General features: G+C 59.5%; 115 protein-coding genes and 1 tRNA gene (2 of these 116 cut by a window edge). 51 read left to right on the plus strand and 65 right to left on the minus strand.

Annotated features, from left to right (window positions below; translation table 11 throughout):
• From B3527_RS09625 to B3527_RS09635, 3 genes are all read right to left on the minus strand, one after another.
• Positions 1-779, minus strand: the 5' portion of a protein-coding gene (locus B3527_RS09625; RefSeq protein WP_290479732.1) for an aspartyl protease family protein. 214 nt of this gene lie to the left of the window's left edge; only the first 779 of its 993 coding nucleotides appear in the window; it begins with the start codon at positions 777-779; the stop codon falls past the left edge of the window.
• 73 nt (positions 780-852) lie between these two features.
• The gene (locus B3527_RS09630) at positions 853-1,656 is read right to left on the minus strand and encodes a hypothetical protein (protein WP_206991052.1); all 804 of its coding nucleotides are present in this window, start codon (positions 1,654-1,656) and stop codon (positions 853-855) included.
• Positions 1,653-2,789 (minus strand): hypothetical protein, encoded by a 1,137-nt coding sequence (locus tag B3527_RS09635; RefSeq protein ID WP_290479733.1) that lies wholly within the window; start codon positions 2,787-2,789, stop codon positions 1,653-1,655. Before B3527_RS09635 ends, B3527_RS09630 begins: the two co-directional genes overlap by 4 nt.
• 167 nt (positions 2,790-2,956) lie before the next feature.
• On the opposite strand from B3527_RS09635, the gene B3527_RS09640 reads away from it, so the two are divergent.
• On the plus strand, positions 2,957-4,201 hold the full coding sequence (locus B3527_RS09640; protein WP_206991054.1) for an acetyl-CoA C-acetyltransferase: 1,245 nt from the start codon (positions 2,957-2,959) through the stop codon (positions 4,199-4,201).
• 160 nt (positions 4,202-4,361) lie between these two features.
• A complete protein-coding gene (locus tag B3527_RS09645; RefSeq protein ID WP_034811103.1) occupies positions 4,362-4,754 on the plus strand; it encodes an STAS/SEC14 domain-containing protein in 393 nt (130 codons plus the stop codon).
• 2 nt (positions 4,755-4,756) lie between these two features.
• On the opposite strand, the gene arsC is transcribed toward B3527_RS09645, so the two are convergent.
• The 4 genes from arsC to B3527_RS09665 form a co-directional block, all read right to left on the minus strand.
• A complete protein-coding gene (gene arsC, locus B3527_RS09650; protein ID WP_349677858.1) occupies positions 4,757-5,164 on the minus strand; it encodes an arsenate reductase (glutaredoxin) in 408 nt (135 codons plus the stop codon).
• A gap of 151 nt (positions 5,165-5,315) precedes the next feature.
• Positions 5,316-6,482, minus strand: a complete 1,167-nt coding sequence (locus tag B3527_RS09655; RefSeq protein ID WP_290479734.1) for a winged helix-turn-helix domain-containing protein — start codon at positions 6,480-6,482, stop codon at positions 5,316-5,318.
• Positions 6,483-6,494: 12 nt separating this feature from the next.
• A complete protein-coding gene (locus B3527_RS09660) occupies positions 6,495-7,574 on the minus strand; it encodes a PLP-dependent cysteine synthase family protein (protein ID WP_290479735.1) in 1,080 nt (359 codons plus the stop codon).
• 79 nt (positions 7,575-7,653) lie between these two features.
• On the minus strand, positions 7,654-8,649 hold the full coding sequence (locus B3527_RS09665) for a DNA topoisomerase IB (RefSeq protein ID WP_290479736.1): 996 nt from the start codon (positions 8,647-8,649) through the stop codon (positions 7,654-7,656).
• 115 nt (positions 8,650-8,764) lie between these two features.
• Between B3527_RS09665 and B3527_RS09670 the strand changes: the two genes are divergently transcribed.
• Entirely contained in the window at positions 8,765-9,643 is an 879-nt protein-coding gene (locus B3527_RS09670; RefSeq protein ID WP_290479737.1) for an alpha/beta hydrolase family protein, read from the plus strand.
• On the opposite strand, the gene dnaJ is transcribed toward B3527_RS09670, so the two are convergent.
• Together dnaJ and B3527_RS09680 are read right to left on the minus strand one after the other, a co-directional pair.
• Positions 9,640-10,797 carry a molecular chaperone DnaJ gene (gene dnaJ / locus B3527_RS09675; protein ID WP_206991058.1) on the minus strand — a complete coding sequence of 386 codons (1,158 nt, stop codon included), beginning with the start codon at positions 10,795-10,797 and terminating at the stop codon, positions 9,640-9,642. The genes B3527_RS09670 and dnaJ overlap by 4 nt on opposite strands.
• Before the next feature lie 107 nt (positions 10,798-10,904).
• The gene (locus B3527_RS09680; protein ID WP_290479738.1) at positions 10,905-12,233 is read right to left on the minus strand and encodes a penicillin-binding protein activator; all 1,329 of its coding nucleotides are present in this window, start codon (positions 12,231-12,233) and stop codon (positions 10,905-10,907) included.
• Between the two features lie 101 nt (positions 12,234-12,334).
• Between B3527_RS09680 and rsmI the strand changes: the two genes are divergently transcribed.
• Together rsmI and B3527_RS09690 are read left to right on the plus strand one after the other, a co-directional pair.
• Positions 12,335-13,147 carry a 16S rRNA (cytidine(1402)-2'-O)-methyltransferase gene (gene rsmI / locus B3527_RS09685; RefSeq protein WP_242517360.1) on the plus strand — a complete coding sequence of 271 codons (813 nt, stop codon included), beginning with the start codon at positions 12,335-12,337 and terminating at the stop codon, positions 13,145-13,147.
• A complete protein-coding gene (locus B3527_RS09690) occupies positions 13,140-13,526 on the plus strand; it encodes a YraN family protein (protein WP_290479739.1) in 387 nt (128 codons plus the stop codon). Before rsmI ends, B3527_RS09690 begins: the two co-directional genes overlap by 8 nt.
• On the opposite strand, the gene B3527_RS09695 is transcribed toward B3527_RS09690, so the two are convergent.
• Entirely contained in the window at positions 13,523-14,758 is a 1,236-nt protein-coding gene (locus B3527_RS09695; protein ID WP_206991062.1) for an MFS transporter, read from the minus strand. The genes B3527_RS09690 and B3527_RS09695 overlap by 4 nt on opposite strands.
• Positions 14,759-14,914: 156 nt before the next feature.
• A complete protein-coding gene (locus B3527_RS09700) occupies positions 14,915-17,008 on the minus strand; it encodes an amidohydrolase family protein (protein ID WP_290479740.1) in 2,094 nt (697 codons plus the stop codon).
• A 156-nt stretch (positions 17,009-17,164) separates the two neighbouring features.
• On the opposite strand from B3527_RS09700, the gene B3527_RS09705 reads away from it, so the two are divergent.
• Positions 17,165-18,283 (plus strand): acyl-CoA dehydrogenase family protein, encoded by a 1,119-nt coding sequence (locus B3527_RS09705; protein ID WP_290479741.1) that lies wholly within the window; start codon positions 17,165-17,167, stop codon positions 18,281-18,283.
• Here the strand turns inward: B3527_RS09705 and B3527_RS09710 are convergent.
• Positions 18,280-18,762, minus strand: coding sequence for a GlcG/HbpS family heme-binding protein (locus B3527_RS09710; protein WP_206991065.1), 483 nt, complete (start codon positions 18,760-18,762; stop codon positions 18,280-18,282). The genes B3527_RS09705 and B3527_RS09710 overlap by 4 nt on opposite strands.
• Positions 18,763-18,828: 66 nt before the next feature.
• A complete protein-coding gene (locus B3527_RS09715) occupies positions 18,829-20,358 on the minus strand; it encodes a flavin-containing monooxygenase (RefSeq protein ID WP_290479742.1) in 1,530 nt (509 codons plus the stop codon).
• Positions 20,359-20,567: 209 nt separating this feature from the next.
• Between B3527_RS09715 and B3527_RS09720 the strand changes: the two genes are divergently transcribed.
• Genes B3527_RS09720 through B3527_RS09730 form a run of 3 tightly spaced genes read left to right on the plus strand, consistent with a single transcriptional unit; the run spans position 20,568 to position 24,363 of the window.
• Entirely contained in the window at positions 20,568-22,595 is a 2,028-nt protein-coding gene (locus B3527_RS09720) for a transglycosylase domain-containing protein (protein WP_290479743.1), read from the plus strand.
• A gap of 56 nt (positions 22,596-22,651) precedes the next feature.
• The gene (locus B3527_RS09725) at positions 22,652-23,692 is read left to right on the plus strand and encodes a class I SAM-dependent methyltransferase (protein ID WP_290479744.1); all 1,041 of its coding nucleotides are present in this window, start codon (positions 22,652-22,654) and stop codon (positions 23,690-23,692) included.
• Positions 23,689-24,363, plus strand: coding sequence for a pseudouridine synthase (locus B3527_RS09730; RefSeq protein WP_290479745.1), 675 nt, complete (start codon positions 23,689-23,691; stop codon positions 24,361-24,363). The genes B3527_RS09725 and B3527_RS09730 overlap by 4 nt, the downstream gene beginning before the upstream one ends.
• A gap of 51 nt (positions 24,364-24,414) precedes the next feature.
• Here the strand turns inward: B3527_RS09730 and B3527_RS09735 are convergent, their stop codons facing one another.
• Positions 24,415-25,377, minus strand: coding sequence for a peptidoglycan-binding domain-containing protein (locus B3527_RS09735; RefSeq protein WP_206991070.1), 963 nt, complete (start codon positions 25,375-25,377; stop codon positions 24,415-24,417).
• A gap of 404 nt (positions 25,378-25,781) precedes the next feature.
• Between B3527_RS09735 and B3527_RS09740 the strand changes: the two genes are divergently transcribed.
• Together B3527_RS09740 and B3527_RS09745 are read left to right on the plus strand one after the other, a co-directional pair.
• The gene (locus B3527_RS09740) at positions 25,782-27,608 is read left to right on the plus strand and encodes an ABC-F family ATP-binding cassette domain-containing protein (RefSeq protein ID WP_349677861.1); all 1,827 of its coding nucleotides are present in this window, start codon (positions 25,782-25,784) and stop codon (positions 27,606-27,608) included.
• Positions 27,609-27,668: 60 nt separating this feature from the next.
• Entirely contained in the window at positions 27,669-28,109 is a 441-nt protein-coding gene (locus tag B3527_RS09745; protein ID WP_206991072.1) for a PAN domain-containing protein, read from the plus strand.
• 15 nt (positions 28,110-28,124) lie between these two features.
• On the opposite strand, the gene B3527_RS09750 is transcribed toward B3527_RS09745, so the two are convergent.
• The 5 genes from B3527_RS09750 to B3527_RS09770 all read right to left on the minus strand — a co-directional run bounded on the left by B3527_RS09750 (position 28,125) and on the right by B3527_RS09770 (position 33,292).
• On the minus strand, positions 28,125-28,955 hold the full coding sequence (locus B3527_RS09750) for an alpha/beta fold hydrolase (RefSeq protein WP_290479747.1): 831 nt from the start codon (positions 28,953-28,955) through the stop codon (positions 28,125-28,127).
• A 103-nt stretch (positions 28,956-29,058) separates the two neighbouring features.
• The gene (locus tag B3527_RS09755; protein ID WP_206991074.1) at positions 29,059-30,657 is read right to left on the minus strand and encodes a peptide chain release factor 3; all 1,599 of its coding nucleotides are present in this window, start codon (positions 30,655-30,657) and stop codon (positions 29,059-29,061) included.
• 68 nt (positions 30,658-30,725) lie between these two features.
• The gene (locus B3527_RS09760; protein WP_034811071.1) at positions 30,726-31,100 is read right to left on the minus strand and encodes a hypothetical protein; all 375 of its coding nucleotides are present in this window, start codon (positions 31,098-31,100) and stop codon (positions 30,726-30,728) included.
• A 107-nt stretch (positions 31,101-31,207) separates the two neighbouring features.
• Positions 31,208-31,558 (minus strand): DUF1491 family protein, encoded by a 351-nt coding sequence (locus B3527_RS09765; RefSeq protein WP_290479748.1) that lies wholly within the window; start codon positions 31,556-31,558, stop codon positions 31,208-31,210.
• A 90-nt stretch (positions 31,559-31,648) separates the two neighbouring features.
• Entirely contained in the window at positions 31,649-33,292 is a 1,644-nt protein-coding gene (locus B3527_RS09770; RefSeq protein ID WP_290481203.1) for a sensor histidine kinase, read from the minus strand.
• A gap of 119 nt (positions 33,293-33,411) precedes the next feature.
• On the opposite strand from B3527_RS09770, the gene B3527_RS09775 reads away from it, so the two are divergent.
• A complete protein-coding gene (locus B3527_RS09775) occupies positions 33,412-34,389 on the plus strand; it encodes a hypothetical protein (RefSeq protein WP_034811067.1) in 978 nt (325 codons plus the stop codon).
• An 89-nt stretch (positions 34,390-34,478) separates the two neighbouring features.
• Entirely contained in the window at positions 34,479-34,913 is a 435-nt protein-coding gene (locus tag B3527_RS09780; RefSeq protein WP_206991076.1) for a SufE family protein, read from the plus strand.
• Here the strand turns inward: B3527_RS09780 and B3527_RS09785 are convergent.
• The 19 genes from B3527_RS09785 to B3527_RS09875 all read right to left on the minus strand — a co-directional run bounded on the left by B3527_RS09785 (position 34,877) and on the right by B3527_RS09875 (position 49,644).
• Positions 34,877-35,536, minus strand: a complete 660-nt coding sequence (locus B3527_RS09785) for a hypothetical protein (RefSeq protein WP_290479750.1) — start codon at positions 35,534-35,536, stop codon at positions 34,877-34,879. The two genes, B3527_RS09780 and B3527_RS09785, sit on opposite strands and share 37 nt — an antisense overlap.
• A gap of 3 nt (positions 35,537-35,539) precedes the next feature.
• On the minus strand, positions 35,540-35,884 hold the full coding sequence (locus B3527_RS09790) for a helix-turn-helix domain-containing protein (RefSeq protein WP_051607459.1): 345 nt from the start codon (positions 35,882-35,884) through the stop codon (positions 35,540-35,542).
• Between the two features lie 136 nt (positions 35,885-36,020).
• On the minus strand, positions 36,021-36,749 hold the full coding sequence (locus B3527_RS09795) for a hypothetical protein (protein WP_290479751.1): 729 nt from the start codon (positions 36,747-36,749) through the stop codon (positions 36,021-36,023).
• 158 nt (positions 36,750-36,907) lie between these two features.
• Positions 36,908-37,174, minus strand: a complete 267-nt coding sequence (locus B3527_RS09800; protein ID WP_290479752.1) for a hypothetical protein — start codon at positions 37,172-37,174, stop codon at positions 36,908-36,910.
• A gap of 226 nt (positions 37,175-37,400) precedes the next feature.
• Positions 37,401-38,399: an IS1595 family transposase gene (locus tag B3527_RS09805; RefSeq protein WP_290479753.1), complete on the minus strand. Its 999-nt coding sequence runs from the start codon at positions 38,397-38,399 to the stop codon at positions 37,401-37,403.
• A gap of 221 nt (positions 38,400-38,620) precedes the next feature.
• The gene (locus tag B3527_RS09810) at positions 38,621-39,124 is read right to left on the minus strand and encodes a PAS domain-containing protein (RefSeq protein ID WP_206991078.1); all 504 of its coding nucleotides are present in this window, start codon (positions 39,122-39,124) and stop codon (positions 38,621-38,623) included.
• Between the two features lie 142 nt (positions 39,125-39,266).
• Positions 39,267-39,662, minus strand: coding sequence for a MucR family transcriptional regulator (locus tag B3527_RS09815; protein ID WP_290479754.1), 396 nt, complete (start codon positions 39,660-39,662; stop codon positions 39,267-39,269).
• A 161-nt stretch (positions 39,663-39,823) separates the two neighbouring features.
• Entirely contained in the window at positions 39,824-41,587 is a 1,764-nt protein-coding gene (locus B3527_RS09820; protein WP_206991080.1) for a Na(+)/H(+) antiporter subunit D, read from the minus strand.
• On the minus strand, positions 41,587-42,033 hold the full coding sequence (locus tag B3527_RS09825) for a hypothetical protein (protein ID WP_290479755.1): 447 nt from the start codon (positions 42,031-42,033) through the stop codon (positions 41,587-41,589). Before B3527_RS09825 ends, B3527_RS09820 begins: the two co-directional genes overlap by 1 nt.
• Positions 42,030-43,538, minus strand: coding sequence for a proton-conducting transporter membrane subunit (locus tag B3527_RS09830; protein WP_290479756.1), 1,509 nt, complete (start codon positions 43,536-43,538; stop codon positions 42,030-42,032). Before B3527_RS09830 ends, B3527_RS09825 begins: the two co-directional genes overlap by 4 nt.
• On the minus strand, positions 43,538-45,067 hold the full coding sequence (locus tag B3527_RS09835; RefSeq protein WP_051607456.1) for a monovalent cation/H+ antiporter subunit D family protein: 1,530 nt from the start codon (positions 45,065-45,067) through the stop codon (positions 43,538-43,540). The genes B3527_RS09830 and B3527_RS09835 overlap by 1 nt, the downstream gene beginning before the upstream one ends.
• Entirely contained in the window at positions 45,064-45,579 is a 516-nt protein-coding gene (locus B3527_RS09840) for a cation:proton antiporter subunit C (RefSeq protein ID WP_034811054.1), read from the minus strand. Before B3527_RS09840 ends, B3527_RS09835 begins: the two co-directional genes overlap by 4 nt.
• Before the next feature lie 4 nt (positions 45,580-45,583).
• Entirely contained in the window at positions 45,584-46,036 is a 453-nt protein-coding gene (locus tag B3527_RS09845; RefSeq protein WP_034811052.1) for a Na(+)/H(+) antiporter subunit B, read from the minus strand.
• Positions 46,033-46,665, minus strand: a complete 633-nt coding sequence (locus B3527_RS09850) for a DUF4040 domain-containing protein (RefSeq protein ID WP_290479757.1) — start codon at positions 46,663-46,665, stop codon at positions 46,033-46,035. The genes B3527_RS09845 and B3527_RS09850 overlap by 4 nt, the downstream gene beginning before the upstream one ends.
• A 5-nt stretch (positions 46,666-46,670) precedes the next feature.
• Entirely contained in the window at positions 46,671-47,042 is a 372-nt protein-coding gene (mnhG, locus tag B3527_RS09855; RefSeq protein ID WP_206991084.1) for a monovalent cation/H(+) antiporter subunit G, read from the minus strand.
• Positions 47,035-47,328, minus strand: coding sequence for a monovalent cation/H+ antiporter complex subunit F (locus B3527_RS09860; RefSeq protein ID WP_034811049.1), 294 nt, complete (start codon positions 47,326-47,328; stop codon positions 47,035-47,037). The genes mnhG and B3527_RS09860 overlap by 8 nt, the downstream gene beginning before the upstream one ends.
• Positions 47,325-47,813: a Na+/H+ antiporter subunit E gene (locus tag B3527_RS09865; protein ID WP_206991085.1), complete on the minus strand. Its 489-nt coding sequence runs from the start codon at positions 47,811-47,813 to the stop codon at positions 47,325-47,327. The genes B3527_RS09860 and B3527_RS09865 overlap by 4 nt, the downstream gene beginning before the upstream one ends.
• Positions 47,814-47,908: 95 nt before the next feature.
• Positions 47,909-49,096: a DUF2336 domain-containing protein gene (locus B3527_RS09870; protein ID WP_290481202.1), complete on the minus strand. Its 1,188-nt coding sequence runs from the start codon at positions 49,094-49,096 to the stop codon at positions 47,909-47,911.
• An 86-nt stretch (positions 49,097-49,182) separates the two neighbouring features.
• Positions 49,183-49,644 (minus strand): hypothetical protein, encoded by a 462-nt coding sequence (locus tag B3527_RS09875; RefSeq protein ID WP_290479758.1) that lies wholly within the window; start codon positions 49,642-49,644, stop codon positions 49,183-49,185.
• 298 nt (positions 49,645-49,942) lie between these two features.
• On the opposite strand from B3527_RS09875, the gene B3527_RS09880 reads away from it, so the two are divergent.
• The 5 genes from B3527_RS09880 (at position 49,943) to B3527_RS09900 (ending at position 54,728) form a co-directional block, all read left to right on the plus strand.
• The gene (locus tag B3527_RS09880) at positions 49,943-51,394 is read left to right on the plus strand and encodes an MFS transporter (RefSeq protein ID WP_034811041.1); all 1,452 of its coding nucleotides are present in this window, start codon (positions 49,943-49,945) and stop codon (positions 51,392-51,394) included.
• Between the two features lie 49 nt (positions 51,395-51,443).
• Positions 51,444-52,499, plus strand: a complete 1,056-nt coding sequence (alr, locus tag B3527_RS09885) for an alanine racemase (protein ID WP_290479759.1) — start codon at positions 51,444-51,446, stop codon at positions 52,497-52,499.
• Positions 52,477-53,289 (plus strand): MlaE family ABC transporter permease, encoded by an 813-nt coding sequence (locus tag B3527_RS09890; protein WP_290481201.1) that lies wholly within the window; start codon positions 52,477-52,479, stop codon positions 53,287-53,289. The genes alr and B3527_RS09890 overlap by 23 nt, the downstream gene beginning before the upstream one ends.
• Entirely contained in the window at positions 53,286-54,050 is a 765-nt protein-coding gene (locus B3527_RS09895) for an ABC transporter ATP-binding protein (protein ID WP_290479761.1), read from the plus strand. The genes B3527_RS09890 and B3527_RS09895 overlap by 4 nt, the downstream gene beginning before the upstream one ends.
• Positions 54,051-54,122: 72 nt before the next feature.
• Positions 54,123-54,728 carry a hypothetical protein gene (locus B3527_RS09900; RefSeq protein WP_290479762.1) on the plus strand — a complete coding sequence of 202 codons (606 nt, stop codon included), beginning with the start codon at positions 54,123-54,125 and terminating at the stop codon, positions 54,726-54,728.
• A 10-nt stretch (positions 54,729-54,738) separates the two neighbouring features.
• Here B3527_RS09900 and B3527_RS09905 read toward each other — a convergent pair whose 3' ends face one another.
• Positions 54,739-56,352, minus strand: a complete 1,614-nt coding sequence (locus B3527_RS09905; protein WP_290479763.1) for a tetratricopeptide repeat-containing sulfotransferase family protein — start codon at positions 56,350-56,352, stop codon at positions 54,739-54,741.
• A gap of 155 nt (positions 56,353-56,507) precedes the next feature.
• Here B3527_RS09905 and radA point away from each other — a divergent pair, with 155 nt between their 5' ends.
• From radA to B3527_RS09935, 6 genes are read left to right on the plus strand one after another with little or no spacing between them, the layout of a single operon-like run.
• Positions 56,508-57,890 carry a DNA repair protein RadA gene (gene radA / locus B3527_RS09910; protein ID WP_034811031.1) on the plus strand — a complete coding sequence of 461 codons (1,383 nt, stop codon included), beginning with the start codon at positions 56,508-56,510 and terminating at the stop codon, positions 57,888-57,890.
• Positions 57,883-58,428 carry a CvpA family protein gene (locus B3527_RS09915; protein ID WP_034811029.1) on the plus strand — a complete coding sequence of 182 codons (546 nt, stop codon included), beginning with the start codon at positions 57,883-57,885 and terminating at the stop codon, positions 58,426-58,428. The genes radA and B3527_RS09915 overlap by 8 nt, the downstream gene beginning before the upstream one ends.
• A 40-nt stretch (positions 58,429-58,468) precedes the next feature.
• The gene (gene purF / locus B3527_RS09920) at positions 58,469-59,920 is read left to right on the plus strand and encodes an amidophosphoribosyltransferase (RefSeq protein ID WP_290479765.1); all 1,452 of its coding nucleotides are present in this window, start codon (positions 58,469-58,471) and stop codon (positions 59,918-59,920) included.
• A gap of 21 nt (positions 59,921-59,941) precedes the next feature.
• Positions 59,942-60,676 carry an SDR family NAD(P)-dependent oxidoreductase gene (locus tag B3527_RS09925; protein WP_206991092.1) on the plus strand — a complete coding sequence of 245 codons (735 nt, stop codon included), beginning with the start codon at positions 59,942-59,944 and terminating at the stop codon, positions 60,674-60,676.
• A gap of 6 nt (positions 60,677-60,682) precedes the next feature.
• Positions 60,683-61,030 (plus strand): DUF3088 domain-containing protein, encoded by a 348-nt coding sequence (locus B3527_RS09930; RefSeq protein WP_206991093.1) that lies wholly within the window; start codon positions 60,683-60,685, stop codon positions 61,028-61,030.
• Positions 61,031-61,062: 32 nt separating this feature from the next.
• Positions 61,063-61,548: a GNAT family N-acetyltransferase gene (locus B3527_RS09935; RefSeq protein WP_206991094.1), complete on the plus strand. Its 486-nt coding sequence runs from the start codon at positions 61,063-61,065 to the stop codon at positions 61,546-61,548.
• Positions 61,549-61,550: 2 nt separating this feature from the next.
• On the opposite strand, the gene B3527_RS09940 is transcribed toward B3527_RS09935, so the two are convergent.
• Together B3527_RS09940 and B3527_RS09945 are read right to left on the minus strand one after the other, a co-directional pair.
• Positions 61,551-62,153, minus strand: a complete 603-nt coding sequence (locus B3527_RS09940; protein WP_290479766.1) for a glutathione S-transferase N-terminal domain-containing protein — start codon at positions 62,151-62,153, stop codon at positions 61,551-61,553.
• Between the two features lie 11 nt (positions 62,154-62,164).
• Positions 62,165-63,181 carry a 2'-deoxycytidine 5'-triphosphate deaminase gene (locus tag B3527_RS09945; protein ID WP_206991096.1) on the minus strand — a complete coding sequence of 339 codons (1,017 nt, stop codon included), beginning with the start codon at positions 63,179-63,181 and terminating at the stop codon, positions 62,165-62,167.
• Between the two features lie 65 nt (positions 63,182-63,246).
• On the opposite strand from B3527_RS09945, the gene metZ reads away from it, so the two are divergent.
• The gene (gene metZ, locus B3527_RS09950; protein WP_290479767.1) at positions 63,247-64,449 is read left to right on the plus strand and encodes an O-succinylhomoserine sulfhydrylase; all 1,203 of its coding nucleotides are present in this window, start codon (positions 63,247-63,249) and stop codon (positions 64,447-64,449) included.
• Positions 64,450-64,470: 21 nt separating this feature from the next.
• The gene (gene apaG, locus B3527_RS09955) at positions 64,471-64,890 is read left to right on the plus strand and encodes a Co2+/Mg2+ efflux protein ApaG (RefSeq protein WP_233347478.1); all 420 of its coding nucleotides are present in this window, start codon (positions 64,471-64,473) and stop codon (positions 64,888-64,890) included.
• A gap of 17 nt (positions 64,891-64,907) precedes the next feature.
• On the opposite strand, the gene B3527_RS09960 is transcribed toward apaG, so the two are convergent.
• The 5 genes from B3527_RS09960 to B3527_RS09980 form a co-directional block, all read right to left on the minus strand.
• Entirely contained in the window at positions 64,908-65,654 is a 747-nt protein-coding gene (locus tag B3527_RS09960) for a DsbA family protein (RefSeq protein ID WP_290479768.1), read from the minus strand.
• Between the two features lie 98 nt (positions 65,655-65,752).
• The gene (locus tag B3527_RS09965; protein WP_290479769.1) at positions 65,753-67,135 is read right to left on the minus strand and encodes a M48 family metalloprotease; all 1,383 of its coding nucleotides are present in this window, start codon (positions 67,133-67,135) and stop codon (positions 65,753-65,755) included.
• Between the two features lie 92 nt (positions 67,136-67,227).
• Positions 67,228-68,238: an ABC transporter ATP-binding protein gene (locus B3527_RS09970; RefSeq protein ID WP_206991097.1), complete on the minus strand. Its 1,011-nt coding sequence runs from the start codon at positions 68,236-68,238 to the stop codon at positions 67,228-67,230.
• Positions 68,235-69,788 carry an ABC transporter permease gene (locus B3527_RS09975; protein ID WP_290481947.1) on the minus strand — a complete coding sequence of 518 codons (1,554 nt, stop codon included), beginning with the start codon at positions 69,786-69,788 and terminating at the stop codon, positions 68,235-68,237. The genes B3527_RS09970 and B3527_RS09975 overlap by 4 nt, the downstream gene beginning before the upstream one ends.
• 66 nt (positions 69,789-69,854) lie before the next feature.
• Positions 69,855-70,919 carry an extracellular solute-binding protein gene (locus tag B3527_RS09980; RefSeq protein WP_290480776.1) on the minus strand — a complete coding sequence of 355 codons (1,065 nt, stop codon included), beginning with the start codon at positions 70,917-70,919 and terminating at the stop codon, positions 69,855-69,857.
• 228 nt (positions 70,920-71,147) lie between these two features.
• Between B3527_RS09980 and B3527_RS09985 the strand changes: the two genes are divergently transcribed.
• From B3527_RS09985 to B3527_RS10005, 5 genes are all read left to right on the plus strand, one after another.
• A complete protein-coding gene (locus B3527_RS09985; RefSeq protein ID WP_156947783.1) occupies positions 71,148-71,396 on the plus strand; it encodes a hypothetical protein in 249 nt (82 codons plus the stop codon).
• Positions 71,397-71,434: 38 nt separating this feature from the next.
• Positions 71,435-72,595, plus strand: coding sequence for a glycine oxidase ThiO (gene thiO / locus B3527_RS09990; protein WP_206991099.1), 1,161 nt, complete (start codon positions 71,435-71,437; stop codon positions 72,593-72,595).
• Positions 72,596-72,727: 132 nt separating this feature from the next.
• Entirely contained in the window at positions 72,728-74,305 is a 1,578-nt protein-coding gene (locus B3527_RS09995; protein WP_290479771.1) for an ABC-F family ATP-binding cassette domain-containing protein, read from the plus strand.
• Between the two features lie 67 nt (positions 74,306-74,372).
• Positions 74,373-75,545: an acyl-CoA dehydrogenase family protein gene (locus B3527_RS10000; protein ID WP_156947782.1), complete on the plus strand. Its 1,173-nt coding sequence runs from the start codon at positions 74,373-74,375 to the stop codon at positions 75,543-75,545.
• A 128-nt stretch (positions 75,546-75,673) separates the two neighbouring features.
• Positions 75,674-76,039 (plus strand): hypothetical protein, encoded by a 366-nt coding sequence (locus B3527_RS10005; RefSeq protein WP_290480777.1) that lies wholly within the window; start codon positions 75,674-75,676, stop codon positions 76,037-76,039.
• Between the two features lie 75 nt (positions 76,040-76,114).
• On the opposite strand, the gene B3527_RS10010 is transcribed toward B3527_RS10005, so the two are convergent.
• The gene (locus B3527_RS10010; protein ID WP_290479773.1) at positions 76,115-76,741 is read right to left on the minus strand and encodes a sulfotransferase family protein; all 627 of its coding nucleotides are present in this window, start codon (positions 76,739-76,741) and stop codon (positions 76,115-76,117) included.
• 102 nt (positions 76,742-76,843) lie between these two features.
• Positions 76,844-78,856 (minus strand): putative bifunctional diguanylate cyclase/phosphodiesterase, encoded by a 2,013-nt coding sequence (locus B3527_RS10015; RefSeq protein ID WP_290481145.1) that lies wholly within the window; start codon positions 78,854-78,856, stop codon positions 76,844-76,846.
• Positions 78,857-79,025: 169 nt separating this feature from the next.
• Here B3527_RS10015 and B3527_RS10020 point away from each other — a divergent pair, with 169 nt between their 5' ends.
• The 8 genes from B3527_RS10020 (at position 79,026) to B3527_RS10055 (ending at position 86,137) form a co-directional block, all read left to right on the plus strand.
• Positions 79,026-79,274 (plus strand): DUF3297 family protein, encoded by a 249-nt coding sequence (locus tag B3527_RS10020; RefSeq protein ID WP_034810991.1) that lies wholly within the window; start codon positions 79,026-79,028, stop codon positions 79,272-79,274.
• Positions 79,275-79,345: 71 nt separating this feature from the next.
• On the plus strand, positions 79,346-79,930 hold the full coding sequence (locus B3527_RS10025) for an NnrU family protein (RefSeq protein WP_290479775.1): 585 nt from the start codon (positions 79,346-79,348) through the stop codon (positions 79,928-79,930).
• Between the two features lie 4 nt (positions 79,931-79,934).
• Positions 79,935-80,336, plus strand: coding sequence for a GFA family protein (locus B3527_RS10030; RefSeq protein WP_290479776.1), 402 nt, complete (start codon positions 79,935-79,937; stop codon positions 80,334-80,336).
• 69 nt (positions 80,337-80,405) lie between these two features.
• The gene (gene panB / locus B3527_RS10035; protein WP_206993252.1) at positions 80,406-81,242 is read left to right on the plus strand and encodes a 3-methyl-2-oxobutanoate hydroxymethyltransferase; all 837 of its coding nucleotides are present in this window, start codon (positions 80,406-80,408) and stop codon (positions 81,240-81,242) included.
• Between the two features lie 69 nt (positions 81,243-81,311).
• Positions 81,312-82,046: a hypothetical protein gene (locus tag B3527_RS10040; RefSeq protein ID WP_206991105.1), complete on the plus strand. Its 735-nt coding sequence runs from the start codon at positions 81,312-81,314 to the stop codon at positions 82,044-82,046.
• Complete coding sequence (locus B3527_RS10045; RefSeq protein ID WP_206991106.1) at positions 82,043-83,392, plus strand: PQQ-like beta-propeller repeat protein; 1,350 nt, start codon at positions 82,043-82,045, stop codon at positions 83,390-83,392. The genes B3527_RS10040 and B3527_RS10045 overlap by 4 nt, the downstream gene beginning before the upstream one ends.
• 54 nt (positions 83,393-83,446) lie before the next feature.
• Positions 83,447-84,994, plus strand: a complete 1,548-nt coding sequence (gene der / locus B3527_RS10050; protein ID WP_290479777.1) for a ribosome biogenesis GTPase Der — start codon at positions 83,447-83,449, stop codon at positions 84,992-84,994.
• 87 nt (positions 84,995-85,081) lie between these two features.
• Positions 85,082-86,137 carry a methyltransferase domain-containing protein gene (locus B3527_RS10055; protein ID WP_349677862.1) on the plus strand — a complete coding sequence of 352 codons (1,056 nt, stop codon included), beginning with the start codon at positions 85,082-85,084 and terminating at the stop codon, positions 86,135-86,137.
• A 6-nt stretch (positions 86,138-86,143) separates the two neighbouring features.
• Here B3527_RS10055 and arfB read toward each other — a convergent pair whose 3' ends face one another.
• On the minus strand, positions 86,144-86,578 hold the full coding sequence (gene arfB / locus B3527_RS10060; RefSeq protein WP_290479779.1) for an alternative ribosome rescue aminoacyl-tRNA hydrolase ArfB: 435 nt from the start codon (positions 86,576-86,578) through the stop codon (positions 86,144-86,146).
• A 137-nt stretch (positions 86,579-86,715) separates the two neighbouring features.
• Between arfB and B3527_RS10065 the strand changes: the two genes are divergently transcribed.
• From B3527_RS10065 to B3527_RS10085, 5 genes are all read left to right on the plus strand, one after another.
• Complete coding sequence (locus tag B3527_RS10065) at positions 86,716-87,318, plus strand: RcnB family protein (protein WP_290479780.1); 603 nt, start codon at positions 86,716-86,718, stop codon at positions 87,316-87,318.
• A gap of 445 nt (positions 87,319-87,763) precedes the next feature.
• The gene (gene kdsA, locus B3527_RS10070) at positions 87,764-88,612 is read left to right on the plus strand and encodes a 3-deoxy-8-phosphooctulonate synthase (protein ID WP_290481142.1); all 849 of its coding nucleotides are present in this window, start codon (positions 87,764-87,766) and stop codon (positions 88,610-88,612) included.
• Positions 88,609-89,079 carry a GNAT family N-acetyltransferase gene (locus B3527_RS10075; protein WP_290479782.1) on the plus strand — a complete coding sequence of 157 codons (471 nt, stop codon included), beginning with the start codon at positions 88,609-88,611 and terminating at the stop codon, positions 89,077-89,079. Before kdsA ends, B3527_RS10075 begins: the two co-directional genes overlap by 4 nt.
• The gene (locus B3527_RS10080) at positions 89,076-89,630 is read left to right on the plus strand and encodes a pseudouridine synthase (protein WP_290479783.1); all 555 of its coding nucleotides are present in this window, start codon (positions 89,076-89,078) and stop codon (positions 89,628-89,630) included. The genes B3527_RS10075 and B3527_RS10080 overlap by 4 nt, the downstream gene beginning before the upstream one ends.
• Positions 89,631-89,720: 90 nt before the next feature.
• Positions 89,721-90,968: a mechanosensitive ion channel family protein gene (locus B3527_RS10085; protein WP_290481461.1), complete on the plus strand. Its 1,248-nt coding sequence runs from the start codon at positions 89,721-89,723 to the stop codon at positions 90,966-90,968.
• Between the two features lie 12 nt (positions 90,969-90,980).
• Here the strand turns inward: B3527_RS10085 and B3527_RS10090 are convergent, their stop codons facing one another.
• The 6 genes from B3527_RS10090 to B3527_RS10115 all read right to left on the minus strand — a co-directional run bounded on the left by B3527_RS10090 (position 90,981) and on the right by B3527_RS10115 (position 97,460).
• A complete protein-coding gene (locus tag B3527_RS10090) occupies positions 90,981-92,183 on the minus strand; it encodes a serine hydrolase domain-containing protein (RefSeq protein WP_290479785.1) in 1,203 nt (400 codons plus the stop codon).
• 64 nt (positions 92,184-92,247) lie between these two features.
• Entirely contained in the window at positions 92,248-93,453 is a 1,206-nt protein-coding gene (opgC, locus tag B3527_RS10095) for an OpgC domain-containing protein (protein WP_290479786.1), read from the minus strand.
• 204 nt (positions 93,454-93,657) lie between these two features.
• Positions 93,658-95,976, minus strand: a complete 2,319-nt coding sequence (gene clpA, locus B3527_RS10100) for an ATP-dependent Clp protease ATP-binding subunit ClpA (RefSeq protein ID WP_034810967.1) — start codon at positions 95,974-95,976, stop codon at positions 93,658-93,660.
• Between the two features lie 27 nt (positions 95,977-96,003).
• Complete coding sequence (gene clpS / locus B3527_RS10105; RefSeq protein ID WP_206991115.1) at positions 96,004-96,402, minus strand: ATP-dependent Clp protease adapter ClpS; 399 nt, start codon at positions 96,400-96,402, stop codon at positions 96,004-96,006.
• A 71-nt stretch (positions 96,403-96,473) separates the two neighbouring features.
• Positions 96,474-96,866, minus strand: a complete 393-nt coding sequence (locus tag B3527_RS10110; RefSeq protein WP_290479788.1) for a DUF1499 domain-containing protein — start codon at positions 96,864-96,866, stop codon at positions 96,474-96,476.
• A gap of 165 nt (positions 96,867-97,031) precedes the next feature.
• Positions 97,032-97,460 carry a phasin family protein gene (locus B3527_RS10115; protein ID WP_206991117.1) on the minus strand — a complete coding sequence of 143 codons (429 nt, stop codon included), beginning with the start codon at positions 97,458-97,460 and terminating at the stop codon, positions 97,032-97,034.
• 225 nt (positions 97,461-97,685) lie between these two features.
• Here B3527_RS10115 and B3527_RS10120 point away from each other — a divergent pair, with 225 nt between their 5' ends.
• Both B3527_RS10120 and B3527_RS10125 read left to right on the plus strand, forming a co-directional pair.
• Entirely contained in the window at positions 97,686-98,801 is a 1,116-nt protein-coding gene (locus B3527_RS10120; RefSeq protein ID WP_290479789.1) for a D-alanyl-D-alanine carboxypeptidase family protein, read from the plus strand.
• A gap of 93 nt (positions 98,802-98,894) precedes the next feature.
• The gene (locus B3527_RS10125) at positions 98,895-99,857 is read left to right on the plus strand and encodes a KpsF/GutQ family sugar-phosphate isomerase (protein ID WP_290479790.1); all 963 of its coding nucleotides are present in this window, start codon (positions 98,895-98,897) and stop codon (positions 99,855-99,857) included.
• 5 nt (positions 99,858-99,862) lie between these two features.
• On the opposite strand, the gene B3527_RS10130 is transcribed toward B3527_RS10125, so the two are convergent.
• Both B3527_RS10130 and galE read right to left on the minus strand, forming a co-directional pair.
• Entirely contained in the window at positions 99,863-100,660 is a 798-nt protein-coding gene (locus B3527_RS10130) for an SIMPL domain-containing protein (protein WP_290479791.1), read from the minus strand.
• A 61-nt stretch (positions 100,661-100,721) separates the two neighbouring features.
• Positions 100,722-101,783, minus strand: a complete 1,062-nt coding sequence (gene galE / locus B3527_RS10135; protein ID WP_290479792.1) for a UDP-glucose 4-epimerase GalE — start codon at positions 101,781-101,783, stop codon at positions 100,722-100,724.
• A 141-nt stretch (positions 101,784-101,924) separates the two neighbouring features.
• Here galE and B3527_RS10140 point away from each other — a divergent pair.
• A tRNA-Ile gene (locus B3527_RS10140) sits at positions 101,925-102,001 on the plus strand.
• Positions 102,002-102,088: 87 nt separating this feature from the next.
• Here B3527_RS10140 and B3527_RS10145 read toward each other — a convergent pair.
• Positions 102,089-103,045 carry a UDP-glucuronic acid decarboxylase family protein gene (locus B3527_RS10145; protein WP_034810955.1) on the minus strand — a complete coding sequence of 319 codons (957 nt, stop codon included), beginning with the start codon at positions 103,043-103,045 and terminating at the stop codon, positions 102,089-102,091.
• 89 nt (positions 103,046-103,134) lie between these two features.
• Here B3527_RS10145 and B3527_RS10150 point away from each other — a divergent pair, with 89 nt between their 5' ends.
• A complete protein-coding gene (locus B3527_RS10150; protein WP_290479793.1) occupies positions 103,135-103,806 on the plus strand; it encodes a DNA-3-methyladenine glycosylase I in 672 nt (223 codons plus the stop codon).
• On the opposite strand, the gene phhA is transcribed toward B3527_RS10150, so the two are convergent.
• Complete coding sequence (phhA, locus tag B3527_RS10155) at positions 103,803-104,708, minus strand: phenylalanine 4-monooxygenase (RefSeq protein WP_290479794.1); 906 nt, start codon at positions 104,706-104,708, stop codon at positions 103,803-103,805. The genes B3527_RS10150 and phhA overlap by 4 nt on opposite strands.
• Positions 104,709-104,820: 112 nt before the next feature.
• Here phhA and B3527_RS10160 point away from each other — a divergent pair, with 112 nt between their 5' ends.
• Positions 104,821-105,900, plus strand: coding sequence for a glycosyltransferase family 2 protein (locus tag B3527_RS10160; RefSeq protein ID WP_290479795.1), 1,080 nt, complete (start codon positions 104,821-104,823; stop codon positions 105,898-105,900).
• 18 nt (positions 105,901-105,918) lie between these two features.
• Here the strand turns inward: B3527_RS10160 and B3527_RS10165 are convergent, their stop codons facing one another.
• The 3 genes from B3527_RS10165 to B3527_RS10175 are packed head-to-tail and all read right to left on the minus strand — an operon-like array spanning position 105,919 to position 108,403.
• Positions 105,919-106,605: a cytidylyltransferase domain-containing protein gene (locus B3527_RS10165; RefSeq protein WP_206991123.1), complete on the minus strand. Its 687-nt coding sequence runs from the start codon at positions 106,603-106,605 to the stop codon at positions 105,919-105,921.
• A 20-nt stretch (positions 106,606-106,625) separates the two neighbouring features.
• Positions 106,626-107,585 (minus strand): phosphoglycerate dehydrogenase, encoded by a 960-nt coding sequence (locus tag B3527_RS10170; protein WP_206991124.1) that lies wholly within the window; start codon positions 107,583-107,585, stop codon positions 106,626-106,628.
• 35 nt (positions 107,586-107,620) lie between these two features.
• A complete protein-coding gene (locus B3527_RS10175) occupies positions 107,621-108,403 on the minus strand; it encodes a 2-keto-4-pentenoate hydratase (RefSeq protein WP_290479796.1) in 783 nt (260 codons plus the stop codon).
• A 153-nt stretch (positions 108,404-108,556) separates the two neighbouring features.
• On the opposite strand from B3527_RS10175, the gene B3527_RS10180 reads away from it, so the two are divergent.
• Together B3527_RS10180 and B3527_RS10185 are read left to right on the plus strand one after the other, a co-directional pair.
• A complete protein-coding gene (locus B3527_RS10180; protein ID WP_290479797.1) occupies positions 108,557-109,285 on the plus strand; it encodes an inositol monophosphatase family protein in 729 nt (242 codons plus the stop codon).
• Positions 109,286-109,318: 33 nt separating this feature from the next.
• Positions 109,319-110,368 carry a Gfo/Idh/MocA family protein gene (locus B3527_RS10185; protein ID WP_198019709.1) on the plus strand — a complete coding sequence of 350 codons (1,050 nt, stop codon included), beginning with the start codon at positions 109,319-109,321 and terminating at the stop codon, positions 110,366-110,368.
• Here the strand turns inward: B3527_RS10185 and B3527_RS10190 are convergent.
• The 3 genes from B3527_RS10190 to B3527_RS10200 all read right to left on the minus strand — a co-directional run.
• Complete coding sequence (locus B3527_RS10190; protein ID WP_290479798.1) at positions 110,365-111,753, minus strand: DUF2793 domain-containing protein; 1,389 nt, start codon at positions 111,751-111,753, stop codon at positions 110,365-110,367. The two genes, B3527_RS10185 and B3527_RS10190, sit on opposite strands and share 4 nt — an antisense overlap.
• A 66-nt stretch (positions 111,754-111,819) precedes the next feature.
• Positions 111,820-112,794 carry a hypothetical protein gene (locus tag B3527_RS10195; protein WP_290479799.1) on the minus strand — a complete coding sequence of 325 codons (975 nt, stop codon included), beginning with the start codon at positions 112,792-112,794 and terminating at the stop codon, positions 111,820-111,822.
• A 12-nt stretch (positions 112,795-112,806) separates the two neighbouring features.
• A protein-coding gene (locus tag B3527_RS10200) for an MBOAT family O-acyltransferase (RefSeq protein ID WP_206991129.1) crosses the window boundary here: on the minus strand, positions 112,807-113,631 show its 3' portion. 684 nt of this gene lie beyond the right edge of the window; the window shows 825 of its 1,509 coding nt (coding positions 685-1,509); the start codon falls outside the window, past its right edge — the gene reads right to left on this strand; it ends in the stop codon at positions 112,807-112,809.

Here is a 113,631-nt window from a genome sequence, read left to right on the forward strand (position 1 = left end):
TCGACGTCATCCAGTTCAAAACGGGAAACGTGGGCAACGTGCATATTGTAGTCGTCGCCGGTTATCCCAAGCAGGCGCTTGGTTTCATCCTCATTGACTTTGGTACCGGCATGGCTTGCAAATTTCGAATTCATGTAAGTAATGGTCGAACCTGTATCTATGAGGGCGAGCCCCCGCCGGCCATTGATCGTAACCTGCACGAAATAGAGCCCGTTGCGAACAACGAGGGGCCGTTTGCAGAGGACTTCTCGCATTCGCCCGGCCGGGCGCCGATCATAGGCCGTCACATGTCCCTGGTCGAAATCGAAATCCACGACATTGCCCGTCAGCGCACTGATGGGCAGTACATTGCGCACGCCGCTGACGGCGATCTTGCTATCAAGGGCTGCAGGCACCTGGCTCAGGGCAATCGAGCCTGTCCTTAGACTTGGCAAATCGATCAAGGGGAACGTTTCCTTGCCGCCAAGGCCAAGTATCTCGACAAATTGCTCCTGTCCCTCGATCACCCCGACATTGGCCGAGCGCGCTGTGGCCCCGCCAATCATCGGCAAAGTGGCGGCCGTATCGATAAGCGCCGTAGCGGTTGACCCGTTTTCAAATGAGATCTCGGCCATTAACCGGTCTTGGGAATCCATCTCGAACGGGATGATTTGCTGATCATTGGTATTCGACCAGGCTGGCGGGCCAAGAAACAACAAGAGGCCGAGCAACACGCTGAGCAAAACAGCGTGCTGAACGAGACGAGGCTCGTCGGTCCGGGTTGTTGGCAATCCTCCCATGGATGCATCCTTTTCCCGCATTATGCCACAAGCGGGCGTGCGGACAAAATGCAGGGAAGAATGGCCGTGGGCGCTACAGGTCTCGCCAGTCGGCTTGCAGGCCCAATTCGGAAAAGACCTCGTTCCAGTACTCCTTCAACGCGCCGCGTTGCATGTCGGTATAGCGTCCGCGCGGAATCAAGCGAATCTCCAGGTCTACGCCGGATAGGGACCGCCCATAGCGGCGCTCGACCGCCTCAGCCACATCACGCGCGCGCGGCATGTTGGCGGGAAGCGTGCCTCCGCCGCCATAGGCTGAGAACAGATCGGAATTCTGGAGCATATCGGACACGATGACGATCCGGCGGGCGGGCGCGTCGGGTGAGAAGTTTTCCGTCTGGCCGAGCCGTGCCATTGCTTCGAGGATCGGGCTGGAGGGGGCTTCCTTTGGTACGACGAGATCATCGATCACCGCATCCATCGGTGTTTCGAAAAGGGTCGCGTAGCGCTCCTCGATCATCCGGGGATTACGGAAGAGCGGGTTCACCTGCCCGCCCCGGCCCGGATTGCACAGCGAGAATTCGCCGCGCGGATCGAACTGGCCTTCGGCGTCAAGTTCGAACATGGACAGGCGCTCGCCCACCTCGAGCCGGTCGCGCGAGCGGCGGATCAGGTCGGCAATGAGATCGGCCTGGCTTTCGTCATACTCATCCGTCTTGTCGAGAATAATGGCGGTGTGCGGCGGCAACTCGTCGCTCAGCAGACAGAGCGTTTGCTCGTCATAGGGGACGGGCTTGAGGAACTGGAACGCCGCCACGCCGCCGGCGATCAGCAGGGCGATTATCGCGAAATTGATATAGGCCATCCGGCGCTGGCGTTGTCTGCGCCTGCGGCTCATGCGTCATTCTCCGCGCGCGGCATGATTTTTGGTTTCTTGCCGGAAATATGCTCGACAACCTCTTCCGGCACGTCGAATTCATCACGCATGATGTCAGGGTCTGTCTCAAGCAGGCGACGGAAGGGCGACACCCGCGCATCCATCGCTCTTCGGAGCCCCACCTTCTGCTTCGGGCTGAGCTTGCCAAAATCCTTCTCGGCATCCTCGAGCGCGTCTTCATAGCTGTCATAGTAGTCGTCCAGCGCATCCTGAAGGTCTCTGCGAGAGCGCTCGATGCCACGGGCAGCGTCGCTGAAACCGGGGAAGGATGCATCCGCCTTGCGCCCCTCAAAGGCAGCGATGGCCGATATGGCAAGGCCAAGGGCAAACAGGACCATCGCATCCAGGGAATGCAAAGCAAACGGCCGACACATGGCATTCGTCGCGGCGCTGCCAATGGACTCGCCCATGGGCGATTGCAGGATGGATTGGCAAATATCTGAATCGATCAAGAATCGGGGAATTGTGGACGTATGCTCATTGAATGCCTCGAGAGCGCCAGGCGTATCTCCCAGCGTCGCCTTGAGATCGAGCAGATTGCGATAATGCGCTGCCGACAAATTCACCAACAGGACAATGATGATCCCCATGATCACGGCAACGATGCCAAATGCCTTGGTCACATTCCGACTGTCAAAGCCTAGCAAGGACTTGTTTGGATCCAGTCCGATCGAGGCATGGCGCAGGCCCCAGAAACCGATGATGAAATAGCTGGTGGCGACATTGGCGAGCGAGACCGCCGCAGCCTGGAAGATGCCACCGGAGATACCGAACTCGCTCTGCTGCGCAAAGAAGTACGCATTGGCCGCGCTTTCAAACAGGATGAGCAATGCGATAACCGACAAGTTCAAAATGCGGACCTGCGGATGGTCGGAGACATAATGAATGCCCCGCCCTGTCGATTTGCCGAATTTCATTTTGGATTCGGGCGTCGTGCCATTGCGACCGCCGCCAAGCTGGCGAAACCGATAGAAGCTGATTGCGGCGCGCGCGGCATAGTCGGCCTGCAATACCACTTCGTCGTATTCGGGTGACGGGCGGTTCGCGAAATAGGCGATGTCATCCTGTGACAGGTCGTTCGCGTCGTCGGCCATGCAGATCTCCCCGTTTGTTCCCGATTACCCGATAGTTAATGAAATACAAACTGGACCGTTCCGAACAGCCCCAAAAACAGTTGACCTGCATAACCCGACGTCACGGCTGGATTTACGCTTACGTGCGCGTAAACTTGGGAAAATAATAAACCCAAGGGAGAGACCAGATGGCTGAGGCCTATATTATTGACGCCGTGCGCACGCCGCGAGGCATTGGCAAGGTTGGAAAAGGGTCGCTCGCGCACCTGCATCCGCAGCATCTGGGCGCAACCGTGCTGAGCGCGATCCGCGACCGCAACAATCTTGATACGGCCACCGTAGATGATGTCATCTGGGGCACATCCAGCCAGCGCGGCGCGCAAGGCGCCGATATGGGTCGTATGGCGGCCCTCGATGCCGGCTTCGACGTGAAAGCCTCCGGCGTAACGCTGGACCGCTTCTGCGGCTCTGGCATTACCACCGTTTCCCTCGCTGCTGCGCAGATCATGTCCGGTATGGAAGACTGCGTTATCGCGGGCGGCTGTGAGATGATGAGCTACACCGCATCGACGGCAGATCCAAAAAATCCACCAATGATGGACGCCGGCAACCTTCACTTGCGCGAGATGCACCCGCAGTCACAGCAAGGCGTCTGCGCAGATGCGATCGCCACGTTGGAAGGCATCGACCGCGAAGCCGTTGACCAGCTGGCCGTGACCTCCCAGCAGCGCGCCAAACGCGCCATGGATGAAGGCCGTTTCGACAAGTCCCTGATCCCTGTCTACAATCGCGACGGCACACTGGCGCTCGACAAGGACGAGTTCCCGCGCCCCAGCACGACGATGGAAAGCCTCTCCGGCCTGAAAACCGTCTTCAACATGTTCATGGAAATCCCGGTCGATGACCAGGGAAACACCTATGGCGCGATGGTCACCAAGAAATACCCACAACTCGAAGGCAAGATGAACCATGTCCATCATGCCGGTAACTCTTCCGGTGTTGTGGACGGCGCAGCCGCAATCCTCGTCACTTCGAAAGAATATGCCGACAAGAACGGCCTGAAGCCACGTGCCCGCATCGTAGCCACGGCAAACATGGGCGACGATCCAACCCTGATGCTGAACGCGCCGGTTCCGGCAGCCAAGAAAGTGCTGGAAAAAGCCGGCCTGACCACAGACGATATCGACGTTTACGAAATCAACGAAGCCTTCTCGGTCGTGGCCGAAAAGTTCATCCGCGATCTCAAGCTGGACCGGGAAAAAGTGAACATCAATGGCGGCGCTATGGCGCTCGGCCACCCGATTGGTGCCACTGGCTCCATCCTGATCGGCACCGCGCTGGACGAGCTCGAACGTTCTGGCGGTCGCTATGGCCTGGTCACCATGTGCGCGGCTGGCGGCATGGCTCCGGCAATCATCATTGAACGGATTTAAACTTCCTCCCAGAAACTTACTCACAATCTGTTCAATCCTCTCCCGGTCCAGGCTTGCCTGGGCCGGGCTTTTTTTCGCGCTTCCACCGATATGCAATTGGTCGGGAACGCTCCCCTCCTCAAGGCGTTGCTTATGAAGAAGCAACCCCATCAGGAGACTCATGCCTTATACAATCCAAGCTGAAACCAATCACCTCACCACCATCGATGCGCAAGGCGAACTGAACCCCGACACCATGCCGGAAGCTGTTGATGAAATCATGGAGCAGACTGACGCGGAGGATCCCGGCAGCCTGCTGGTGCGATTGCAGCATATGGATCTGGGCACGCTCCACAATGTCGCCAGCGACTGGTCACGCAAGGCTGAGTTCTTTGCCCTACAGAAACGCTTTGGCAAGGTCGCTGTTCTCACCGACCAGGCATGGGTACGCCAGTCGGCGAAGATGCAGGCGGTGGCCCTGCCCGACACCGAGTTGAAAGTCTATGAGCTTGCCGATGAAGCCGACGCACGTGTCTGGCTGGAACAGGCAAAGGCCGAAACCGAAATGGCCTAGGTTCAAACCTGACCGGACTGGATCGTCTCGCCGTCTTCCTTTGTGAAGCTGGCAGGCGGGTTGTCCAACAGATCGAATACTTTCTCAGAGGGACGGCACAGCGCCGTCCCTTTTTTGGTAACAACAATTGGTCGGTTCACGAGAATGGGATGTTTCAGCATGGCTTCGAAAAGTATGGAATCATCCACCGTCGGATCCGTCAGACCAAGCTCCTCGGCCGGGCTCTTGGACGTGCGCAAAGCTTCACGCGGTGTCAGGCCCGCTGCGGCCAGCAAACCCGCCAGCAATTCCCGCGTCCAACCGCGCTGAAGGTATTGGACGACATCCGGCTCAACGCCGCTTTGGCGGATAATTTCAAGCACGTTGCGAGACGTGCCGCAGTCTGCATTGTGATAGATCGTAATGCTCATGATGAACTCGCTATTCGGGCGGTTGGTCGCTGCTTCTTTAGACTATGCTGACAAAGTGTGACAACATTTCAAAGAGAGCAGATCACGATCACAGGCCGTTTACCGTTCGGCCGGATGTGACCACTTGGCGGGATGTGGGATTCAGGTTTCTTCAGATGGCCCATCTGACGTCCCCGATCCCGGCGAGGCGGGCAAATCGGGTAAGCTCGGCGTTCAGTTTATCGTGGCGAGCCGGGGTCCATTTGACGTTCGGCTCGGGCCAAAAGCCGGTCACGCTCATCCACCCCTTCGCACGATCTGCCTTGATTTCGATACGCCCCGTGAAACGGTCCCCTTCGAGAAGCGGGTAGACATAGTACCCCCAGCGCCGCTTGGCGGCGGGAACAAACATTTCATTGCGATAATCAAATCCAAAGAGCCGTTCGAGGCGGTTTCGATCTCGCACCGCCGGATCAAATGGATTGAGGATACGCAGGCGGCTTGTCGGCGCCGGAGCCGTCGCCAAGCGGGTTTCGATGTCGGGAGTTGCATAGGCTAGAACCGTTCGCCGGTTCGAGCACTCGATCTCGACCGGAACCAGATGCTTGGCGCTCATCACCCATGACTTTGCCTCTGCCGAACTCATCGCTTCCCAGAAGCGCTGGATTTCGCCGGTTGTGCCAAAGCTGAGCCGATCGATCGCGTTCTGGCAGAGCCAGTCTATCTGCTCGTGATCCGGCGGCCCATCGCGAAGATGGGCAGGAAAAACACGATCTGGAAGATTGTAGTATTTGACGAAATTCTGTCGGTAACAGGTGGCGAGGTCTCCCGCATACCACATCTGGTCGAGTGCTCTCTTGTGCGGTGGCCGGGCCCACATTTCGCGACTGGTGGCCTTGGTGTCGAAGGCGTGCGTCGACAAAGCGCCTTCAGCTTCGATCCGGGCGCGGATCTGGGCAATCTGTTCTTGCGCAAGGCCGGACTGGAACCATTCATGCCGGGCCACTTTGGCACCGAGGCGACGAAATTGCCGCTGCCAGTATGGCAGATACGCCATGGGAATGAGCGAGGCATCATGGGTGAAATGTTCAAAGATCTGACGATCTCTACCCAAAAGCGGCCAAAGCATCTCTTCGCGATAGTTCTGGTTTCGGCTCCACAGAATGTGGTGATGGGCACGGGTCACATTGCGAATTGTATCAATCTGCACGAAGCCAAGGGCGTGGAGCATGCCCATCACATCGAGCTTTCCGGTCGGCGTTTCGGCGAGCCCATTGGTCCATAACCAAAGCCGGCGAGCCTCTCGGTTGGAAATGCGAAGCGGCGTCATGTTGCTCATGCGATGGAGCGATCAGTCTCGCGTGAATTCTTGCAGGCTGACGAGGTATGGCGTGAGGTCCAACCCCTGAGAGGCGATCCAGGCATCATCATAATAGGTGTCAAGATAGCGCTCGCCCCCATCGCAAATGAGGGTCGCGACGCTGCCCGCTTGTCCGGCGGCGCGCATTTCGCGCAACAAGGTTAGTGCTGCCCATACATTGGTGCCGGTCGATCCGCCACAGCGCCGGCCAAGAATATCCTGCAGCCAGTGGATCGTGGCGATGGATGCTGCATCCGGCACGCGCATCATCCGGTCTATCACGTCTGGCTGGAATGAAGCTTCCACGCGCGGGCGACCAATACCTTCAATACGAGACTTCGTCCCGATACGGATATCCGGGTCGCCCGTTTCATAATGATCATAAAAGACCGAGTTTTCCGGGTCCGCGACGCAGAGCGACGTCTTCGCGGCGATGTCACAGCGATAGCGGATAAACCGGCCGATCGTGGCCGATGTGCCGCCCGTACCAGCGCTCATCACCACCCAGTCCGGCAGGGCATGGGCCTCCATCGACAATTGCGAGAACAGGCTTTCGGCAATGTTGTTGTTGCCGCGCCAGTCAGTAACCCGCTCGGCATACGTGAACTGGTCCATATAGTGGCCGCCAAGTTCAGTCGTGATGCGCTGCGCCTCGGCATAGATGTCCGCAGGCGGCACGGCGCGGGTCTCGCCGCCATAGAAGGCGATCTGGTCGATCTTGCTGCGCGAGACGCCTTCTTGAACCACCGCGATGAAACGCAGGCCCAGCAAGCGCGCAAAATAGGCCTCCGAGACGGCGGTAGAGCCGGACGAGCTTTCCACGATAACCGTGTCTGGCCCGATCCATCCATTGCAGAGGGCGAACAGGTAGAGCGAGCGCGCAAGCCTGTGTTTCAGACTGCCGGTCGGATGCGTGGACTCATCCTTCAGATAGAGCGTCTGTTCCGGAAATCCGGGCAGATCCACCTTGATCAAATGAGTGTCAGCCGAGCGATTGAAATCCGCATTGATGCGCTGCACCGCCTCGCGTACCCAGCGCCGCCTGTCCCAATCAAGATGTGAAATATCCAAATCTGCCCCCTGCTCCAGCCGCCTTCGCCGTCACCATAGAGGCTTGTCCCATCAGGGCAATTGCAGCGCGCAGCCTTTGTCAGGCCAAGGGCTGCACGGCCTCCAGCACGGCGAGCAACAGGTCTTCCCCGGCAAGAGACTCTGCCTCGTCGCAAACCTGATGCGGGCGGCATTTATCGCGGGCCAGATCAAGCAGAACGGGATGGATATAGGACGATTTGGCGATTGCAGGTGTGTTGCCGAGTACGTTGGCCGCGGCCTGGGTGATCGCCTTGATGGTGATGTCCTCTGCCTTGGTCAGGGCATCGACCGCGGCAACGCTGCCCTTCCATGTCCTGAAATCCTTGGCGGTAAAGGACAGGCCCAGTGTTTCCTGGATGTACGCGTTTACATCTTGCGCCGCGGGCCGGACCTTGCGCGAGCGGAAGAGGAACGCGCCGCGCTCGGCCATCAGACCATCCAGGGTCTTCGCCAACAATTTATCTTTCACAATGACGCGGCGCGGCGTGCCGCCCTTGCCCTTGTAGGCGCAAACGATCTTGTGGCCATCGATCTGGACATGCGACTTGCGCAGGCTGACCGCGCCATAAGTCTTGCGGCCCGACCGGCCGATGCGCAGCGCGCCCCGGTCCAGCAGGCGTACAATGGCGGCGAGGCGCAACGCGCGCGGACAATCCGAGTAAGTGAGATCATGACGCACGCGGCGGCGCAGTTCAGGCAAGGCATGCCCAAAGGCGATCAGGTCGTCAAACTTGGCCGAGTTGCGCGCGGCCGACCATGTGGGGTGATAGCGATACTGCAGTCGCCCCGCTTCGTCGCGTCCGGTGGCCTGGATGTGACCGCGTGGATGGGGACAGATCCATATCTCGTCCCAGGCCGGCGGCAGGACCAGCGCGCGGCATCGTTCGGCCCGCGTACCCTTCAGGGTCTGGCCCCTGTCGTCCTTGTAGGTAAAGCCTGTGCCGCACCGCCGCCGCGTCCAGCCGGGCTTGGATGGGTCTGACCGGACAAGGCCAATGGCCTCTGCCGTCACGCCTTCGCGGGAGAGCGTCTCCGGGTCTGAACTGAAGGGCATGGCGTGTCTCTCAGGTGAATACCCGGATCAACGATCCATCTGTCGAGACGGTTCCCGCGCCAGCATGTTTGGGCTGAGGCAGATTTCAGATAGGGTAGTTGGAGGGGAGAACACTATGAGAAATTTGTTTCTGATCGCCGCAGCGCTCGCGCTCATGTCTGGCTGCACCAATCTGAAAGAGGCAACTGAAACTTCGCCGACATACGATACCGAGTTTCCGCCAGCACTGAACGAGCTGAATTTTCAGAGCCATGGGAAGCGGCTCAACGGGCTGATCTATCTCGCTGAAGGCCCCGGCCCCCATCCCACCGTTCTGTTGCTGCATGGGTTTCCCGGCAACGAGAAAAATCTCGACTTGGCGCAGGACCTGCGCGCGGACGGCTTCAACGTCTTGTTCTTTCACTATCGCGGCGCATGGGGCAGCGAGGGAACATTCTCATTCACGCATGTGATCGAAGATGTGGCCGCCGCGACGGCCTTCCTGCGAGCCAATGCGGAGACCTATCGCACCCATCCGGACAAGCTGATCCTGATCGGGCACTCCATGGGCGGCTTCGCAGCCCTCGCCGCGGGCGCGAAGGATGAAACCATTGCCTGCACCGCTGGGCTGGCTCCTGCGAATTTCGGTGTCGTGGCGAATGTTCTCGCGGCAGATCCGGACAGGAAAGCGGGCTTTATCGCCTATGGCGATTCCCTGCAGATGCTGGCGGGAACAGATGGCACGCGCATGGTCAGCGAACTGATCGACAATCGCGAGGCTTTTGATGCTCTCACTTATACGCCAAATTATGCCGGGCGGTCGGTGCTGATTGTTGGAGCAGACAAGGATGAAGCCGTGCCGTTGGACGCCATCATCAAGCCGCTGATCGCGGCCTACGAAGCAGAGCCGGGTGTCGATGCAACCAGTGCAATCCTGTCGGGCGATCATTCGTTCTCGTGGTCACGAGATGCGCTGATCGACACGGTGCTGAACTGGGCGGAAGGCTGCCGCTAATTCGGGCGGTGCTCGTCGGCGTCGCCGCTCCAGAAGCGTTTGATGCGGCCGAGGAAGCCTTCGCTTTCCGGGTGGCAATCGGCGCCGGTGCAGTCGCAGAATTCGCGCAGCAGTTCTTTCTGGCGGGCGGTCATGTTGCGCGGGGTTTCCACGAACATTTCCACGAACAGGTCGCCGGTATGGCCTGACTGGCGCACCGAGGGCATGCCCTTGCCACGCAGACGCAGTTTGCGGCCGGTCTGGGCGCCTTCCGGCACCACGACGCGGGCACGGCCGCCATCAATGGTCGGGATTTCGATTTCGCCGCCAAGTGCAGCCGTCGCCATGGGCACGGGCGCACGGCAATAGAGGTTCGGGCCGTCGCGTTCGAAGATGTCATGCTCGACGACATCGACGAAGATGTAGAGGTCGCCGCTCGGCCCGCCCTGATCGCCAGGCTCACCTTCGCCGGACAGGCGGATGCGCATACCGCTTTCGACGCCAGCCGGGATTTTCACCTGGAGCTTGCGCTCCTCGCGAACCTGCCCTGCGCCGCCACATTCCTTACAGGGCTTCTTGATGATCTTTCCCTTGCCGGAACACCGCACACAGGTGCGCTCCATCGTGAAGAAGCCTTGCTGGGCGCGCACGCGGCCATGGCCGTCACAGGTCTCGCAGGTTTCCGGCTTGGTGCCGGGCGCTGCGCCGGAGCCGTCACAGCCTGTACATGGCACGGCCTGGGGCACGTGAATGGTTTCTTCCTTGCCGGCCCACGCTTCAGCCAGAGTGATTTCCAGATCATAGCGCAAATCTGCACCGCGCTGTGGCCCGCCACGGCGACGTCCACCGCCAAAGCCACCTGCTCCGAAGACCTGGCTGAACAGGTCGGAGAAGATATCGTCCGGATTGCCGCCCTGGCCGAACGGGTTACCCCCGCCCCCGCCGCCATTTTCAAAGGCGGCATGGCCAAACCGGTCATAGGCACCACGCTTCTGAGCATCGCTCAGGACCGCATAGGCTTCGCCCACTTCCTTGAATTTCTCTTCGGCTTCAGGATTCCCGGCATTCTGGTCCGGATGATACTTCATCGCCAGCTTGCGGTAGGCGGACTTGAGTTGCTTCTCGTCCGCATCCTTGGATACGCCCAAAATCTCGTAATAGTCGCGCTTGCTCATGGAATGGCTATCGTCTTCCAGAATTGTCTCAGATCAGCCGCACATGTGGGGGACGTGACCGGCCGGTGCAAGGGAATGTCACAGGTCGCGCCACGTAATGATCAGGCTCAGCTTGGGCCGGTCTGGCCTGTGGGAAAGGACTGAACGCCCCCTTCGACGAGTTCAGGGCCACCGGGCTGGATCTGCATGACCGCCAAGCCGCGCTCGGACGTGCCGTCAATGCGGAAGCGGAACAGGCCATTTACTCCGAAAAAGCCGTCCGGATCGGTCACGCCGCCATAGGTCAGACTGTCATCTGCGGCGAGGCGAACGGTCAATGCGGCTGCATCATAGGCCAGTGCAGCCAGATCGGTTGGCGCGCGCCCATAGATCCGACGATAGGTTTCGGTGAAGGCACTCTTGTTGCCGGGGTCTGTGGCAGCATAATAGCCGCCGCGCAGGGTCGGTTCGCGCCAGATGCTGGAATCGTCCCAATAAGAGGTGCCGATCAGCTTCAATTGGCGCATATCGACGCCGTTGTAAGGCAGCAACGGTGCTACCGAGAGCAATTTGACGCCTCGTTCAGGGATCATCACAGCCACGCGGCCGGGACGGTCGGCCAGTTCAGATTTGAGAACGCTGGCGATCTGGCGCGCTTCGGCGCCTGCTCCACTATCCTCGCCATAGAAGGCTGAGGCGGCCATGACGGCGCCAAGCCGGGAGGCTTCAAACCGCATCGCGGCCTCGACCTGACGCCCGTAATCCGAACGTGGGCCAAGGAAAACAAACGTGTCCACGCCGCGCGCGGCCACATATTCCATGACGCGGCGGACTTCCTCGTCCGGCGAGATGGAGGCGAGATAGGCTCCGCCACCAGCCGCAGACCGGTCATTGGAGAAGGCAATGACGGGAATATCTTCCTCGCGCGCCATTTCACGCACGGTTTTCACGTTTGCGCCAAAGAGCGGGCCAAGGATTACATCCACTTTGTCTTCAAAGGCTTCGTCCGTGCGGGCCTCGGCCACGGAGGTCTTGCCGGCGGTATCCTTCGGGATAATCAGGAAATCCTTGTCGGCATATTCAAACAGGGCAAGTTCGATCCCTGCCAACATGCTTTCCGCCTCGGCGCGGACATTGGCGTTCGGATGAGAAAAGGGCAGCAGCACGGCGGCCCGCTTGATCTCACGTCCCTGCATGAAGGGTGGGGTCAAGCCACGGTCGCCTCGGCCGCGCGTTGCGTCGCCCAAATCTTCCATGTCGCCAATTTCGATTTCTTCGCCCGGTATGTCGCCCAAGTCGCGCGGCACGCCCGTAACAGGCTCCTCGCGGGGCTGTCCGGTGCCGATGGGCACTGGTTGGCGAGCAGGCGCTGTGGCACAGGCGGTCGCCAGAAGCAGCGATGCCAACAGAAGACTTGGCGCGGGAAGCTTCCTGAGCAATGGTTGAAGCAATGTCATCTCCTGATCCTTCTGACTCCGGGGCGATTCCCGCCGCTGGCGACTCTAGGCGCGGTCTCCCCAAGGGGCAACCGGCTGTATCTCTGGATCCGGGCCTGTATGTGGTTTCCACCCCGATCGGTAATCTGCGCGACATCACCCTGCGCGCGCTGGACGTGCTGACCGCTGCCGATGAAGTGCTGGCAGAGGACACACGCGTCGCTGGAAAGCTGATGTCTGCCTATGGCCTTAAGGCTCGCCTCAGCCCCTATCATGACCATAATGGGGCGGAACGGAGACCGGGCCTGATACGGGCACTTCAAGGCGGCGCGAAGATCGCGCTGATTTCCGACGCTGGCACGCCGCTTGTTTCCGATCCGGGCTGGAAACTGGCGCACGAGGCACTGGAGGCTGGCGTAAAGGTCATCCCCATTCCGGGCGCCTCGGCCATGCTGGCGGGATTGGTCGCCAGCGGCCTGCCAAGTGACAAATTCCTTTTCGCAGGCTTCCTGCCGCCAAAATCCGGTGCGCGCAAATCAGCCGCCGAAGCGCTGAAAGCCGTGCCGGGAACGCTGATCTTCTATGAGAGTGGGCCGCGCCTTGCCGATGCGCTTGCAGACCTTGCCTCTGTGCTGGGGGACCGTGACGCGGCGGTGACGCGGGAATTGACCAAGATGTTCGAGGAAACCCGCCGAGGCACGCTTGCTGATTTGGCCACGCATTATGCCGAGTCCGGCCCGCCACGTGGCGAAATTGTATTGCTGGTCGGCCCGCCGGGCGAACATGAAGTCACGCCCCAACGCCTCGATGCGGCCCTGCGCGACGCACTGGATGGCCAGCCGACCAAGGCCGCAGCCAATGCCGTGGCCGAAGCGCTGGGTCTGCCGAAGCGCGACGTTTACCAGCGGGCGCTGCAACTGAAAGCCGATGGCTAAAGGGCGCGCCCCCAGCGCCAAGCGCACGGCTGCCGAAAAACGTGGCCGCGCGGGCGAGACACTTGCCGCCTTGTACCTCCGCTTCAAGGGCTATCGCATCCTCGCGCAACGCGTGCGCACGCCGGTTGGCGAGATTGATCTGATTGCGGAGAAATCCGGCATAGTTGCTTTTGTCGAAGTAAAGGCACGTCGGCGAGCAAACGCAGCGCTCGGCGCCGTGACACTTCATGCCTGGAATCGAATTTCCCGCGCGGCCGACCATTGGATGGCCAAGCATCCCCGCTATTCAGACCATGGCTGGCGATACGACATCATTGCCATCGCGCCGAGTCGCCTGCCCGTTCATCTGCGCGATGCGTGGCGGCCGGGGCTGGCCTAGGCTTTGGGCTGGGGCTTCGCACGCTTACGATAGACGCGCGTTAGCGGGCTTTTTGCCATCGGAATGAAGCGAGTTTTCTTGCCGACGATGCTTGGGCGGTTGATGCCTATGCGCAGAAGACTGAACACGGCCAAAACGAGATAGACACCCGAGATATACCAGAACAGTGCGGCCGGATGAAATGCGCTCATCACGAGAGCGCCGACCAGAGCGCCGATCACCGATCCAACCCCATAGAGCAGGAGCAGGCCACCACTCGTGGCGACGGCCTTGCCGAGCGCGGAATGGTCATTGGCATGCGCAGCGCAAATGCCGAAGACGGGTATGATGAAAGCGCCAAACAGGAAGCTGAAGCCAAGCAAGGCGTTTTGGGACAGGCCAGCAAAGCTTGCCAACAATGCCGAAGCCCCTGCGCCGAGCAGCGAGCTGCCCACGATCACGAAACGCCGGTCTACCTTGTCAGAGAGCGAGCCCATGGGGAACTGGAACAAGCCTGCTCCGATGATCGCGGCACTCATGAAGGCTGCGATCATGGCCGAGCCATACCCAATTTCCTGCACATAGACCGGTGCCATGCCCCAGAAAGCGGCATTGGCGAGTCCGGCGGCAGCTGCACCGACGGCGCCGACGGGCGAGACGCGATAAAGCTGAACAATGTCGAGCTTCGCCGTCTCCAGCGGTGCAGGCGAATCCGAGCGCGTCAGCGCCACCGGGACGAGCGCGATGGAGATCAGGATGGAAACCAGAACGAACAGCTGGAAGCCCGAAGGCGGGGCAATCGCGAGCAGGCCGTTGCCGATGGTCACGGCGCCAAGATCGACAATGCGATAGACTGACAGCACCTTGCCGCGGTTCTCGTTCGTCGCGCGCTCATTGATCCAGCTTTCCAGCACCATGGTCAGCCCCGCAAAGCTGAAGCCTGTAATGAAGCGCAAAACGGCCCATGGCGTGGCATCGACGAACAGGATATGCGCCAGCGCACTGGACGACGCGATCGAGGCGAGTGCCACAAAGGCCCGGATATGCCCTACGCCCTTGATCATGCCAGGCACGAAGCGGCAACCGAGGATGAAGCCGGCATAATAGGCTGAGGCCAGAAGACCGATGATTGCGGTCGGGAAGCCTTCCAGGTCGCCGCGCACAGACAGGAGTGTGCTCTGCAAGCCATTGCCGGCATAGAGGATGGCAGCAGCAAACAGCAGGGCAGCGATGGCGGAGATAGACTTGAACATTCCAGCCTCCAGGGCGTGCTGGGATTTCAGGGAGGGCGAGCCGTCTTCAGGCTAACCCGATGCAGAAAAGTGTGTTCCGATCGCGCCTGTAGAAACCTCCACTGCTACTGTCAACCAAGCCTGAGCCGCGCATCTGCGCAAGGCGGAATCCCCCGCCTACTCGGTCAAAGTCGGCGCCGCTGCGAAGGGCTCGATTCCGAATGAAGGATATATTTCGCTCGGGAAATAGACCGTGCCATCCTTCACAACCATGGAGATGGTCTTGATCGCTTTCAGGTCCGCTGTTGGGTCACCTGGAACAAGAAAGAAATCGGCCAGCTTGCCGGGCGCGATGGACCCAAGCTCGTCCGACTGTCCCACATATTCGGCCATACCATGGCTGGCCCAGGCGAGGATTTCAGGCGCTGTCATGCCGACCTGCTGATAAAGCTCAAGTTCGCGGTGATAGACGAAGGATCCGCCCATATCCGTTCCCGGAACGAGCAGGATGCCCGCCTCATGCATCGCGGTGACCGTTTCGATGATCTTGTCGAAGGCCTGCCAGTAGGCCGCGTCATCCTCGGGAGAGGAAATATCGGCCCATGCTGTCTTGGCCGAACGCTGCACGCCAACCGGCATGTGATCGATATAGTCGACCACACCCGCCCGGAGCTGGCCATTGCGAGACCTGAGCAGAGCTTCATGGATGGCGAGGGTCGGATCAATCGCGGTTTCATGCTCCGCCATGGCATTGATCGTTGCCTGTACCTTTGGATCACTGATCTCCAGGGATGGGAGACGCTTCAACGCGGTCAGGCGCAGCAAGGTGCGCGTGTCTTCACCCTCGTCCAGCACCCAGCCCAGCATGACCTGATTGATATGGGTCATCTCGTCATAGCCTGCAGCAATCATCTGGTCGGCATTGGAGAAGGCCGGCACATGCCCGGCCACTTTCAAGCCGAGGCGGCGCGCTTCTGCGACCATGGCCGGCACCCATTCGCCTTTCATGGAATTGTAGATCTTGATCTGATGGAATTCTCCACCGCCATACTCGCGAACGGCTTCGAGCGCCTCCTCCTCACTCGATACGAGTGTGCCATTGTTGGAGCTGAACGGGCTCTTTCCTTCGATGAACCCGCTGCGGATGATACGCGGACCGGCGAGACGCCCGGACTGAATATTTTCATTCAGCTCACTGAGCACGTCGTTGTTGTTGCCCATGTCCCGGACGGACGTCACCCCCGCAGCGATGTTGAGCAGCGCGCTATTCTGACCGAGATGCCCGTGCATTTCATAAAGGCCCGCCACCAGCGTGCCGCCATCGCCATCAATTAGCACTTCGCCTTCTAAGCGCGTATCCGGGGCGTCGATCGACCGGATCCGATTGCCTTCGAATATGACCGAGACCGAATCCGTCACGGCCAGTGTCTCCGGGTCGAACACGCGGACATCCGCAATGCGGACGGGCGCGTCGTAATTGTGCGCCGTTTCAGCCTGGATATTCTCAAACCGCTTGGCGGAATACTCGACCGACCGGGCGCGCAGCATTTCATCATGCGTTTCCAGACCGTCCCGCAAGATGGCAAAGCGCGGCGAAATAACGCCCACAAACGCATCACTCGAATCCATCAGAATGTAAGTCGGGTTCAACTCGATCCCGGACAGTGCGTAAGCGCTGATCGCCACATCTCCTTCCGGCCCGGCGACGGTCAGGTCCTCCATCTTTTCAAGCTGAAGTGTACCGCCAGGCAAAACACCAACGGATTGATCGGCATCTGCCATCAGTATCCGGGCATAAAGCCACAGGGCGTAAGGGCTGGCATTCTGGGCCACGTAGAGCGTCGCCGAATCAAGCGTGCGGGAATCGCTGCCGGTCGCATCTGTCCACCTCGCCTCAAGGCCATCCTGTGAGAAGGACTCCTCTACCTTGTTCCCAAACGTCGTCGCGCCGGTGATATCCCAGTCCACCGGCAGTCCGGACGAGTCCAGCGTTACCGTCTCGAGAAGGGTCGGGCCGCGACCATTGTTGCGGTACTCAAAGTCCACCTTGGTCACACCGCCGGAATGGTCGACATTCAGGTGGCCGATCTCGGTTCCCGAAACGAACACTTTGAACGCTTCTGTCCCGGTCAAGGCTGGTAACGGCGCGGCGGTGGACACAACTTCTGGCGTGGCCGCGACGACGGGCGCCGTCTCAGCCACCGGCTTCGCACAGCCGACCGCCAGCAGGCCGAGAATTGATGATGCCAATAGTGTTGTCCTGATACCCATGTCGCGCTCCCTTTTGTCCAGTCCTAGCCGGGGAACACCGGGCCCCACAAGGTTCATTCAATGGCGGCGCATGTGCCGCACCCCGTATTTCCCCTGATTGCGGCCTGCGCCGCTGCCCCAGACACTGGCCATCCGCTCGAAACACAGGAGAGCGACATGGACGGAAATTTTCCAGCTCCCGACCTTGTGGAAGGTCAAGCCGACGCCGCCTTCCGCGCCGAGGTGGATGCATTTCTCGACGCTGAACTGACCGAGGAACTGCGTGCCGCCGGTCGGGAAACCACCGGGCTGAAATCGCCGCGCTGGGCCTGCGAGGCTTGGCGCAAGCGGCTAAACGCGCGGGGCTGGTTTGCTCCCTCATGGCCTGTTGAATATGGCGGCGCAGGCTGGAGCGCCGAACAACGGCTCTATTTCGAAAATGCCTCAGCGGCCCGCGATGCGCCCATTGTTATGAATTCCGGTGTACGCACGATTGGTCCGCTGATCATTGCCGAAGGCTCAGACGAACAGAAAGCGCACTACCTGCCCGCCATCCTGAATGGCGAGCACGAATGGTGCCAAGGCTTTTCTGAGCCCCAGGCCGGGTCAGACTTGAGCGCGCTTGCCCTGCGTGCGACCCGTGACGGTGACGAATTTGTGTTGAACGGCACCAAAGTCTGGACGAGCTTTGCCCAATACGCCACCCACATGTTCCTGCTGGCACGATCCAGGCCGGGCAGCACGGGTCGTGGCGGACTTGTCTTCCTGCTGGTGGAAATGAATCGACCCGGAATCCGTATACGTCCGATCGAGTTCATTAGCGGCGAACAAGAGACAAATGAAGTTTTCTTCGACGATGTCCGCACTCCAGTCGCTGATCGGGTGGGCGAGATCGATGAGGGCTGGCCGGCAGCAAAAGCCTTGATGGCGATTGCCCGCTCCAACAACACAACGACCGGCCTGCTGAGACGGGCCTTGCGAGCAGCAGCGCGTGGGGTGGCTGGAAACGCGTCATCACAGCAGTTGCTGGAACTGGCCATGAGAGTTGATGCCTTCGAAGCCCTTGAGGCGCGCGCCGCCGACGGCGAGATACCCATCAGCGCCGCGGCGACATCGTCGATCCTGAAACTGCTCGCGACGGAATTGCATCAGGCCATCACCAAAGTCGGGCTCGACCTGTCACCGAACAGCCAGTTCGCGCAGGCAAAATATCTCTCCACGCGCGCCGCGACGATCTATTCCGGCACGAGCGAAGTGCACCGAAACATTCTGGCCCATGCCATTGGCTGTCCCTAGTCCTCGGCGTCCACTTCCATGATGTCTGCCATTGGGAGGCCGGCCGCAGCTATGCCGACATTGCCACATTCTTCATCGAAAACGGACGGCGCACCGGAAACGCCGACGCCGCCGATCAACTCGCCGCCTTCCAGGTGGATCGGCAGTCCGCCACGCCAATTGGCCACGTCTCCCGGGCCAATGCCCCACTCTGCGGTCATGGCCGTGGCATAGCCGTATTTGCCAGCTGACTTACCTTTCCACATGGCAATGTCGGACACGCCTGCGGATGCATCATCCATGCGCGCAAAGGCCCGCAAATTGCCGTGTTGGTCATAGACCGCGATCGCCACCGCCTGCGCATTGGCTTCGGCATGATCGATACACGCCGTAACAATCGTGCCAGCGGTTTCGAGCCCCATTGTGGGCTTGGCGTCCTGAGCCTGCGCGACCAGTCCGGCGGCGGCAAACAGTGTGGCCGTAATCAGTGTTCGGCGCATGATGCGTCCCTCCCTTTGTGTGGAAGGCAACGCTAGACGGGGACGACCGGCTTGGCCAGATGGAATTCAAACGAGCGCGTCATCTTTCGACTTGGCGCGCGCCGCAATCCCATCATAGACAAACTCCTCGCCGTCCAGATCGATGAGCGGCATCTCGTCTTTCTCGCGCCAGTAATCCTGCGAGTGTTGCCAGATGTCATGCGCGCCACGTTTGGGCATCAAGTGAAGTGATCGCATCATGTAGCCAGGATTGAAATTGTCCGTATCCATCCAGGGCAGGATATCCGTCCCCTTGTCTTCCTCGCGCAATTCGACACGCACTTCCTTTGCACCGATATCATCCATATGCTTCAGCATACGGCTGATAAAATCCCCCATAAGATCCACACGCAACGTCCAGCTGGCGCGGAAATAGCCAAACACCCATGCCATGTTGGGCACGCCGGTGAACATCATACCGCGATAGGTAACCGTCTGGCTGAAGTCGATGGGCGCTCCATCTTTGGAAAACGGGATGTCTCCCAAGACCGACAGGTTGAAGCCCGTCGCCGTGATGATGATGTCAGCCTCATGCTCTTCGCCCGATTTCACCAGGATGCCCTTTTCAGTGAAGTGATCGATATGATCGGTGACGACGCTGGCCTTGCCACTTGCGATGCCCTGGAACAGGTCCCCATCGGGCACAAAGGCGATGCGCTGTTGCCACGGGCGATAGTGTGGCGTGAAGTGCGGATCGATCGGGTAGTGAGGCCCAAGGAATTCGCGCACACCCTTGAGCAACTCGGCTCGCACAAGATCCGGCTGTTCCTCTGCCAGGTTCATGAACTTCGTCTGATCAAACAGGACCCGGCGGCGGATGATCTGGTGGATCCATGCCGGATCAACATTTTGCTCGCGCAGGGCATCCGCCAGCTCATTCACATTGCGGCCGGGCGTGAAATAGGTCGGCGAGCGCTGCAATAGCGTGACATGTTCGCAATCCTCGGCGATGGCAGGCACGATTGTCGCTGCCGTGGCGCCGGAACCGATGCAGATAACTTTCTTGCCTTTGAGATCGACATCTTCTGGCCAGGTCTGGGGGTGGATGATCTGCCCCCGGAAGTCCTCCATGCCGTCCCATTCGGGCGTGTAGCCCTTCTGATGATTGTAGTAGCCTTGGCACATCCAGAGAAAGTTTGCGGTGAAAGTCTGCGTGTCGCCCGTATCTTCGCGCTTGGCGGTTACCGTCCAGAGCTTGTCACGGGATGACCAGTCGGCACCGATGATCCGGTGATTATACCGGATGTGGCGATCCAGACCGTTCTCCTCGATCACTTCGCCCATATACGTCATGATCTCTTGCGCCGCCGCGATGGGCGCACCGGTCCACGGCTTGAAACGGTAGCCGAACGTATAGAGGTCACTGTCTGAGCGGATACCGGGATAGGTATGCGTGCGCCATGTACCACCGAAGCCGCCCTGGGCTTCAAGCACGCAGAAACTCTTGTCCGGGCTCTGGTGTTGCATGTGCCATGCTGCGCCGACGCCCGAAATCCCTGCGCCAATGATCAGCACGTCAAAATGATCTGCGGGCATGGCGGCGGGCGATGTGGGCATGATTTCCTCCGGAGTGCCGGGCCTTTTTGTCTAGCCCTGATCTTGCTGACTTCATTGAACCAGCTTGTTGATCTCATATCACTCAGGAATAGCCCCTATTGTAAGGCGTGACCTCGCGGCAGGGCGCGTGCTGCAGGCGGTGCCTTCACCTCGCCCAATTCCTTCGGCATTTAGCTTGCTGGAAACCCGAATTCAGGTATCTGGAAAACATGGCGAAGACACCACGCAAAACGCCCAAAAAGGCGGCCAAGACGGGCGGATCGCAGGCGATTAATGTGCCGCGGTCACGCTTTGGCTTTCTCGGCACACGTGCTGGCCGTTACCTGATGCTGTTCATCCTTGTCGTGATGCTGATTGGCGCTGGGTGGGCCTTCTGGAAATGGCGTTCGCTTTATTTTGGCATGCCGAGCCTGCCGCCGGTCGCTGAGCTGTGGGACGCCAAGCGTGAAGCCGCGATCGAATTCGTTGACCGCGATGGCAACACACTGGACGTGCGTGGGCCGCGCTATGGCCGCGCGACTGATATTAACCGCCTGCCCCCGCACGTGCCGCAAGCCTTCATCGCCGCCGAAGACAAGCGCTTCTACGAGCATGATGGGGCAGACGACGCCGCCATCGCACGTGCAGCCTGGTCGAACATGCGCGCCGGGGAGACCGTGTCCGGTGCGTCCACGATCACCCAACAGCTCATCAAGAACCTTGTTCTGGACAGCCGTCAGACCATGTCCCGCAAGGCGCAGGAAATGAAACTGGCGCGCGAACTCGAAAAGAAGCTCGGCAAGGACGAAATTCTCACGCTCTATCTGAACCGGGTCTATTTCGGCGCCGGCCTTTATGGGATCGACGCGGCCTCACGCTATTATTTCGGCAAGCCACCGGAAGACTTGTCCATACCGGAAGCTGCCATTCTGGCTGCGCTGCCCAAGGCACCGTCGAAACTGAACTTGCGGGAGAACCTGGAAGGCGCCAAGTCACGCCAGCTCTATGTTCTGGAACAAATGGCCGATCTTGGCTTCATCACGGCCGATGAAGTGACCGACGCCATTGAGACCGACATCACCATCATCGACGCGCCCGCCTATGATCCCCAACTTGGCTATGTGATGGACACGGTTGCCGACCGGGTGAAGCTTATGCTGCCGCGGCCACCGGGTGATATGGTGGTGACCCTGTCGCTCGATATCGAGATGCAGGACAAGATACGCGCAAAGCTGGACGCGCGCATGGAGAAAGATGGCAAGGACGCAAAAGCGAGCCAGGCCTCTGCCCTCGTCATCGACCGCGATGGTCGCGTTGTGGCGCTGGTCGGCGGGCGCGATTTCACCGAGTCAGAATTCAACCGTGTGACGCAAGCCAAGCGTCAGCCGGGCTCCAGTTTCAAGCCCTTTGTCTATGCCGCGGCGCTGGAGAATGGTTATTCACCCTATGACGTATTCGAGGATGCCCCGCTCGCCATTGGCAAATGGCAACCCGAAAACTATGGCGGCGGCTTCCTGGGGCCCATGACATTGAGCGAGGCCATGGCGCGCTCAACCAATACGATTGCCGCTGAACTGACGCAGGAAGCCAGCGAAGAAAGCGTCATCAATATTGCACGTCGCTTTGGCATCACGACGCCGCTGCAGCCGTTCCCCTCCATTGCGCTGGGCAGCCAGGAAGTTTCATTGTGGGAAATCACCCGCGCATTTGGCACGTTCCAGTCGGGCGGGCTGCGCATGGATCCGTGGCTGATCGAGAAGATCGAAAATTCGCGCGGCGATGTGCTCTACACGCGTCCCGATTATAATCGGGACCGGGTCTATGATCATGAGCTTGCCAAGGAAATGAACGGCATGCTCGCCCGCGTCGTCAATGCCAGGTTCGGAACCGGCCGCCGTGCGCGGTTTGGCAACTGGATGGTCGCCGGCAAGACCGGCACCAGCCAGGACTGGCGCGATGCCTGGTTCATCGGATTCACCAACGCATATGTCGGGGGCGTTTGGGTCGGCAATGATGATGACAGTCCCATGGCAAAGGTTTCCGGGGGCGGCCTGCCAGCCGATCTCTGGTCGGACATCATGGAAATCGCCCATGCGGGAATGCCGCCAGAGCCCCTGCTTGGCGCAGAAGCGGGCATTGAAATGAGCGAAGCCGCCGAAGAACGCGTAACCTTCTATCGCGGGATGGCTCAGGCGTTTGGTACAGCGTCAAGCTCGCGCAGCGGAACCAGCAACGGCGTGCGGATCATCCGCCAATAGATGCGGTATGATGGCCGGGACTTTCCCGCGCCGGACAAACCCATTAAAGACCGCGCATGTTTGATACTGCTGTCTATGAAACCCTGATGCTGGCCCTTGATGACGGGGCCGTAACCTTGCCCGATGAGGGGCCGATCCTGTTCCTGCGCGCAGAGCTGTCTCCGCATCTCGCGCGCCTCCCGAAAGAGCGCCTTGTCTGCCAGAACAGTTTCAAGCCGGATCATGAGGCACTGGAGGCTGCCGGGTTTGATGTCCTGCCGCCCGAGACCGAGACCTTCCCGGCCACACAGCTGACCCTGCTCCTGCCACCTCGCCAGAAGGATGAGACACGCGCCCTATTCGCCCGCGCCCTGCGCGACGCGCCGGAGGGCGGCGTGATCCTCGCCTGCCTGCCCAACACGCTCGGCTCCAAGACGATCGAGAAACTGCTGCGCGAGATCGCTGGCGAGACAGAGGCGCTTTCAAAGAACAAGTGCCGCGCCTTCTGGACCGTCAAAAACAGCTCACAGATAAATACCGACCTGGTGGAAGAGTGGATCGCGCGCGATGCACCGCAGGAAATGGAAGCCGGTGTGTGGAGCCGCCCTGGCCTGTTCTCCTGGAACCGGATCGATGCAGGGTCTGAACTGCTTGCAGACAGCGTACCGGAAAACATTCGCGGGCGCGGCGCAGATTTTGGCGGAGGCCAGGGATTCCTGTCCCGCGAGATCCTCCAGCATTGCCGCCATGTCGAACACATGACCCTGCTGGAAGCTGAACATCGCGCCCTGCCCTGTATTGCGCAAACTCTATCCGGCTTTGAAAACTGGGACATGAAATGGGCAGATGCGACAAAAGAAGGTGGCAGCACACTGTACGATTTCATCGTAATGAACCCACCTTTCCATGTTGGTCGCGCCGATGCCGCATCGCTGGGTCAGGATTTCATACGTTCTGCCGCAAAGGCGCTCCGTGGCAGCGGGCAACTCTGGCTGGTTGCCAATCGTCACCTGCCCTATGAAGAAGTTCTTGGCGAATGTTTCAAGACGTTCGAAATGCTGGAAGACTCAGGCGGCTACAAGATTCTTCGTGCGGAAAAACCAAAGCGGAAGCGATGAAGCCTGATCGTCAGCTTGCAAAGTATTTGGCGAGCCTGGGCTATGGCAGCCGCAAGGAAATGGAGGCCGCGATCCGCGCAGGCCGCCTAACCGGCGCAGGCGATGATCTTCGCTTCGACGACGAACCGCTCGACCCGGCGCCCGGCATGGTGTTGATCATGAACAAGCCAGCGGGCTTTACCTGCTCGCGGGCCGACCAGGGCCGACTGGTCTATGAATTGCTTCCATCACGCTTCCTCCAACGCAGCCCGCCCCTCTCAACGATCGGGCGACTGGATGCAGACACGACAGGACTTTTGCTGTTCACGGATGATGGTAAACTGCTTCACAAACTGATCTCACCAAAATCAGCAACCGAGAAAACCTATGAGGCATCTCTGGCGCGCCCGCTGGAGGGTCATGAGGCAGAGCTGTTTGCCAGCGGCACGCTAATGTTGCGAGGTGAAGAGAAACCTCTATTGCCAGCGCGTCTCGAAGTCACCGGCGAGCGCTCGGCGCGCCTGACCATTACGGAAGGCCGATACCATCAGGTCCGCCGCATGTTTGCTGCCGCAGGCAATCACGTAGAGGCCCTACACCGCGCCAGCTTTGGCGCGCTGGAGCTTGGCGGTCTTCCGGAAGGCGAGTGGCGCGTGCTGGATGAAGACGGCCTTGCACGGCTTGGTGCATGAAAAACCCCGCACGTCCGAAGACGCGCGGGGCAAGTCGCCAGGGTCAGGGGCCTAGTTCTTGGTCAGACCCAGCGACTCGACCGTAGAGATGGTCAGGTAGCCAACCGGCAAATTGTTGGACCGCTGGTAGGATTCCATTGCGGTAAGCGTGGCCGGGCCGAATTCACCATCGACCGGGTTCGAATAGCCCGCATCGGAGAGCGCCTGCTGAACGCTGCGGATCTTGGACGAGGTCGCGTTGGTATCACAGAGGACTTCACGCCACTCCAGAGCGCCACCGCCGCTGACGACGCGCTTGTCGATCGTCTTGTATGTGGCTGGAACAACGAGGGTTTCCTCGCTGGCTGGCGTGACCAGTTTCTCGACAGTCACAGTATTGTAGACAGCCGGCACGATCTCTTCGACCACTTGTGCTTCTTCAACCACGACTTCCTTGGTCACGGTTTCGTAGGTGGCCGGAATGGTGCGGGTTTCCGTGCGCTCTGGCGAAAGGAGACGTGTGCGCGTCACGGTTTCGTACTCGGCTGGCACTTCGACACGGCACAGCAATTCGCCCGTGGAAACCCCATTGGATGACGCCGATGCGTCCGTCGCGCGACCGTACAAGCCATTGCCAGGCTTCCAGGTCGTGTAGGCTTCGCGGATGAGAACCTGCTCTGTATAGGTCTCATATTCTGCCGGAACGACGGTGGTTTCGATGCGCTCAGGTGCCACGAGCACCTGCTCGGTGACAGTCTCGTATGTCGCCGGGATAACGCGGATGTTCTTTGTTTCTTCCTTGACCAGAACCTGCTCGGTCACGGTCTCATAAGTTGCAGGAACCAGCTTGATTTCGGTGCTTTCCGGCCGGTCAACAACTTGTTCCGTCTGAACATTGATCTGCTCAGGAATCAAAACCCGCGCATAGCATGTACCCGGATCGGATGCCGGCGGATAATCGCTGGATTCAGCCGCAGATGCGGCGCCCACAAGCGTGGCAACAGCAACGGAGGCGATGAGAGTTTTCTTTGACATGATTTGTCCCCTATTCACACGCATAATTCGTTCTCGAATTAACGCGCACCAAGATAAGCCGGGGGAACGATTGTCTTGTCATGTGTCCCCCCAACACTTTGTCACCCGTCAGCCTGGCGATTAAGACGCCGGTGCTGAGGCAACGCGGACACAGATGAAAGTTTCGCAATGAACGCTACCTGAACGCCGACCGGATTTACTGCAATCGACTGCATTTCTTATTCCGCATCGCATACGGAAGGTAGAATTTTGCATGCGCAGAACGCGCATTCCGGAATGAACGGGGCCTTTGGTCAAACTTCACCAGTGAAGTTTTCGGGCGTCGGTTCTGGTCCAAAATCCTGCGGGCCCGTGCACCCAGACACCGCATGCGCCCCCTAGCGCGAACCTGTAGCACACGCTACATCGCGCCTATGGCACAGCCCCCATTGATCACCCTGAACGACCTTCGCCTCACCTTTGGCGGCAAGCCCCTGTTTACGGGGGTTAGCTTCTCCCTATCCAAGGGTGAACGAGTCGCGTTGGTCGGGCGAAATGGCGCCGGCAAGTCGACATTGATGAAAATCATCTCCGAAAGTGTCGAATCCGACAGCGGAGACGTCTGGCGTCAGCCTGGCATCACCTATGCCATCGTTTCCCAGGAACCGAGTCTGGCCGGATACGAGACGGTTCTGGACTATGTATCGGAAGGCCTAGAGGCCAGCTACATGGCCGAAGCGGAGCTGATGGAATTCGGCGTCGATGGCGCGGCAGACCCAACCACCCTGTCGGGAGGACAACAGCGCCGCGCGGCCCTTGCCAAAGCATTCGCGCGCGAGCCTGATGTCCTGTTGCTGGACGAACCGACCAACCATCTCGATGTGCCCATGATCGAAACACTGGAGCGTCGCCTCAAAGGTTTCAATGGCGTCGTCTTGTTGGTCAGCCACGACCGACGCTTCCTGGAGAATGTCTCGACCAACACACTCTGGCTGCGACAGGGCAAGGTACTGAAAAGCCCGGAAGGCTATTCCAAGTTCGATGAATGGGCCGAACAGGTCGAACAGGAAGAGGAACGCCAGCTTCGCCGCATGACGACACAGCTGAAAGATGAGCATCATTGGCTGGCGCGCGGCGTGACCGGGCGTCGCAAGCGCAACCAGGGCCGCCTCGCCCGGCTGAAACAGATGCGCGTGCAGCATGCCGAAATGCGTGGCGCGCTACAGGACCGCAAGAATACGGCCGACCTGTCAGTCTCCAGCGGTGATTCAATGAGCAAGAAGGTGATCGAGGCCAAGGGTCTGTCGAAGACCTTTGACACGCCAAACGGCCCGCTCATGATTGCCGAAGACCTTTCCCTGCGCATCCTGCGGGGCGACCGGATCGGCATCATCGGCCCGAACGGCGCAGGCAAGACAACACTGGTACGCCTGCTGTTGGGTGAAATCGAACCGGATGCGGGCAGTGTACGCCAGTCCAAGACGCTGGAAGTTACCTATCAGGACCAGACGCGCGACACGCTGAACCCGAAAGACACTGTCTGGGAAGCGCTCGCACCGGCGGGCGGTGACTCCATCATGGTGCAGGGCAACCAGCGCCATGTCGCCGCCTATGCCAAGGACTTCCTGTTCAAACCGGAACAGTTGCGTCAGCCCGTCGGCGCTCTCTCAGGCGGTGAGCGCAATCGGCTCGCGCTCGCCATTGGCCTCGCCAAATCATCCAACTTGATGGTGATGGACGAACCGACCAATGATCTCGACATGCAAACGCTGGAATTGCTGGAGGACATGCTGCTCTCCTATGACGGCACGCTGATCCTGGTCAGCCACGACAGGGCCTTTCTGGATGCCACGGTGACGAGTTGCCTCTGCCCCGTAGGCGACGGTAAATGGGTGGTCACCGCAGGCGGTTGGACCGATGCGCAGGATCAGCTGAAGCATTTCCGCCAGCAGGACGAGACCACCCAGAAATCCGAGAAGGCCAAAACTGAAACCGCGCGTCCGAAGCCGCAGAAGAAGCTCTCCTACAAGGACGAGCATCGCCAGAAAGAGATCAACGCGCTGATCCCGAAACTGCAGGCGGAGATCAAGACCCTCGAAGCCAAGATGGGCGACCCGGAGCTGTATACGCGCGACCCGGATGCGTTTGCGAAGGCATCGGCCCGGATAGGCGCTGCGCGGGATGAACTCGACATGATCGAAATGGAATGGCTGGAAATCGAGGAAAAACGCGAAAGCCTGTCCGGCGCCTGAACAACCTTTCCTTAAGACAGGCTGCCTAGGATTCGCCGACGATTGAGGGAGTCTTTCGAAATGCGCCTTTTTCCAGCCCTTTTGCTCGCCGCCTGCTTCAGCCTGCCTGTCATGGCCGACAGCCTGGAGGCTGAGCCGGCATCGGCTGAAGCGATACAAGCCACTCCGGGCCAGCAGCCTGGCATCTACCGCTTTGGCGCGACCTATGAATTTACAAACACCGCAAATGTCGATGACTGCCAACAGCTCTGCAATACGCGGTCTGCCTGTCTAGCCTGGAGCTACATAGCTGCACTCGATGAAGGCGCTTCGCGCTGTGAGCTTAAACGCGGCGTAGGTAAGGTAGAGCGCAATCCGCTCGCGACCTCCGGCCTGTCTTCCAGGCACGAAGATCGCCATCAGCCTGTGCTTGAAGTTCAGGAAGAATTACAGGGTGGATCGGACTTCGCCTCCCCGCCAAGCGACAAGCCGGAGCCGCTGACGGCACCAGACCCATCCTGAACGGGCAACCCTCCTCTAGGCGCGAATGAAATCTAGCAGGTCTGGATTGATGAGCTCAGAATGCGTTGTGCACATTCCGTGCGGCAAGCCCTCATAGATCTTCAGCACCGAACCCTCGACAAGGTCTGCGGCCTTGCGGGCAGTAAGGTCGAGCGGAACAATCTGGTCATCGTCCCCATGCATGATCAGTGTGGGCACCTTGAGAGCCTTCAGGTCTTCAGTGAAGTCCGTCTCGGAGAAGGCGGCGATACAGTCATAGTGCGCCTTTGCGCTACCCATCATGCCCTGACGCCACCAATTGTGGACCATTGCCTCCACCGTCTCGACATGATCCTGGTTGAATCCGAAAAACGGGCCGCTTGGGACATCGAGAAAAAAGCTGGCGCGATTGTCTGACAATTGCCTCCGGAAATCATCGAAGACGTCCATGGGTATGCCATCCGGATTGTCCGCCGTTTTCAGCATCAAGGGTGGGACCGCGCCAATCAACACGGCTTTGGCAGCCCGGTCCCCGCCATGTTGGGCCACATAACGCGCCACCACCCCGCCGCCTGTCGAATGTCCGACATGAACCACATTTGCCAGGTTCAGCGCTGTAACGAGGTCGTCCGTGTCCGCGGCATAGGTATCCATGTCGTTGCCAGTCCAGGTTTCCTGCGACCGGCCATGACCGCGGCGGTCCGCTGCGATCACCCGATAGCCCTCGGAGAGAAAGAACAGCATCTGATTGTCCCAGTCGTCAGCCGTCAAAGGCCAGCCATGATGGAACATGATGGGTGGCGCCTCGACCGGGGCCCAATCCCTGTAGAAGATCTCAGTCTCATCTCGCGTCTTGATATACGGCATGCTGATCTCCTTCCGTAATGACGGAAAGATACACCAGGATCGTGACATTCGATGCACTACGGAAACGAGATTTCAGAATATCTTTCGGCGTGCGCCAGCAGAACTAGACTAGACGTTCCTTGGTAGCCGTGAAGCGAATGTCCGGGTTCTTTTCCTGAGCATAGCCCACATCCCAGGCATTCTTCGCCAGATAGACCGGGGCGCCATCCAAATCTGTTCCGCTGGCGGACTTGTTCCTGTCCAGGAAGTCTTCCAGCTTCTTGTCGTCATCTGAACTCATCCAGCGCGCGACATTGTAGGGTGCAGGCTCGAAGACGACTTCGAGATTGTATTCCGCGGCTACCCGCTCCGTCATCACTTCAAACTGAAGCTGACCAACCGCGCCGACAATCATGTCGGAGCCGATCGCCGGCTTGAAGAGTTGGGTTACCCCTTCTTCGGCAAGGCTTTCGAGTGCCTTGCGCAAATGCTTGGCTTTCATCGGATCTTTCACCCGGGCGCGGCGCAGCAGTTCGGGGGCAAAGTTCGGAATGCCTCCAAACTGGATATCTCCGCTCTCAGAGAGGCTATCACCAACACGCAACTGGCCGTGGTTCGGCACGCCAATGACATCGCCCGCATAAGCCGTCTCCGCAATCTCGCGGTCTTGGGCCAGGAACATCATTGGATTGTGGATGTTCAGCTGTTTGCCGGCTGTCGTCTTCAAGCGCATGCCGCGCTTGAACTCGCCGGAGCACAGCCGCAAGAAAGCCACCCGGTCACGATGGTTCGGATCCATGTTTGCCTGGATCTTGAAGACGAAGCCGGAGACTGGCTTGTCGCCCGCATGGATCATCACGGGTTCACCTTTTTTTTCGGCCTTCTGATCGCGCGGCGCGGGCGCATAGGAATGCAGTGTACGCAGCAATTCCAGAACGCCAAAATGGCGCAGCGCCGAACCGAACACGACCGGCGTCATATGTCCGCCGAGAAAGGCTTCAATGTCGAATTCCGGCAACAGGGTCGTCGCCATTTCCGCGCCTTCGCTAAGCTCGTCAAAAACGCTTTCATCCAGCGCGCCTTTGAGGGTGGCGTCGTCGCCCTGGATGCGCTCGGCTGCGCCAATGCGGGGTGCTTCTCCGGGCTTGCGTTCAAAGACGCAGAATTCCTGCTTCTGGAGGTCCATCATGCCTGAGAAACGCTGGCCACTGGCCGCGGGCCAATAGAGGGGTGCGGTATCCAGCTGCAGCTTGTCCTGGATTTCGTCCAGCAAAGCGATCGGATCCTGTGCTTCGCGGTCCATCTTGTTGATGAAGGTCACGATGGGAATGTCGCGCAGGCGGCACACTTCGAACAGTTTCAGCGTCTGTGGCTCGATGCCCTTTGCGGCATCTAGCACCATCACGGCGCAGTCGGCCGCGGTGAGCGTGCGGTAAGTATCTTCCGAGAAGTCTTCGTGGCCTGGCGTATCGAGCAGATTGAATACCAGACCGTCGAACTCGAACGTCATGACCGAGGCAGAGACCGAGATGCCGCGATCCCGCTCGATCTTCATCCAGTCCGACGTCGTGCGGCGAGCCTGCCCACGCGCAGCAACTTCACCGGCTGCGCGGATGGCACCGCCAGCAAGCAGCAGATTCTCCGTCAGCGTCGTCTTACCGGCGTCCGGGTGGGAGATGATGGCAAAGGTGCGCCGGCGGGCGGCTTCCTGTTCATGGGACATGTGATCTGGGCTCTTTCGTGCTGGGCAGAGGCCCTAGCCCATTTGAACCGCCGAATGAAGCACCAGTATCAGGCTGCGTTCGGCCAGATCTCTCGCACATCCGGGGCTTTTCCCTCGCGATGGTGCCGGTCCCGCAGGGATTCCAGGATGGTTTCTGGCAAAATGGTCAGGCGAGGTTCGCCGACAACGTCCCCGAAAATCGGGAAAAGCACAGCATTGGCGCCGGTCTTGGCGATGATCAGGGACCCAAGATCCTGCAGGAGGGAGTCTTCCAGGGGAATGTGCTCTTTCAGATGCTCGCCAACGACCCGGCTGGCGAAATTCAGCGCTTCGCGTGCCCGCATGCCGTAAGGGTCTCCGCAGCCAAGCGACTGCCACCGTTTGGCAAGGTGCATCTCGGGTATTTCGATCTCGGTGATCTGATCATTTATCAGAAACAGCATGACTTGGCGCGCCCCAACTAGAATTCAGGCCGAAGCTGCCCTCTCACGGTTAATAAAGACCTACTGCCGGTTAAAGAGTTCTGTGAATCTGCGGCCTTGGTTGGCGCCTATTCGGGACTGTCCACATGCTCGGTCAGGAAGTGCCTGCCGTCCCGGTCCTCGATCTCGATAGCCCAAAGATCGGGGTCGCGATCCCGCGCCTTGCGCACATGGGCGTCCACAGTCGCTTCCTCAGGCCCGATCCCCTGCACACGCAGGTCAATAAAGATGCGTTCGCCCTCCATATTCATGCTGGGCACATAGACAGCCGCAGTGCCATCCAGACGCGCGACCTTGATCAGAACATCACCACGTTCGGCGTCGCCCTTTTGCAGTACAAATGCTGCTGCCCCCGCAACCTGCGCCCGCCGGACCAGTGCTTCGACCCAGAGCTTCGTGGGCAATCTTTCCATCATCATGGTCCGAAATCCTGTTGCGGGCCGCCTGCCCGGTTGTTGCGGATGGGAAGCTTCATAGACGCGTTCAGGCCAATCCGGAAAGCGGCTAGCTTACTGTGCGGCGTCTTCCATAGGCTGGATGTCGGCCGGGTTGGCGCGTGGCAGGCTCACTTCGACCTTGGTGCCCTTGCCGGGCGCGGAGTCGATCACGACCTGACCGCCATGCAACTGGGCGAAGGAATTCACCACGGCAAGACCCAGCCCGGTGCCCTGACGACCTTTGGAATTGCTGCCTTGAGAGAATGGCTCAAGCACACGGCGGACATCTTCCGATGACATACCTGCGCCCTTGTCGGTGACGCTCAGCACGGTCGCATTTCCTTCGTCGCGCGCATCCAGCGTGACCGTGCCGCCGGAAGAGGAGTACTTGATCGCATTGGAAACGAGGTTCTGCCAGATCTGGCGCACGGCGCGCGCATCAGCTTCCGCCCAGACTTCGCTGGTTGCCTTCAGTTTCAGTTTGACGCCAGCACGTTCAGCCTGGTTGTCGAGCTGTCTCAGGATGGATTGCGCAGACGCCGTCAGGTCTACCGGCTCCGGCTCCAGCCGCTGACGGTCGGCCTCGGCCTTCGCGAGGTCCAGAATATCATCGACCAGCAAGAGCAGGTCCTGTCCGCTCTCATGAATGATTTCCGGATAGTCCTTGTAGGGCTCAGGCATCGGCCCGCGAATGCCGGCCCGCATCATGTCGGCATAGCCAAGAATGGCATTGAGCGGGGTTTTCAGTTCATGGCCAAGGGACGCGAAAAAGGCCGTCCGACCTTTCAGGCGCGCTTCAGCCTCTTCCAGTCTGGCACGTGTATCCAGCGTCATCGCCCGCGCCTCAGTCAGGTCCCGCAGCACCAGCACCGCACCGGCCTCATGGGCTTCCGCGACGAATGCCACCTCGCGCCCATTGCTCAGGGTGACTTCGCCATGCGTGCGGCCATTGGCGGGCTTCAACAGGCTGACTTCCTTTTCGTCCTGCAGCAGGTTCGCGAGCAAGCCGCCTGCCCTCACATTGTCCAGGCCCAACAAGTCGCCGCTGAGCGTTCGGATACGACCAAACTCAGACACATCCAGCAGCAACAGGCCGGACTCTTCCGGCAGGCCCACATCCTGTCGGATTGTCACCATCTCCGTCGTCGTCTCTGCTGGCATTGCAGCTTCTTCCTCGCGAGCCTTCAGGAACGTCCAGGCCAGCAATCCGATCATGACCAGACCTGCAAAAGCCAGCAACATGGCCGGCACCTGATACGCGCTTTCCGGATTGGTGGGCGGCAACAGGCCGAGCCGCACCATGACGGCGGTGGCAAGGAAGGCGAACGCCCCGAAAATGGCAGCTTCGGCCGCCATGCCGGGCTTACCCAGATTCATCGCCGTCAGCGGTGCGATGGCAAACAATATGGTCAAAGGCGACAAGGCCGCACCGGTCGAGGCGATACCGAGCATGGCCAACAGTGTCCAACCGATCACCAGAAATGGCCCGATGAGATCCTCAGCGCGTATTTTGGAATGCAACAGCGCTGCCCCCACCACACCCGGAAGCGCAGCGAGGCCAAGTCCGGCCAGGAGCGCGTTATCGGCAAGCCCGCCTATTAACGCTGAGATCCCCAGTGCCACTGTCAGGACGAGCCAGACAAGATGGATGAACTGTAATCTCTTTCGCATCAGTTCGGGCAAGTCGTTAACACCCCGGTGAGATTCCTTAGGCATTCTGCCTGTGTCACGCATACTTTGCTGTATTTGTAATGTGTGCAGCAGGCAAGGTGAGGTTCCCCATGGGGGGAAGTTCATGCAACACTGTCGCGTGACGCGTGAGGGAGAAGTAGCACATGAAATCCATCAGAATGATCGGTACTGCAGTGGTTGCCCTTGGCTTGGCCATGGGGGCATCAGCGCAGTCAGGGGACCCGATTTCGGAATCGGCCGCCGTATATGGGACATACCAGTCCGATGTCACGGATGTGAAAGAGAAACCTTTCGCCTCCGCCAAAGACATCGACCACGCCCTGAACTCTCTGGGCGGGCACAATCCCGACCAATTGTCGAAGGGGTGGATCTCCTATTCCGCCTTGATCGCCTCACAGGACCCTGAATACCGGGCCGCTGTTCGCGACATTGCAAGTTTCTACGGCAACGACGCGCTGCTGACCGGCCTGAAGAATGATGTGCGCTATGCACGCCAGCTCAGTGGCGGCGACAATGCGGTCAGCTCATCGCTCGCCGCAACAGAAGCCGACAGCCAGCGCCTCAGCGCCACGGCGGCCTATGTGAAAGAACAAGCCTACAGCCTGCAAGGCTCCGGCTGGGCGAAAGCCAAGATCGGAAACTCCGGCGCAAAAGCGACACGACTGAACAGCATCCAGACGGTCGGCACGCCCGCCCGCGGCCAGCTGATCTCCGCCTTCTCGGCCTCTGACATAGACAGCATCCTGGCCGGTGCCGGACGTTCCGGCGCGCCATCGCTGTGGGACAATGTCTCCGGTGCAGCTGACGCGATTCGCTTCCCGGCCGCCGTCACCAGCGGCCTTGGCCTGTCCAAGAAAAAGCGTGTGCAGTACGGCAAGGAGCCTGTGGCCGACCAGATCGCCACGCTTGCGGCCTACCGCATCCTCGGCCAGACGGCCGCCTCGTCCAGCCAGGTAAACTCCGCCATGGCTGAGCGCGAAACCCGCGGTTGCCTGAACATGGCAAACCTGAACCTGCAGCAATGTGTTGCTGCAGCGAACCAGCAATATGAAGTTCCGTTCTGCATTGGGGAGCACGCGCTCGCCGACGTCGGACAATGCATTGGCGGCGTCTACCAATAAGCCCCAGCAAACAAGTCTCTCTCTCGCCCCCGGCACCACAATCGGTACCGGGGGTTTCTTTTTTAGAGAAGATGCCCCATCTGGCGGTCATGACCATTGCTGAAACTGCTGATGAAATCCGTGAAGAGTTTTCCTGGCTCGACGATTGGGAAGCGCGCTATGCGCACATCATCGATCTGGGTAAGGCGAACCCCGCGCTAGAGCCGGAAGAGCGCACCGAAGAGACGCGGGTGCGTGGCTGTGCGTCACAGGTCTGGATGGTGACCGATCTTGAGGACGGTCGCATGAAGGTGCGGGCAGAATCCGACGCGATGATCGTATCCGGTCTGATCGCCTTGCTGGTCCGGCTCTATTCCGGCGCGCAGCTGGAAGAAATCAACGGATTTGACGCCAAGGCGCTGCTGGACGAGATCGGCGTCAGCGGCGCGCTCACGGCTCAACGCTCGAACGGCCTCGCCTCCATGCTGGAACGCATTCGCCATGATGCTCAGGCCGGGCTGTCGACCACTCGCGAAAGCTCGTAGGCCACGGCCAATTGGGCAAGCGCCTCCTGCGCAACCTGTTTCACATCTTCGGCTTTCATGCGCCACCGCGCCGTCAGCGCTGTGACAGTTGCCCGGTCGATCAGCAAATCCTCCAGCTGTCGCATGGCCAGCACACCCATCTCCGTTTCCAGCTCGGCCAAACGATCTGACGCGCGCTGGTGTGTGGATTTGTCAAAGACCGGGCGTGCGCGAGCGGAAGCCGGTTGGCTGGCGCGAATGAACTCATCCCGGTAGCGCCCCGCCGCCGCACTTTGTCGGATCACTTCCGGCGCATGCGTGTCGGCAACCAACTCAACCATCAATCCATGTCGACAATCCGCGCGCACATTCAGCCAGTCTGACGGCCGGGAGGTTGCACGCGAATCCCACTCAACCATCAGTGTGGGTCCGGCGGCCAACCTGTCCGGAAACGCGACCTGCGCCCGAAGGCACGCGTCGGCCTTCAGCCGCGCGATAATGTGCGGCGACACCCAACCGGCGACTTGTCGCCGTGTGTCCGGGCCGCGATAGGCCAGATATGTCTGCCGCACCGGCGCAACCATGCCACCATGCGTCAGCACCGTCCGCAACCGATACTCGGTCAGGATCCTCCGCATAGTCATTGCCTAGACCGCCATCGCAGCGCCATCGAGCACGACCACGCTCGACAGGCCGACGGCCAATTGCTCGATCCAGACATCGAAATCCGGATCATCGCGGCAATCCTCGATGAGGTTGCAGCCATAGGCGACCGTGGTGCGATCACGGTTGAAGGCGCGGGCCACGCGGCTGAGGCTCATGCCCAGCGCCGTGCGCAACAGATACATGGCAATCTGGCGGCCACGCGCTTCTGCAGGGGAACGGCGTTGGCGACTGAGGATCGCTTCAGTCTTCAGGCCCAACGCGTACGCTGTCAGTGCAGCGGCGAGATACGCTCTGTCCTCGTCTTTCTGGGGATCGAAATCCTGCATGTCTATCTCCTGTGATGACAGGCATCAGACTACCCGCTTTCTCGAGGTGTAGGATAACTTTCCTAATTATATACCTGACAAAGCTTGCGCTGAGTCGGGAGACAGGATAACCCTCATGGCCGACAGGCCGGTGCTTTCAGGAAAAATTTTCGACGCATTCTCTGGCGGCGTGCAGGGTGTCTCGCATAGTTCGAACAAAAGACTTCCGGTCATCGTTCCCAATCTCCTTGAAGCCTACCGTGAAGGTCGTGTTGAACTCCACCTTAGATCCAGGCGAGACCCTCATGAGTACCGACTCGTTATTAAGGCGCGCCCAAGTCTGAGTTTCCACATGGAAGTCACCGACCCCGCGAATAATGCCGAGGGAGGCGATGACCGCACTAGCGGCGAGTGGCCGATTGTGCTTGTCGATAACTCCGAGGGAATTGAGCGAAAGCAAACGGTTGTCCCCAGTATTGTAAGGCTGGAGTTCTTCGATCCGTTCCTGATCCCGGACGGAGAGCTTTGTTACTTTTTTACGCCCGCTAACTTTTCCGACATTGAAGTATGCTTCTCTGGTCGAGCAGATGGGGAACGACGTACCTTTTGTGTTTGTGGCTCCATTCCTTACGGCCAAAACACTGGTGAGCTGGTCGAGTGCCGACCTTATCTGGTAGAGGACGTTTCCGTTGTCGATAGCGATGTCGTGCGGAAAGGGCTTGTCGTATCTCATCTTTGCGACACTCCATCCTGCATCGGCATCTTCTTCGGTCCACACGGTGTACGGTTTGGATTTGAGGAACAGTTCAAATTTAGCGAGGATGAATGGGAACTGGGATTCTGCCCAATCTAATTTTGCTCTGATATGAAAAAGGTCTGCAGACATGCACCGCTCCAAAGAAGACAAGAAATTCAACGACACCCTCAAGCGGATGATGGACGCAAAGCCAAAGCCGCATGAGGAGATGAAGAAGGGGCGAGCGGTTAGGTTGGAACCGAAGCCAATGCGAAAGCTCCCGCCGGCCCCAGATGGTTTGAGCGGCCCTAATTGAAGCGGTCGTTGAGCCAATTGTGGCCCGGCGTCTTCATTCTGGTGTATCTGGGTTTGGTTATGAATGCTGTGACAATGAGTATGTCATCGTCATCTACAAATCCACTCAGGTGATCTCGCACCTCCGATGTCGTATTGTCCAATTCAACAAACCATGAGGAAAGCGCCGCCTTAGCGGCACCAAGCCGCTCCAGCTCTGTGATAAGTTTCTGGTAGTCTTTGCTTTTTTCGAGATCGTAATTGATCATAAAATAAGCCATACAGGTCTCCATCTATGAAGATGATTGACCGCGAGTCCCGAATCCTTATTCTAAAGGGGTGATCACAGCCAATCGCTACTCTACGCGGTTGAACACTCGCCCCCGTCTCTCCTGAACCGAGATTCGGGGGCAACTTATGAGAACCGATTCTCAACCGAGAGTCGATCCTTAGCGTTCACTTTTGTTCTTGGAGTAGTACCAGCGCTTAAAGCGCCTAACGCGCTGCTTATGCGAGCGCGGCTTCACCAGTCCGCCGATAGGTCAGGCGCTTGCCTGCAACCATTTTGAGAAGCGCGTTGTGGCGATCCTCATCCGTAAAGCCCAGCTTGGTGCGGCGGTTATAACGGAAGTCAAACTCAGTCAGGTAGCGTTGCAGGTGGGCTTCCCCGCAATGCTGGTACACGCCAATCATGCCGCGCTTGAAGATGGAGAACACATTCTCGATTGAGTTTGAGTTCACGTCGCCACGGGCATACTCGCCAGCGGAGTGATTGGTGGTCTGGTGACGGGCAAACTCTTGGCCTGTCGTTGTGTAGAGGCGAGATTCATCGGTGTGCAGGCGCGACTTGCGGTCTGCATTCTTCACGAGGATCTCACGAACGGTTTTCTTGGTGGCTACGTTCACATGAAAGGTGCGGGTCTGGCCGCCGCGCTCGATAAGGCCAACGATAACGCGCTTCTGCGCGCCGCCTGATTTGCCGGACTTGGTGTAAGGCGTTCTGCGGTTAGGCGACTTGTAAGGCACGTCACGCTTGCCGTGGTACATTTCGTCGGCCTCGATCACCTTGCCTTTGCCACCCAGAGGGCCGGACGTGCCGTCCTCTTTCATGGCTTCGCGGATGCGGTGGAACATGAACCAAGCGGTCTTGTAGGTAACGCCAATCGTGCGGTGCAGTTGATGGGCTGACATGCCCTTCTTGGAGGAGGTCAGCAGGTAGGTTGCCAGAAGCCACTTGTTCAGCGGCACCTTGGAGCGCTCGAACACGGTGCCCACGGTGACAGTGAACTGCTTACGGCAGCCGTTGCACTGGTACAGGCCCTTGCGCTCAGCGCCTTCAGGATTGGAAGCCGATGGGCGAGCGCGGGCACCCTTGATGGCCGTGACATGATCTTCGCCAGTGCAGCCGCAATGTGGGCACACAGCGCCATCAGGCCAACGCTGAGCTTCAAGGTGCTCGCGGGCGGCGTCTTCGGATTGAAAAATTGGGGAATTTAGATTGGTCATGACTGGCTCCGTTGAATAATATGTATGATTTCAACGATGCTTTGTCAAGTATATAATTAGGATAACTTTCCTATTACGACAAGTTGAATGCCCGCAATGCCTGGGGATTGCGGCGCGGGCACCGACAGGTTTTTGGGGGATAGGCCCCCTGAACGCAAACGGCGCAGCCTTGTGGGCCGCGCCGTTTCTGCGTTTTATTGAACCTGGTTCGCTTCGCCTGCCTAGGCGGCGGCGCGATCATGGTTGCCGGTGATGCCCTTGCCGGCCGGGTCCGGACGGCCCTTTTTTGGGCGGGCGCGCACCAGTTCATCATGGCAAAGCACTTGAGTCAGCTGACCGTCAGGTCCGGCCAGTGGCAAACGTGTCCAAGCATGCATGCGACCATCTTCCTGTTCTATCATCCCGCCAACAGGCGCGCCGCGCTCAAGCGCTGCAGCGAGGCCGAGGCAATAGGCTTCGCCATGGTCGCCTAGGACATCCTCGATCTGGCGGCCACGGGCCTCCATACCGAAAATCTCACGCAGACGGGAACCAGCGATTCGAAACCGCCCGGTGCCGAAGCGATCGAACTCCACAATGGAGATACTGGCGAGCATGGCGCGGAACTGGCCCGGATCCATTGATTCGCGCCGCACGAGACCGTGCGAATCGCGCAAGCCACACCAGTATTCGATCAGCTTCTGCTGCGAATCGGTTACGCCTTTGAAGACATTCTGTTTGGTCATTTCAGTCACCCCCAGGTGATTCGATAGAATCACCTATCGCGCGAGTTGAGTCGCGGATCAAGAGTCCTGGTGATTTTTTCTTAACCATTCCTACCAAATGCTTTCATTTCGATGCCGAAACAAAAGTATTCGGTTTTGAATACTAGTCGCGCTCGGACTTACCGAGCCCCATTTGCTTGGCGAGCATTGAGCGTTGCTTCGAATAACCCGGCGCGACCATTGGATAATCGCCCGGAAGCCCCCACTTCTCGCGGTATTCTTCGGGCGTCATATCGTATTTGGTGCGCAGATGGCGTTTCAGGGATTTGAACTTCAATCCGTCTTCCAGACAGATCAGATACTCCTCGCCAATGGATTTCCGGATAGATACAGCAGGCTTGAGTGGCTCCGAAATTTCGTCGGTCCCCCGCACACCTTCCAGCGATGAGTGGACCAGCCGGATGAGTTGCGGCAGCTCTTCGGCTTGCAACGTATTGTTGCTCACATAGGCCGCAACAATTCTCGTTGTCATCTCCAGGAACTCAATCCTGTCGGTCATTGCATGCTCACTATCAGCCATCTCGCATCCCCGTCATTGCGATTAACCAATCGGGATTAGCTTAAGATTGATAATGACTCACGTATAAATCGCAGTAATTACTACACGATCCGGAATTAGCTCGCATACCACCGGTATGTTATATTTCGCCGTAAAGCTGATTATCCGGTCGTTATGAAGGACAGAAGCAGGACAAAACCAAGCAGGATTGCGGTCCAGATCGCCATGCCGCTGGCAAGACCTCCACGGGCCAATTCGCCCCTTGGACTGAATGTATCCTCGATCCGCTCATAGGCCCGGCCGGTCAGCTTGAAGAAGATGGCGGACATGGCCGGCCCCACCTTTTGCCAAACCGTACCGGTCCATGTCGCCATGCCATAGCCTGCCTTGCGGTAGAGCCAGTCGCTGTCGAGCACGACGCCCGGCTTTTCCGGTGGGTACCAGCCAAGGCGCTTCAGCATCACGAAGGCAAAGATGGCCAGCACGAGCAATTGCATCTGGGTCAATATATGATCCAGCGTGAACGGATGATATGCCATCGCCTCTTCGCGATACGGCAGCAGATTGTAGAGCCACTCATAGCCGAAGCCCGGAACAATCGCTGGCACACCCACAGCAATACAGATGAAGGAGGCGAGCCCCATGGCGAGCAGCATATTGAAGGGCGCTTCTTTCACGCGCTTGCCGCTGTCATGGCCGAAGAAGGCGAAATATGGAATCTTGATGCCCGAATGCTCCAGCACACCGGCCGACGCGAACAAAAGCATCAGCCACACGATTGTGTAGCCTTCCTTGCCCACCGCGCTCATGGTCAGCGACTTGGCCGCAAAGCCCGAGAAGAGCGGGAAAGCCGAGATCGACATTGCACCAATGATACAGAAGATCGTCGTCCACGGCATGGACTTGTAGAGCCCGCCCAGTTCAGACGCCTTGGTCGTGCCGGTGCGATAGAGCACCGCGCCCATGCTCATGAATAGCAGGCCCTTGTAGATGATGTGGCAGAAGGCATGCGCCGATGCGCCGTTGAGCGCGAGCGCATTGCCGACCCCTGCGGTGCCGAGGCCGATGGCACAGATCATGAAGCCGACCTGGTTGTTCAGCGAATAGGCCAACACCTTGCGCAGGTCGTTTTCGATAACGGCGAAGAAGACCGGGAACACGGTCATCACGGCGCCGATCCAGATCAACGCGTCATGGCCAGGGAACATCCGCGCGAAAGCGTAGACGGCCAGCTTTGTCGTAAAGGCCGACAGGACAACCGCGCCGACCACCGTGGCCTTCGGATAGGAATCCTGCAGCCAGTTGTGCAGGAAGGGAAAGGCTGCCTTGATGCCCAGCGCAATGAAGACGAGCAGTGCGCCCGGTTCATTCAGGCTGGTAAAGGCCGAGATCGAAAGGTCGCCGCGCGACTGGTACACATAGCCAATGCCAGCCAGCAGCAGGACGCCGGACAGAATCTGGACGCCCAGATACCGCATGGAGGCGAAATAAGCAGCGCGCGTCCCTGCCCTCAGAATCAGGAAGACCGATGTAATGGCCGTCAGTTCCCAGAACACGAACAGGGTCATCATGTCGCCCGAGAAGGTCGCCGCGACGGCGGCCCCTGCATAGGCAATCGACATACCGTCCTGCAGACGGTCGTCTGTGTGCCACGCATAGATCGCGTTCAACAGCGCCGCGAGCAGGAATGCGAGGCCGAAAATGTAGCTGAGATTGTCGACCCGATAGAGAATCATCTCGATACCCAGCGCGTGGCCGGTCAACAGATTCACGTTCCGATCCGCGACCGAAATCAACAGGATGGCAATGATGGGCGCGGCAATGGTCAGTCCCTGACGCACGCGGCGAACAGGCAGGAAAAGGGCGCCAAGGCCGACAGCAATCAGGAGCCAGCCGGGATTCAGCATGGAGAGCAAACCAGTCATCAGTGCTTGTCTCCTTCGTCAGGATAGGTCGGGGCAGCGTCAGGCACGGCCGGTATATCCGGGTCGATATCCGACGGCGGACCGCCCGGATCACCATAATAGGTTTCACTGCGACGCAGCAGCCGGCCCAGCGGCCAGCCCATCAGCACAACGAAAGCAAAAGCGGCAAAGCCCCACAGCGCATAGAATCCGGTCGCTTCGGCCATGTGGACATATTCGTGTCGATCAACGGCCAGATCGATGACAATCAGGAAGGCCGAGAGCAGGCCGATGCCCCAGAAGATCGCCGTTCCAGCGACTTTTGCCTCGGTCCATCCGAACAGGATCTTGGCCACAGGATGCACCCCGTCTTCTGACGGCGTGTGCAGACGGTGCGCCTTCTCTGCGGCGCGCTTCACGAAGCGTCCGCTGGTATCGCGGGTATCATTCGGCGTTTCGTCGCTCATGGCTGACCTCCAGCGAAGGCAGGGGATGACGGGGCTTCAAACGCAGGCGACAGGAAGTCCGCCAACGGCCCGACAAGGAAGAACAAGACCACACAAAGGCCCGCCGTCACGACCGGTGCTGCCACAGTGAAGAATGGTGCGCCATCCGGTCGCTTGAACGGTTTCGGCTCCGGCGTGCCCGGCGTTGGCATCAGCGCCAGGATCGGGATCGGCAGCAGATACGCAATGTTCAATAGCGACGAAATGATCAGGACATAGGGTACAAAGCCTGTGCCCCGGTCGATCGCGCCCTGCATCAGCTCATATTTCGCCCACGCCCCCGCCATCGGCGGGATGCCGATAATCGACAGGGTCGCAATGAAGAAAGCGATGAAGACAATCGGCATCTTCCGGCCAAGGCCCCTCATGTCGGATATGTTCGTCAGCCCGGTGGCGACATAGATGGCACCAGCGCACATGAACAATGTCATCTTGCCAACTGCATGCGCGGCGATCTGCAACGCTCCGCCCATGAATCCGGCCTGCGTGGCCAGCATTGCCCCCAGCGTGATGTAGGACAGCTGTGCAATCGTCGAATAGGCCAGTCGTGCCTTGAGATTGTCTTTCGTCATCGCGACGAGCGACGCGACGATGATGGTGAAGCACGCTACCCAGAGCACGAATTCGCGGCCCGGCGTCGCGTTCAGCAAATCCTCACCGAAAATGTAGATCGACACTTTCATCACGGTGAAGACGCCCGCCTTCACAACCGCGACGGCGTGCAACAGGGCGGAAACCGGCGTTGGTGCGACCATCGCATTGGGCAGCCAGAAATGGAACGGCATCAATGCCGCCTTGCCGATGCCGAAAGCAAACAGGATGAGCAAGGCGCTGGCCACGGCCGGATCGAGATTGCGTCCGGCAAGCAGGCCACCCTGAACAAAATCCAGGTTCTGGCCAGCCAGGGCCCAGGTCCACATGACCGCCATCAGGAACAGGCCGATGGATGTGCCTAACAGGGTCAGCAAATAGATGCGCCCGCCGCGCTTGGCCGCCGCATCGCCTTTGTGCGCCACCAGTGGATAGGTCGACAGGGTCAGCACTTCATAAAACACAAACAGCGTGAACAGGTTCGCCGACATGGCGACGCCCATCGCGCCGAATATGGCGATGGCGAAACAAATGTAGAAGCGCGTCTGATTGCGTTCGCGGTTTCCACGCATATAGCCGATGGAATAGAACGAGTTGACGATCCACAGGCCGCTGGCGACCAGTGCGAACAAAGCACCCAGCGGCTCCAGCTTGAACGCGAAATCGAGTCCCGGCGCAGCCTGCCCCACATAGAGTTCAGGCACCTCGCCGCCTGCCACCTTCATGGCAAGCGCGATGACCACACCGAACAGCGCGGTCGCGCCGACCAGTGTAACGCCTTCACGGACGTTCGAGAACGCTCCCGTCACGGCAATGCCGATCGCAATCAGCAATGGCAGGCACAGGGCGGCCCAGATCAACAGCTCAGAGTTCATCAGAAGGCCTCCAGTCCGAACGCGGCCGCAGCGGCGTCACGCGCCAGTCCGAGCGGCAGTTCGGTCGTGATACCGAAATAGATGTTTGCAAGGGCCAGTATCCAAAGCGGCACAAGCAACAGGATCGGCGCTTCCTTGCGCGATTTGCGCGGATTGATCGGCGGCCGGAAGAAGATCGCCTCCAGAATGCGGCCCATATAGATCACCGCCAGGAAACTGGAGAACACGACAAAAACGACGCCCCACCACATGCCTTGGTCGAACAGGGCGTAGCCGAGCTGGAGCTTTGACTGGAAGCCTGCGGTCAGCGGCACACCGATCAATGACAGCCCCGCGATCGCGAAGCCGGTCATTGTCCAGGGCGCTGTGCGTCCCAAGCCGGCGAAATCGCGAATGGTCGTGCCCTGGAATGTCAGGACTACGCCAGCGACTGCCATGAAGAGTGCACCCTTGATCATCGCATGGTTCAGCAGGTGGAACAGGCCCGCACTGACGCCTGCAACTGTGCCGATGGACACGCCGAGTATCATGTAGCCGACTTGCGCAACAGAGGAGTAAGCCAGCGTCCGGCGCACATCGGTCTGGAAGACCGCCTGGAAGCTGCAGGTTATCATCGCAGCGAGGCCCAGCGGCATCAGCAAGTAGGTGAAAGTCGCCTGCTCGAATGCGAATTCCGGACGGAACACGGTGAACAGGAACCGGATCAGCGCATAGAGCGCAACCTTCGTCGCCGTAGCCGACAGGAACATGGTCACGAAGCTTGGTGAGTAGGCATAGGCGTTTGGCAGCCATTGATGCAGCGGCCAGACCGCTGCTTTCAGGCCGAGCCCGACAATGATGAACGCAAAGCCCGCCTCAACACTGCGATTGCCCGCCAGCGAAGGCAGCATTTCGGCAATTTGAGCGATGTTCAGCGTACCCGTGGCGGAATAGAGGAAGCCCACACCAATAATGTAGAAGCTGGCGCCGAGCGTACCCATGATGAGGTAGTTGAACGCGGCCGGAAGAGCGCGGCGATCCCGGCCCGCCCCCAGCGCGACCAGCACATAGGTGGAAATCGACGAAATTTCGAGGAAGACGAAGAGGTTGAACGCATCTCCCGTGATCGCAACGCCGCTGAGGCCCGCAAAGCAGACGAGAAAGGCGGAGTAGAACAGCGGGTGCTTGCGCTCAGGGATCTCTGCCTTGACCGTCGGCCATGAAAAGATCGTGGACAGCACACCAATGGCAGCCACCAGCAACAGGATCATGGAATTGAGCGCATCAACCCGAAGCGTGATACCGATGGGCATGGGCCAGTTGCCAACGTCATAGCCGACGACGCCAACCGGAGAAGCCTGCACCTGTCCCACCAGGATCAGAGCGCAGAACAGCGAAAACACTGTGGCCGCAATACTGATCAGCCAGGACAGCCGACCACTTGGCAGGATTGCAAGCAGAGGCGCCAGGAACAACGGCACCATGATCAATAGTGCGGGTGCGTGAAGCAACGCCCAGCGGGGCGCGGTATCCAGAAGCAGGTCGATCATGCCAGTGCCTCTTTTTCAGCTGCTTCCTGTTCGGCTTCCTGAGCGATGGCGGTCTGCATGTCGATCTCGCGCACTTCATCTGCCTCGATTGTGCCATAGGCTTCGCGAATGCGGACGATCAGGGCGAGCCCGACCGACAGGGTCGCGACGCCCACCACAATTGCGGTCAGCATCAAGACGTGTGGCAAGGGGTTGGAATAGGTATGCACCAGATCGGCCACGCGGTCGCCACCAGCAGACGCCGTGAGTACGGCATCGACCGCTGCGTGAGGAACTTCTTCGCCATGACCGCCGCCATGACCCCCAGATGTGTCAGGATCCATCAGGATCGGGGCGGTGCCACCGGCCACAATGCCAAGGGTCACGTAAAACAGGCAGATAGATGTCTGGAACAGGGACAGACCCACCAGCCGCTTGATCAGATTTCCGGACGCAAACGTGATGTACAGGCCGATCATCATCAGCCCGATGACCGCCCAATAGTTTGCGCGCTCTAGAATGAATAGCAGCATCGGCCTACCAGTCCTCGTCGCGGATTTCGGCCACGCGGCCAGCGAAAGCGTAAAAGATGGTCAGCATCGCACCGGACACACCAAACAGAACGCCCAGTTCAATCAGGATAATCCCGACATGCTGGCCATGATGGCCACCCGGCTCCTCGCCGAAAAGCGCTTGATATTCAAGATATTGCCCACCCTGAAGCAGCGCCCAAAAACCAACGCCGGCATATAGCAGCACACCAACTGCCGCGACTGAGCGGGTGAAGGCGGGCGGCACGGCCCGCATGGCCGACGGCACCCCAAAGACAAGCGCGTAGAGAATGATCGCCACGGCCAGGATCACGCCGGCCTGAAAGCCGCCGCCGGGTCCGAAATCACCGTGGAACTGAACGTACAAACCGAACAGAACGATGACCGGAATCAACGTTTTGGTGATCACCCGCAAGATGACGTGATGGTCGCTCTTCATGAGTCCGTCTCCTCATCTTCTGCCTCAGGTGTCTTGCTGGCCTTGGGCAGGGTCTTGTCTTCATTGCGGATTGTCTCGGCCAGCGAGCGCTCGCCGAAGCCGAGCAGGAGCGCAACAGCAATACCAGCCACAAACACAACCGTCGTCTCGCCCAGCGTATCAAACCCGCGATAGCTGCCGAGGACCGGGGTCACGACATTCTCGATGCCGGTGTCATACCAGGCCACCCGCAGATAGGTGAGGCCGACGCCGGTATTGGCGGGTGAGTTCGGATCGCCCACGGCTGGCAAATCGACCGTCGCATAGATCAGCATGATGCCGGTGGCGACGCAGACGAGCAAAGGCCCGAGCTGGCGCAGGGATTTCTCCGGCTTCGCGGTGCGTGATGTGAGCAGCATGGCACCCAGCAGGACCGCGGTGGACATGCCCGCGCCGACGGCTGCCTCAGTGAAGCCGACATCCACCGCATCCACGGCGACATACCAAGCCGCCGAGACCAGCGAATAGATGCCCGACAGCATCACGATGGCGAACAGGCTGCGCAAGCGCGCAATGGCGATCGCCACGACAAACAGGAGGCCGAGCAGGACGATGTTGACCAGCGCCAAGCCGATATCTGGTTCACTCATGGCCATCAGGAATCCTGCCCTTCCTTGTCATGTGTATCGACCGGCCCGATCAGGGGCTGAAGGCCGGCTGTATGCGCCGCATTTGCGGCAGCATGCGACGATGCCGGGCTGGTCAGATAGATGAAGATGAAGATCGCACCCAGTTTGCTGACGACCATCCAGTCGGGCGCCATCATGGCCATGCCGAGCAAAAGTAGCGTCGCGCCAGACGTGTCGGTGATACTGGCCGCATGAAGGCGGGTGTAGAAATCCGGAAAACGCAGCACGCCCACGGTGCCGATCAGGCAAAGCAGCCCGCCTGCCAGGCATAGCGCGGCGCCAAGCGGAAACCGGATGACTTCCCACCCTGCTGCGAGCGTTGCGAGGAAATCAGCCATTGCCACCTCCCTGTCCGCGACGCACCAGTGGAACCTGGAATGACCGGTAGCGGAAGAATTTCAGGATCGCGATCGTCGAAACGAAATTGATCAGTGCGTAGAGAATGGCGATGTCGAGGAATTGTGGGCGCCCCATTACGAAGCCAAGCAGGCCGAGCGCCAGCACGGTCTTGGTGCCGAATGAGTTCACGGCCAGCACGCGATCATACAGCGTAGGACCGGCAATGGCGCGAATCAACAAGAGGAGCATGCCGAACAGAACGGCGATGAGGGCAGCAGCGGTCATGCGGGGCCTCCCTTGCCATCGGCAGCGCGGCGAGACCGGCGGTCCATCTCGGCGAACGCTTCGGGCTGGGCTTCCTGTTCGTAGAGGGCATGCACCAGCATCTTGTCACCTTCAATCTCAACGGTGACGGTGCCCGGGGTCAGCGTGATCGAATTTGCGAAGGTGACTTTTGCGAGATCAGATTCACAGGCGGTCTTAACCTTCACCAGGGCCGGAGCTATGTCCATTTCGGCTTTCAGACAGGCCTTGACCACGGTCCAGTTCGCTTTCGCGATTTCTTTCATCAGCCAGGGGAAGTAGAGCGCAAACCCGACAATGCGCACATACGGCGAGCCTTCACGATCAATGATGTCGAGTCGGTATGCCAGGATCAGGCAGACAGCCACTGACACAGCGCCCAGCGACAGCAATAAAGGTGTGTAATGGCCGGACATGCCCAGCCAGAAGCCGACCAGTGCAACCAGCAACCCCAGAAAGTACGCCACACGCGCCCCTTTCATAGATGACCCAATACAATGAACGCCCTGACCTAAAGGCCTGCGCGCGTCTTGGAAAGTGCTTTTCGGATGGTTTTGTGTCGCTACCTGCCAAAAACGAGTCGCGCGGTACGTTGCGGCGAGGAAAAGCTGGCTTCCTCATTGGCCGGCACATCGTCGATGGCGGACGATAGAGCGTTCGGAGAGAAAGCCGAAGACAGCGACCAGTTCCAGTAGCGCAGCGTGGTCTGCGCCTTGGCGACGGTCATGATTTCATAGATCTCGGCCACGCGGGCAAAATCGGGATCGATCTCTCCCGTTCCGGTTTCCAGGTCACGTTTCAAGCCCGCCCACAGGACGGGGAGAAAGTCGCGCTTGACCCCGGTGCCCTTGCACAGCACCGCGATCCCCTCTCCACCCTTGTCCGTCAGAATCTTTGCCGCCGTCACTGGCTTGAGGCCCGCGAGGTAACCGATTTCCTGCGCGAGTTCGGAATCCAGTCCCTCCAGCGCGGATGCGTTGATCGCGTCCTCGAGACTGTCATAGGGACTCTTGTCGATCGCCGCGCGATTGCGCTGGCGCCGTTCGATCAGCTGAATTGCCTTGCGCGTAACCGGATCGGCCCAATTCTCTTCTGCGGCAAGTTCAAACACGTCGCGGCAGGTGTCGATTACTTCCAGGCGATCGGCGGCATGGCGTTGAAGAATTTTCCTGCGGGTCGTGCTGTCGCTCCACCAGAACATGGCCATGGCTTGAGACGGTTTGGTTTCCAGTCGCTCAACCAGAAGCGCGCAGAGTGATTCGTCCCCGCGCGACCGGGCAACCAGCTTGTCGATCGCCTGTTCGGGCATGATCGCGCCATTATTGGCCAGCATCACCTTCACGACGGGAATTTCGGCGAACTCCGCCAGATATTCACAGACCGAATCGGGCACAAGCTTGCGCTCGGCAATGACTTTTCGGTGTTCCTGGGTCCCGGACATGCAGATTTCCCGCAAGTCGCAGGCATCGAAGCCCTCATTTTCCTCAAGCACATGCTGCGCAACGCGGAATGAGCACTGGCCGAGATAGCGCAAGACACGTTTCGGAGCTTCGCGGTGGTTCGACAGGCGACGGGCGCACATTTCCCGATCGGTTTCTTCGGCGTGAAACAACACTTCCAACAGGATATCGCCCACCATATGGCGGTCCTGATGGGCCAATCGGGACGCTGGCATGGCAACAAGGTCCAGCAATCGCCGGAACAATGCGTTCCGCGCGCGACCGATCGGTGGCATCTGCAGCGGTTCCAAGGGATCTTCCATACGTGTGGCCGTTTTCGCAATGACGAAAACTGTTGCAGCAAACGGTTAACGGTCTGTGGAGATGGTGCTGAGCGCTAGTTCCGCTCTTGAGAACCGGGGTGCACAACCATCAGCAACAGGCTGGATACCAACATGACGATCGCGAGCATGAACAACATGCCGCCATCGGTGGCTGTGTTCTGCGGATCCAGTGACACTGGCACTTCCCGGCCCAACCAAGGCGACAGATGCATCGCAACTGCCCCGCCGAGCACGCCCGCAGACATGAACGCCCCGAACCGGCGCGTCATCGGCAAGATCAGGAACAGCGCCGCCACCAGTTCCAGCAGGCCTACGACAACACGGCCGGCCGGTTCATAAAGGCTGATGCCTGATTTCGCCGCAATGGTCTGGAATACGATGTTCTCGCCCGGCGGGTCGAAGAACTTCACCATACCTTCTGGCGGATTGGGCAGCGGGTGAATGGTCGCCTGAACGAACATCGCGATCAGGAACAGGGCCAGGGCCCAACTCACAATATGCCGGAACAGACGCATTCTACATACCTTTTACCGGTGGGCCATTAGCGTGAAGCTAACCATACCGCAGCGCTGTGGCAACTGAACTATGCGCGAAGTTCCCGTGACACCAACTCCATCCAGCCTTGCCGCGCGCTGTTTGTGAAATCATGTCCTGCTCTCCTTGGTGCCAGCAAGGATCAGCACTTGTGCGTATGGCGTCCCACCCGTTTCTTGCGCATCGGTCATGGACATCAGTCTTCATGTGTCGCAAGGCCGGGGGCTTTCCTTCTCGGGGCCGTCTTCATACAGTCCCGCCAATTGCTCCGGAGCGCGCATGCCAGACAAGATGGACGACTTCATCGACGAGATGGCCGAAGACGCGGCCGAGGACATCACGTCCCCCGTCAGCGGCGTCAGCGAAGCGATTGGGGCTGGTGCCTCCCTGCTGGCAACGGCAAACCATTGGCGCGCCCGCCAGCTACGCCGTGGCGTGAAAATCGAACTGCCCGCCTATCTGATGGTCCAACTCAGCTGGTTCATGGCCTTTGGCCTCCAGATGGTCCTGTTCCCCTATCTGATCACGGGCAAGGAACACCTGCACATGGATGGCCTGGCCCTTGGCCTCGCCAATATGGCGCTGTCGGCGCCGTCAGTCATCTTCCTGCTGATCGGCGGCGTGGTGGCCGAGCGCGCAGATGGCAAACGTCTGCTCATTATTCTGCACCTGCTGGCCGCTACACCTGCCTTGTTCCTCGCATTGGCTGTTGCGCGTGGCGAACTCTCCTATCCCGCAATGATCATCTACGGCCTGACCATCGGCACCGTCGGCGCCTTCATGATGCCCGCGCGCGATTCCATCGTGAATGAGGTCGTGGAGCGGCGCATGCGGGTCGGCTCCGGGGTCACGCTCCAACTCGGCGTTACCCTGGCGACAATGGCGCAATTCCTCGCACAGATCGGCGGACTCATCGTGGGCGGCTATGCTGACAAGCGTACACTGATGCCCGACTGGCTCGGCGGGTTTGGCATCGGCCCGATTCCGGCAGAACAGCTGCTCGCCATTCAAGGCATCATCCTGGCGCTTGGCGCAGGCTTCGCCCTCTGGCTGGGCCGGGGCCGCCAGATCGCGACCAGCGGCAAGGGCATCAAATCCGCTCTGGGCGATATCGCCGAGGGCTTCCATGCCGTGCGCTCAGACGGAAAGCTGTGGGCGATGACTGCGCTGATGTTCGGCGTCGGGATCTTCGTGATCGGTGCCTTCCTGGTCGTGCTGCCGATCGTGAACCGCGACGTCTACGGCTTCGGCTCGGATGGCATCCGGGACATGTTCGTCACTTTCTGGATGGGCGCGTTTGTTTCGTCCGTCGTGCTATCGATCTTCAAGCGCATCAAGCGTCAGGGCCGCCTGTTGCTGATCGCGCAATTCCTCGCCTCAGTCAGCATCCTCGCCATGATGTGGCAGGTGCCGCACTATGTCTTCCTCGGCATCGTCTTCATCTGGGGACTCGCCGCCGGCATCTCCATCGCGATGAGCCGCTCGATCGTGCAAGACGCCGCGCCAAAGGAAAAGCTCGCCCGCGTCCTGTCTATCTATCAGCTCGGCTTCATGGCCGGTGCGCCGTTCGGTGCCGCCATCATGGGCGCACTGGTCGACCTGTTCGGCCCCCAGAAGATCGCTATCGTCCCGGCAGGCGGCATGATCGCGCTGATCATCTGGATGGTCTTTTTCACGCCCGTCTGGAACATGAAGGGCTCCGCCTGGCTGGAGCATCAGGAGCGAAGCTGACGGCTTTGTGTAGATGACACGGGGGCCAAACGCTTCTATCGAAACCTTCATGACTTCCCGCCCGCGCGCCACTATTCACCTGTCGAACATTGCCGCCAATTGGCAGGCCATTGACCGGTTGAATCCGACCGCCACCACGGCCGCCGTGGTCAAGGCAGATGGCTATGGGCTTGGCGCGGCTAAAGTGTCCCAGACGCTGGCCACGGCAGGCTGCAGCACATTCTTTGTCGCCCATCTCGAAGAAGGCACGGCCCTGCGCAAAGCGCTGGGCTTTGGTCCGCGCATCTTTGTCTTGAACGGACCGACCGGCAGCCATCTTCGAACCTATCGCGAGGCAGACCTGACGCCGGTCTTGTCCAGCGAGGAACAGGTCGAACTCTGGGCCCGCACGCCGCGCGGGGCCTGCGCGCTGCATTTTGATACCGGCATGAACCGGCTCGGCCTTGCCTCCAGTGTGCTGACGCATCGGCGCGACGAGCTACACAAGCTGCAACCTGTCCTGGTGATGAGCCATCTGGCCTGCGGCGACACGCCGGACCATGCTCTCAATCGGGTCCAGCTTGACCGGTTCACAGAGATCGTATCCGCCTTCCCCGACACGCCTGCCAGTCTGGCCAATTCCGCCGGGTGTTATCTGGGGCCGAACTACGCTTTTGACCTGACCCGTCCGGGCATCGCGCTCTATGGCGGCTCGACCCCGCCCGACACGGTAGGTCTGCAGCCTGTCGTGACGCTCGACGCGCGCATTCTCAGTGTCTTTCATGCCAAGGCGGGCGAAACCGTGGGCTATGGGGCAACCCATACGCTGGATGGCAACACAGCGCTCGCCACGGTTGCGCTGGGCTATGCCGACGGCATTCCGCGATCCGGTAGCGACACGCTGATTGCCTATCTTGATGGCACGCCTTGCCCCGTGCTCGGTCGCATTTCCATGGACCTCATCACAATTGATGTCTCAAAAGCACAGGGCATCGCTAAATCCGGGGCGCGCGTTGAATTCCTCGGCGCGCATGCCAAACTTGAAGATCAAGCGGCCCGCGCTGGCACGCTTGGGTATGAATTACTTACAGGACTCAGCAATCGTGTCGAACGTGTCTACCCGTAAGCGCGGGGTTCCCAATCCCCTTCAATGGATCGGCGCTGCCGTGCTTGGCTTCTTCACGGAGATTGGCCGACTGACGGTATTTTCCGCTCGCGTGAAATTCGCCGCGTTCACGCCGCGCTGGTATGTCGGCCAGATCTGGCGGCAGATCATCAATATTGGCTTCTACTCCCTGCCTGTAGTGGGGCTGTCAGCGGTCTTCATCGGGGCGGCACTGGCGCTCAACATCTATGAGGGCGGAAGCCGATACGGCGCGGAGCAATTCGTGCCAAACATTGTTGTGCTTGGTATCACGCGGGAACTGGGCGTCACGATCACCGGCCTGATGCTGGCCGGACGGGTTTCCGCTGGCATCTCCGCCGAAATCGGTGCCATGCGGGTGACCGAACAGATCGACGCGCTGGAGACGCTTTCTGCGTCACCCTATCGTTATCTATACGCGCCGCGCTTCCTTGCCGCGATCGTGTCATTGCCCCTTCTGGTATTGGTGGCTGACACGATTGGCGTGATGGGGGGCTGGCTGGTCAGCGTCTATGGCCTTGATTTCGACTCCACGACCTATCTGCGCAACACGCTGGATTTCATGACGACTGAAGACGTGCTTGTCGGCGTCATCAAGGCGGTCGTATTCGGCGCGGTAATTGCCATCATGGGCTGTTACCAGGGTGATCGCTCCGAAGCCGGCGCGACCGGCGTCGGCCGGGCGGCCACGCTCTCCATGGTTGGCGCGGCCGTTTTGGTCCTCGCCGCCAACTACCTCCTGTCCACCTTGTTCGTGGAGATTGGCCTGTGAGCACGCCCATCCTGAAACTTGAAAACGTCAAGAAGTCCTTCGGCTCCAAGGAAGTGCTCAAGGGCGTCGACCTGGAAGTGCAGAAGGGCGAGAGCCTCGTCGTGCTGGGCGGCTCGGGCTCGGGCAAGTCGGTGATGCTGAAAAATGCGCTCGGCCTGATGACGCCGACCGACGGCACGATCTGGTTTGATGGGCAGGACGTGACCAACGCAACCGGCAGGACGCGCGAGAAGATGCGCGCCCGCATCGGCATGCTGTTCCAATCTGGCGCGCTGTTCGACTCGCTGACAGTCTGGGAGAATGTCGGCTTCCGCCTGCTGCAGGTCGACAAGTTGCGGCGCAAGGACGCGCGCGAACTCGCCATCGAGACGCTGAAAAAGGTTCGTCTTGGCTCAGACGTTGCCGACCTCTACCCGGCTGAGATTTCCGGCGGCATGCAGAAGCGCGTCTCGCTCGCCCGCTCGATCATCTCCAAGCCGGACCTGATCTTCTTCGATGAGCCCACCACCGGCCTCGACCCGATCACCGCCGATGCGATCAACGACCTCATCCTCGAACAGGTGCGCGGCCTCGGCGCAGCCGCCGTCTCGATCACGCATGACATGGCCTCGGCGCGCAAGATCGCGGATAACATCGCCATGCTCTATGAGGGCAAGATCATATGGCACGGCCCGGCTGACATCATCGACAATAGCGGCAGCGAATATGTCGACCAGTTCGTCCACGGACGCGCCGAAGGCCCGATCCAGCCGGCGATTTAGATTCTTTTCTGCCACTTGACCCCAGACTGATCTTCAGGCGCAGTCTCCGCCGGGAACACGGGGAGACGCGCCATGATGGATTTCATCAAATATATTTCGGTGGCCTTCACGGCGCTATCGCTCGCCTTTACGGGCTGGCTGCAATACGAGAAATTTCGCCTCGACGGGGAATGGCACATCGACACCTGCACCGAAGAGGCCGACTTCACACGTTATGAGGGTTTGCACCTGGCTTGGCGGGTTTTCCTGTCAGATGATCCGCTATCGGCTCCGGTGGTGGGCGATGGCGAGAAGATCCAGGAAGCCTTCAAACCGATCCCTGCCACCGCGCGCTTTCCGGTCCGTCTGGTCGGCACGAAAGAGATCAACTCGGTCACTTTGACGGGTCGGTTTGAAGGCTCCCGCCGTGCGTCTACCGGGCGGTTCGAATTTGCGCCCAGCCTCTCCAAACGTCTCTTCTCGGGCTACATCCCATTCTACCAGCGCAATGTCGACGTGTTGGACGGACGCTTTGCCTTCACCGCGGGCAACGCCCGGGGACCGGCCCGCGCCGTGCGTCTGACAGACGGGAAAATGCCGGAAGGGCTTGCCGCTTTCACCTGTGGCGACAGCGCGGCGACCGAGACGTCTCCTCCCGAAACGGACACCCATGATGCGTCTCCCCCGGCACAGCTCTGAGACGCGACGCCTAGAGTCGTCCAGCCTTCCGAAGTATCTCAAGGGCTGGCTCAAGCTGGGGCTGATAGCGCTTCCAACGGTCCACAGATGATCGATACATGGGCTGGCGCACCTGGGCGACGCTGGCGGTGGCCACGGGCGCGCTATTCTCCTGAAAGTCCAGACATGCCTGCTCGAAGTCGAGACCGCAAAATTCCAGAAGCCGCCGGGTTTCCGCCTCGGGTTCCTCCACCAGGGTCTCATAGTCAACCAGAGTGAACCGCGAGGACGGGAGCGCGCCCGTGTAAGTCTCAACAAGACCATGAAAGCGCGCCACATAATCCGCCAGGTCTTCAAGACTGTGCGCGCAACGATAGTGCAATGCCGACAGGGCGAACAGCTGGCGATAGATGCTCAACACACTATCGGCAGGCTGTCGCCGCAAACAGATCACGCGCGCATTCGGCAAGGCGGCAAGTATGGCCGGAACAAGTAAGGCATTGATCGGCATCTTGTCGGTGAAGCGCTGCGCGCCGTTCAATATTCCCTGCACACTTTCGATATAGTTTTGTCCGACCGCCAACAGGTCGGTTCCGGCCGCCCCCTTGATCGTACGAGCGTCCAGCATGTCCGCGCTGTCATTGCCGACTGCGCGCTTCAGGAAAGCTCCGAACTCCGGGCGTTCTCCCGCAGACACGATGCCGGAGTGGCTGGAAATGATACGGTCGACAAGTGTGGTGCCGGTACGCGGCAGGCCGACAATGAAAATCGGGCCGCCAGTTTGAACCTCACTGTTCACGCCGAGCGTATGGCACAGCGCTTCGGCGGCTTCGAAACTGGCCTGATTCTGCATTCGCTGACTGGGAATATTCTGACGCACCAGGGCCTTGCCCTTGTCCAGCCAGTCCATGGCTGCTGCCGGGTCGGCCAGGTCCTCATGCACTTTTGCAATGGCATGGGCGAGTTGAAGCCCGCCTTCAATGTCTCGCGGGTGCCGCTGCTGCCAAGCGGCCTCAAGCTCCGCGACTGCGTTCTGCTCTGGGCTGTGTTTCGTGATCAGCGCGAGATAGGCGCGCGCCGGAATGTACTGAGGCGCAAATTGGAGGCAGGTTCGGTACGCTTTCCTTGCCCCCTCAAAATCACCAATGAATTGCAGGGACGAACCAAGATTGAAGAAGACGATCGGATCATTCGAAGAGGCGGTCGCGGCCTGCCTGTGAAAGGCGACCGCTTCCTCATGCCGATCCAGGGCGCTCAACGTGGCGCCGATAGATGCCAGCGTGAAACCGTCCGATGGCTGTAGTTTTATGGCGGCTTCAATATGTATGAGCGCCTGCTTCGGCAAAGTCAGCTTGGCGTAGCATCGCGCGGCCTGAACGTGCGCTCCCGGCTCGGGATGGCCTTTCTCAAGCGCGCGTTCGAACAGTTTCAGGGCGCGCTCGAACTGATTGTGTTCATAATTGATGATACCAAGCACAAAAAAAGCATCGGCGCAGTCCGGGTCCTGCTCCAGCGCGTTCCGGCAATAAGCATGGGCCTCCCGGTAACGCTTCTCTCCCAGCAATTGCCGCGCAGGCTGCAGCGGCGCGAACGGTCGGCCTGAACTGCGGCCGTCGTTTCCGGGATTTTGATTATCAGTCGACATGCGGCCGATGTTTGCCGCCCCCGGCGTGCGAACACAAGAGACTGCGAACCTGACCGTCTGCAGCAATGCAACCGGCATCCCGCGCCCTCACTTTTGCAGCCCGGACCGAAAGCGAACCCTTTCCCCTGCCCGCAAACCCTCATATCTCTCTGACCATGGCCAAGACCGCGACGACTGCCTTTGTGTGCCAATCCTGTGGCGAAGTTCATTCCAAGTGGAGTGGCAAATGCGCGGGCTGTGGCGAGTGGAATACGCTGGTCGAGGAGACGGTCGGCGGCACGCCGGGCGGTCTCGCTGCGCCCAAGGCCGGCACGAAGCGCTCCAGCAAGACAGAATTCGTCGCTCTGAACGCCGAGACCGAAACGCCGGCACGCATCGTCATGGGTGTGGAAGAACTGGATCGCGTCTTCGGCGGCGGCATCGTGCCATCATCCGCCACCTTGATTGGCGGCGATCCCGGTATCGGCAAATCGACCCTGCTGCTGCAAGTCGCCGCGCGACTCGCCCGCAATGGCGTGAAAACGGTCTATGTGTCTGGCGAGGAAGCTGCCGCGCAAATCCAGGAGCGCGCCAAGCGACTGAAGGTTGCCGAAAGCCCGGTCGACCTCGCCACCGAAACCGACCTTCGAAAGATCCTTTCGGCGCTGAAAGCGGCCAAACCTGATTTCGTGGTGATCGATTCCATCCAGACCATGTGGTCTGACAGTCTTGAGGCCGCGCCCGGCTCGGTCAGCCAGGTCCGGGCCTGCTCGCAGGAACTGACTCGCTGGGCCAAGAAGTCCGGCGCCGCGCTGGTGCTCGTCGGGCACGTCACCAAGGAGGGCAATATTGCCGGTCCGCGCGTGGTCGAGCACATGGTCGATGCCGTCTTCTATTTCGAGGGTGAGCGCGGACACCAGTTTCGCATCCTGCGCGCCGTGAAGAATCGCTTCGGCCCGACTGACGAGATCGGCATCTTCGAAATGCATCAATACGGCCTCGCCCCGGCCAAGGAACCATCTGCCCTGTTCCTGTCAGCCGATGGCGATGGCGAAGGCGGGGCAGCGGTCTATGCGGCGATGGAAGGCTCACGTCCTGTGCTCGCCGAAGTGCAGGCATTGGTGGCCAAAAGCGCCTATGGCACGCCCCGGCGCAGCGTCGTCGGCTGGGATGGCGGGCGTCTTGCCATGCTGCTCGCCGTGCTGGAAGCGCGCTGCGGGATCAGCCTGTCGGGCATGGATGTCTATCTCTCGGTCGCAGGCGGCTATCGCATTGGCGAACCAGCCGGAGACCTTGGCGCGGCGGCGGCGCTGCTGACCTCCCTTGCCGATACGCCTGTGCCCGAGCGGACCGTGTTCTTCGGCGAAGTGGCCCTGTCGGGCGCAGTGCGCCCGGTGGCCCGCATGGAGCAACGTCTCAAGGAAGCCGTCCGGCTTGGCTTCACCCATGCTTATGTGCCCGAAGGCAGTCCGACTTCAGTGGATGGCTTGACGATCACCCCAATTAAACGGCTTATCGATCTCGCCCACCTTCTCGCTCCGGACGCCCAAAATGCTTGAGTCCATTACAGCTTTCGACGCTATCGCGGTTGCAGTCATTGTGATCTCCGCGATCATGGCATTTGCCAGAGGGTTCCTGCGCGAGATCGCGACACTCGGATCATTCATCGCCGCCCTGGCCGCCGCCTTCTATGCCCGCCGCTTCTTTGCAGACGGCGTGCGCACGCTGGTGCCGGAAGGCGTGGACCCGTTGCTGGGCGATCTTGCCCTGGTCGTTGTCGCATTCATCATTGTTTATGTTCTGGTCGCATGGTTTGGCCAGCGCCTGTCCAAGAACATCCAGGGCGCCGACGGCATTGGCATGTTCGACCATTTCGCCGGTCTGTTCTTTGGCATTGCGCGCGGTGCCATCGCCCTCGTTTTCTTTGCCGTGCTCCTCAATCTGGCGCTTGATGAGAGCCGGATCCCGGACTTCATCCGGAATTCGATGACGTACCCACCACTCGCCGAGATGGCGAACTATGTGAACGACAATGCGTCGAAAGTCGGAAAAGATGTGCAAGCCGCCCTTCCCTCAGAGGGCAAAACAGGGCAATAGGCCCTTGTCGCAATACCGTCACTCAGGAGGTGCGTCTCAAATGGTCCTTTTCGATCATGATGACGACAAGCCCCGCGAGGAATGTGGCGTCTTCGGTGTCTTTGGAAATCATGAAGCCAGCCTGCTGACAGCGCTTGGCTTGCATGCGCTCCAGCATCGCGGGCAGGAAGCCTGCGGAATGATTACCTTTGACGGCAAGCGATTCCCCTCGGAACGTCATTTGGGCATGGTAGGAGAGCATTTCGGGGGAGACCTCCGAACGCGCCTGCCGGGTCATGCTGCCATCGGCCATAACCGATACTCTACACAGGGCCGCACCATATTGCGGAACGTGCAGCCAATCTTCGCCGACCTCGCCGGGGGCGGGTTCGCCGTGGCGCACAATGGTAACCTCACCAATTCCCGCAAGCTGCGCCATGACCTCGTCAAGGACGGCGCCATCTTCCAGTCTACCATGGACACGGAAGTCATCCTTCACCTCGTCGCGCGCAGCACGGGCAAGGATTTCCTCGCGCGCCTGGTGGACGCACTTCAGAGAATCGAAGGCGGCTACGCATTGGTCGGCCTGACCGGCAAGAAACTGGTCGGCGCGCGTGACCCGGTTGGACTGCGCCCATTGATCCTTGGAAAATTGGGCGACGCATATGTGCTGGCCTCTGAAACTTGCGCGCTGGACATTATCGGCGCCGAGTTCGTGCGTGAAGTCGAGAATGGCGAAATCGTCATCATCAGCGACAAGGGTGTCGAATCCTATCGCTTCGCTCCGCAGCGCCCGACCAGTCCCTGTGTATTCGAATACGTCTATTTCGCCCGTCCGGACAGCATCGTTCAGGGCCGTTCGATTTATGAAGTACGCCGCCGCATGGGACACCAGCTGGCCGCCGAAACACCCGCCGATGCGGATGTCATCGTGCCGGTGCCGGATTCGGGCGTGCCCGCTGCACTCGGATTTTCCGAAGCGTCCGGCATCCCGTTCCAGATGGGTATCATCCGGAACCACTATGTCGGCCGAACCTTCATCCAGCCGACCCAGACAGGACGTCAGAGCGCGGTCTCCAAGAAGCACAGCCCCAATCGCGCCGTCCTGGAAGGCAAACGTGTCATTCTCGTCGACGATTCCATCGTGCGCGGCAACACGTCGAAAAAGATCGTCCAGATGGTGCGTGATGCCGGCGCCAAGGAAATTCATTTCCGTTCGGCCAGCCCACCCATCCTGAACCCGGACTTCTACGGCATCGACATGGCGGCCAAATCCGAACTGTTCGCGGCGATCCATACGCACGAGGAAATGGTCAGTGAACTGAACGTCGACTCGCTCGGTTTCCTGTCGGTACCGGGCCTCTATACCGCCATTGGAGAGCCGCAGCGCAATCCGATGCAACCACAATTCTCCGACCATTGCTTCACGGGTGACTATCCAACGCCGCTGGTCGATAATGAACATGCAGAATCCGACAAGGAGCGTCAACTCTCCCTGCTGGACGACGCTTGATCGCCTTTCCTGAGCCGCGCCATGACAGATACCCCTTCCGCTTCCCCGAGGCTCGTCCTTGTTACCGGCGCCTCGCGTGGCATTGGCCGCGCCGCCGCGCTGGAGCTTGCCCGTCAAGGCAACATCGTCATTGCGGTTGCCCGCTCCAAGGCCGCGCTGCAGAAGCTTGACGACGAGATCCGCGCGTTTGGCAGCGAAGCTGTTCTTGTGCCGATGGATTTGAAAGACACCAAGGGCATCGAGACGCTCGGCAAGGTGATCGGCGAACGCTTTGGTCGTCTGGATGGTCTCGTTGCCAATGCCGGCATTCTTGGCACGCTTGGCCCGGTCGAGACGTGTGGTCCCCGCAGCTTTGAAGAGACGATTGCGGTGAACCTCACTTCCAACTTTCACCTGATCCGCACCCTTTCGCCCTGGATGCATCAGTCCGATACGCCCCGCGCCGTCTTTGTGACGTCCAGCGTTGCCCGAAAGCCGCGTGCATTTTGGGGCCCCTACCAGGCCGCCAAGGCAGGGATGGAAGCACTCGTCATCGGTTGGGCCGACGAGAATGAGAACATGAAACTGCGCGCCAATATTTTCGATCCGGGTGGCACACGCACCGGTATGCGCGCCGAAGCCATGCCCGGCGAAGATCCGATGACTCTTCCGACCCCGGAAGAGGTTGCCGCCGAACTGGTCAAGCTGGTCAGCCCGAGCGAGACACGCACCGGCCAATTGGTCACCTATCGCGAACTGGCCGGATCGAAGGGATAAGGCAGAATGGCGAAGGATGACCTCTTCCTCCTTCAGCCCCCCTTTGAAGACCCGGCCTATCCGGACGAGATTTTCTATTGCTGGCATTGCATGTTGATGGAAGGTCTGATTGCCGCCTTCCCATGCTTGGCCGAACAGATCGATATTCACCGCATCGCCTGGCCGCGCCCACGCGCGGACCTGGTCAGTCGTCTCGGGCCTGAGAACCAGTCCCTCCCCGTGCTGATCCTGTCGGATGCAGGCGAAGGATGCCAAGGCGTCAAGCAGCATGCTGGCGTGCATTTCATCGACGACAAGGATGCAATTCTGAACGCGCTGACCCTTCGCCACGGTATTCCCACGCCGCATCCTTGAAGCAGCAAACCAAGTCCGGCAGAAGGATGGCCATGTCCACGCATCTATCTCCCGCCTCTCTGCGCCCCCGATCCGCCACACTGGACGACTTGCCCGCCTTGAAAGAATGCGAACAGGGAATCATCGCCGCCGAGCGGCCCTACGACCATACGCTGAAGCCGGATCCGATCAGCTATTATGATCTTGGCGAACGCGTCCGGTCCGAGGATGCAGAAGTCGCCGTGATTGAGCTGGACGGTGCCATCATTGCGACGGGCTATGCAGAAAAGCGGGCGTCAAAACCCTACATTGCCTCTGACAATCACGCCTTTCTGGGATTCATGTTCGTGCACCCTGATCATCGCGGCAAGGGACTGAACCGTATCCTGACGGACTATTTGCTCGACTGGGCCCGCATGCGCGACCTCACCGAGATACGGCTGACCGTCTATAGCGGCAATGATCCCGCCATCCGTGCGTACGAGAAGGCAGGTTTCAATCCCTACATAACCGAGATGCGACTCAATCTGGACGAATGACTCTATTCCGGCGGCGTGGTGAGAGCAAAGCTCTCGCGCGCCGACATATCTTCAAACCAGGCCAGCAGGTTCGGATGCGGGCCACGCCAGTCGAGGTCGGGCAAGCGAAAGTCGAGATAGCCAAGCGCGCAGGCATAGGCGATCCGCCCAAGGTCGAATGCTTCCCGGTCTGACGCAACATCTTCGGCGATCTGATCCACGCCGCGATGAATTGCTGCCGTCCACCGATCCTGCCAGTAGGCGGAGCGCTCGGTTTCAGGACGTCGCGATTCCATGACGAGACTGAGCGCAGCATCCAGAATGCCATCACCAAGCGCCTGGGCCGTCAGCACCGCCCAGCGAGAGGCGCCTTCGCGCGCCAGCAAGGGCTCTCCCGCCGCCTGATGATCGAGATACTCGCAGATCACCGGACTATCGAACAGGTGAGCGCCGTCATCCATCTCAAGCGCGGGGACCTTGCTCAGGGGATTCCCAATTTTCGACGCAGCATTCTCCGCCATGGGATCAGCGCGCACCAATTCCACCGCCTCCTGCAACCCATGCTCAATGATCAGCACCCGCACCTTGCGGGCATAAGGAGACGTCGCGGAATAGTAGAGCTTCATCACATGCACCTTCAGGTCTTGAAATGCTTCGACAATTTCAGCCCCTGCCCCTGATAGTTGGAGCCCTTGCCGCCATAGAGACCCTTGGGCTTGGAGGCCATGCTTTCATAGACCAGCTTGGCGACGGGCTGGCCGTGTTCGAGGATAAAGGGCACGTCCCGCGACCGCACTTCCAGCACAGCGCGGCTACCGCCACTATTCGTACCGAAGCCCGGATCGAAGAAGCCCGCATAGTGCGCGCGGAATTCGCCCAACTCCGGCGCAATGGGCGCCATTTCGGCGGCCTCCATCGCGCCCACTTTCACCGTTTCGCGGCTGACCAGAATGTAGAACTCCTCCGGGTTCAGAACAATTCGACCATCGCGCGGCCAGATCGGCTCCCAGAACTGGCTCGCTTCATGCGCACCAATGCCGCGCAGGTCGACAATGCCCGAATGATGCTTGGCACGATAGCCAACTGGCTGGTCGCCCGTGGACTCGAGATCGATCGAGACCACTTTTTCCTTCAGCGTCTCAGGCTTCTTGCGCTTGAACCGTATCTGCGCGAGCCGGTCACCAGGGCGCACCATGATCGGGAAAGTGCGCGGGCTGACTTCCAGGTAGAGCGGGCCGGAATAGCCCGTTGGCACTTCATCAAAAGCGCGGGAGCGATTGGTGACGAGCCGCGTAAACACGTCAATCCGGCCGGTCGAGCTTTTCGGATTGGCCCGCGCCGCAATGCCGGCAGGCAAGCGCAGGGATTCCATCAGCGGCACAAGATAGACGCATCCCGTTTCCAGAACCGCGCCTTCCTTGGTCAAATCGATCCGGTGCATATGGATGCCCGGCTCCTGCAACATCTCGGCGACTGTACGATCCTTGCCGGGCAGGAAGCTCGCCCTCAGCCGATAAGCATCTTCGGCCAGGCGGAGATCAAGGCTTGCCGGCTGCACCTGCCCCTCATCCAGCGGCAGGTCCGTCCGGATCGCATCAGCGCCGAGAAGCGCTTCAATCTCATGATCAGACAATACACCAGAATCGACGGCCATCACTTGCACCCCTTACCCTCTCAGGCATAAGACCCGTTACAGGAAACACAAGGGACTATCGTGTCATGGCAGATGCACCGGGCGACGACGGAAAAAAGGGCTGGAAGCCTGCGACCAAAGCGGTGCGCGGCGGCCTTATGCGTTCCGAACATGGCGAGATTTCCGAAGCGATCTACCTGACATCCGGCTTTTCCTATGACAGCGCTGAACAGGCCATGCGCCGTATGGCGGGCGAAGAGGATGGCTTTGTCTATTCCCGCTATGGCAGCCCGACATGTGAGATGTTGCAACAGCGGCTCGCCCTGATCGAAAATGCCGAGGCCTGCCGCGTTGCTGCCTCCGGCATGGGCGCCATCTCAACCGCGATCCTGGCACCGCTGAAAGCGGGAGATCGCGTCGTGGCCGCGACGGCCCTGTTCGGATCCTGCCGCTGGATCATCGCCAATCAGATGCCCAAATTTGGCATCGAGACGGTTTTCGTGGATGGCGCTGACCTTGAGGCCTGGGAGCGGGAGATCGCCAAGGGCTGCCAGCTCGTCCTGATCGAGAGCCCGGCCAACCCGCTGCTGGACGGCGTCGACATCGAGGCGGTCGCCAGGCTCTGCAAGGCCGCTGGCGCGATTCTGGTGGTCGATAATGTCTTCGCGACGCCAATCCTTCAGAAGCCTCTGGAGCTTGGCGCGGATGTCGTCGTCTATTCCACCACCAAGCATATGGACGGCCAGGGCCGCGTCATGGGCGGGGCAATCCTGTGCGATTCGGCGCGGATGGAGGAAATCTACGATCCGTGGCTGCGCCATCTGGGCCCGGCTGCGTCGCCGTTCAACGCCTGGGTTGTGCTGAAGGGACTCGAAACACTTAAATTGCGCGTCGACCAGCAAACAAAAAATGCTGCCCGCCTGGCAGACATTATTGCGGATCATCCGGCGATAGCCGCCGTGCGCTACCCGCATCGCGAGGACCATCCACACTACGACATCCACAAGCGCCAGATGAGCGCAGGCGGCACCATGATCGCCTTTTCGGTGAAAGGTGGACAGGAAGAAGCCTTCAAGCTTCTGAATTCATTGGAGCTTGTCGATATCTGCAACAATCTCGGCGACACCAAGTCGCTCGCCTGTCATCCCTCCTCCACCACACACCGCGCGCTCAGCGATGAGGAGCAGGCCTCGATGGGACTCGATTGGAGCTGGATACGGATGTCGGTCGGTCTGGAAGATTCTGACGATCTTGTAATGGATTTGACGCGCGCCCTTAACAGTGTGTGAACGAATTGGATTGAATTTCACATGATGGGCAGACGGGTTCCTCCTCCGCAATACGAACAGATCACCGATGGTGTGCGCATTCGCGTGCGTCCGAAGTTCATGCATGACGAATCCGAACCGGCGCGCGCCCGGTTCATGTGGTCCTACACGGTCGACGTTGAGAATGAGAGCGAGCAGACTTGGACCATCGTGCGCCGTCACTGGCGCATCGTGGATGCCGAAGGCCGTCGTCAGGAAGTCGAAGGTGAAGGCGTGATCGGCCAGACCCCAACCCTCGGGCCGGGCGAACGCTTCAGCTATACGTCTGGCGCGCCACTGGCGGCCCCGTCCGGAATCATGGGTGGCACCTATGATCTCAAAGGGGATGATGGCCGCGTATTGATCGCGACCATTCCGATGTTCTCACTGGACAGCCCGTACGAGACGTCACTGCCCTGCTGAGATTCGTCTGGTTCTGATCAGCCCTTGATCTCGGCCTTGATCGCCTCATTCAGCCGTTCGCGATTTGCGCCTTCGATGAACTCATTGCCAATCAGGAAGCTCGGCGTGGCCTCGACACCTACGGCGCGGGCAAGTTGCTTGGACTCAGACAGTTTGCGCTGAATGTCGATCGAGCCCATATCGGCGCGCATTTTCTGGACGTTCATGCCCACATCCCTGGCCACTTCGTCGAGCTTGGCTTCAGTCAGGTCGTCATTGTTCTTGATGGCCATCAAAGCCAGATGGAATTCGCGATACTTGCCTTGCTTGCCGGCGGCGAGCGCCGCAAGCGAAGCGGTCTCACTGATGCCGCCAAAGATTGGCAGTTCCTTGAAGACGACCCGGACATTACCGTCATAGTCTTCCGGCAATGCCTGAATCCATTCGACCGACCGTTTGCACCAGCCGCAGCGATAGTCGAAGAATTCGACCACGGTGATCTCTGCATCGGCCGGGCCGATGAAATAGTCATTCTCATTATTGTAGATCGCGTCGAAATTGCTCGCGATGGCTTTCTGCGCCTCTTGAGAGGCTGCAGCCTGCTGCTTCGCGGACAGCTTGATCAGCGCTTCCTCGATGATTTCCGGGTTCTCGAGAATGTACTCCCGCACAACTTGTTCCATGGCTTCGCGATCAGCGACCGGCGCCGCCTTGCTCTCGGCGCAGGCGGGCGTCAGGGCGAGCGCAGCCATGGCGGCCGTCATCGTGGTCAGTCTGAAAGTCATGCGTGGTTTCCTGTCATATTCAGGTCAAAGTCGGTTCAGGCCAGATATACGGCCTGAATTCCGCACGTCTATCCGGCCTAACACAAAGTTGATCAGGACTATTCGACCGTGAGCGAGAAACGCCGATTGCGGCGATACATGTCGCGATTGTCCGGATTGTTGGCATCGGTCACCAACAGGATGTCGTCAGCGCGGCGATAATCCGGCGTGCCAGGCTCCAGGCTCTGGACAGCAAAATGGGCAAACCGGTTGGCTCGCACAATGTCGCCAACAGCATAGGCAGACTCGGCTGTGGCCAGCTGGGCATCGGCGCGGCGCCCCTGCTTTTCATATGTGATGGCCAGCTGAGCCCAGGCGAACGCATTGTTCGGCTCGGCAATCAACGCATCATGCAAAGCCTTTTCAGCGGCTTCGACATCGCCTGCTTCGTCACGCGCATTCAGTGACCGGGCAAGGTTGATCAGCAGCAGGGGCTGGCCCGGCTTCAGTTCGAGCGATTTCTCGTGCGGCGCAACAGATTCGGCCGCGCGGCCGCTCTCAAACAGGATCTGGCCTTTAAGCTCCCAGAAAAATGGATTTTCCGGATCGTCTTCAAGCAGTGAGTTCACCTCGATCAGCGCGCGATCAATATCGGAGACCTGCATGGCGGCGATGGAACGCGCATATCGCGCTGGCTGGCTCTGGTCACTGGCCGGGTATTCGCGTGCCACCTTGTTCGGTGTGTCGAGGAAGCCGATGAGCTTGGCACGCATCATCTGGTATTGATTCAATTCCCGATCGGTTTGCGGCGTGTCCATCATGCCGGAATCTTCGGCCAGCTGGCGCACGGTGCGGATCCGGTCCGATGCGAGCGGGTGGGCCCGAAAATAGGGATATCGGCGCGCGCTGGACAGGACTTCCTGATAGCGGAAATTCTCGAAGAATTCGACGATCCCGCGGGGCGACTGACCAAGCTGCGTGAGGTATTCGACTGCCGCGGCATCGGCCGTGGCCTCTTCCGAACGCGTGTGCGTGAAGAAGTTCAGCGCAGCAAATTGTTGTGATGAACCGATCAGGGCTGCACCTGCACCCCCTTCACCGGCGGCCATGGCCAGAATACCAAGACCGATAGAGAGCAGCGCCGGGCGCATGGCGACCCCGGCCGCGCGCGAACGGCTGACCGAGTGGCCACAGGCGATGTGACACGTCTCATGCCCGATCACGCCCTTGATCTGCAGCGAGGAATCCGCAGCGATAATAAGGCCGGTATGAAGGTGAATATTCTGACCGTTCGCCACGAACGCATTCAATGAAGGATCATTGATCAGGTACAGGCCGACATCGTTCGGCTTCAGCCCAGCCACTTCGAGAATGGGATTGGTCCATTCGCGCAGCGTCTCCTCGATCTCCGCATCGCGGATCAGGCTTTGGGCCGTGGCGCTTGCCGCCATCATTGCGGCGAGCGCTGCGGTCGCGGCCAGTTTCAGGAAATTTCGCGCCATGCAAAGCGCCTCCTGTTGATTGCATCTACATCCCTGATTTTATGGGATGCCTTACCGATTGGCGAGGGCTTCCTCGCACTATAACGGATTTGTCAGGAATCGGCTGACTGGAAGATGAATGTCAGGGTTGGATCGAGCCGAATACCAATCTCCGTTCCTGCTTTTGGTGCCGTCATGCGCGGCACAAGCGCGGTAAGGGATTGTCCCTGGCACTCCAGCAACAAACGACAAAGCGGGCCGGTCAGCTGGCTGGCTGTTACACTGGCCCTTACCGCCGAACTCTCATCCTGCAACACGCCTTCCGGGCGTACGATCAGTTCCGCTCCGACTGGTACATCCTGCCCGACGAGTCCGGTCGGCAGGTCTGCGGCCCGTATGCGGCTGACTGGACCGAGAGCGGCGGCAATCGCCGCGCTTTGCGGTCTCTGGTAGATTTCAGCCGCTTCACCCTGCTGCAACAAGTGCCCGCCCTGAAGAATGGCAATGCAATCGGCGCTTTCGAGCGCCTCGGTCGGGTCATGCGTCACCAGCAGTGCCGGAATGCCAGCCTCCCGGATCGCGGCAAGCGCCGTATCCCGCACACTGCCACGCAATGCCGGGTCGAGACCGGAAAATGGCTCATCCATCAGGATCGCGGCAGGCTCCGGCGCAAGTGCGCGGGCAATGGCCACGCGCTGTTGTTCGCCGCCCGAGAGTTCGTGCGGGTATGCGCCGGCCCGATCTGTCAGACCAAGCCGCTCCAGCCATTCGGCCGCCAGCAGGCGGGCCGCTTCCTTGCCGCGCGATTTGAGCCCGAAGGCCACATTCTGCGCGGCGGTCAAATGCGGGAACAAGGCGAAATCCTGAAAGATCAGCCCAATGCGGCGTTTCTCGGCCGGGACCGTCTTGCCCGGCGCAGAGAGCAATTCATCTCCCAGCCGGATCTCACCACCATCGAGCGGTTCAAGTCCGGCGAACAAGCGCAACAAAGTCGATTTTCCCGCGCCGGACCCACCGAGCAATGCTGTGATGTTGCCGGGTTCCAGAGTGAGGCTTACGCCCTCCACCACAGCGGTTGGCCCATAGCGGCGGGTTACGTTCGTGGCGGTCAAATGCACACTCATTCCGTGTCCCCCGGACGCGAATGGCTGAGCCGCCACGATAGCAGGATCACGGGCAGCAAGCCTGCCAGCGTGATGAGTAGGGACGGCAAGGCCGCTGCCGCCAACCGCTCGTCCGTGGCATAGGCATTCGCCCGAACAGACAGTGTGTCCCAATTGAAAGGTCGCAGCATCAAGGTAGCCGGCAGCTCTTTCAGGGATTCAACGAACAGGATCAGTGCACCAGCCATGGCGCCTGATAGCGCGACCGGCAGGTCAACGGAAACCGCGCGGCGCAGCGGCGAAGCCCCAAGGCTCTCGGCGGCATAGCCCATGGAGGCCGGGGCGCGACCGAGCGCTGCCACCATCGGCTCTGCGCCCGACGTGGTGAACCGGCTGGCATAGACCCATGCCAAGGCCACGATTGCCCCCGCCCCGGTCAGCGTGATGCCAAGATATCCCATCACCAACAGCGCGCCGAGCGCGAGAACGGCACCCGGAATGGCGTAGCCGGTCGAGGCCATCAGACGCGCAAAGCCGGCGATCAGTCCGCTCTGCCGGGCCGTCAGCGCGATGACCATCGCCAGCACGAACGCCAGCGCCGCACCTGACCCGGCAAGGATCAGCGTGTTCACCAACGCCCGCCCGATTGGCGCGATCTGGTCTTGCGATTCCATGACAAGCCAGACCAGGCGCGACATTGGCAAAACGAAAGTAGCAAGGAACAGGAGCGCACAGGCCGCCATTGCGCCCAGGCCGGCCCAGCGTGGCAGGCGCGCCCGTGACACGCTGCGCCACCGCGTCGAGCTTTGCTGGCTGCCCGCACGTCCCCGCGTATGACGCTCGGTCAGAATCAGCGCGATCACGATCACGACCAGAACCAGAGCGAGCCGCGCCGCTGCCGCGGGTTCGCCAAAGCTCTGCCAGGCGCGCACAATGCCGAAGGTCAGAGTGGGCACACCGAGAAACTCCGCTGCGCCATAATCGGCCGCCGCTTCCATCAGGGTCAGGGCAAGGCCGGCTGCGATGGCCGGTCGGGCGGCCGGCAGGGCGACCTGCCAGAACCGCCGGGCACTGCTGGCACCCAGACTGCGCGCCGCCTCCAGAGCGCAGACAGATTGCGAGACGAAGGCCGCTCGGGCCGTCAGATAGACATAAGGATAAAGCGCGCAGGTCAGCACGAAGGCGAGCCCCGGCAGGCTGCGCATGTCCGGAAACCAATAGTCCCGCGCGGTCCAGCCGGTAACATCCCGGATCGCTGTCTGGAACGGCCCCATCAGGCCCATCAAATCGGCATAGGCATAGGCAAGCACATAGCCGGGCGCCGCCAGAGGCAGGATCAGCAACCATTCGAACAGGCCCCGTCCCGGAAACTGGTACATCGTCACCAGCCAAGCCGCCGGAACCGCAACGGCGAGCGTCATGAGCGCGGTTAACAGCAGCGTGCCGAGCGTGCCGGTCGTGTAGCCGGTCAACAGCGTGTCGCGGATATGGGTCCACGCTTCACCGCCACCATTCATCAGGCCCGCAAACAGGGTCACGACAACAGGTACAGCAATGATCAAGCCCGCCAATAAGGCGGGCCCGTCAATGCTCCTGAATCGGAAGCGGCGTATGGCGGCCAGAGCGCTCAAACGAGATCAGTTCCATCCAGCCCGGTCGTAGATGGCCTGTGCCTCGGCCTGATTCTCTCCAAGCTTGTTGAGCGGGAATACGCTTTCCTTGAAATCAGGCGGCAGCCGGTCGAGCCCTTCCGGCATCTCGGCGCCAGCGACCAGCGGGATTTCCTTGGTCTCGGTGGTCAGCAGGAACTGGCCCTCCTCACCGGCCAGCCATTCAATGAACTGGATGGCAGCCTCCTTGTGCGGTGCATGGGCCGCAACCCCCGCGCCGGTGACATTCACATGCGCGCCCCAGCTATCCTGCTGCGGGAAGGACAGCATCGTCTTTTCGACCGATTTGCGCTGGGCGTCGGAGCCTTGCGTCATGCGCACCCAGTAATAATGGTTCACCAGCGCGACCGAGCATTGGCCAGCGGCAATTGCCTCAATCTGCCCGGTGTCGCCGCCCTGGGGCGGACGTGCGAAGTTCGCCACCACGCTGCGCGCCCAAGCCTCGGCCGTATCCTTGCCAAGTCGATCAATCAATTCCCCCATCAGGGAGAGATTGTAGATGTTCGTGCTGGACCGCATGCAGACATCGCCCTCGAGATTGGCGCTGGCGAGGTCAGCATATTCATCCACTTGCTCCGGCTCGACACGGGCAGGATCATACACGATCACGCGCAGCCGTTTGGCCAGACCGTACCATTGATTGTCCGGATCGCGGAAATGCTCGGGAATGCGCGTCGCTAGCAATTCGGACTCGACGGGCTGCATCAGGCCCGCATCCTTGAATCGGTAAAGTGTGCCAGCATCGGACGAGATAATGACATCCGCCGGACTATTGTCGCCTTCGGCCTTCATCGCCTCAAGCAGTTCGGCCGCGCCGGATTCGCGAAACCGAATGCGGATACCGGTCTCATCCTCGAAGCGTTTGTAAAGCTCCTTGTCGGAATCATAGTGCCGGGCCGAATATACATTCAGCAGGCCGGTGGGCTCAGCCACAGATTCTGCAGCAACTTCGGACTCCCCGGAATCTCCAGAGGGTGCCCCGCAAGCGGCAAGAAAAACGCAGGCGGTGGCCAGGGATGCATACCATTTCATGGAACAAACTCTCTTTGAGGGGCATTGATGATCTGTTCAATCACATTTGAGAATGGATCGCAACGAACGACATGCGCGACCTTTTTGCCCGAAATTTGCACAGACCCCCGGATTGGGACGGTCATGAGCAAGAATCTTATGCTGCATCGCACAAAATGCGATATTGATCTGAAGATACAAAATGAGTCCGGAAAACCGGACGTAACAATCAGGTGCTTGGGGATGACAATGAAAGATATCGTAGTGGATCTCGATTTAGGGTCACCGGAAGAGGACGCGCTTCTGTCAGCAACGCTCGACGCGTTCGTCATCGAACAGCTTGAGCGCGACGCCGATGAAGGCCCCGAAATGATGGTACGCACCGCATTCCGTCCGACCGGCGAGATGTGCAAGGAAATCGTGTTCCAGAGCCAGAAATGGGCCGAAGCTTTCCAATCCTATTGGGAAAGCCAGAAAATGCAGGTCTCCGCCGCCTGAGCGTTCAATTCGCTAGTAGAATGGCATAGATAGCGCAGATGACCTGCGCCGCCCGCCCCGAAACATCTTCCCCCCGCATTGCCATCGCTGGCGCGGGCATTATCGGCCTCAGCTGCGCGCTCGAACTCGCCCGGCGCGGCGCGGCCATCACGCTCTACGATCCCAACACACCCGGTCGCGGCGCCAGCTGGGCTGCTGCTGGCATGATTGCCCCCGCCTTCGAGGCCGCCTCAGAGCCGGGCGTTCACCCCCAACTTTTTGATCTCTGTCTTGAAAGCGCGCGGCTCTGGCCGGAATTTGCAGCGCACCTTGAAACCGAAAGCGGAGAAACTGTCGGATATGCGGCCGGACCATCCCTGGCGGTCGCCGCGAGTGAAGCAATGGCAGCCCACCTCGACGGAATCCTCGACACGCTGACCAAGCGCGGCCTGCCCGGCCAGCGGCTGGACATGGATGCCGCACGCCGGATCGAACCGGCGCTGTCGCCTGACCTGCGCGGCGTCCTGCAGCTCACCACGGATGGCCACGTGAACAATCGCGCCGTCGTCTCGGCGCTGCTCGCCCTGTGTGAACGCCACCCTCGCATCATGCTGGAACGCACGCCCGCACCGTTACAGTCACACGACGACGCGCTGGATGTGGAAGGCCATGATTTCATTCTGATCACAGCCGGCTGGCAGAGCGGCGAGTTGAAAGTGACCGAACATGGCAAGCAATTCAGCCTGGCAAACTGGGACTCGTCGCTGGATGAGATCGACACTTATGGCGGCCAGATGCTGTCGGTTGAGCGTCGGGCAGACCACCCCGCCACCACACTGCGCGCCGGTCCGATCTACATGGTGCCACGTGGCGACCAACTTGTCATCGGCGCCACGATGGAGCCCGGCCGTACGACAGGTATGCCGAACACGGATGATGTCGCCAACCTCCTCCAAGACGCTTCTCGCATCGTGCCCTCGCTGGCGGATGCCCGCATCACCTCCGCATGGTCCGGCATACGTCCCGGTACACCAGACTTCGCGCCCTTTCTCGGTCGCACGCGCCAGCCCAACATGTTCGTCGCCGCAGGCCATTATCGCAATGGCATCCTTTTGACGCCCATCACGGCAAGGATCGTGGCTGACCTGATACTGGGTGGCGACTCCAGCGACCTTGCCGCTGCCTTCGCGCCATCTCGCGCGCTTCCGGCGCAAGTCTGATTTTCCTTGAATTCAGCGCCGGAATGCGTATGTAGGCGCTTCGATCCGCAGAGAAACCACTGGAGGCCAAAGACATGGATTACGCAAAGCCCAATGCTTCGCTGACCCTTTCCATGATCGCACGGCCTGTCCATGTCTTCCTTTCTCACGCTCGATTCCCTTTCCCTCACCACGCCTGACGGCACGCCGCTCTTTGACGGCCTGACCCTGTCGCTCGGCCGCGAACGCATTGGCCTTGTCGGCCGCAATGGCTGCGGCAAGTCCACCCTGTTGCGCGCCATAGCCGGCGATGTGGAGCCTGCACGCGGCAGCCTGTCCGTGCACGGCCGCCTGGGCCGCCTCGCCCAGATCGCGGACGAAGCCCAGACCATCTCCGAAACGCTCGGTGCGGCAGACGGCCTTGCCCGACTTGCGCGCCTGGCAGCGGGTGAAGGTTCACTGGAAGATGCCGATTTGGCCGACTGGACGCTGGAGTCCCGGCTCGAATCCGTTCTGGCATCGACCGGTCTCCGCGACATGCCATGGGACACCCGCCTATACCGGCTCAGCGGCGGCGAACGCACACGAATCATGATCGCCCGGCTCCTGTTGGAAGAGCCCGACATATTGCTGCTGGACGAACCCACCAACAATCTTGATACGGATGGCCGTGCCGCCATCGCGAAGCTCCTGCGCGATTGGCGCGGTGGCGCACTCATCGCCAGCCATGACCGCGACCTGTTGGAACAGACGGACCGGATCGTGGAATTGTCCCCCATAGGCGTGACCGTGTTCGGCGGCGGGTGGAGCGACTTCCGCGAAGCCCGCGACGCTGCCCGCGCACAGGCCGAAGCTGATCTCGCCAGATCCCAGACCGCCCTGCGTCGCACACAGGCAGACGCCCAGCGCGCAAAGGAAAAACAGGACCGGCGCGACAAGGCGGGCCGCACCGCCCGCGCAAAGGGTGATGCCCCCAAGATGCTGCTCGACAAGCGGCAGGAACGCGCCGAGGCCACCGCCGCACGGGGCGGCGACCTTGCCAGCCGCCAGACCAATGAAAGCGCTGCCGTACTGGAAGCCGCCCGCGCCAGGGTCGAAGTTACCGCGCCCGTCACGATGGAATTGCCGCCGGTTCACCTGCCCCGGTCAAAGGACATCCTGCGCGTGACCGAGGCCGTCGCCGCCTTCGGCAACCGCCGCCTGTTCGGGCCGCTCAGCTTTGACATCAGAGGGCCGGAGCGGATCGCCATTGCCGGCCCGAATGGCGCCGGCAAGTCGACGCTGATGCGCATGGTCCTTGGCGAAATCGCCCCCGCCTCCGGCACGGTCGAGACGCTGACGCCCCGCATCGCCCGGTTGGACCAGCATGTCAGCCTGCTGCCCTCGGGCGGCTCGATTCTCGAGGCCATCCTCGCCGTCCAGCCGCACCTGACAAAGAATGAAACCCATGCCGCCCTCGCCCGCTTCGCCTTCCGAAATGAGGCTGCCCACCAGTCCGTGGCGACGCTCAGCGGCGGCGAACGCCTGCGCGCGGGCCTCGCCGCCATCTTTGCCGCGCCCGAGCCGCCCGAACTCCTCCTGCTGGACGAGCCGACCAATCATCTCGACATGGCCACGATCGAAACCCTAGAAGCCGCCCTCAACGCCTATTCCGGCGCCCTCCTCGTCATCAGCCACGACCCAGCCTTCCTCACAGCCATTGGCATCACGCGCACAATTGCGCTCCCCTGACGCAGGGCAATCGCTGGACGGGCCTGCATGGCCGCCTTAAGTCTGGCCCTCAGGAGGATTACGTCACATGCATCAGATCGCGCCGATGAGTGAAGATCAGGCCGCCATCAAGGCCGCCGTCGAAAAAACGCTCGAACCCTTTGGGGATGATTACTGGGCGAAGACGGACGAGACCGGCGACTGGCCGGAGGAATTCTGTGACGCCATGGCCGCGGGCGGCTGGCTCGGCATTGCCTTCCCGGAGGAATATGGCGGCGCGGGCCTTGGCCTGACCGAAGCGGCGCTGATGATGCAGACGGTCACGCGCACCGGCGCGGGCTATTCCGGCGCCTCTGCCATCCATCTCAACATTTTCGGGCCGAAGCCCCTGGAGCGCTTCGGCAATCCGGAACAGAAGCGCGAAAACCTGCCCAAGATCATCTCTGGCGAGGAGAAGATGTGCTTTGCCGTGACCGAGCCGAATTCCGGCCTCGACACGTCCAGCCTCGAAACCAAGGCCGAGCGCACCAATACCGGCTACACGATCAATGGACGCAAGATCTGGACGACCGGGGCCCAGCGCGCCGACAAGATCCTGATCATCGCGCGCACCACGCCCAAGGACCAGTGCGCCAAGCCCTATCTCGGCCTCTCCCTGTTCTACACAGACCTCGACCCGAACAAGATCGAGCGCCAGCCGATCCCGAAAATGGGCCGCAAGGCGGTCGAGTGCAACATGCTCTATATTGACGGGCTCGAAGTGCCGAAAGACCACCTGATCGGCGAAGAAGGCGAAGGCTTCAAATACCTGCTTCAGGGCCTGAACCCGGAGCGCGTCCTGTTCGCGGTGGAATCCATCGGGCTTGGCTTTTCCGCGCTGGAGCGGGCCGCAACTTATGCGAAAGAGCGCGTCGTCTTTGGCCGTCCGATTGGCCAGAATCAGGGCATCCAGCATCCGCTGGCAAAATCCTGGGCCGAACTCTCCGCCGCCGAACTGCTCGCCTACAAGGCGGCCGGGCTCTATGATGCCGGACAGGATTGCGGGGCCGAAGCCAATTCCGCGAAATATCTCGGCACCGAAGCCGGCTTCCGCGCCTGCGAGACCGCCGTGCTGACACATGGCGGCATGGGCTACGCGAAAGAATACCATGTCGAGCGCATGATGCGCGAAGCCATGCTCGCCCGCATCGCCCCGGTCAGCCGCGAGATGATCCTCAACTTCATCGCCGAACGCGTCCTCGGCCTGCCGAAGAGTTACTAATTGATCCGGGGAGACCACCCGGCCTGTCCCCGGCCCTTTAACGTCAAAACCCCTGACCTGCCGCGCAGGTCAGGGGTTTTTTCTACGCCCTATCCAACCGGACTTGGCGCCGTGGCAGGATTGGCTGCATGGACTCGCTGTTTGCCCCGCTCGGCCCGCTATCGCCGCATCTGGAACCCTACCGGTTCTGGATCTGGCTGCAGATGGTCGCCCTGCGCCTGTATGTGCGGGCGCTGAAGGGCCGGGGCGTTCCGTTCATGACGGTCATCGACCATCGCGGCACCGTGTATCTTCAATGGATCGGCGACGCGCCGCATGAGCGCGACCCGGACCCGCTGGCCTTCACATGGTCAAAGGCTTTCCGCCTGGCGATCGGCGATCTGGACTCCGCCCATCCCGGCGAACACCGGAACCGTGTGCGACTTGATGCGGGCGAACCAAGCTGCCAGATGCCGTTCAGCCAAAGCTACGCCCTGCCCGGTCCGGACCCCTGACCGCGCCACCTTTCACGAAAATTCAAACTCCCCCGAAGCGCCCTCACAGGCGTCGCACCTGCTGGCGCGGCCAGCCTACATGTTGTCGGCCTTGGTCATGTGCTGGAAGAATTCTTCCTTACTGTTGGTACGCGGATAAGGCTCGGCGGGCACCGGCTTACCCAGGAAGGCGCAGAGTGGTTCCCAGCCATCCTTGGCCGAATGGACCAGAAGGCGCTCGGCGGGAATGGTCGCCTTCACTTCGGCTTCGTGCGCGTTGAAGGCGGCGATCAGGCTGTCCTTGTCTTTCGCGCCGCCAAAGCTGCGCTCCAGCACTTTTGTCACCATCTTGAACCATTCGGTCGCTTGCGGCGGCCAGGTGTCCGGCGCCCAGACGGTGGCCAGAATGGTCTCGGATATGCTGCTGTACCAGCTCTCGGCGGAACGCGTCGAAAGGATGATCTTCGCGTCCGGATAGGCCTCGGCCGTCTCCTGCCAGAAGGCTGCGGTTGGCCAGTCCACGGCGGAATTGTACCCGTCATAAATGGCGCCGAAGTCTGGTGTGCCTGCCAGCGCAGAATTCCAGAGCGGAACCTGTGCCTCGCCATTCTCGATGACCTCGATCATGTGATGGCACGGCCCGAAGCCGAGTTGCTCGAGCGCCAGTTTGAGCGACATCGTGCCTGTGCGCCCGAAACCGGCGCTGATTACGGATAGTGTCATTGAATTTGTTCCCTTCACAGCCTTTCAGGCGTCCCTGCTGTTTCCATAGCATGACCATGAGGCGGGCGGTAACAAGAAATTTGCCTTGCAGGGCGAAGTCGATCAGGCGACCACCTGGGTCGGGACCGACAGCATGGATCCCATGCCGTCGAACTTCAGCTCGCCGGTCAGGTAAGGCAGCATCTTCTCGGCCATCAGGGGCTTGGTGAAGATATAGCCTTGGACCAGATGGCACCCGGCCGAGCGCACATGGTCCAGTTCCTCGCGGGTCTCCACGCCTTCCGCCACACAGGCAATCGACAGCGACCGGCAGAGGCGGCTGATCGTCCGGACAAGGCCAAAGCTTTTCTGATTGTGGTCGATTGACGAAATGAAGCTTCGATCGATCTTCACAATGTCGAATTCCAATTCCTGCAAGTACCGCAGGGACGAGAAGCCCGTGCCGAAATCATCCAGCGCGATCTTCACACCCAGTTCCCGGAATTTCAGCAGGTTGTTGTGAACCTCGGTGAAATCCGTCAGCAAAGAGGATTCGGTCACCTCAATCGAAATGCGCTGGCGCAGGCTCGGCGGCTGGCGGATCAGCATCGAGGCAAGCAGGTCCGTACACTGCCGGCTGTTCACATCCTGCGCAGACAGGTTCACCGCAATACGTGCCGTTTCCGGCCAAACCTTCAACTGGGCAATCACCTTGCGGAAGACTGCCAGAGTCATTTCCTGGGTCATGCCAGCTTTCTCGGCAATCGGCACGAACTCGCCCGGCGGCACCATACCAATTTCCGGACTGTCCCAGCGCGCCAGTGCCTCGCAACGCCGAATGGCCCCATCGCGTGTGTCGATGATCGGCTGGAAAACCAGATGAATTTCCTTGTCGAGATCCGCATTCTTGAAAGCTTGGTGCACAAGCACTTCGCGGCGTTTGCTGGCGGCATGATGAGACGAAAACTCGACCACGGGGCCGGACGTCGCTTCCTTGGCGCGGAACAGGGCAAAATCTGCCTGCTCAAGCAGGTCTTTTGCCGAGGCGACATCAAAGCTGCGCGAAGACATGCCGACCGAGGCCGATACGCGGCTGATATCTCCACTCGGCAGGACAACCGGGTGACTGATCGAAGCGACCAGTTCCAGCGAGAACTTCATGGCTTCCTCGCGCGATGTGTTCCACGGCAGGACGTACGCGAACTCATCTCCGCCAAGGCGCGCGACCGAACCACCATAGCGGGCCGCCGCTGCCTTCATGCGGTTTGCTGTTTCCACCAGCATGGCATCCCCTGCCGAATGTCCGAACACGTCATTCAAGGGCTTGAAGCCGTCCAGGTCGACCAGTCCGACAATCGGCAATTCCCCATTCGGGCTGCGCTCGAAGAAAAGGTTTATCTGCTCGAAGAAGCGGCGGCGGTTCGGCAGGCCGGTCAGGGTATCTGACAAGGCCAGGAAGCGATTGGATTCCGCCAGGCCCGATGCCCGCTCATTCTCAGAGACCAGCTCATTGTGCAGCATCACCGATTCCGCGATGCGCTGCTTGTAAGTCAGGGACACTTTCAGGAATGCCGCATACGACACCGCCATCGGCACGGCCATATAGCCATAGTAAAACGGATCATGGCGCACGAAGACAAAGCAGAATATCAGCAACGTCCCCGACAAGCCAGCTGCCACAATACGCGGGCGCGGCATTGAGCACATCATGCCAACCGGGCCGATCAGGCCGGTAAACAGAGCCAATTGCGCTTCCTGCCGACCGATCGCGTAGGGCCACAATAGAGCAATCCAGCCTCCGATGACCGCAAAGATGATCAGCGAGCCAATTTCTATCACCACGAAATCACGCTGGGCGCGCAGGGGATCTGTGAATTCAGCCTGTGAATCGCGCCAGTGATTGATCCGCAGGATACTCCCTACGATGAACAGGCATGGCAGGCCGAGTGTCAGGTATAACGGCGCATGGTTCAGGAAGCTCATCCCGAGCGACAGCGACGCGACACACAACATCGCGTAGAGCGCTGACAAATTTCTCGAAGTCGCGCGCATTTGCTCCATGACGACCGCTTCTTCGAGCGTTCGCGCGTTCTGGAGCATTGTACGGTAATGCTTGATGTCGGATATACTTCGCATATCAGCCTGTTCTGTTCTGCGGTAACCAATAGCGACAGTTCCATAAAGCCCGGTTTAGTGGGGAAATGATTCCACTACTTTCCATTAACCATGTCTTCATTCCCATTTCGGGCCATCAAGTTGCGTCTGGGCTCTTGCAATTCCCGCATTCGCTGGCAAACAGCATCACATGACCGACACGCTCCCAGACCGCCTCGCCCTTGATCCAGACAGCAAGTTTCACGATGCAGATTTGCTGCAACGCGAGATCGGCGTCCGCTTCAACGGAACCGAGAAAACCAATGTCGAGGAGTATTGTGTATCTGAAGGCTGGATCCGCGTTGCCGCTGGCAAGGCGCTTGATCGCAAGGGCAAGCCTCTCACGCTGAAGCTGAAAGGCAATGTCGAAGTCTGGCTCAAGGATCAGCCCGAGGGCTGAGGCCGCCTTCAGGCTTTCCACTTTCCCACATCCCGGACTCCGCATAGACTCCCGCTCGGGAGGAAATCGTCATGCCGTATCTGATTGCCGGGCTGGTCGTGTTCTTTGGGGTCCATCTGTTTTCCGCGTTTCGAAGCCGAAAACCGGGAGAGGATCTGAAACAACGTATAGGCTACGGCCCCTATATGGGGCTCTACAGCCTGATTTCGTTGATCGGATTGGTCCTGATCATCTATGGCTATGACGCAGCGCGCTGGATGGGATCGCTCTATTTCGCGCCCAGTTGGGGCTCACACGTCAACATGGCGCTGATGCTGCCAGCCTTGATCTTCCTCGTCGCTGCCAACCTGCCGACAGGCCGGATCAAAAAAGCCCTGAAGCACCCCATGTTGGTGGCGGTGAAGCTCTGGGCGCTTGGTCACCTTCTGGCCAATGGCGAGTGGAACTCGATCATCCTGTTTGGCAGCTTCCTCGCCTATGCCGTGATCGACCGGATCGCAGTGAAGAAGCGCGGCGACAATGGCCCGCCGGGTGATGTGGCGGTGTCCAATATGGGAGACATTGGCGCGCTGGTGATCGGGACCGGCGTGTATGTCGCGTTCGTCTTCCACCTGCATCGATGGCTGATCGGCGTGCCTGTCGTGCCGGGAGTGTAGTCACATGGATGCGCAATGCGCTTGCGGCGCCCTGAAAGTCACACTGCCTGACGATATCACGCCGGCCGTTGTCGCCTGTCACTGTACCGCGTGCCAGCGTCGCACCGGCTCCCCCTTCGGAGTGGGGGCATATTACCTGCTCACTGCTTTGACCATTACAGGCAAGGCTACCCCCTGGACACGCGAAGCTGACAGCGGGGGTACCTTCACGACCTATTTTTGTCCCACTTGCGGGTCTACCGTCTACTGGGTCACGGAAAAGCACCCGGAAGCAGCAGGTATCGCCGTAGGGGCGATCGCAGATCCGCGCTTTCCCGGGCCGATCCGCTCGGTCTGGGAAGAAACCCGGCATGAGTGGGTGGACATACCCACCGCCCTGCAGCACTTCCCCAAAGGCCGCAGCTGATCCGGCAGCGCCGGAGCGACCGTTCACATGCGCTTGCCCGCCGGTCTGAGGCAGGCTAAGTCGCTGGCCATGTCGAAACAAACTCGTATTTCCCGAAAAACCGTCAAGGATATCGCCGCCGCCAAAGGGGGTGAACCGCTCGTCTGCCTGACGGCCTATGACGCGCCAATGGCCGAGATCATGGACCCGCATGCCGACCTGATCCTCGTTGGCGACAGCGTCGGCATGGTGGTCCATGGCCTGCCCTCGACCGTTGGCGTGACGATGGAGATGATGATCCTGCACGGTCAGGCCGTGATGCGCGGCAGCCAGCAGGCCTTCGTCGTCGTCGATATGCCCTTTGGCAGCTACGAGACGAGCGAAGATCAGGCCTTTTTGAATGCCGCCCGCATCATGAAGGAAACCGGCTGTCAGGCGGTCAAGATCGAGAGCGGCGCCTATGCCGCTACCCAGATCGCCCATCTTGTGGAGCGTGGCATTCCGGTCATGGGCCATGTCGGCCTGCGCCCGCAGGCGGTGAATGTCGATGGTGGCTTCCGCGCCAAGGGCCGCACCGAATCCGAACGCGACATCGTGCTGAACGAGGCGCGCGCTGCAGACGAAGCGGGCGCATTTGCCATTGTCATCGAAGGCGTTGCGCGCGATCTCGCCGACGAGATTACCAAGGCCGTCAGCTGCCCCACAATCGGCATCGGCGCGTCCGCCAGCTGCGATGGCCAGGTACTGGTCACACAGGACATGTTGGGCCTGTTCGACTGGGCGCCAAAATTCGTGCGCCGTTACGCCGACCTCCGCAGCGAGATCGACACCGCCCTCGGCCAGTTTGCTGTCGACGTCCGGTCCCGCGAATTCCCCGGCGAAGCCGAGACCTATTCCCTGCGAAAACCTGAGGCGAAACAGCCCTGACACGTTGCAGCTGGGCGCAGGCGCGTCTAGGTTCCCCCCGAAGTCAGATTACCCGATCGGAGCGCCACGTTGAGCGACATTTTTGACGAAGTCGATGAAAGCCTGCGCCAGGACAAGATGGAAGGGCTGTGGACACGCTACAGGCCCTTTATCTATGGCGCGGCAGCGCTGCTCATCGGGGCGGTGGCCCTAAATGAATTCGTGTTGCGCCCACAGGCTGAACAGGCCCGGGCAGAACGCGCGCTCGCCTTCGAGAACGCCCTGACCCTGCTGGAAGAAGACAATTACGTCGAGGCCGAAGCCGCGTTCCGTGAATTGGCCGAAGGCAGTGGCAAGATCGCGCCTTTGGCAGCGCAATATCTGGCGCAGACCCAATATGAGGGCGGCGGCGACGCCAATGGCGCCACGCGCACCCTATCGGCCGTGGCTGCCGTGGAAGGCAGCCCGTATGAGCGCCTGTCCATCCTGAAGACCGCGTATTTCTCGGTCGACACCCAGTCCATGGCAGACCTTGAAGCGACGCTCGGCAGCCTGGTCGAGGATGAAGGCCCGCTCGGCGCGCTTGCCCGTGAACTGATCGCGGCGAAAGCTTTCGAGAGCGGCGACATTGCCCGCGCCCGGACCGAGTTCAACCGTCTCCGCTTTGATGCGGCTGCGCCCGAAGGCGTGAAGCGCCGCGCCGAGATCGCCCTTGCTGCGATCCCGCCCGCGCCAGCTGAAGAAGCGGCCGCAAGCGACACTGAGACACCAGTTGAGGGCGAAGCGCCCGCTGAAACTGCCGATATCGAGGAGACCGGCCAATGAGGCTTTCACGCCCACTCAAGCTGACCGCAACCGCAACGGCGTTCATCGCCCTGACGGCCTGCAGCAGCATTCCGTTCTTCGGCAATTCCGGCAATGACGACAAGGAACAGCTCGACAAGGCTGGCCGCGTCACGATGGTGCTCGCGGAGGAAGCGGTTGAGGCCAAGCCTGAGCTGGCCACGGAATCCATCGAACTGTTGCCTCCCACGGATATGGCATCCTGGCCGGAAGCAGGCGGAACCCCCGCCAAGGCACCAGGCCACGTCAATGCAGCGCCTGACCTGAAAATCGCCTGGCGCAATTCGGTCGGCAAAGGCTCCAGCAACAAGTCTGCCGTGACCACGCCACCGGTCGCCAGCGAGACTGCCATCTACACGCTGGATGCGGACCAGACGATCTATTCGACGGAAATCTCCAGCGGCCGCACGCTCTGGAAAAAGGAACTCAAAGGCCTGACCAAGCGCGACAAGACCGCGCTCGGCGGCGGCCTTGCCGTGACAGATGGTACGCTGATCGTCGCAAGTGGCTTTGGCTATGTCACACGCGTCAGCGCCGAAGACGGGACCGAATTGTGGAAGCGCGAGCTTGGCGTGCCCATGACGGGTGCCCCCACCGTCAAGGACGGCACGATCTTTGTCGCCTCCAACAATAATGAAGTGTTCGCGCTGGACCTTGAGACCGGCGAGACCGATTGGAGCGATCAGGCAATTGCGGAATCCGCCCGCGTCCTCGGCAGCCCAAGCCCGGCCGCCATCGAAGACTTCGTGATCGCGCCTTACTCCTCTGGTGAGATCATCGCCTATCTTGCCAATAATGGCCGTCGCCTCTGGACGGATGCCATTTCGCAGGCCGGCCGCTTCACACCGATTTCCGAGATCAACGATATCGGCTCACGCCCGGTTCTGGCCGGTGGCCTCGTCTTCGCGTCGAGCCAGTCCGGCATCACGGTCGCGATTGACGGGCGCAGCGGCAATCGCGTCTGGGCGCGCCCCATCGGCTCGACCCAAGCCCCAGCACTCAGCGGTAAATTCCTGTTTGTCATCGGCACCAATGCCACTCTGGCGGCGCTGGATGCTGGCTCAGGCGACGCCTATTGGGTCACCGAGCTGCCGCAGTACAAGAACGAGAAGAAAAAGAAGAAACGGATCAGCTATTCCGGTCCGCTTCTTGCGTCGGGACGCATCCTCATCGTTTCGTCCTATGGCGAGCTGCTCGCCTTTGATCCGCAGACGGGCGAACAGACCGCGTCTCTGGATATCAAGGACACGACTTACATCGAACCCATCGCCGTGCAGGGAAAAGTCTTCCTGCTGACCGATGAAGCAAAACTGGTTGCGATTCAGTAGCAGGCTGCGCCGGGCTGGCGCGCCTCGCCTGAACGCATAGGAGCGGGCCCCGCCATGCCTTTGAAACTCGCCATCGTCGGACGCCCCAATGTGGGCAAGTCGACCCTCTTCAACCGCCTCGTCGGCAAGAAGATCGCGCTGGTCGATGACCAGCCGGGTGTGACGCGTGACCGGAAGCAGGCGGAAGGGCGTCTTGCCTCCCTGCCATTGGTCCTGATCGACACAGCGGGCTATGAGACCTCCTATGACGACAGTCTCGAATCCCGCATGCGCCAACAGACCGAGGCCGCGATTGCCGAGGCTGAACTGGCCCTCTTCCTGATTGATGCCCGCGTTGGCGTCACCCCGGAAGACGATAACTTTGCCGCCCTGCTGCGCAAGGCCAATATCCCGATCGTTCTGGCGGCCAACAAGGCTGAAGGCAAACAGGGCACGGTCGGCGTGATGGATGCCTGGTCGCTGGGCCTGGGTGAACCGATTGGCTTGTCTGCCGAGCATGGCGAGGGCATGGCCGAACTTTACGAAGCCATTCGTCAGGCACTGGGCGAGGAAGCGTTCGAACTCGCCCTGCAGGAGGCCGAACTGGATTATGATCCCCGCGCCGCCGAGGACATTATCGAGAAGCTCGCCCATATCGATATCGACGATTTCTCCGTGTCCGATGATGATCTCGTCGCCGCCATTGAAGCGGCGGATGTCGACGTTGAACCCGAGCCGCAAAAAGACGACAAGCCGATCAAACTGGCCATTGTCGGCCGCCCGAATGCCGGCAAGTCCACGCTGATCAACCAGCTGCTACAATCGGACCGCCTGCTGACGGGTCCCGAAGCCGGCATCACGCGCGACTCCATCTCTATTGACTGGGAATGGGAAGGCCGCCGCATCCGCCTGGTTGATACCGCTGGCCTGCGCCGCAAGAACAAGGTGCAGGAGCGCCTTGAACGCATGTCGACTGGCGAGACGATCCGCTCGCTGAAATATGCAGATATCATTGCCCTCGTCATGGACGCACACGAGGCGATGGAAAAACAGGACCTGCTGATTGCCGACCTCGCCCTGCGCGAAGGCCGCGGCGTCGTGTTGGTCATTTCCAAATGGGACACGGTGAAAAAGCCGGATGAAGCCGCCAAACATATCCGGGATCTTGCCAACCGGCTGATGCCGAATGCTGGCGGTGCACCCGTCGTGTTCCTGTCCGGTCTGACTGGTCGGCATACGGACAGGCTGATGCCAGCCGTGGTCAAGGTCTATCAGGATTGGACCGCACGCGTGAAGACGGGAGATCTGAACCGCTGGCTGCGCCACACGGTTGAGCGCCATCCGCCGCCAAGCGTTCAGGGCAAGCGCATCAAGCCACGCTACATGGCCCAGATGAAGGCGCGTCCGCCGACCTTCGTGCTCATCGCCTCGCGCGGTGACCAGATGCCGGAAACCTACAAGCGCTATCTGATCAACAATCTGCGCGATGCCTTTGACATGCATGGCGTGCCGATCCGCCTGTTCGTCCGGCAGGGCAAGAACCCCTATGCTGACAAGGCCGACGGCGCGCGCAAGCCCCAAGGCAAGGGCCCTTATCGCGGCAAGCCGATCAAGAAGGGCTAGCGCGCTCGCACACATATCCGTGACTGGAAACGACTGGCGTACCTGCCTAGGGTCGCCCCGATCAATGCGGAGACTCAAATGAACCAGATGCAGGATGTGGTGAAAACCTATTACGGCGAGACGCTGACAAGCTCGTCGGACCTGAAGACCGATGCCTGCACGACGGAGTCTCGTCCAGCGGCGCATGTCTCGGCCGCCCTCGCCGCCGTCCATGATGACGTGGCCGCGAAGTATTATGGGTGTGGCCTCGCCATCCCGGCCGCGCTGGAAGGTTTGAAAGTGCTGGACCTTGGCAGCGGGGCCGGACGCGACGTGTTCGCCCTGGCCAAGCTGGTTGGCCCGACCGGCCACGTCACCGGGGTCGACATGACGGATGAGCAGCTGGACGTCGCCCGCGCACATGAGGCCTGGCACGCCGAGCAATTTGGCTACGACTCGCCCAATACGCGCTTTGTGAAAGGCGAACTGGAAAAGCTGGGCGAGCTTGATCTTGAGCCCAATTCCTTTGACCTCATCATCTCCAATTGCGTGATCAATCTCTGCACGGACAAGCCGGAAGTCTTCCGGCAGGCCCACCGCCTGCTGAAACCCGGCGGCGAGCTCTATTTCTCGGACGTCTATGCCGACCGGCGGATCCCGCAGGAGTTGATTGATGATCCGGTCCTGTATGGCGAATGCCTGTCGGGGGCGCTCTACTGGAACGATTATGAAGCCATCGCGATGGCGGCTGGCTTTGCCGATCCGCGCGTCGTCAACCATCGCCGCCTTGCCATCATAGATCCGAAATTGAAGGCAAAGGTCGAGCCGATCCGCTTTGCCTCGGTCACAGCACGCCTGATGAAGCTCGACGGTCTGGAGACGGCCTGTGAGGATTACGGCCAGGCTGTCATCTACAAGGGCGGCGTCGAAGGCATGGAGCGCGTCTTCATTCTGGATGCTGAGCACGAGATTGAAGCCGGTCGCGTCTTCCCGGTCTGCGGCAACACGCTCGCCATGCTGATGGAGACACGCTTTGCGCCCTTCTTCGAGGTGGTCGGCGACGGCAAGACCCATTTCGGCGTCTTCCCCGGCTGCGCCGCGCCGGACGTATTTGCAGAGACGCAAGACGCCAGCGGCCCCGCGCCGGTGGGCGGCTGCTGCTAGCGCGCCCTACTCTGTCGGGTCGACATTGCCGCGGAGGGATTTGATCTCGCCTCGGCGTTTCTTTGTGGCGATGCGGCGTTTGACGCTGCCATAGGTCGGCTTGGTCTTGATGCGCCGTTTCGGGCGACGGCTGGCACGAAGGATCATCTCGGCAAGCCGCTTGCGCGCAGATTCCCGGTTGCGCGCCTGGCTCCGATGCTCCGAAGCCTCCAGCATCAGTCGGCCATCCTTGGTTATCCGGTTGGCATACAGTTTGGCGAAGCGCGCCTTCACATCAGGTGGCAGAGATGACGCTTCGACGTGCCAGGTCAGCTGTACCGCAGTCGACACCTTGTTGACGTTCTGCCCGCCTGGCCCGGACGCGCGCACGAAAGCCTCCGACACTTCCCATGCAGGCAGTGTCAGTTCGTCATTGATACGGATGTCGCCGAATTCAGCCATGGAGTTTCCTTAACACGGTGTTCAGCCAGAGTTCAGCCCCGCAGGCCTAGCCTGACTGTCATAAGCCCGCAGGATGCGGGAAATGGCTGCCCCGGAAACGGTTTCCAAGGGGCCAATCTTCGGAGGCTTTGCCCGATATGAAGCTGTTCAAGACACTCACCACATTGGTGGCCACGACGGCCACGATCGGACTTCTTGCCGCTCCCGCTGCCTATGCAGAACGGGGACGCGGCGATCACAATCGCGGCGGCGGTTATCATGATGGCGGCCATCGCGGTGGAGACCGGGGACACCGGGACAATGGTCGACGCGACAATGGGCACCGCGGTGACCATAATCGTGGCAATCGAGGCTACAATAATGGCCACAATAATAGAGGCCATTACAATCGCGGCCACCATGCCCCGCGCCGCGACTACCGCCCCGCGCCGCGCCATGTCTATCGCGCGCCCGCGCGTTCGCATCGCCATTATGCACCGCCCCGTCACAATTATGTGCGCTACAGCCGGGCTTATGGACCCTATTATCGTCGTGGCTACCAACCGCGCTACCATGTCGGTGGCTGGTATCGCCCGCACCAGCATACGGTCTATATCCGCGACTATCACACTTACGGCCTCTACGCGCCGCCACCCGGACACTACTGGGCGCGGGACCATCATAGCGGAGACGCGATTCTCGCCTCCGTCGCGACGGGGGCCATCATCGGACTGGTTGTCGGCGCGCTGGCCTATGATTGACACATGATCAGCGTATGAAAACTGAACGCGCCCGGGCCCATGGTCCGGGCGTTTTTTGTGCGTCATGAAACAGTCATTCAAAAAAGCCGCGAAGTTAACTTTGTAATGGCGCAAATCATGCTTAACTTTGATTCGTCCGGAACGGTTCTGGACAAAGTTCGTGCCTGTTGCACGCTTGAAAGGAGGTGATTCATGTCGAGTGAGAAAACCAGAGGGATCAACAAGTTTATATCCTGTGGTGCCCGGCCGGAGCAGCCTCCTGTCGGCGCATAGAGATATTTGAAGGCACGCTGAAACGCTGCCAGACTTGTTGGGTCCCGAGGACTCACGGAAGCCGCCCCAGAGGGCGGCTTCTTTGTTTATGGAAACGGCATGAACGCTCCGACTTACCTTTTGCCTGAAACAACGCTATTTGCTGGAAAAACACCTGAGCGGAGAGACCCAGATGAACGTGCTGACCCACAAGACTTCCGGCTGGACCATCGGCACCGGCAAACCGCTTTCTGTCATCGCGGGCCTCAACGTCCTCGAAGACGAGGGCCTTTCCCTTGAAGTTGGCACCGAGCTGAAGCGCGTTTGCGAACAATTGGGCCTGCCCTATGTCTTCAAGGCCAGCTTCGACAAGGCGAACCGTTCCTCGATCAAGTCGTTTCGCGGCCCCGGGCTTGAGAATGGCCTGAAAATGCTTGCGACCGTAAAGGCCAAGCTCGGCGTGCCGATCTGCACCGATCTGCATGAAGCCGGTCAGGCCGAAGCCGTCGCAGACGTGGCCGACATCGTCCAGATCCCGGCTTTCCTGTGCCGCCAGACTGATCTGGTTGTCGCCACCGCCAAGGCCACTGCCGCAGCGGGAGGGATCATCCAGGTCAAGAAAGCCCAGTTCATCGCACCGTGGGATACAAAGAACATCGTCTCCAAGATCGGTGAAGCTGCAGATGTCGGCGTAATCCTGTGCGAGCGCGGCTCCAGCTTTGGCTACAACAATCTCGTCGTCGACATGCTCGGCATTCCCGAGATGCAGAAGCTCGGCTGCCCCGTCACCATCGACGCGACCCATGCTGTCCAGCTTCCAGGCGCCGACCCGCGCACGGGCGGCGCGTCCACCGGCGGGCGACGCGACGGCGTGGCCATCATCGCCAAGTCGGCCATTGCCGCCGGCGCTGATGGCGTCTTCCTCGAATTCCATACCGACCCGGACAAGGCCCTGTGCGATGGACCGAGCTGCCTGCCGATCTCGTCAGCCGAAGGCCTGCTCAGCACGTTGAAATCCCTGCATGAGGTCGTGAACGCGTGATCAGGGAGGCTGCAGCATCAGACCGGGAGGCTCTTGCTACCATCCTCTATCGGGCGAGCCGTGACGTATTCCCGCTGGCTGGCATCGAACGCGTTGATGCCGCCGAGTTTGACCGCCAAACGGCTGGCGAGAGCATTTTGGTTGCAGAAAAGGATGACCGGCCGGTCGGCTTTTCGAGCGTCTGGGACCCCGACCACTTCCTGCATCATTTCTTCATCGACCCAGCCTATCACCGCCACGGCATTGGTCGGTCGCTGATGGTTGCAACAATGATGCGCTATGGCAGTGCGCTCTCGCTGAAATGCAATACGTCCAACACCACTGCCCGCACGTTTTACCGTGCAATGGGCTGGATCGAGACGGACGAGCCTGGCGGCACCAGCGAAGGGATTGGTGACTGGATCTGGATCCGAACACCCGCCGCCGCATCCGCGCTCGGCCTGTTGCCTGAAGGCCCTGACGCATGACCCGCCTTATCGCCTTCAACAAACCGTTCAATGTGCTCTCCCAATTCACCGACAAGAGTACGCTGGCGAGCTCGCGTGAGACGCTGTCAGACTATATGGACGTCCCACGTGTCTATCCCGCTGGTCGGCTCGACCGGGATAGTGAGGGCCTGTTACTCCTGACCGATGACGGCAAGCTGCAGGCCCGCATTTCCGATCCGAAAGCCAAGATGGCCAAAGTCTACTGGGCCCAGATCGAGGGTATTCCGGATGACAAGGCATTGCAGGCCCTCCGCTCCGGCGTAGACCTGAATGATGGTCGCACCGCTCCTGCAAAGGTGAGACGGATGGACGAGCCAGGAAATCTCTGGCCGCGCGACCCGCCAATCCGGTTTCGAAAATCGGTACCAGATTGCTGGATCGAACTGACCATTATCGAAGGCCGCAACCGACAGGTCCGGCGCATGACCGCCGCAGTCGGGCATCCAACCTTGCGCCTTGTGCGCGCGCAAATCGGCGACTGGACCCTGAATGGCCTTGCCCCCGGCGAGTGGCGCGACATCAAGGGCTGACCCCCAACCCTTCACAGGCCGCATAACACAGATTAGCAAACGGCACTCCACAGGCCCGGTCGCGACCGGATGAAACAGATGGAGCGCCGCATGGCCCTGACACAATCTTCGAGCTGGTTTGAGCAGAATGCCCCCGACTGGGCGCGCGAGTCCGCAACCTTCATCGGAAACATCTGGAATGATGGCGCTTATGGTCTGACCTATGGCGAGATCACCATCGCTGTTGTGATCATCATGATCGCGCTGATGATCCGCGGCCTGTTCGCACGGCTGATCGTGAAGACCATCATGCGCCTGGCGTCCGGCACCAAGTCGGGCTTTGATGACGCGCTCGTTCAATCCATCGCGACGCCGCTCAAGATCGTCCCGGTCATCATCGGTATCTATATCGCGCTGCAGGTGACCAATATTTCCGGCGAGGCGGAAATCTACGCGACTCGCATTCTGCGCTCGATCATCACGCTTGCCGTATTCTGGACGCTGTCTCGCGCGGTGCATGCCTTCGAATATCTGTTCGCGGGTCTGAGAGACGCCCTGTCGCCCGCCGCCGTCGACTGGATGGTCAAGGCGTTGCAGATCATCTTGATCGTACTGGGTCTCGGCGCCGTGGCGGAGCAATGGGGAATCCAGATCGCGCCCCTGCTGGCCGGCCTTGGCGTGCTTGGCATCGCCGTCGGCCTCGGCGCGCAGGACTTGTTCAAGAACCTTATCTCCGGCTTGCTGATCATTTCAGAGAAGCGTTTCATTCCCGGCGAGTGGGTCAAGGCAGACGGTGTGGTCGAAGGAACGGTCGAGAAGATCAATTTCCGTTCGACATTGATCCGCCGGTTCGACAAGAGCCCGGTCTATGTTCCCAACAGCGCACTGTCAGATGCGGCCGTGACCAATTTCTCGCGCATGACGCACCGGCGCATCAAATGGGTGGTCGGCGTGGAATACCGCACGACCGTGGACCAGCTGAAATTTATCCGCGACGAAATCGAGGCCTGGCTCTGGAATGATGACCGGTTCGCCAAGCCGCCGGAAGCCGCACTGTTCGTCCGCGTGGACAGCTTCAATGCCAGCTCCATCGACTTCCTGATCTACACTTTCACCCACACAAAGAATTGGGGCGAGTGGCTGGAGATCAAGGAAGAGTTCGCCGTCGCCGTGATGGACATTATCGAAAAGGCGGGCACGGGCTTCGCCTTTCCGAGCCGCACCATCTACCTTCAGGAAACCGACCCGCCGGAAATCATGGCTCCGCCCGCGCGCAGCGAAGGCGTCGCACGGGCGCAAGCCGCCAAGGAAGGCATGCTCCAGGTCGGCGGGATTGGCGAAGCCAGCGACGATGGCTGATCAGGTCGCGGCTTACTTCACCCATACGCCAGGTGCATTGGTGCGATAGCCGAGCGCGCGATAGGCCGCATCGATCAGGCTTTGCGCGCGGTCATTCACGAGAATGCCGCTGCCCATCTGGTTCATCGTGTAGCTGAAGGCGAGGCCCGCTTCGGGATCGGCGAAACCGATGGAGCCGCCTGCGCCGACATGGCCGAAGGCCTGCTCGCCCATGATGACGCTGGTGCCGGGGCCGAGGTTCAGCGCGCGATTGTCCATGGACTTCATGAAGCCCGGGCCGAACCGGGTCGGGACCAGAAGCGTCGCATCGCTTTGCGTCGCTGTTGTCACCATGCTCATGGCCTTCAGGCGATCAGACGAGACGAGCGTGCCGTCATCGGTTGCCAATGGCGTATACATCGCCACCTGTCCGCGCGCGTTCGAGAGGCCGCCCCCGCCGCCGATTTCAGCGGCTTGCGACTTGCGGTTATTGAAGTCCCAGCCGCCATTGTTCATGAAGCTCTTGTGCTGGATGGATTCCGGCTCGGTCACCAGCTTGATGGCAAACTCGGTTGGAACATCGCCCGGCTTCGGCGCATACGGAATGATCGGCGCGATGTGAACGTCTTCGGTCTCGGGCAGGCCCAGCCAGAAGCGCGCGCCGGTCTTGTCGGCCACTTCCTCGCGGAAGAAGGTGCCGAGCGACTTGCCGGACACGCGGCGGACCAGTTCGCCCACCGTCCAGCCGAAATTGATCATGTGGTAGCCATTGCGTGTGCCCGGTTCCCAGAAGGCTTCCTCATCTTCCAGTCGCTGGATCATGTAGTCCCAGTCCTCGAACCCGCCTGGCCGGACCGGGTCGCGCAGGGTCGGCAGCGCGCTTTCATGGTTCAGCATCATGCGAACCGTGGTCTTCTCTTTGCCGTTCTTGGCAAACTTCGGCCAGTAGTCGGCGACCAGCGCCTCGGGATTCAGCTCACCCCGGTCGATCAGGATATGGGCGCACAGCGCGGTGGCGGCCTTGGAACAGGAAAAGACGATGGAGATCGTATCCTCACGCCAGGCATCACCAGTTTCCGGGTTCGCCATGCCGCCCCAGAGGTCCACCTGCGTTTCGCCATTCACTGACAGGCAGACGGAGGCGCCAACCTCTCCACGCTCTGCAAAGTTGCGTTCGAATTCTTCCTTCACGGCGGCGAATTTCGACTCGCACGCCCCGCCAATGGATCCTGACATGTGTTCCCTCCCGAGGATTTTATTGATGCCAGTGTGATGCGCCCTCCCCATGGGAAGGCAAGCCCTATGGCAGGGCCGGGAGGTAGCGTTTCTTCAGGCGCGCCGCGCCAAGCAAAGCTGCCAGAGCGCAGATCTGGACAACCATCACCACAATCCGATTGTCTTCAAACCCGTTGGAGAGAATGAAGTAGCTGGCCGTAAAGACCGCCACGACATGGCCGCTATACACGAACAGGGAATTCCGGCCGACCATTACCAGAGGCGGGAATCTCAACACAGAATCCACCACAGCCCGCGCCCACATAAGGGGCTTTGCCAAGTCTTCCCGGTTCAGCAGGAAGTAGAAGATATACGAGATCGCAGCGAGACTGATCAGGCCCATGCCAGACACGTTCCGGCGCTTTGGCTCAACCAGCCATTCAGGCGACCCAAGCATGCCTCGCCCGGCTTCCGCAACTGCAAAGGCCACTGTGATGGCAAGCGCCGCGTAGAAGACCGGATAGCTCGTGGGCAGAATGCTGGATTTGAAATGGTCCCAGCCTTCCGTCTTGTACCGGTAGCCGAGATAGAATCCGCCATAGAAAATGACCGCGTAGGACAAGGGATTGAAGATACCCGTCAGAGACAGGAAAGGCCGCGTGTCGAAAACATGCGCGAAGATCCAGCCCAATACCGCTTGATCGAAACCCGCCGCAGCAACCAGCCAGCAGGCCGCAAGAATTCCGAAGAACAGGCGCGTCCGCGTTGTCTCCAGCAACCAAAGCCCGACCGGAATGAACAGCATCAGCATCATGTAAAGGATCAGAATGCCGAGATAGAGCGGCTGCTTGGCGAAGGTGAAAACCTGAAGGCTCTGCACGAACAGCGGTGTTTCGAGGTCTGGTACATATTGGGAATCCAGCCGCATCGGCCAGGCCGACACAAACAGGTACAGCATCGAGAGTGCGACGATGATCTGATAGAGATAGACCCAGCGTAGCCGCTTCAAAACGGCCAGTTCGCAGGCGACCATACCGCCTTTGGAGAAGGGCCGAAGATAGCTCAGCGCGCAGACAAAACCGGACAAGAGAACAAAAAACTCGCCATCCCAGACAGGCGAGAAATTCCCGTGATGAAACCGGATCACAGGCGTCCAGTGCGTGAAATTGAAGTGTGCGATGAACATGGCAATGAGCAAATAGCCCCGCGCCCCATCGATATGCACTAACCGCGCCGCCTTCTGCGCTGGCGCCGTGGTGGCCGATCCCGTCGTCAAAATCGCATCGGTCATCTCGTCACCTCTAGACCATGCTTGCCGTAGCGTTACTCCTAGTGGACCATTGTGACAATCCGAACGCGGTCAGCGAATTTCCTTCGAAAACAGCATGTTCCTGCACAAGGTTGATGCGACTTCGGCCACCGTCTTCAGATCGCAGGCAAAGAAATGCCCGCAACAGGACGTTGCGGGCATTTCTGAAATCATACTGCCAGTATTCTATGCCGGCTCTTCAGCAGAGCCTTTCTTGGCGACAGGCTTCTTCTTCGGCTTCTCGGCAACATATTTGAAGGCGAGCTTTTCCTCGTCCTTCTTGTCGATGTCGATCTTGACCACGCCGCCCTTCTGGAGCGAGCCGAACAGGAGTTCTTCCGCCATCGGCTTCTTGACGTGTTCCTGGATCGTCCGCGCCAGCGGCCGGGCGCCCATGTCGGCGTCGAAGCCGCGCTTGGCGAGCCAGTCGCGTGCAGGCTTGGTGATCTCGATGGAGACGTTGCGATCTTCCAGCTGGACTTCGAGCTGAAGAATGAACTTCTCGACCACACGATCAATGATCTCTGGCGTCAGGCCGCCGAAAGTGATCGTCGCATCAAGACGGTTACGGAATTCCGGCGTGAACAGACGCTTGAGTGCCTCTTCCTGCTCGTCGTCCTTCTTGCCACGGCCAAAGCCGATGGAGTTCTTCGAGGCATCGGACGCCCCGGCATTCGTTGTCATGATCAGGATGACATTCCGGAAGTCTACCTTGCGGCCATTGGCGTCCGTCAGTGTGCCATTGTCCATGACCTGAAGCAGGATGTTGAACAGGTCCGGATGCGCCTTCTCGATTTCGTCGAGCAGCAGCACGCAGTGCGGATGCTGGTCGACGCCATCGGTCAGCAGGCCGCCCTCATCATAGCCGACATAGCCCGGAGGCGCGCCGATGAGACGAGAAACGGTGTGACGCTCCATATATTCCGACATGTCGAAGCGCAGCATCTCGACGCCCATGATGGAGGCGAGTTGTTTGGCAACTTCGGTCTTGCCGACGCCGGTTGGACCGGTGAACAGGTACGAGCCAATTGGCTTGTTCGGTTCACGCAGGCCGGCACGCGCGAGTTTGATGGCTGCCGAAAGCGCCGTGATGGCATCGTTCTGGCCAAACACGACCCGCTGCAAATCGGTCTCCAGTGATTTGAGCGCGGCTGCATCGTCGGTCGAAACCTGTTTGGGGGGGATGCGGGCGATCTTGGCCACGACAGCCTCGATATCCTTCTGCCCCACCGTCTTCTTGCGTTTCGACGTAGGCAACAACCACTGCGCGGCGCCAGCCTCGTCGATCACATCAATCGCCTTGTCCGGCAATTTGCGGTCGGTGATGTAGCGATCTGCGAGTTCAACTGCCGATTTGATGGCATCATTCGTGTAGCGCAGGCCGTGGAAATCCTCGAAGCGGGACTTAAGACCCGTGAGAATCTTGATCGTATCCGGAACAGTTGGCTCAACCACATCGATCTTGCGGAACCGGCGCGACAGGGCCCGGTCCTTTTCAAAATGCTGTTTGTATTCCTTGAAGGTGGTCGACCCCATGCAACGCAGGCCACCGGACTGAAGCGCAGGCTTCAGCAGATTTGACGCATCCATCGCGCCGCCGGAGGTCGCCCCAGCGCCGATAATGGTGTGGATCTCATCAATGAACAGGATAGCTTTTTCCTGCTGCTCCAATTCCTTCATCACGGATTTGAGTCGTTCCTCGAAATCACCGCGATAGCGCGTACCGGCCAACAGGGCGCCCATGTCGAGCGACCAGATGACAGCCTCATCCAGGATCTCAGGGGCTTCACCATCCACAATCTTCTTGGCCAGGCCTTCGGCGATCGCCGTCTTGCCCACACCGGGATCGCCGACGAGGATCGGATTGTTCTTGCTGCGACGGCAGAGCACTTCAATGCAGCGGTTCACTTCCATGTCCCGGCCGATCAACGGATCGATCTTGCCGGAGCGCGCCTTGTCATTCAGGTTCACACAGTAAGCGTCGAGCGCCTCATGACCCTGCTTGACCGGCTCTTCTTCCGAAGCCTCCGCACCGCGTGGACTGGATGGGCGCGACATGCCCGGCTGCTTGGCCACGCCATGCGAGATGAAATTCACCGCGTCATAACGGGTCATGTCCTGCTCTTGCAGGAAGTAGGCAGCGTGACTTTCACGTTCAGAGAAGATCGAGACCAGCACATTCGCGCCGGTAACTTCGTCGCGGCCCGAGCTCTCAACGTGAAGGATGGCGCGCTGGACAACACGCTGGAACGCAGCGGTCGGCTGAACGCGGCCTTCGCCTTCATCCACTGTCAGGCTGGAAAGCTCTTCATCAATGTATCGGCTGAGGTCGGCGCTGAGGGCGTCAATGTTGACCTTGCAGGCGCCCATCACTTCGCGGGCATGCTCATCTTCCGTCAGCGCCAGAAGCAAATGTTCCAGTGTGGCATATTCATGATCACGCTCTGACGCGAACGTCAGGGCCTTTTCGAGTGCGGTCTCTAGGGAGGGGGACAAACGTGGCAAGTGACTGGCCTTCCGGAGTGAGTGTTTCTAGTCGTCTTTCTCCATGACACATTGGAGAGGATGTTCATGGCGTTTGGCAAGGTCCAATACCTGCGCGACCTTTGTTTCGGCCACTTCGTAAGTATAGACACCGCACAACCCCACGCCCTTTTGGTGGACATGAAGCATGATGCGCGTGGCCTGTTCCCGGGAACGATTGAAGAAATGTTCCAGGACGTAGACGACAAACTCCATCGGCGTGTAATCGTCATTCAACAGAAGCACACGGTAGAGCGACGGCTTCTTGGTCCGTACGCGCGTTTGCGTGGACAGACCGAAATTCGTCCCATCATCATCGCCAGCCTGCCCGCCCCCTGGTGGGTCGCCGGGTCCGGGCCGATTTAGCCGTATTGGATCCGTGCTGGAATGGTTCAGGTCACCGCTCATAGTTACCAAGATATACGTTCTTGCCCGACTTTGAAGAGCGGATACGCGGCAAAAGCACAATCTGCCTGAATTCAGGTCACCTGGAGACTGGTGAGGAGGTCATTCACGCGCTTCGCATTCGCGCCCATATCGCTATAGCCCACGCGGGATGCAGAATAGACTGCGAGCGTGGATTTCCCGTCTGAAGGCAGGATGGCAATATCCACATCATCCTTGAATTTGAACAGTTTCGATACCGCGATGAAGCTGATGCGACCCGCCTGGGCGTCGAGCGCCTTCAGCCTCCAGTCCTTGCGCATGGCCACAAGGGCCTCGACCTGGCTGAACAGACTGTCTGTGCTGCAGAAGAAAATCGGGCCTTCTTCGTCCGGGCTAGCCTGGTCAGCAAAGCCCGCCGGTGCAACCAGATACGTGTTCGGCGACTTGGGCCGCTGAAGGGTTTGGAAATCGAGAAAATCGGTCATGCACAACTGTAGGAGCAAGCGCAACGGATTCGCCAGCGCATTCTGCATCTGACATTGAACAAAGTCCGGGCAAAAAAAGAACCGGGCCAAACAGGCCCGGCTCAAATTATCTACGCCACTCTACGCCCCAGAGCCCGCTAGCCTGGCCGGGAAACAAGAAAGCGCTTACTTGGGTGCAAAAGCCATGAACGGCTTCGTCGCGTCGCGCCAAGCAGACATGCAGAGTTCAGCCTGTGCGCTGACTTCGGACGTGTAAGCCGAGAGAAGGTTCTTGGCGAAGCCGGACTGTATTTCCATTGCTTCGCGTGGATCCTTTGCGCCGGTCAGCGACTGCGTGGCTTCGACACCCTGTTCGAGCGTGCGAGCAAAGAAGTCCATGTTGCGGGCGCCAATCGTGCGCATCATTTCCGAAGAAGATGCTGCTTGTTCTGCGAGGGCTTTCATGCCGCCTTCCGCATAACCACCGAACTTGCCTGCGAGACCTGTCATTTGTTCCATGCCTTCATCAATCATTTTTGTTGCCGAATCTGCCACACGCGCTTCCGCTTTGGCTTTCGGAGAAGACTTGGGAGTGGTCTTTTTTGTTGTCGCCATGGGGAGGATCCTTTTCACGCTGGATACCCTAACGTAGCGTAAAATCCGAGCAATTGCAACAATTATTGTGCGGCGCAGCATTTTTAAATTCGCATGAAAATTGCAAGGCTTGAAACCTGATTACAGATTTGTGAGGCTGGGGCCTGCGTTAAGATGTGGTCAACCGATTTGACGGACTCTAGTTTAATCCTCGGGTGCCGGGGTTAACTCATTTTTGGAGAGAACATGATGCGGCTCGCACTACCACCTGTCCTGAAAGCACTCACTATAGCGGTGGCGCTGATGGCGGCAGGCCTGTTTGCCCAATCTGCTCACGCCGAAAAGTACGCCTCCATCGTGATCGATGCGGATACTCATGAAGTACTTCATGCCCGCAATGCCGATGAAGCGCGTTATCCGGCCTCCCTCACCAAGGTCATGACCCTCTACATGCTGTTTGACGCGCTGAAGACCGGCGAGGTCACCCTGGATGAGCGGCTCGTTGTCTCGCGCCACGCGGCGAGCCAACCCCCTTCAAACCTCAAGCTTCGCACCGGCTCGACCATGACAGTTCGCGACGCAATTGGCGCGCTGGTCAGCAAATCAGCCAATGATGTCGCTGTGGTTGTGGCTGAGCGTCTCGGGCGCACCGAAAGCCGCTTTGCCCAATTGATGACTGTGAAGGCCAAATCGCTCGGAATGAACCATACCCGCTTCATGAACGCGTCGGGCCTGCCCAACACACAGCAGCTGACGACCGCGCGTGACCTGGCCATCCTGGCCGATGCGATGCTCACCGATCATGCTGACTATTATCATTACTTCTCGTCCAGCAGCTTCCAGTGGGCGGGACGTACCTACAAGAACCATAATGAGTTGCTCGGCAAAGTAGACGGCGTCGACGGCATCAAGACTGGCTATACCCGCGCCTCCGGATTCAACCTGATGACGTCTGCCAAGCGCGATGGCAGCCGCATTATTGCGATCATGCTGGGCGGGAACACGTCCCGGTCTCGCAACGCGCATGTCGAGGATCTTGTTGAAGCTGCATTTACGACGCTCACCGATCCTGCGCATGACACACAGCTCGCCTTTGCCGGCGTCCTGCAGCCTGTACACCCGAACGATGCTGCAGAACCAATGCTGAATGGAAAACGCATCAGCGTGATCATTGCGGAAGGTGGCGGTGACGCAGATGACGACAAACTGGTCGTGGCTGAAACGGCACCTGCTCCAGCGCCAACGCCAGAGATTGTCGAACACACAAAGATGGAAACTCCGGTTGAGCCGTTTGTGCAGCCCACGACCCACATCATGAGCGTATCGGAATACGAAGCGCGTCAGATGCAGATCGCGAAGTAACGCCTGAGTTCACGGTTCCAATCTGAAACGCAGCCCTTGCAAGCCCAGGCGGGCTGACCCAGAAGGCTTTCCAGCCATCAGGAGCGAACAGACGTGACCCGTGAAAGCGACATCGATATTGCGCGCAATGTAATTCGCATTGAACGCGAAGCCCTTGAGCAACTGGAAGCCGGTCTGGACACGGCCATCGAAAAGGCCGCTGACCTCATCATGGCCACGGATCGGCACATCATTGTCGCCGGCGTGGGCAAGTCGGGACATATCGGCCAGAAGATCGCGGCCAGTCTCGCATCGACGGGCACGCCCTCATTCTTCCTCCATCCGACCGAAGCCAGTCATGGTGACCTGGGAATGATCGTTCCAGGCTCAGTCGTGATCGCGATATCCTATTCGGGCGAGAGCCGCGAACTGGTCGATCTGATCCGCTATTGCCGCACCAATTCGGTACCCCTGATCGGCATGTCACGCGCGGCAGAGTCGACGCTTGGTCGGGGGTCGGATGTATTGCTGACGCTGCCAACCGTTGCGGAAGCCTGCCCCAACGGGCTCGCGCCAACATCCTCAACGACCATGGCGCTCGCACTTGGTGATGCGTTGACCATAGTCCTGATGGCGCGACGAGGCTTTTCACGGGAAGAGTTCGGATTCCGTCATCCGGGGGGGAAACTTGGCCGCTCCCTCCAGACTGCCGGCGACTATGTGGCGAGTCGCACAGACGATATACCATCGGTCGGCGAAACCGCGGCTGTCGAAGACGTCATTCTGGCCATCTCGGAAGGCCGCAAGGGATGCGTGGCCGTACTGGATGCGACTGGCGTGATTGCGGGAATGGTCACCGACGGAGACTTGCGACGTGCCATGCTGGCAGGAAAGCTGACCGGGAATGCCGCCGCGATCATGACGCCATCGCCCCGCACGATTTCACTCGACGAGCGCATGTCCGCAGTCATCAAGAGATTGACCGAGCATCGCATCTCCAACGCATTCGTTGTGCAAGATGGACGCCCGGTCGGGATTGTCGACATGAAAGACCTTCTCGCCGAAGGCTATGTCTGATTGGCCTAATTGATCAGTTCGAACCGGATATTTACTTGGGCCGAATAGCCAATTTCACCGCCTGAAATCGGCGTGGATGCCATATCGGCAGATTCGTGCATCGCCATCATCCTGCCCATCGGTGCAGGCGAAGGTTCATTCCCGCCACTTTCGGAGATGTTGACGATGCGCGACACGCGCATGCCGACAGCTTCAGCGTAGAGTTCAGCGCGCGCAGTTGCGTCCGCAACGGCCTTGCGCCGCGCTTCGTCACGCGCATCACTGGCATCTTCAAGCGCGAAATTCAGGCCCGAGAACGTGTTACCGCCTGCGACAACGAGGCTATCAAGCGTTTCACCCAAACCATCCAGATTGGTCACTTTGACGGTCAGCTGGTTTGACGCCGAATAACCACGCAGAACCTGTTTGCCGTTGCGACGCCCATTGGCATCGGTTTCCTCGACATAGTCGTAAACCGGATTGAGAGAGATGTTCGACGTCTGCATGTCCTTGTCGGCGACGCCTGCGGACTTCAGCGCGTTCATCATGCTGGTCATCGCCTCAGCCTGCGCCGCCATTGCAGCAACTGCGGTCTTGGCTTCCTCGTTTACACCGGCCGTGATGTAGGCAATGTCCGGCGCGCGCTTCACATTGGCGGTCGCGGAAATATCCAACGTGGTTTCGGGCTGGATCGAATTGGGGTGGTAGGTCATCTGGCTCGTCCCGGTTGGAACCGATTGGGACGGCATCTGCGCACAGGCAGACAGGGTTCCTGCCAGGGCGATGGCGCTGGATGCGATGAACAGATTCCGGAAAGTGCGCATGTTGTCTCCTCGGTTTATTGATCGAGACCGATGGCTACCAGCGCATTGTGTCAAACTCGCGTCAGGCGGCTCCGACTTCGCGTTGCGGATACCCTTCCGGATTGCCGCTTTGCCAGGCCCATTGATCTCGGCACATGTCTTCCAACGTCAAACGAGTCTTCCAGCCAAGAAGTTCCATCGCATAGGAGGGATCAGCCCAATAGGCAGGTAAATCGCCAGCACGGCGTTCGGCGAAATTGAGCGGGATCTCCCGACCGCTTGCCTGTTCAAACGCTTTCACCACATCCAGGACCGAATAGCCGTTCCCGGACCCGAGATTGACTGTGAAACTGTCCGGACTTTCCAGCAGTTTCTCAAGCGCAACGATGTGCGCTTCGGCGAGGTCGACGACGTGGATATAGTCGCGCACACCCGTGCCGTCCGGCGTATCGTAGTCATTGCCGAACACGTTGAGATGGGGGCGACGCCCCACCGCCACCTGGGCAACGAACGGCATCAGATTGTTCGGCACCCCGTTCGGATCCTCGCCGATCAGACCGGTAGGATGCGCACCAATAGGATTAAAGTAGCGCAGGATGCCCGCATTGATACCTGCGCCCGATGCGACGAGGTCATTCAGCATCAGCTCAACCGCATATTTGGTCATGCCATAGGGATTGGTGGGCGCCAGCGGATGGTCTTCAGTATAGGGCAGCGAAACCGGTGTGCCGTAGACAGTAGCAGACGACGAAAACACGATATGTCCGACACCCGTCTGTTTCATGGCGTCGAGCAGGCTGAGTGAGCCCTGAACATTATTGCTGTAATAATCGAGCGGGTTGGCAGTCGATTCCCCAACGGCCTTCAGGCCGGCGAAGTGAATCACGGCCTCGCATTCGTGCTCGCGCAGAGCATATATCATGGCGTCGGTGTCGCGAATGTCTGCTTCGATGACCGGCACATCATTTGCGCCCGTAATCTGACAAATCCGATCGATGGCGGCCATGCTGGAATTGACGAAATTGTCTACAATTACCGGCGTATATCCTCGGTTCAGCAACTCGACACATGTGTGCGAGCCGATATATCCAGCCCCCCCCGGCACGAGAATCCGCTTTGAGTTGCCTTGCATGAATTTTGACATCCCTGACTTGTCCCCAACTCCATCGTGTAGGTCGTGTCCAATGATCATGCAAACGATCTGCCACATTTACGCACGTAATTCGCAAGAGCGTGGCAGACAGCACATTGCCTTGCCAAAGAAGCACGCTAAAACGGGCCGCTGGGGCCTGTAGCTCAGTTGGTTAGAGCGGACCGCTCATAACGGTTTGGTCGCGGGTTCAAATCCTGCCGGGCCCACCATTTTCCTGTGAGAGCGCCTTTGCGCACAACCTGCTTCGGCGGAGCAGATTGAAGCTGGAAATTCTCAAAGCGCCCGCAAATGCGGGATCAGCCCAGCATCGCCCGGACTTCTTCGTCAAAATACGCAATCGTCGGCTTCAAGCCTTCCTCCAGCGCAATCGTCGGTTCCCAGTCGAGCGTATCGCGCGCACGGGTGATGTCCGGCTGGCGCTGACGGGGGTCATCTTGCGGAAGTGGCTTGTGCACCAGCTTGGATCGCGCACCGGTCATCTCGATAATTTTCTCGGCGAGTTGGCGGATCGTGAACTCGCCGGGATTGCCGAGATTGATCGGACCGGTCACGTCGTCGCTCGTATTCATCAGTCGGATCAGGCCTTCAACCAGATCCGAAACATAGCAGAAGCTGCGGGTTTGTTCGCCATCGCCGTAAAGCGTGATGTCTTCGCCCTTCAGCGCCTGAACGATGAAGTTGGAAACCACACGCCCGTCATTCGGATGCATGCGCGGTCCATACGTGTTGAAGATACGCGCGACTTTGATCTGGACCTTGTGCTGTCGATAATAATCGAAGAACAGCGTCTCCGCACAGCGTTTGCCTTCGTCATAACAGGCACGCGGCCCCAGCGGGTTCACATTGCCCCAATAGTCTTCCGTCTGGGGGTGGATCTCCGGATCGCCATACACTTCGGACGTCGAGGCTTGAAGAATTTTGGCCCGCGTCCGTTTGGCCAGGCCCAGCATGTTGATCGCGCCATGCACGCTGGTCTTGGTCGTCTGAACCGGATCGAACTGGTAATGCACCGGACTCGCCGGGCAGGCCATGTTGTAGATCTGGTCCACTTCGACAAAGAGCGGCACGGTCACGTCATGGCGCATCACTTCGAAACGGGGATTGTCGAGCAGATGCGCTACGTTGGTGCGCCGACCGGTGAAGAAGTTGTCCACGCAGAGCACTTCAGCCCCGGTATCCAGCAGGCGCTCGCACAGGAAGGAGCCGATAAAGCCGGCACCGCCGGTGACGAGAATTCGGGGGACATAATGCATCCCCCAGCGATCCCTGCTTTTCCCTATGGGGTCAAGACTCTTAGACATTTCCGGGCCTTGTGACAGACTGCTCATGGGAGGCCTGACAGATGAACCCTTTTGACCGCATCGTGGATTTCGCCGCGCAGCATCATGGAGATCGCGCCGCTGTTCTTGAGATGTCGCAGAATGCCCATCAGGCAAAATCCCTGAAGAAAATACCCGACGACCGGTATCTCGCCACGATGACGCGCTGCGTGTTCAATGCCGGCTTCAACTGGAAAGTCATTGATGTGAAATGGGACGGGTTTGAACTGGCCTTCGAGGGCTTCGATCCAAACAGGCTCGCCTTCTTTGGCGACGAGATGCTGGGGCAGCTCGTGTCGGACACGCGTATCGTGCGCAATGGCCAGAAGATCAAGGCGACGCTTGAGAATGCGAAATTCGTGGCGGACACCGCCAAAGCGCATGGCAGCTTCGGCGCGTTCCTCTCTGCCTGGCCCGTTGACGACCAGGCCGGGCTTCTCAGCTACCTGAACACAAACGGCTCACGCCTTGGCGGAGCGACGGGGCAGTATTTCCTGCGCTTCTCGGGCTGGGATGCCTGGATCACGTCTGGGGATGTCTGCCGCGCCCTGGTACGGGAGGAGGTGCTGGATAAGCCAGAGGCCAAATCCAAATCCGCGATGAAGAAAGTGCAGGTAGCCTTCAATCACTGGCATGCCGAGAGCGGCCTGCCTTATGCCCAGATCAGCCGCATTCTGGCGCTCAGCGTCGGCTAGACCTGCGCCTTCTGGCGAAAATAGTCGAGCGATCCACGATGGATCAGCGCATCGCCTGGCAGGGTTTCATGGGCCTCGATGTCGGGCTTGCTTTTCACCTCATCATAGACGCCGCCGAAATCCTGGTAGCAGGCATCGAGCAAGGCATCGAAGCTGTCGATCACGAAATAGGTCTGCTGAAAGTCGTCGATGATGTATTTGGTGCGCATGATACGCTGCAGGTCGAAGGCGACCCGGTTGGGGCTGTCATCCTCCAGCGCAAACACGGTCTCGTTGGGGCTTGAGAGAATACCGGCGCCATAGATGCGCAGACCGCCCGCTTCGCGGATCAGGCCGAACTCGACCGTGTACCAGTAGAGCCGCGCAAGATTGTGCAACTGGCCGAGTTGCATGGCCCGCTGTCCGCCTTTGCCATAGGCTTCCATGAAATCAGCGAATACTGGGTCAGCCAGCATCGGCACATGACCGAAAATATCGTGAAAAATATCCGGCTCCTGGAGGTAGTCGAACTCCGCCTCGGGTCGGATAAAGGCCCCGGCCGGAAACCGGCGATTGGCGAGATGGTCAAAGAAAATCTCATCCGGCACCAATTCCGCCACAGGCACAACGCGCCATCCCGTGATCTTTTCCAGCTTGTCCGACAGTTCAGCCATGTTCGGAATACCTGACGCGGACAGTTCAAGCTCTGCCATTGCTTTCAGGGCCACTTCCGAGGCCCGGCCTTTTGCAATCTCTCGCTGACGCAGGAACAACCGATCCCAGCGGTCGTGCTCTGCCGCGCTGTAGGTATCCCACGCCTGATCGATCGTGAAATCAGCGGCGCGCGGAGCGTCATGGTAACGATTCTTGGCAGGTGAAGTTGTCATGGTCGGACTGTACAGCAAATCAATATATAGTTCCATATGAAACTATATACCCCTCTCTTGAGCGGCTTCCAGCACTCGGGTCGACGGCGTTAAGGGAACATGCCAGTAAGGTTTCGGGAATGAAGTGGGGCGTACAATTGTAATCGGTATGACAGAATCAATTTCCCCCGCAAGCGCCGCGCCGAAGCCCTTCAAGTCTTCAGCGATCAGCTTCTCTGTGATCATTGTGAACTATAATGGGGGCGCGTATTTGCAGGCCGCCGTCGATTCGCTGAAGACCCAGACGCTTCAGGACTTTGAGCTGATTGTCATCGACAATGCATCGACCGACGGATCGCCAGATACGTTGGATCTCTCTGGTATCGCACAAGCCAGGCTCATAAAGAATTCGGACAATGTCGGTTTTGCGGTGGCCAACAACCAGGCGGCAAATCTGGCGCGCGGGCAATGGCTCGTATTGCTCAATCCGGACGCCACAGCGTCCGCCAACTGGCTGGAGAAGCTTCAAGCCGCCTCCCGGCGCTATGCGGGCTGCCATGTGTTCGCCTCGACCCAATACTGCCTCGACGACCCGGATATGCTGGACGGCGCGGGCGATGCGTATTTGATCTTCGGCATTCCTTGGCGGGGTGGCTTCGGCCATCCGGCTTCCAAGCTACCCGATACGGGCTTCTGCTTCAGTCCATGCGGCGCTGCGGCAATGTATGACCGGGAACTTTTCCTGCGTATCGGCGGCTTTGACGAACGCTTTTTCTGTTATTGCGAAGATGTCGACATCGGCTTCCGCCTGCAGCTTGAAGGGGAGCCATGCGTCTTCCTCAAGGATGCGGTTGTGCACCATGCGGGCAGTGCCATTTCTGGTCGCCACAGCGCCTTTTCATCCTATCACGGAACACGCAACCGCATCTGGACCTATGCGAAGAATATGCCGACTCCTTTGCTGGTCCTAACTGCTCCGGTTCATCTCGTTCTGTCGGTGTATCTCATTTTCCGGAGTGCCATGATCGGATGTTTCAAACCCACACTACGTGGAACCTGGCACGGCGTGCGAGATCTACCGGCGATCCTGTCAGACCCACGCTGGCGTGTTCGGAAGAGAAAGCGTTCGATGATGGACCTTCTCCGCACGATGACGTGGAATCCACTACGCATGAACCAGAGACTGCCTCATGTCCGGCCCCTGCCTTCTGACGCGGATCAACCCCTGATCGCCCGAGAAGCACACTAGAACAGGCGACAGACTCCGTCAGTCACCCTCAACCGAACCGCCTTGATGGACGAAGTCATACAAGGCTTCTGCAATCCGCAGATCTTCCTCAGTCTTGATGACATGACCTGCCATCTTGTTGACGGGAAACACGCCTCGTCGGCCCGCATATGTTGCGCAGCCGCCGGACTCTTTTGCGGCGAGGAATGTCGCAGAGCGCCACCCTGTGATAGACCAGGAAACCTTCCGAACAGGATCGAGATCCTGCGAGTTCGTCTTCTCGGAAAACGTGAAGTTCACAGGCTCATCATGGTAGAGGCATTCCAGCTGATCATCGACCACGCTGAGCAGCACGTCGACATCGGTTTCAATCATTGCACTTACAAAGTCGCGCACCTCAGCGGTTGTCAGCAATGGCGCAATCGAGTGTACTTGGAACACGCGATCACAGGGATTGGCCTTCAGGAACTCTGTCACGAAGTCTTCACTCGTTGCGTTGTTGGATCCAAGCTCCTCCGGGCGCTGATGGAACTCAACACCCTCGGCTTGCGCAATCGGCCCGAAGTCCGGATGTTCGGAATTCACGATGATGCGGTCGAAGACACCCGCCTCGCGGCATTTCCGGATCGCGTGCACGATCAACGGAACGCCTTTCAACGGCGCCAGGTTCTTCTTTTGCAGACGCTGGCTGCCCATGCGGGCGGGGATCATCGCGATATTGGTCATGCGGCAACAAGCCTTTCGGTTTAGCGCAAATAGTCTGGAATATGGCTCAATGCAGGTTGGGCGTTTTCTAGCCCTTCAATCGCAGCCATGCCCATCATGAAAATGGCTTCTTCAGCGCTACCGCCAATATGGCCTGTAGCGATGAAGTTCGGCAGTCGCAGCAGATCCATGTCCGTCGGGGGTTCCGGTTCAAACACGTCAAACGCAGCCGCCGCAATGTTCTCATTGTGCAACGCGCGCTTCAGCGCTGCCTCGTCCACCAATCCGCCACGCGCCGTATTGACCAGTACCGCATCAGTCCGCATGCGAGCCAGGCGATCGGCATTGATGATCATCGACGTGGCAGGTGTGAACGGCACGTGCAGCGAAAGGACTTCACTGGTCTCGACCAGTTCATCCAGTGAAACGCTTTTCACGCCAGTTTCCTCACAGAATTCCGACAGGTCGCGAATATCATGCGCCTGGACTTCGCAGCCAAGCGCCAGCATGAGCCGCGCCACTTCCTTACCAACATGTCCGCACCCCAGCAGGCCCACTTTGCGGCCTTGCAACTGACGACCCTTGATCTGACGAAATTCACCACCCACGATTTCCATATGTGACCTCACCACATGGCGCAGGCTGGCGATACTGAGTGCAATCACAAGCTCCGCGACAGACCGGCGATTCACGCCGCCTGTCCAGCCAACGTGGACTCCGCGGGCTTCACACGCATGCAGGTCCACATTGTTCAGGCCTACGCCATATTTGCCGATGACTTTCAAATCAGGCAGCCGCGCAAGGATGTCATCGGTGATCTTCTCGAGCGCGACTACGACGTGGGACTTGCCCTGCAGAAAGGCGACGAGTTCATCACCCGCCAAGGTGCGCCCGGTGTCGTTCAAAGTGACGTCGCTGTAGCGGCGATTGAGTTCAGCGGTCAGCTTTTCATGCGCGGAAAAGGAACGCGATAGCACGGCGACGGAGGCAGTGTTGTTCATTGAAATTTTCTCCTGTCCCGAGATGCGTATCCCGCTTACGAACCGGCTGCGAAATGCAACTCGGCCTCCCCAAGACCGTCGACACTTGCCACAATTCTGGCAGGCCCATCAAGGCCCACACGCGGGGCCAGCGCCCCAAGCAGGATTACGTCGCCGCGCCGATGTTCCCATCCTCTCGCTGCCATGCGATTCACATGATCGGTGAGCAATTCAGACGGCAACGCAACCAGCTGCCTGACATCACCCTCCTCCTTCACGACACCGTCCACAATCAGCCGACCCATGCGATCAAGATCATCGAGACTATCGGCGCCCTCTACGCCCTCTCCGGCAACCGCATAACCTGCTGCACCATTGTCCGCGACCAGCGCCAGGCCGCCATGGATTGCCAGCGCAGAGAAGCGGGTTTCGGGAACTTCGATCGCGGCAATGGTCCGCGCCACCGCATCCAGCACCTCAGCGCGCGTATATCCACCGGGCTTCAGCGGCAGGTCAGCCCCCAGGACGACCGCCAGTTCACATTCCGCGCCCGGCTGCCTGAAGTCGGTCATGGGCCGAGTGTCACCCGACGAGATCATGTTCGTCGAGGGGATCAGTCCCGAGAAAGGCCGTGCCAGCCCAAGACCGTCACGCGACCCCTGATTGCTTGCGCCCAGCTTCCAATGGCCGCCTTTCAGTCCCAACGCCCTCAGATAGGAGTCCTGCACGCCTTCGGCGGACTCGTAATCGGCCGGCTGTTGGTCTGTTGGGAGGGAGCAGATGGCGCCCGTTCGGGCTGCTGAAACCAGTGCGTCGGAAAGATTTTCGAAGTGCTTCATGAAATCAGAATGCCTGAATGAGTCATGCCGTTTGCTCCTGCATTACGCCTTGTTCTAGGGGAGCAACTACCCTATCAAAAGCCCCTCAGGTCAGGGAACACCTCACGGCTTCGAATTCCGTACCGAATTGATACGCGAGTAGATAATCCAGCTATGTCCATCGTGATCAATTACGAACTCTTGCTGGCGAGCGCCAAGGCAAGCGGCGACTTCCTCCGCTCACGATTCGCAGACGCCGCAATAGACACCGCGCTGGCGCGAGATGTGAAACTTGCCGAAGATCGCCATTCAGAAGAAATGGTGGCCGCCGGACTGCTTTCCGATAGTCCGTGGGGCGTCATGTCTGAAGAGGGTGGATGGCTCCGAGAGCCAGCGAGCCCGGATGACCCCTATTGGGTAATCGATCCCTTGGATGGAAGCTACAATTTCATGCGCGGAATCCCCTTGTGCGCTGTTTCCATTGCGCTTTGTCAGGGAATGACGCCGCTAGCGGGCGCGGTATATGATTTTGTCCGGGACGAACTTGTCCACACGAATGAGACAGCCGGGCTGTATCGCAACGGCGAACGCATTGACCGCGCGGCCCTTGGCGGCCCGTCGTCCCTCTCAACAGGTATCCCCGCCGCCACACGCTCCAATGCCGAAGCCGCGGCAAAGAATGCCGAGTCACTGAACGCCTGGGGCAAGGTACGGATGATCGGCTCGGCCGCCCTGTCCCTCTCATGGGTCGCTCAGGGGAAACTGGACGGATACAAAGAAACAGGAATCAGGTGGTGGGATGTCGCCGGCGGCCTCGCATTGGTGCGGGCCTCTGGCGGAAATTTCACCGTCGCAAACGACGATATATGGTCACCGCTGGAAGTCTCGGCCAATGGCCGTTAGCGACGCCCAGCGTAGAGTTTTAGGAGTGAAGAAATGTCAATGAATGTTGGAATTTGCGGATTCGGCAAAATGGGACAAATTCGTGCCGATGCGATCGAAACGCACGGCTTCGCCCAGATCAAATCCGTCTTCGACGTCAACATCCCCGATGACTGCAAATACCCGGTCGCCAATTCCATTGACGAGATCATCGAAGACCCGGACATCGACATTGTCTTTCTTTGCCTGCCCAACTATTTCAACAAGCCAAAAACGATCATGGCACTGAAGGCTGGCAAGCACGTCTTCTGCGAAAAGCCCCCCGCTTTCAGCGCTCAGGATGTGCGCGATATTCAGGAAGTCGAACGCGCCAGCGGCAAAGTGCTGATGTACGGTTTCAATCACCGTCAGCACGGTGCAATCGACAAGATGAAGAGCATCGTGGACTCCCGCAAGTTCGGCTCCATTCTCTGGATGCGTAGCCGCTACGGCAAAAGTGTGGATGGTGACTATCTGAACACATGGCGGGCCAAGAAGGAACTGGCTGGCGGCGGCATTCTGCTGGATCAGGGCATCCACATGCTCGACCTCCTGCTCTACCTGACCGGCAAGCCGTTCGACGAAGTTCACGCCATGGTCTCCAACATGTACTGGAAAACCCCCGGCATCGAAGACAATGTCTTTGCGATCATGCGCAACACGCAAACGGGCGTCACTGCGTCGGTCCACTCCACCATGACGCAATGGAGACACCTGTTCTCGCTCGAAGTCTTCATGGAGCGCGGCTATATGGTGCTGAACGGTTTGAAGACGTCGTCAGGGACCTATGGCGACGAGATCCTTACCATCGCTCAGAACCGCACAACGGCGCCAGCGGCAACATGGGAAGACGAAGAACGCCTGACCTTCCACATCGACCAGTCATGGGCACGGGAGATCGAGCTCTTCTTTGACAGCGTCCAGAACGGTGCCCCGGTTAAATTCGGGTCCTCTGATCAAGCCCTTGAAGTCATGTCCCTGATAGACATGATTTACGAGCATGATCTGCATCAGGCACCAAACCTCGCCGACCAACTCAACATGACCGTCAAGGAACTGACCTAGCCCGGACGCTCCGGCTTCGGCGTCTTTTCTGACGCTTTCAGCATCTGATGGAGGGTGTCGATCAGTACGGCGTGGATTTCGGCGGTTTCCACCAGTCTCTGAATCCACTCACCCATTGTGAGCGGTCCGTTGACGGGATCATGGGTTGCCTCGTTCGGCATCGAGGTCAGATGGCGTTTGTCTTTCCAGTGCCGGGCGTAACCGTCCAGTGTGAGCGGGTCATGTGAACCGCCGATACGCGCCACAAACCGGCGCGCTGGCTCGTGATGGCGGGCAATTGTCGCTGCCGGGGGAACATGCCGGTCTGGCGTGCGCGCATCCCACTTGTCGATATCCACACGTCCGTCGATCGCCTGATCCAGCACATAACAGCTCAACAATGCGTTATCATCATATAGAGCCTCGGCGTTGATCGTGCCGGCGCCCTTGTCACCGCCGGTTGGCGACCCGGCCACGATGCCGCCGGCAAGAACATTCAACCGCGCAGAGGGACTTGATGTCCCTATCCCGACCTGGCCATCCGCATCGATGGTCATGCGCGCAGAGCCCGCCGTGTAGAACTGCGTGTTGTCGCCAGTGCGTGCGAACAGGATCGGACCATTGCCAGTTGAAGTGGTCGTGTCATCCTGCATCTGAAACACAATGGTCGGATCGGTTCCCTCGAGCTTGAAGGCAACATTCGCCAAGCCCGCATTGACATGGAAAGGTGTCGCTGGCGCATCCGTCCCGATACCGACGAAGCCGGTATCCTTGTCGACCGAAATTGCATCCCGCCACACGCTTCCATCATTGCTGACCTTTATGTGGAAATCGTCATCACCCGTCAGACCAATCTCCGCGCGCCCTGATGCGCCCGATTGCATGAGAAGAGAGGCAGTCGCGGCCGGGGCACTCTTGTTGACGTTTAAGCGACAATCCCCGTTACCGGGTGTGACGTCATCATGCTGCAACAGGACAGAGTCAGATTTCACAGACAGGCGATTGGAAAGGTCGGCTATCGTGTTGATCCCCAATACCGGGCTCTCTTCCGATGGCGCGGCGCCCGCCATAGCCACCCAGTCAGCGCCATTGAAAACGTGCATCATCGCTTCATCCAGAATGTAAGCCCGCATACCCGCCAGTGCCGGGAATACGGCCCATGCACCATCCTGGAATGTGGCGATTGTATTCACGGCATAGCCGGACCAGTTCTCGCCCGTCGCGCTGGCAGGAATGATGTAGGCCTCGCCGTCCGAAGGCGCCTCGGGCTGGATCGAAATTGCTTTCGATTGCACGCACAGCTGAACCATCTGGTCCAGCTTGCGGAACGCCTCGTTTACGGTGACATGTTTCTGGGCCTGATTGGGTATCAGGTATGGCAGACCAAGACGTGCAGACTCGTCCATGGGGAGCTCCTTTGATGCTTTTCAGACATCTATAGCTCCGTGCGGTTACGGTCGGATTGGCAGAGTTTAGTCCTCGGGTTGGGAGTTGAACCGCACTTGTTCAGCCAGTCCTTTTCCGATCACGCGACTGTGCTGAATCTGGCACTCCTCCTGCAAATGCTCACGGGAATCAAAAAAGCATGTGTACGGATATTGTAAGTTGCCCTTAAACTCCAGGAAGCCCCCCTTTTCTGCCATCCCAAACCAAGCACGCATCTTGTCGAGCGCCTCCGGAGACAGCTCGCCCGAGTCAACGGAAGGGCTGAGCAAACCATATACGGTAATGTCATTGGCGTTGGCCCACTTGATGAATTCCATCAAGCCGGCAGGAGGTTCGACCATCTCTGCAATCCTTCGCGTTTCCGCTGCAGAAGATCCGGCCGTTTCGACTTTCTCGCGGTATTTGGCAGCGACCTCCGCAGTGTGTCCGCGATAGTCCCCCTGCAAAGTCATACGTCCTTCCTTGTCGAATCCATGGCGTTTGCCACCGACATAGTTCTCAGTTTCCAGCAGGGCCGCGAACAAATAATCGAGGTCGAAATAGAATAGCGCGTCCAATGAACGCCTGACACCCAGCCCCTTCAGAAAGCTTTTCTCATGACGCACAATGTAGGGATATGAAATGCGAGCCCGCATATCCTCGGCATTCAGGAAGTAGAGCCGGTACTCCCACGGCAGCAGAACGATATCGCCAGGTTCTGCAACTTGCTTTACTTGCTGAAGAATTGTCTCGCGCCCCAATGCCAGCGCAATGGACAGATTCACACATGGTATTCCGGATTCCTCGGCAATCGTCTCGCAGCGGTCGCTGTAAAATCCGCTACTCCCGGCAGCGAGGACAATTTTCGGCTTGTCCAGCGCTTGGCCGTAAGCTCTCTTCTGTGAATATACGCGGTCGAAAATCCCGACCGACAATGGCTTGTCGATAACCACACCGAACAGGCCAGAATACAGCACAAGTCCCAGAAGGCTGGCGGCAATAACACTCAGGATAGGTTTCATTTACGCGCCTCCCTAAAACTGGAAGTAGATGAATTCTTCAGACGCTGTTCCGAAGAACACCGCCTGAATGACGAAGCCGATTACCAGCGCAACTCCCACGAGGCGTGCGCGCTGACCGCCCCGTTCCTTCGTCTGCGCGAATGCAACCGCAAGTCCGAGCAGAGAGAAACAGAATGCCTGCACCAGGCTGGTCCATTGGGCCGGATCGGAGAAGAGGGTCGAACCGGCAGGGGTCAAGGACGCATACTTCACGGGGAGCCCCAGCAGCGCATTGAGATGAGGCGGCATATGGAATCCATTCATGCCGAGGAAACCGGCCAGAACATTGTTTGCCGCTTCCAGGTTTTCTGCGCGGAAATATATCCATGCCACACAGACCGCAAAGAACGTGACAGCCCAGCCAAACACCCTGCCCGGCAGGCTTCCAACGGCGGCCTCAAGCCCGCTCCCCTTGATCACCGAGTTGAACAGATGGTTCACCGTCAGATATGCTCCGTGCAGCCCTCCCCAGATCACGAAAGTCCATGCCGCGCCATGCCAGAGACCGCCAAGCAGCATGGTTGTCATCAGGTTGATATAACGCCGGACATTGCCGCGGCGATTACCGCCGAGAGGGATGTACAGATAGTCGCGCAGGAAGTCAGACAGAGTGATGTGCCACCGGCGCCAGAAATCGATAATACTGGATGCGCGATAAGGGGCTGCAAAGTTCTCAGGCATCTTCAAGCCTACCAGCAAGGCAAGCCCAATGGCGATGTCCGAATAGCCGGAAAAATCAAAATATATCTGTCCGGCAAATCCAAGCGTTGCCAACCACGCCTCGATCAAAGTTAGTTG

Source organism: Hyphomonas sp. UBA4505, from assembly GCF_002388685.1.
Lineage (GTDB): Bacteria > Pseudomonadota > Alphaproteobacteria > Caulobacterales > Hyphomonadaceae > Hyphomonas.

Coding starts and splice junctions, on each gene's coding strand:
- B3527_RS09735 (WP_206991070.1), bottom strand. CDS start 25,377: ATGTCAAAGAAAACTCTCATCGCCTCCGTTGCTGTTGCCACGCTTGTG.
- B3527_RS09720 (WP_290479743.1), top strand. CDS start 20,568: ATGGCGAAGACACCACGCAAAACGCCCAAAAAGGCGGCCAAGACGGGC.
- galE (WP_290479792.1), bottom strand. CDS start 101,783: ATGTCAAAATTCATGCAAGGCAACTCAAAGCGGATTCTCGTGCCGGGG.
- dnaJ (WP_206991058.1), bottom strand. CDS start 10,797: ATGAGCAAGCGCGACTATTACGAGATTTTGGGCGTATCCAAGGATGCG.
- B3527_RS10175 (WP_290479796.1), bottom strand. CDS start 108,403: ATGAAGCACTTCGAAAATCTTTCCGACGCACTGGTTTCAGCAGCCCGA.
- B3527_RS09970 (WP_206991097.1), bottom strand. CDS start 68,238: ATGAGTGTGCATTTGACCGCCACGAACGTAACCCGCCGCTATGGGCCA.
- B3527_RS10080 (WP_290479783.1), top strand. CDS start 89,076: ATGACCCGCCTTATCGCCTTCAACAAACCGTTCAATGTGCTCTCCCAA.
- B3527_RS09700 (WP_290479740.1), bottom strand. CDS start 17,008: ATGGGTATCAGGACAACACTATTGGCATCATCAATTCTCGGCCTGCTG.
- B3527_RS10110 (WP_290479788.1), bottom strand. CDS start 96,866: ATGACCGATTTTCTCGATTTCCAAACCCTTCAGCGGCCCAAGTCGCCG.
- B3527_RS09830 (WP_290479756.1), bottom strand. CDS start 43,538: ATGAACTCTGAGCTGTTGATCTGGGCCGCCCTGTGCCTGCCATTGCTG.
- B3527_RS09635 (WP_290479733.1), bottom strand. CDS start 2,789: ATGGCCGACGACGCGAACGACCTGTCACAGGATGACATCGCCTATTTC.
- B3527_RS10045 (WP_206991106.1), top strand. CDS start 82,043: ATGAGGCTTTCACGCCCACTCAAGCTGACCGCAACCGCAACGGCGTTC.
- clpS (WP_206991115.1), bottom strand. CDS start 96,402: ATGAGCGGTGACCTGAACCATTCCAGCACGGATCCAATACGGCTAAAT.
- B3527_RS09925 (WP_206991092.1), top strand. CDS start 59,942: ATGACAGATACCCCTTCCGCTTCCCCGAGGCTCGTCCTTGTTACCGGC.
- B3527_RS09965 (WP_290479769.1), bottom strand. CDS start 67,135: ATGGCGCGAAATTTCCTGAAACTGGCCGCGACCGCAGCGCTCGCCGCA.
- B3527_RS09900 (WP_290479762.1), top strand. CDS start 54,123: ATGATGGATTTCATCAAATATATTTCGGTGGCCTTCACGGCGCTATCG.
- B3527_RS09655 (WP_290479734.1), bottom strand. CDS start 6,482: ATGAGCAACATGACGCCGCTTCGCATTTCCAACCGAGAGGCTCGCCGG.
- B3527_RS09785 (WP_290479750.1), bottom strand. CDS start 35,536: ATGACTATGCGGAGGATCCTGACCGAGTATCGGTTGCGGACGGTGCTG.
- B3527_RS10005 (WP_290480777.1), top strand. CDS start 75,674: ATGGACTCGCTGTTTGCCCCGCTCGGCCCGCTATCGCCGCATCTGGAA.
- phhA (WP_290479794.1), bottom strand. CDS start 104,708: ATGGAACTATATATTGATTTGCTGTACAGTCCGACCATGACAACTTCA.
- mnhG (WP_206991084.1), bottom strand. CDS start 47,042: ATGGCTGATTTCCTCGCAACGCTCGCAGCAGGGTGGGAAGTCATCCGG.
- panB (WP_206993252.1), top strand. CDS start 80,406: ATGTCGAAACAAACTCGTATTTCCCGAAAAACCGTCAAGGATATCGCC.
- apaG (WP_233347478.1), top strand. CDS start 64,471: ATGATGGGCAGACGGGTTCCTCCTCCGCAATACGAACAGATCACCGAT.
- B3527_RS09820 (WP_206991080.1), bottom strand. CDS start 41,587: ATGACTGGTTTGCTCTCCATGCTGAATCCCGGCTGGCTCCTGATTGCT.
- B3527_RS10180 (WP_290479797.1), top strand. CDS start 108,557: ATGTCCATCGTGATCAATTACGAACTCTTGCTGGCGAGCGCCAAGGCA.
- B3527_RS10185 (WP_198019709.1), top strand. CDS start 109,319: ATGTCAATGAATGTTGGAATTTGCGGATTCGGCAAAATGGGACAAATT.
- B3527_RS09750 (WP_290479747.1), bottom strand. CDS start 28,955: ATGCCGTATATCAAGACGCGAGATGAGACTGAGATCTTCTACAGGGAT.
- metZ (WP_290479767.1), top strand. CDS start 63,247: ATGGCAGATGCACCGGGCGACGACGGAAAAAAGGGCTGGAAGCCTGCG.
- B3527_RS09730 (WP_290479745.1), top strand. CDS start 23,689: ATGAAGCCTGATCGTCAGCTTGCAAAGTATTTGGCGAGCCTGGGCTAT.
- B3527_RS09850 (WP_290479757.1), bottom strand. CDS start 46,665: ATGAGTGAACCAGATATCGGCTTGGCGCTGGTCAACATCGTCCTGCTC.
- B3527_RS09825 (WP_290479755.1), bottom strand. CDS start 42,033: ATGAGCGACGAAACGCCGAATGATACCCGCGATACCAGCGGACGCTTC.
- B3527_RS10065 (WP_290479780.1), top strand. CDS start 86,716: ATGAAGCTGTTCAAGACACTCACCACATTGGTGGCCACGACGGCCACG.
- alr (WP_290479759.1), top strand. CDS start 51,444: ATGACTTCCCGCCCGCGCGCCACTATTCACCTGTCGAACATTGCCGCC.
- B3527_RS09935 (WP_206991094.1), top strand. CDS start 61,063: ATGTCCACGCATCTATCTCCCGCCTCTCTGCGCCCCCGATCCGCCACA.
- B3527_RS09645 (WP_034811103.1), top strand. CDS start 4,362: ATGCCTTATACAATCCAAGCTGAAACCAATCACCTCACCACCATCGAT.
- B3527_RS10055 (WP_349677862.1), top strand. CDS start 85,082: ATGCAGGATGTGGTGAAAACCTATTACGGCGAGACGCTGACAAGCTCG.
- B3527_RS09835 (WP_051607456.1), bottom strand. CDS start 45,067: ATGATCGACCTGCTTCTGGATACCGCGCCCCGCTGGGCGTTGCTTCAC.
- B3527_RS10190 (WP_290479798.1), bottom strand. CDS start 111,753: ATGGACGAGTCTGCACGTCTTGGTCTGCCATACCTGATACCCAATCAG.
- B3527_RS10195 (WP_290479799.1), bottom strand. CDS start 112,794: ATGAAACCTATCCTGAGTGTTATTGCCGCCAGCCTTCTGGGACTTGTG.
- B3527_RS09665 (WP_290479736.1), bottom strand. CDS start 8,649: ATGCCCTTCAGTTCAGACCCGGAGACGCTCTCCCGCGAAGGCGTGACG.
- B3527_RS10020 (WP_034810991.1), top strand. CDS start 79,026: ATGACCGACACGCTCCCAGACCGCCTCGCCCTTGATCCAGACAGCAAG.
- B3527_RS09860 (WP_034811049.1), bottom strand. CDS start 47,328: ATGACCGCTGCTGCCCTCATCGCCGTTCTGTTCGGCATGCTCCTCTTG.
- B3527_RS09985 (WP_156947783.1), top strand. CDS start 71,148: ATGAAAGATATCGTAGTGGATCTCGATTTAGGGTCACCGGAAGAGGAC.
- B3527_RS09770 (WP_290481203.1), bottom strand. CDS start 33,292: ATGCCTAAGGAATCTCACCGGGGTGTTAACGACTTGCCCGAACTGATG.
- B3527_RS10025 (WP_290479775.1), top strand. CDS start 79,346: ATGCCGTATCTGATTGCCGGGCTGGTCGTGTTCTTTGGGGTCCATCTG.
- B3527_RS10145 (WP_034810955.1), bottom strand. CDS start 103,045: ATGCATTATGTCCCCCGAATTCTCGTCACCGGCGGTGCCGGCTTTATC.
- B3527_RS09680 (WP_290479738.1), bottom strand. CDS start 12,233: ATGACATTGCTTCAACCATTGCTCAGGAAGCTTCCCGCGCCAAGTCTT.
- B3527_RS09940 (WP_290479766.1), bottom strand. CDS start 62,153: ATGAAGCTCTACTATTCCGCGACGTCTCCTTATGCCCGCAAGGTGCGG.
- B3527_RS09690 (WP_290479739.1), top strand. CDS start 13,140: ATGGCTAAAGGGCGCGCCCCCAGCGCCAAGCGCACGGCTGCCGAAAAA.
- B3527_RS09775 (WP_034811067.1), top strand. CDS start 33,412: ATGAAATCCATCAGAATGATCGGTACTGCAGTGGTTGCCCTTGGCTTG.
- B3527_RS09695 (WP_206991062.1), bottom strand. CDS start 14,758: ATGTTCAAGTCTATCTCCGCCATCGCTGCCCTGCTGTTTGCTGCTGCC.
- B3527_RS09930 (WP_206991093.1), top strand. CDS start 60,683: ATGGCGAAGGATGACCTCTTCCTCCTTCAGCCCCCCTTTGAAGACCCG.
- purF (WP_290479765.1), top strand. CDS start 58,469: ATGGTCCTTTTCGATCATGATGACGACAAGCCCCGCGAGGAATGTGGC.
- B3527_RS10165 (WP_206991123.1), bottom strand. CDS start 106,605: ATGACCAATATCGCGATGATCCCCGCCCGCATGGGCAGCCAGCGTCTG.
- arsC (WP_349677858.1), bottom strand. CDS start 5,164: ATGAGCATTACGATCTATCACAATGCAGACTGCGGCACGTCTCGCAAC.
- B3527_RS10160 (WP_290479795.1), top strand. CDS start 104,821: ATGACAGAATCAATTTCCCCCGCAAGCGCCGCGCCGAAGCCCTTCAAG.
- B3527_RS09765 (WP_290479748.1), bottom strand. CDS start 31,558: ATGATGATGGAAAGATTGCCCACGAAGCTCTGGGTCGAAGCACTGGTC.
- B3527_RS10130 (WP_290479791.1), bottom strand. CDS start 100,660: ATGCGCACTTTCCGGAATCTGTTCATCGCATCCAGCGCCATCGCCCTG.
- B3527_RS09790 (WP_051607459.1), bottom strand. CDS start 35,884: ATGCAGGATTTCGATCCCCAGAAAGACGAGGACAGAGCGTATCTCGCC.
- B3527_RS09995 (WP_290479771.1), top strand. CDS start 72,728: ATGTCTTCCTTTCTCACGCTCGATTCCCTTTCCCTCACCACGCCTGAC.
- B3527_RS09960 (WP_290479768.1), bottom strand. CDS start 65,654: ATGACTTTCAGACTGACCACGATGACGGCCGCCATGGCTGCGCTCGCC.
- B3527_RS10150 (WP_290479793.1), top strand. CDS start 103,135: ATGAACCCTTTTGACCGCATCGTGGATTTCGCCGCGCAGCATCATGGA.
- B3527_RS10000 (WP_156947782.1), top strand. CDS start 74,373: ATGCATCAGATCGCGCCGATGAGTGAAGATCAGGCCGCCATCAAGGCC.
- B3527_RS09810 (WP_206991078.1), bottom strand. CDS start 39,124: ATGACCAAACAGAATGTCTTCAAAGGCGTAACCGATTCGCAGCAGAAG.
- B3527_RS10090 (WP_290479785.1), bottom strand. CDS start 92,183: ATGTCAGGATCCATTGGCGGGGCGTGCGAGTCGAAATTCGCCGCCGTG.
- B3527_RS09945 (WP_206991096.1), bottom strand. CDS start 63,181: ATGGCCGTCGATTCTGGTGTATTGTCTGATCATGAGATTGAAGCGCTT.
- B3527_RS09780 (WP_206991076.1), top strand. CDS start 34,479: ATGACCATTGCTGAAACTGCTGATGAAATCCGTGAAGAGTTTTCCTGG.
- B3527_RS09915 (WP_034811029.1), top strand. CDS start 57,883: ATGCTTGAGTCCATTACAGCTTTCGACGCTATCGCGGTTGCAGTCATT.
- B3527_RS09760 (WP_034811071.1), bottom strand. CDS start 31,100: ATGCTGTTTCTGATAAATGATCAGATCACCGAGATCGAAATACCCGAG.
- B3527_RS09705 (WP_290479741.1), top strand. CDS start 17,165: ATGGACGGAAATTTTCCAGCTCCCGACCTTGTGGAAGGTCAAGCCGAC.
- B3527_RS09640 (WP_206991054.1), top strand. CDS start 2,957: ATGGCTGAGGCCTATATTATTGACGCCGTGCGCACGCCGCGAGGCATT.
- B3527_RS09715 (WP_290479742.1), bottom strand. CDS start 20,358: ATGCCCACATCGCCCGCCGCCATGCCCGCAGATCATTTTGACGTGCTG.
- B3527_RS09840 (WP_034811054.1), bottom strand. CDS start 45,579: ATGCTGCTATTCATTCTAGAGCGCGCAAACTATTGGGCGGTCATCGGG.
- B3527_RS09710 (WP_206991065.1), bottom strand. CDS start 18,762: ATGCGCCGAACACTGATTACGGCCACACTGTTTGCCGCCGCCGGACTG.
- arfB (WP_290479779.1), bottom strand. CDS start 86,578: ATGGCTGAATTCGGCGACATCCGTATCAATGACGAACTGACACTGCCT.
- radA (WP_034811031.1), top strand. CDS start 56,508: ATGGCCAAGACCGCGACGACTGCCTTTGTGTGCCAATCCTGTGGCGAA.
- B3527_RS09795 (WP_290479751.1), bottom strand. CDS start 36,749: ATGTCTGCAGACCTTTTTCATATCAGAGCAAAATTAGATTGGGCAGAA.
- B3527_RS09845 (WP_034811052.1), bottom strand. CDS start 46,036: ATGAAGAGCGACCATCACGTCATCTTGCGGGTGATCACCAAAACGTTG.
- B3527_RS10010 (WP_290479773.1), bottom strand. CDS start 76,741: ATGACACTATCCGTAATCAGCGCCGGTTTCGGGCGCACAGGCACGATG.
- B3527_RS10120 (WP_290479789.1), top strand. CDS start 97,686: ATGATGCGGCTCGCACTACCACCTGTCCTGAAAGCACTCACTATAGCG.
- B3527_RS09630 (WP_206991052.1), bottom strand. CDS start 1,656: ATGAGCCGCAGGCGCAGACAACGCCAGCGCCGGATGGCCTATATCAAT.
- der (WP_290479777.1), top strand. CDS start 83,447: ATGCCTTTGAAACTCGCCATCGTCGGACGCCCCAATGTGGGCAAGTCG.
- B3527_RS09805 (WP_290479753.1), bottom strand. CDS start 38,399: ATGACCAATCTAAATTCCCCAATTTTTCAATCCGAAGACGCCGCCCGC.
- opgC (WP_290479786.1), bottom strand. CDS start 93,453: ATGACCGATGCGATTTTGACGACGGGATCGGCCACCACGGCGCCAGCG.
- B3527_RS09905 (WP_290479763.1), bottom strand. CDS start 56,352: ATGTCGACTGATAATCAAAATCCCGGAAACGACGGCCGCAGTTCAGGC.
- B3527_RS10170 (WP_206991124.1), bottom strand. CDS start 107,585: ATGAACAACACTGCCTCCGTCGCCGTGCTATCGCGTTCCTTTTCCGCG.
- B3527_RS09670 (WP_290479737.1), top strand. CDS start 8,765: ATGAGAAATTTGTTTCTGATCGCCGCAGCGCTCGCGCTCATGTCTGGC.
- B3527_RS10030 (WP_290479776.1), top strand. CDS start 79,935: ATGGATGCGCAATGCGCTTGCGGCGCCCTGAAAGTCACACTGCCTGAC.
- B3527_RS09725 (WP_290479744.1), top strand. CDS start 22,652: ATGTTTGATACTGCTGTCTATGAAACCCTGATGCTGGCCCTTGATGAC.
- B3527_RS10085 (WP_290481461.1), top strand. CDS start 89,721: ATGGCCCTGACACAATCTTCGAGCTGGTTTGAGCAGAATGCCCCCGAC.
- B3527_RS09980 (WP_290480776.1), bottom strand. CDS start 70,919: ATGAAATGGTATGCATCCCTGGCCACCGCCTGCGTTTTTCTTGCCGCT.
- B3527_RS09745 (WP_206991072.1), top strand. CDS start 27,669: ATGCGCCTTTTTCCAGCCCTTTTGCTCGCCGCCTGCTTCAGCCTGCCT.
- B3527_RS09800 (WP_290479752.1), bottom strand. CDS start 37,174: ATGGCTTATTTTATGATCAATTACGATCTCGAAAAAAGCAAAGACTAC.
- B3527_RS10115 (WP_206991117.1), bottom strand. CDS start 97,460: ATGGCGACAACAAAAAAGACCACTCCCAAGTCTTCTCCGAAAGCCAAA.
- thiO (WP_206991099.1), top strand. CDS start 71,435: ATGACCTGCGCCGCCCGCCCCGAAACATCTTCCCCCCGCATTGCCATC.
- B3527_RS09875 (WP_290479758.1), bottom strand. CDS start 49,644: ATGCGTCTGTTCCGGCATATTGTGAGTTGGGCCCTGGCCCTGTTCCTG.
- B3527_RS10015 (WP_290481145.1), bottom strand. CDS start 78,856: ATGCGAAGTATATCCGACATCAAGCATTACCGTACAATGCTCCAGAAC.
- kdsA (WP_290481142.1), top strand. CDS start 87,764: ATGAACGTGCTGACCCACAAGACTTCCGGCTGGACCATCGGCACCGGC.
- B3527_RS09755 (WP_206991074.1), bottom strand. CDS start 30,657: ATGTCCCATGAACAGGAAGCCGCCCGCCGGCGCACCTTTGCCATCATC.
- B3527_RS09815 (WP_290479754.1), bottom strand. CDS start 39,662: ATGACCGACAGGATTGAGTTCCTGGAGATGACAACGAGAATTGTTGCG.
- B3527_RS09880 (WP_034811041.1), top strand. CDS start 49,943: ATGCCAGACAAGATGGACGACTTCATCGACGAGATGGCCGAAGACGCG.